General features: G+C 64.8%; 106 protein-coding genes (2 of these 106 cut by a window edge). 52 read left to right on the top strand and 54 right to left on the bottom strand.

What is annotated here, in order from left to right; translation table 11 throughout:
- On the bottom strand, positions 1–778 hold the 5' portion of the coding sequence (locus U5768_RS13950) for a DUF2252 domain-containing protein (protein ID WP_322030988.1). The gene continues 632 nt to the left of window position 1, outside the view; 778 of the gene's 1410 nt are visible here — the first part of the coding sequence; the start codon lies at positions 776–778; its stop codon lies off the left edge, out of view.
- 275 nt (positions 779–1053) lie between these two features.
- Between U5768_RS13950 and gltS the strand changes: the two genes are divergently transcribed.
- The 3 genes from gltS (at position 1054) to U5768_RS13935 (ending at position 4166) form a co-directional block, all read left to right on the top strand.
- A complete protein-coding gene (gene gltS, locus U5768_RS13945; protein WP_322030987.1) occupies positions 1054–2268 on the top strand; it encodes a sodium/glutamate symporter in 1215 nt (404 codons plus the stop codon).
- Positions 2269–2375: 107 nt separating this feature from the next.
- Positions 2376–2996 carry a LysE family translocator gene (locus tag U5768_RS13940; RefSeq protein ID WP_322030986.1) on the top strand — a complete coding sequence of 207 codons (621 nt, stop codon included), beginning with the start codon at positions 2376–2378 and terminating at the stop codon, positions 2994–2996.
- A 192-nt stretch (positions 2997–3188) separates the two neighbouring features.
- Positions 3189–4166, top strand: a complete 978-nt coding sequence (locus U5768_RS13935; RefSeq protein WP_322030985.1) for a 2-dehydropantoate 2-reductase — start codon at positions 3189–3191, stop codon at positions 4164–4166.
- A 124-nt stretch (positions 4167–4290) separates the two neighbouring features.
- Here U5768_RS13935 and U5768_RS13930 read toward each other — a convergent pair whose 3' ends face one another.
- Both U5768_RS13930 and oxlT (U5768_RS13925) read right to left on the bottom strand, forming a co-directional pair.
- Positions 4291–5412, bottom strand: a complete 1122-nt coding sequence (locus tag U5768_RS13930; protein ID WP_322031183.1) for a LysR family transcriptional regulator — start codon at positions 5410–5412, stop codon at positions 4291–4293.
- A 22-nt stretch (positions 5413–5434) separates the two neighbouring features.
- On the bottom strand, positions 5435–6790 hold the full coding sequence (gene oxlT, locus U5768_RS13925; RefSeq protein ID WP_322030984.1) for an oxalate/formate MFS antiporter: 1356 nt from the start codon (positions 6788–6790) through the stop codon (positions 5435–5437).
- Between the two features lie 370 nt (positions 6791–7160).
- On the opposite strand from oxlT (U5768_RS13925), the gene U5768_RS13920 reads away from it, so the two are divergent.
- Complete coding sequence (locus U5768_RS13920) at positions 7161–8105, top strand: LysR family transcriptional regulator (protein WP_322030983.1); 945 nt, start codon at positions 7161–7163, stop codon at positions 8103–8105.
- A gap of 96 nt (positions 8106–8201) precedes the next feature.
- Here the strand turns inward: U5768_RS13920 and U5768_RS13915 are convergent, their stop codons facing one another.
- From U5768_RS13915 to U5768_RS13895, 5 genes are all read right to left on the bottom strand, one after another.
- On the bottom strand, positions 8202–9176 hold the full coding sequence (locus U5768_RS13915; protein ID WP_322030982.1) for a hypothetical protein: 975 nt from the start codon (positions 9174–9176) through the stop codon (positions 8202–8204).
- Between the two features lie 51 nt (positions 9177–9227).
- Positions 9228–10040, bottom strand: coding sequence for a fumarylacetoacetate hydrolase family protein (locus U5768_RS13910; protein ID WP_322030981.1), 813 nt, complete (start codon positions 10038–10040; stop codon positions 9228–9230).
- A gap of 16 nt (positions 10041–10056) precedes the next feature.
- Positions 10057–11304 carry a formyl-CoA transferase gene (frc, locus tag U5768_RS13905; RefSeq protein ID WP_322030980.1) on the bottom strand — a complete coding sequence of 416 codons (1248 nt, stop codon included), beginning with the start codon at positions 11302–11304 and terminating at the stop codon, positions 10057–10059.
- 448 nt (positions 11305–11752) lie between these two features.
- Positions 11753–12481, bottom strand: a complete 729-nt coding sequence (locus U5768_RS13900) for a GntR family transcriptional regulator (protein WP_322030979.1) — start codon at positions 12479–12481, stop codon at positions 11753–11755.
- Entirely contained in the window at positions 12462–12698 is a 237-nt protein-coding gene (locus tag U5768_RS13895; protein WP_322030978.1) for a hypothetical protein, read from the bottom strand. The genes U5768_RS13900 and U5768_RS13895 overlap by 20 nt, the downstream gene beginning before the upstream one ends.
- A 505-nt stretch (positions 12699–13203) precedes the next feature.
- On the opposite strand from U5768_RS13895, the gene U5768_RS13890 reads away from it, so the two are divergent.
- Positions 13204–13608 carry a DUF2917 domain-containing protein gene (locus U5768_RS13890; protein WP_322030977.1) on the top strand — a complete coding sequence of 135 codons (405 nt, stop codon included), beginning with the start codon at positions 13204–13206 and terminating at the stop codon, positions 13606–13608.
- Between the two features lie 87 nt (positions 13609–13695).
- Here U5768_RS13890 and U5768_RS13885 read toward each other — a convergent pair whose 3' ends face one another.
- Positions 13696–14859: a porin gene (locus U5768_RS13885; RefSeq protein ID WP_322030976.1), complete on the bottom strand. Its 1164-nt coding sequence runs from the start codon at positions 14857–14859 to the stop codon at positions 13696–13698.
- Between the two features lie 583 nt (positions 14860–15442).
- Here U5768_RS13885 and mprF point away from each other — a divergent pair.
- From mprF to U5768_RS13865, 4 genes are all read left to right on the top strand, one after another.
- Positions 15443–18052: a bifunctional lysylphosphatidylglycerol flippase/synthetase MprF gene (mprF, locus tag U5768_RS13880; protein ID WP_322030975.1), complete on the top strand. Its 2610-nt coding sequence runs from the start codon at positions 15443–15445 to the stop codon at positions 18050–18052.
- Positions 18049–19422, top strand: coding sequence for a virulence factor family protein (locus tag U5768_RS13875; protein WP_322030974.1), 1374 nt, complete (start codon positions 18049–18051; stop codon positions 19420–19422). Before mprF ends, U5768_RS13875 begins: the two co-directional genes overlap by 4 nt.
- A gap of 94 nt (positions 19423–19516) precedes the next feature.
- Positions 19517–19801 (top strand): type II toxin-antitoxin system RelE/ParE family toxin, encoded by a 285-nt coding sequence (locus tag U5768_RS13870; RefSeq protein ID WP_322030973.1) that lies wholly within the window; start codon positions 19517–19519, stop codon positions 19799–19801.
- A 10-nt stretch (positions 19802–19811) separates the two neighbouring features.
- Positions 19812–20096, top strand: a complete 285-nt coding sequence (locus tag U5768_RS13865) for a HigA family addiction module antitoxin (protein WP_322030972.1) — start codon at positions 19812–19814, stop codon at positions 20094–20096.
- Positions 20097–20103: 7 nt separating this feature from the next.
- Here U5768_RS13865 and U5768_RS13860 read toward each other — a convergent pair whose 3' ends face one another.
- Positions 20104–20367: a cupin domain-containing protein gene (locus U5768_RS13860; protein WP_322030971.1), complete on the bottom strand. Its 264-nt coding sequence runs from the start codon at positions 20365–20367 to the stop codon at positions 20104–20106.
- 478 nt (positions 20368–20845) lie between these two features.
- Between U5768_RS13860 and oxlT (U5768_RS13855) the strand changes: the two genes are divergently transcribed.
- The gene (gene oxlT / locus U5768_RS13855; RefSeq protein WP_322030970.1) at positions 20846–22180 is read left to right on the top strand and encodes an oxalate/formate MFS antiporter; all 1335 of its coding nucleotides are present in this window, start codon (positions 20846–20848) and stop codon (positions 22178–22180) included.
- Between the two features lie 99 nt (positions 22181–22279).
- On the opposite strand, the gene ahpF is transcribed toward oxlT (U5768_RS13855), so the two are convergent.
- The 3 genes from ahpF to U5768_RS13840 form a co-directional block, all read right to left on the bottom strand.
- Positions 22280–23881 (bottom strand): alkyl hydroperoxide reductase subunit F, encoded by a 1602-nt coding sequence (ahpF, locus tag U5768_RS13850; protein WP_322030969.1) that lies wholly within the window; start codon positions 23879–23881, stop codon positions 22280–22282.
- 188 nt (positions 23882–24069) lie between these two features.
- Positions 24070–24633: an alkyl hydroperoxide reductase subunit C gene (gene ahpC, locus U5768_RS13845; RefSeq protein ID WP_322030968.1), complete on the bottom strand. Its 564-nt coding sequence runs from the start codon at positions 24631–24633 to the stop codon at positions 24070–24072.
- A gap of 324 nt (positions 24634–24957) precedes the next feature.
- A complete protein-coding gene (locus tag U5768_RS13840) occupies positions 24958–25866 on the bottom strand; it encodes a LysR family transcriptional regulator (protein WP_322030967.1) in 909 nt (302 codons plus the stop codon).
- A 127-nt stretch (positions 25867–25993) separates the two neighbouring features.
- Here U5768_RS13840 and U5768_RS13835 point away from each other — a divergent pair, with 127 nt between their 5' ends.
- Both U5768_RS13835 and U5768_RS13830 read left to right on the top strand, forming a co-directional pair.
- A complete protein-coding gene (locus U5768_RS13835) occupies positions 25994–26719 on the top strand; it encodes a pirin family protein (protein ID WP_322030966.1) in 726 nt (241 codons plus the stop codon).
- 70 nt (positions 26720–26789) lie between these two features.
- Positions 26790–27203, top strand: a complete 414-nt coding sequence (locus U5768_RS13830; protein WP_322030965.1) for a DoxX family protein — start codon at positions 26790–26792, stop codon at positions 27201–27203.
- Between the two features lie 133 nt (positions 27204–27336).
- Here U5768_RS13830 and U5768_RS13825 read toward each other — a convergent pair whose 3' ends face one another.
- Positions 27337–27549: a hypothetical protein gene (locus tag U5768_RS13825; protein WP_322030964.1), complete on the bottom strand. Its 213-nt coding sequence runs from the start codon at positions 27547–27549 to the stop codon at positions 27337–27339.
- A 248-nt stretch (positions 27550–27797) separates the two neighbouring features.
- Here U5768_RS13825 and U5768_RS13820 point away from each other — a divergent pair, with 248 nt between their 5' ends.
- From U5768_RS13820 to U5768_RS13810, 3 genes are all read left to right on the top strand, one after another.
- A complete protein-coding gene (locus tag U5768_RS13820; RefSeq protein ID WP_322030963.1) occupies positions 27798–28355 on the top strand; it encodes an FUSC family protein in 558 nt (185 codons plus the stop codon).
- A gap of 289 nt (positions 28356–28644) precedes the next feature.
- A complete protein-coding gene (locus U5768_RS13815) occupies positions 28645–28773 on the top strand; it encodes a hypothetical protein (RefSeq protein ID WP_322030962.1) in 129 nt (42 codons plus the stop codon).
- 36 nt (positions 28774–28809) lie between these two features.
- Positions 28810–29226, top strand: coding sequence for a rubredoxin (locus U5768_RS13810; protein WP_322030961.1), 417 nt, complete (start codon positions 28810–28812; stop codon positions 29224–29226).
- Position 29227: 1 nt separating this feature from the next.
- Here the strand turns inward: U5768_RS13810 and U5768_RS13805 are convergent, their stop codons facing one another.
- Positions 29228–30082: a helix-turn-helix transcriptional regulator gene (locus tag U5768_RS13805; protein WP_322030960.1), complete on the bottom strand. Its 855-nt coding sequence runs from the start codon at positions 30080–30082 to the stop codon at positions 29228–29230.
- 116 nt (positions 30083–30198) lie between these two features.
- On the opposite strand from U5768_RS13805, the gene U5768_RS13800 reads away from it, so the two are divergent.
- The 3 genes from U5768_RS13800 to U5768_RS13790 all read left to right on the top strand — a co-directional run bounded on the left by U5768_RS13800 (position 30199) and on the right by U5768_RS13790 (position 33751).
- Positions 30199–31029 (top strand): carbon-nitrogen hydrolase family protein, encoded by an 831-nt coding sequence (locus tag U5768_RS13800; protein ID WP_322030959.1) that lies wholly within the window; start codon positions 30199–30201, stop codon positions 31027–31029.
- 115 nt (positions 31030–31144) lie between these two features.
- On the top strand, positions 31145–32500 hold the full coding sequence (locus U5768_RS13795) for an APC family permease (protein ID WP_322030958.1): 1356 nt from the start codon (positions 31145–31147) through the stop codon (positions 32498–32500).
- Positions 32501–32734: 234 nt separating this feature from the next.
- Positions 32735–33751, top strand: a complete 1017-nt coding sequence (locus U5768_RS13790) for a DUF2242 domain-containing protein (protein WP_322030957.1) — start codon at positions 32735–32737, stop codon at positions 33749–33751.
- A gap of 19 nt (positions 33752–33770) precedes the next feature.
- Here U5768_RS13790 and U5768_RS13785 read toward each other — a convergent pair whose 3' ends face one another.
- A complete protein-coding gene (locus tag U5768_RS13785; protein ID WP_322030956.1) occupies positions 33771–34400 on the bottom strand; it encodes a LysE family translocator in 630 nt (209 codons plus the stop codon).
- A 414-nt stretch (positions 34401–34814) separates the two neighbouring features.
- Between U5768_RS13785 and U5768_RS13780 the strand changes: the two genes are divergently transcribed.
- The gene (locus U5768_RS13780) at positions 34815–35297 is read left to right on the top strand and encodes an Lrp/AsnC family transcriptional regulator (protein WP_322030955.1); all 483 of its coding nucleotides are present in this window, start codon (positions 34815–34817) and stop codon (positions 35295–35297) included.
- Positions 35298–35304: 7 nt separating this feature from the next.
- Here U5768_RS13780 and U5768_RS13775 read toward each other — a convergent pair whose 3' ends face one another.
- From U5768_RS13775 to U5768_RS13765, 3 genes are read right to left on the bottom strand one after another with little or no spacing between them, the layout of a single operon-like run.
- Positions 35305–35535, bottom strand: coding sequence for a DUF2783 domain-containing protein (locus U5768_RS13775; RefSeq protein WP_415913897.1), 231 nt, complete (start codon positions 35533–35535; stop codon positions 35305–35307).
- Positions 35536–35544: 9 nt separating this feature from the next.
- A complete protein-coding gene (locus tag U5768_RS13770; protein ID WP_322030953.1) occupies positions 35545–37257 on the bottom strand; it encodes an FAD-dependent oxidoreductase in 1713 nt (570 codons plus the stop codon).
- Between the two features lie 37 nt (positions 37258–37294).
- On the bottom strand, positions 37295–38254 hold the full coding sequence (locus U5768_RS13765) for an MBL fold metallo-hydrolase (RefSeq protein WP_254320125.1): 960 nt from the start codon (positions 38252–38254) through the stop codon (positions 37295–37297).
- Positions 38255–38538: 284 nt separating this feature from the next.
- Between U5768_RS13765 and U5768_RS13760 the strand changes: the two genes are divergently transcribed.
- The 3 genes from U5768_RS13760 to U5768_RS13750 are packed head-to-tail and all read left to right on the top strand — an operon-like array spanning position 38539 to position 41767.
- On the top strand, positions 38539–39417 hold the full coding sequence (locus U5768_RS13760; RefSeq protein WP_322030952.1) for an IclR family transcriptional regulator: 879 nt from the start codon (positions 38539–38541) through the stop codon (positions 39415–39417).
- A complete protein-coding gene (locus U5768_RS13755) occupies positions 39405–40286 on the top strand; it encodes an IclR family transcriptional regulator (protein WP_322030951.1) in 882 nt (293 codons plus the stop codon). Before U5768_RS13760 ends, U5768_RS13755 begins: the two co-directional genes overlap by 13 nt.
- Positions 40287–40312: 26 nt before the next feature.
- The gene (locus U5768_RS13750; RefSeq protein WP_322030950.1) at positions 40313–41767 is read left to right on the top strand and encodes a cytochrome P450; all 1455 of its coding nucleotides are present in this window, start codon (positions 40313–40315) and stop codon (positions 41765–41767) included.
- Positions 41768–41770: 3 nt separating this feature from the next.
- Here the strand turns inward: U5768_RS13750 and U5768_RS13745 are convergent, their stop codons facing one another.
- The 3 genes from U5768_RS13745 to U5768_RS13735 all read right to left on the bottom strand — a co-directional run bounded on the left by U5768_RS13745 (position 41771) and on the right by U5768_RS13735 (position 44640).
- Positions 41771–42682, bottom strand: a complete 912-nt coding sequence (locus U5768_RS13745; protein WP_322030949.1) for a MurR/RpiR family transcriptional regulator — start codon at positions 42680–42682, stop codon at positions 41771–41773.
- Between the two features lie 61 nt (positions 42683–42743).
- Entirely contained in the window at positions 42744–43805 is a 1062-nt protein-coding gene (locus U5768_RS13740) for a sn-glycerol-3-phosphate ABC transporter ATP-binding protein UgpC (RefSeq protein WP_322030948.1), read from the bottom strand.
- Between the two features lie 52 nt (positions 43806–43857).
- Positions 43858–44640 (bottom strand): SDR family oxidoreductase, encoded by a 783-nt coding sequence (locus U5768_RS13735; protein ID WP_322030947.1) that lies wholly within the window; start codon positions 44638–44640, stop codon positions 43858–43860.
- A 349-nt stretch (positions 44641–44989) separates the two neighbouring features.
- Here U5768_RS13735 and U5768_RS13730 point away from each other — a divergent pair, with 349 nt between their 5' ends.
- The 3 genes from U5768_RS13730 to U5768_RS13720 all read left to right on the top strand — a co-directional run bounded on the left by U5768_RS13730 (position 44990) and on the right by U5768_RS13720 (position 48175).
- Positions 44990–46222 (top strand): sugar ABC transporter substrate-binding protein, encoded by a 1233-nt coding sequence (locus U5768_RS13730; protein ID WP_322030946.1) that lies wholly within the window; start codon positions 44990–44992, stop codon positions 46220–46222.
- 205 nt (positions 46223–46427) lie between these two features.
- On the top strand, positions 46428–47333 hold the full coding sequence (locus tag U5768_RS13725) for a sugar ABC transporter permease (RefSeq protein WP_322030945.1): 906 nt from the start codon (positions 46428–46430) through the stop codon (positions 47331–47333).
- Positions 47330–48175: a carbohydrate ABC transporter permease gene (locus U5768_RS13720; protein WP_322030944.1), complete on the top strand. Its 846-nt coding sequence runs from the start codon at positions 47330–47332 to the stop codon at positions 48173–48175. Before U5768_RS13725 ends, U5768_RS13720 begins: the two co-directional genes overlap by 4 nt.
- Positions 48176–48255: 80 nt before the next feature.
- Here the strand turns inward: U5768_RS13720 and U5768_RS13715 are convergent, their stop codons facing one another.
- From U5768_RS13715 to U5768_RS13705, 3 genes are all read right to left on the bottom strand, one after another.
- On the bottom strand, positions 48256–48459 hold the full coding sequence (locus U5768_RS13715; protein WP_322030943.1) for a glycine zipper 2TM domain-containing protein: 204 nt from the start codon (positions 48457–48459) through the stop codon (positions 48256–48258).
- Positions 48460–48521: 62 nt separating this feature from the next.
- The gene (locus U5768_RS13710) at positions 48522–49463 is read right to left on the bottom strand and encodes an AEC family transporter (protein ID WP_322030942.1); all 942 of its coding nucleotides are present in this window, start codon (positions 49461–49463) and stop codon (positions 48522–48524) included.
- Between the two features lie 69 nt (positions 49464–49532).
- Complete coding sequence (locus U5768_RS13705) at positions 49533–51020, bottom strand: DHA2 family efflux MFS transporter permease subunit (RefSeq protein ID WP_322031182.1); 1488 nt, start codon at positions 51018–51020, stop codon at positions 49533–49535.
- A gap of 256 nt (positions 51021–51276) precedes the next feature.
- Here U5768_RS13705 and U5768_RS13700 point away from each other — a divergent pair, with 256 nt between their 5' ends.
- Positions 51277–51732, top strand: a complete 456-nt coding sequence (locus tag U5768_RS13700; RefSeq protein WP_322030941.1) for a MarR family transcriptional regulator — start codon at positions 51277–51279, stop codon at positions 51730–51732.
- 9 nt (positions 51733–51741) lie between these two features.
- On the opposite strand, the gene U5768_RS13695 is transcribed toward U5768_RS13700, so the two are convergent.
- Together U5768_RS13695 and U5768_RS13690 are read right to left on the bottom strand one after the other, a co-directional pair.
- On the bottom strand, positions 51742–53232 hold the full coding sequence (locus U5768_RS13695) for an aldehyde dehydrogenase (protein ID WP_322030940.1): 1491 nt from the start codon (positions 53230–53232) through the stop codon (positions 51742–51744).
- 79 nt (positions 53233–53311) lie between these two features.
- The gene (locus tag U5768_RS13690; protein WP_322030939.1) at positions 53312–53863 is read right to left on the bottom strand and encodes a cupin domain-containing protein; all 552 of its coding nucleotides are present in this window, start codon (positions 53861–53863) and stop codon (positions 53312–53314) included.
- A gap of 445 nt (positions 53864–54308) precedes the next feature.
- Between U5768_RS13690 and U5768_RS13685 the strand changes: the two genes are divergently transcribed.
- The 11 genes from U5768_RS13685 (at position 54309) to U5768_RS13635 (ending at position 67276) form a co-directional block, all read left to right on the top strand.
- Positions 54309–54533 (top strand): hypothetical protein, encoded by a 225-nt coding sequence (locus tag U5768_RS13685; RefSeq protein ID WP_322030938.1) that lies wholly within the window; start codon positions 54309–54311, stop codon positions 54531–54533.
- Between the two features lie 278 nt (positions 54534–54811).
- Positions 54812–55621: a gamma-glutamyl-gamma-aminobutyrate hydrolase family protein gene (locus tag U5768_RS13680; protein WP_322030937.1), complete on the top strand. Its 810-nt coding sequence runs from the start codon at positions 54812–54814 to the stop codon at positions 55619–55621.
- A 31-nt stretch (positions 55622–55652) separates the two neighbouring features.
- Positions 55653–56987 carry a glutamine synthetase family protein gene (locus U5768_RS13675; RefSeq protein WP_322030936.1) on the top strand — a complete coding sequence of 445 codons (1335 nt, stop codon included), beginning with the start codon at positions 55653–55655 and terminating at the stop codon, positions 56985–56987.
- A 19-nt stretch (positions 56988–57006) separates the two neighbouring features.
- Complete coding sequence (locus tag U5768_RS13670; protein WP_322030935.1) at positions 57007–58449, top strand: aspartate aminotransferase family protein; 1443 nt, start codon at positions 57007–57009, stop codon at positions 58447–58449.
- Positions 58450–58524: 75 nt separating this feature from the next.
- Positions 58525–59646 carry a polyamine ABC transporter substrate-binding protein gene (locus tag U5768_RS13665; protein WP_322030934.1) on the top strand — a complete coding sequence of 374 codons (1122 nt, stop codon included), beginning with the start codon at positions 58525–58527 and terminating at the stop codon, positions 59644–59646.
- 256 nt (positions 59647–59902) lie between these two features.
- Positions 59903–61054, top strand: coding sequence for an ABC transporter ATP-binding protein (locus U5768_RS13660; RefSeq protein ID WP_322030933.1), 1152 nt, complete (start codon positions 59903–59905; stop codon positions 61052–61054).
- A 13-nt stretch (positions 61055–61067) separates the two neighbouring features.
- Entirely contained in the window at positions 61068–62039 is a 972-nt protein-coding gene (locus U5768_RS13655; protein WP_322030932.1) for an ABC transporter permease subunit, read from the top strand.
- A complete protein-coding gene (locus tag U5768_RS13650) occupies positions 62036–62947 on the top strand; it encodes an ABC transporter permease subunit (RefSeq protein WP_322030931.1) in 912 nt (303 codons plus the stop codon). The genes U5768_RS13655 and U5768_RS13650 overlap by 4 nt, the downstream gene beginning before the upstream one ends.
- A gap of 90 nt (positions 62948–63037) precedes the next feature.
- On the top strand, positions 63038–64618 hold the full coding sequence (locus U5768_RS13645; RefSeq protein WP_322030930.1) for a DUF3138 family protein: 1581 nt from the start codon (positions 63038–63040) through the stop codon (positions 64616–64618).
- 61 nt (positions 64619–64679) lie between these two features.
- Positions 64680–65972 (top strand): FAD-binding oxidoreductase, encoded by a 1293-nt coding sequence (locus tag U5768_RS13640; RefSeq protein WP_322030929.1) that lies wholly within the window; start codon positions 64680–64682, stop codon positions 65970–65972.
- Positions 65969–67276: an FAD-binding oxidoreductase gene (locus U5768_RS13635; RefSeq protein WP_322030928.1), complete on the top strand. Its 1308-nt coding sequence runs from the start codon at positions 65969–65971 to the stop codon at positions 67274–67276. The genes U5768_RS13640 and U5768_RS13635 overlap by 4 nt, the downstream gene beginning before the upstream one ends.
- A gap of 10 nt (positions 67277–67286) precedes the next feature.
- Here U5768_RS13635 and U5768_RS13630 read toward each other — a convergent pair whose 3' ends face one another.
- The 8 genes from U5768_RS13630 to U5768_RS13595 all read right to left on the bottom strand — a co-directional run bounded on the left by U5768_RS13630 (position 67287) and on the right by U5768_RS13595 (position 78760).
- Positions 67287–68360 (bottom strand): porin, encoded by a 1074-nt coding sequence (locus tag U5768_RS13630; protein WP_322030927.1) that lies wholly within the window; start codon positions 68358–68360, stop codon positions 67287–67289.
- Between the two features lie 63 nt (positions 68361–68423).
- Entirely contained in the window at positions 68424–69770 is a 1347-nt protein-coding gene (locus U5768_RS13625) for an MFS transporter (protein WP_322030926.1), read from the bottom strand.
- Between the two features lie 43 nt (positions 69771–69813).
- Complete coding sequence (locus U5768_RS13620) at positions 69814–71034, bottom strand: CoA transferase (RefSeq protein ID WP_322030925.1); 1221 nt, start codon at positions 71032–71034, stop codon at positions 69814–69816.
- A gap of 105 nt (positions 71035–71139) precedes the next feature.
- Positions 71140–72951 carry an acyclic terpene utilization AtuA family protein gene (locus U5768_RS13615; protein ID WP_322030924.1) on the bottom strand — a complete coding sequence of 604 codons (1812 nt, stop codon included), beginning with the start codon at positions 72949–72951 and terminating at the stop codon, positions 71140–71142.
- On the bottom strand, positions 72948–75002 hold the full coding sequence (locus U5768_RS13610; RefSeq protein WP_322030923.1) for an acetyl/propionyl/methylcrotonyl-CoA carboxylase subunit alpha: 2055 nt from the start codon (positions 75000–75002) through the stop codon (positions 72948–72950). Before U5768_RS13610 ends, U5768_RS13615 begins: the two co-directional genes overlap by 4 nt.
- The gene (locus U5768_RS13605) at positions 74999–75910 is read right to left on the bottom strand and encodes an enoyl-CoA hydratase/isomerase family protein (RefSeq protein WP_322031181.1); all 912 of its coding nucleotides are present in this window, start codon (positions 75908–75910) and stop codon (positions 74999–75001) included. Before U5768_RS13605 ends, U5768_RS13610 begins: the two co-directional genes overlap by 4 nt.
- A 5-nt stretch (positions 75911–75915) precedes the next feature.
- Positions 75916–77079, bottom strand: coding sequence for an acyl-CoA dehydrogenase family protein (locus U5768_RS13600; protein WP_322030922.1), 1164 nt, complete (start codon positions 77077–77079; stop codon positions 75916–75918).
- A 67-nt stretch (positions 77080–77146) separates the two neighbouring features.
- Positions 77147–78760 (bottom strand): acyl-CoA carboxylase subunit beta, encoded by a 1614-nt coding sequence (locus U5768_RS13595; protein ID WP_322030921.1) that lies wholly within the window; start codon positions 78758–78760, stop codon positions 77147–77149.
- A gap of 186 nt (positions 78761–78946) precedes the next feature.
- On the opposite strand from U5768_RS13595, the gene U5768_RS13590 reads away from it, so the two are divergent.
- Both U5768_RS13590 and U5768_RS13585 read left to right on the top strand, forming a co-directional pair.
- Entirely contained in the window at positions 78947–79717 is a 771-nt protein-coding gene (locus U5768_RS13590; RefSeq protein ID WP_322030920.1) for an IclR family transcriptional regulator, read from the top strand.
- Between the two features lie 144 nt (positions 79718–79861).
- Positions 79862–80836 (top strand): aldo/keto reductase, encoded by a 975-nt coding sequence (locus U5768_RS13585; protein WP_322030919.1) that lies wholly within the window; start codon positions 79862–79864, stop codon positions 80834–80836.
- Here the strand turns inward: U5768_RS13585 and U5768_RS13580 are convergent.
- Positions 80784–82340: a PLP-dependent aminotransferase family protein gene (locus tag U5768_RS13580; RefSeq protein WP_322030918.1), complete on the bottom strand. Its 1557-nt coding sequence runs from the start codon at positions 82338–82340 to the stop codon at positions 80784–80786. The genes U5768_RS13585 and U5768_RS13580 overlap by 53 nt on opposite strands.
- A gap of 102 nt (positions 82341–82442) precedes the next feature.
- On the opposite strand from U5768_RS13580, the gene U5768_RS13575 reads away from it, so the two are divergent.
- Positions 82443–82907 carry a GNAT family N-acetyltransferase gene (locus U5768_RS13575; RefSeq protein ID WP_322030917.1) on the top strand — a complete coding sequence of 155 codons (465 nt, stop codon included), beginning with the start codon at positions 82443–82445 and terminating at the stop codon, positions 82905–82907.
- A 10-nt stretch (positions 82908–82917) separates the two neighbouring features.
- Here U5768_RS13575 and U5768_RS13570 read toward each other — a convergent pair whose 3' ends face one another.
- The 3 genes from U5768_RS13570 to U5768_RS13560 form a co-directional block, all read right to left on the bottom strand.
- Positions 82918–83499: a DUF3501 family protein gene (locus U5768_RS13570; protein ID WP_322030916.1), complete on the bottom strand. Its 582-nt coding sequence runs from the start codon at positions 83497–83499 to the stop codon at positions 82918–82920.
- 39 nt (positions 83500–83538) lie between these two features.
- On the bottom strand, positions 83539–84891 hold the full coding sequence (locus U5768_RS13565) for a heterodisulfide reductase-related iron-sulfur binding cluster (RefSeq protein ID WP_322030915.1): 1353 nt from the start codon (positions 84889–84891) through the stop codon (positions 83539–83541).
- Positions 84892–85052: 161 nt separating this feature from the next.
- Positions 85053–85475, bottom strand: coding sequence for a rubrerythrin family protein (locus tag U5768_RS13560; protein WP_322030914.1), 423 nt, complete (start codon positions 85473–85475; stop codon positions 85053–85055).
- A 312-nt stretch (positions 85476–85787) separates the two neighbouring features.
- On the opposite strand from U5768_RS13560, the gene U5768_RS13555 reads away from it, so the two are divergent.
- Both U5768_RS13555 and U5768_RS13550 read left to right on the top strand, forming a co-directional pair.
- Positions 85788–86147 (top strand): DUF3564 domain-containing protein, encoded by a 360-nt coding sequence (locus tag U5768_RS13555; RefSeq protein WP_322030913.1) that lies wholly within the window; start codon positions 85788–85790, stop codon positions 86145–86147.
- Positions 86148–86353: 206 nt separating this feature from the next.
- Positions 86354–87142: a DNA/RNA non-specific endonuclease gene (locus U5768_RS13550; RefSeq protein WP_322030912.1), complete on the top strand. Its 789-nt coding sequence runs from the start codon at positions 86354–86356 to the stop codon at positions 87140–87142.
- A gap of 37 nt (positions 87143–87179) precedes the next feature.
- On the opposite strand, the gene U5768_RS13545 is transcribed toward U5768_RS13550, so the two are convergent.
- Complete coding sequence (locus tag U5768_RS13545) at positions 87180–87764, bottom strand: YSC84-related protein (RefSeq protein ID WP_322030911.1); 585 nt, start codon at positions 87762–87764, stop codon at positions 87180–87182.
- A 22-nt stretch (positions 87765–87786) separates the two neighbouring features.
- Entirely contained in the window at positions 87787–88734 is a 948-nt protein-coding gene (locus U5768_RS13540; RefSeq protein WP_322030910.1) for a peptidoglycan DD-metalloendopeptidase family protein, read from the bottom strand.
- Positions 88735–89110: 376 nt separating this feature from the next.
- Here U5768_RS13540 and U5768_RS13535 point away from each other — a divergent pair, with 376 nt between their 5' ends.
- Positions 89111–89371 carry a hypothetical protein gene (locus U5768_RS13535; RefSeq protein WP_322030909.1) on the top strand — a complete coding sequence of 87 codons (261 nt, stop codon included), beginning with the start codon at positions 89111–89113 and terminating at the stop codon, positions 89369–89371.
- Positions 89372–89383: 12 nt separating this feature from the next.
- On the opposite strand, the gene U5768_RS13530 is transcribed toward U5768_RS13535, so the two are convergent.
- From U5768_RS13530 to U5768_RS13520, 3 genes are all read right to left on the bottom strand, one after another.
- Complete coding sequence (locus U5768_RS13530; RefSeq protein WP_322030908.1) at positions 89384–90625, bottom strand: dienelactone hydrolase family protein; 1242 nt, start codon at positions 90623–90625, stop codon at positions 89384–89386.
- 111 nt (positions 90626–90736) lie between these two features.
- Positions 90737–91378, bottom strand: coding sequence for an HAD family hydrolase (locus U5768_RS13525; RefSeq protein ID WP_322030907.1), 642 nt, complete (start codon positions 91376–91378; stop codon positions 90737–90739).
- Between the two features lie 181 nt (positions 91379–91559).
- Positions 91560–92291 carry a Crp/Fnr family transcriptional regulator gene (locus U5768_RS13520; protein ID WP_322030906.1) on the bottom strand — a complete coding sequence of 244 codons (732 nt, stop codon included), beginning with the start codon at positions 92289–92291 and terminating at the stop codon, positions 91560–91562.
- Between the two features lie 122 nt (positions 92292–92413).
- On the opposite strand from U5768_RS13520, the gene U5768_RS13515 reads away from it, so the two are divergent.
- Complete coding sequence (locus U5768_RS13515) at positions 92414–92962, top strand: DUF962 domain-containing protein (RefSeq protein WP_322030905.1); 549 nt, start codon at positions 92414–92416, stop codon at positions 92960–92962.
- A gap of 42 nt (positions 92963–93004) precedes the next feature.
- Here the strand turns inward: U5768_RS13515 and rarD are convergent, their stop codons facing one another.
- On the bottom strand, positions 93005–93898 hold the full coding sequence (rarD, locus tag U5768_RS13510; RefSeq protein ID WP_322030904.1) for an EamA family transporter RarD: 894 nt from the start codon (positions 93896–93898) through the stop codon (positions 93005–93007).
- Between the two features lie 399 nt (positions 93899–94297).
- Here rarD and egtD point away from each other — a divergent pair, with 399 nt between their 5' ends.
- On the top strand, positions 94298–95290 hold the full coding sequence (gene egtD / locus U5768_RS13505; protein ID WP_322030903.1) for an L-histidine N(alpha)-methyltransferase: 993 nt from the start codon (positions 94298–94300) through the stop codon (positions 95288–95290).
- 67 nt (positions 95291–95357) lie between these two features.
- On the opposite strand, the gene U5768_RS13500 is transcribed toward egtD, so the two are convergent.
- Positions 95358–95654, bottom strand: a complete 297-nt coding sequence (locus U5768_RS13500) for an acylphosphatase (protein WP_069261571.1) — start codon at positions 95652–95654, stop codon at positions 95358–95360.
- A gap of 147 nt (positions 95655–95801) precedes the next feature.
- On the opposite strand from U5768_RS13500, the gene hpnA reads away from it, so the two are divergent.
- Together hpnA and U5768_RS13490 are read left to right on the top strand one after the other, a co-directional pair.
- Positions 95802–96824 (top strand): hopanoid-associated sugar epimerase, encoded by a 1023-nt coding sequence (hpnA, locus tag U5768_RS13495; RefSeq protein ID WP_322030902.1) that lies wholly within the window; start codon positions 95802–95804, stop codon positions 96822–96824.
- 130 nt (positions 96825–96954) lie between these two features.
- Positions 96955–97494 (top strand): hypothetical protein, encoded by a 540-nt coding sequence (locus U5768_RS13490; RefSeq protein ID WP_322030901.1) that lies wholly within the window; start codon positions 96955–96957, stop codon positions 97492–97494.
- Between the two features lie 97 nt (positions 97495–97591).
- On the opposite strand, the gene U5768_RS13485 is transcribed toward U5768_RS13490, so the two are convergent.
- On the bottom strand, positions 97592–98770 hold the full coding sequence (locus tag U5768_RS13485; protein WP_322030900.1) for a glycosyltransferase: 1179 nt from the start codon (positions 98768–98770) through the stop codon (positions 97592–97594).
- The gene (gene hpnC, locus U5768_RS13480; protein ID WP_322030899.1) at positions 98767–99636 is read right to left on the bottom strand and encodes a squalene synthase HpnC; all 870 of its coding nucleotides are present in this window, start codon (positions 99634–99636) and stop codon (positions 98767–98769) included. Before hpnC ends, U5768_RS13485 begins: the two co-directional genes overlap by 4 nt.
- A gap of 354 nt (positions 99637–99990) precedes the next feature.
- On the opposite strand from hpnC, the gene ispH reads away from it, so the two are divergent.
- Positions 99991–100935: a 4-hydroxy-3-methylbut-2-enyl diphosphate reductase gene (ispH, locus tag U5768_RS13475; protein ID WP_322030898.1), complete on the top strand. Its 945-nt coding sequence runs from the start codon at positions 99991–99993 to the stop codon at positions 100933–100935.
- A 12-nt stretch (positions 100936–100947) separates the two neighbouring features.
- Positions 100948–102099: an adenosyl-hopene transferase HpnH gene (gene hpnH / locus U5768_RS13470; RefSeq protein WP_322030897.1), complete on the top strand. Its 1152-nt coding sequence runs from the start codon at positions 100948–100950 to the stop codon at positions 102097–102099.
- A 115-nt stretch (positions 102100–102214) separates the two neighbouring features.
- Here hpnH and U5768_RS13465 read toward each other — a convergent pair whose 3' ends face one another.
- Both U5768_RS13465 and speB read right to left on the bottom strand, forming a co-directional pair.
- Positions 102215–103726, bottom strand: a complete 1512-nt coding sequence (locus U5768_RS13465) for a purine-cytosine permease family protein (RefSeq protein WP_322030896.1) — start codon at positions 103724–103726, stop codon at positions 102215–102217.
- Positions 103727–103786: 60 nt separating this feature from the next.
- A complete protein-coding gene (gene speB / locus U5768_RS13460; RefSeq protein WP_322030895.1) occupies positions 103787–104740 on the bottom strand; it encodes an agmatinase in 954 nt (317 codons plus the stop codon).
- A gap of 149 nt (positions 104741–104889) precedes the next feature.
- On the opposite strand from speB, the gene U5768_RS13455 reads away from it, so the two are divergent.
- Positions 104890–105810: a LysR family transcriptional regulator gene (locus U5768_RS13455; RefSeq protein WP_322030894.1), complete on the top strand. Its 921-nt coding sequence runs from the start codon at positions 104890–104892 to the stop codon at positions 105808–105810.
- 30 nt (positions 105811–105840) lie between these two features.
- Here U5768_RS13455 and U5768_RS13450 read toward each other — a convergent pair whose 3' ends face one another.
- From U5768_RS13450 to U5768_RS13440, 3 genes are all read right to left on the bottom strand, one after another.
- A complete protein-coding gene (locus U5768_RS13450; protein ID WP_322030893.1) occupies positions 105841–107799 on the bottom strand; it encodes an SMP-30/gluconolactonase/LRE family protein in 1959 nt (652 codons plus the stop codon).
- A gap of 176 nt (positions 107800–107975) precedes the next feature.
- On the bottom strand, positions 107976–108182 hold the full coding sequence (locus U5768_RS13445; RefSeq protein ID WP_322030892.1) for a YbdD/YjiX family protein: 207 nt from the start codon (positions 108180–108182) through the stop codon (positions 107976–107978).
- A gap of 12 nt (positions 108183–108194) precedes the next feature.
- On the bottom strand, positions 108195–110282 hold the full coding sequence (locus U5768_RS13440) for a carbon starvation CstA family protein (RefSeq protein ID WP_322030891.1): 2088 nt from the start codon (positions 110280–110282) through the stop codon (positions 108195–108197).
- Between the two features lie 283 nt (positions 110283–110565).
- Here U5768_RS13440 and U5768_RS13435 point away from each other — a divergent pair, with 283 nt between their 5' ends.
- The gene (locus U5768_RS13435) at positions 110566–112050 is read left to right on the top strand and encodes a cache domain-containing protein (protein WP_322030890.1); all 1485 of its coding nucleotides are present in this window, start codon (positions 110566–110568) and stop codon (positions 112048–112050) included.
- Between the two features lie 26 nt (positions 112051–112076).
- Positions 112077–112718 (top strand): response regulator transcription factor, encoded by a 642-nt coding sequence (locus tag U5768_RS13430; RefSeq protein WP_322031180.1) that lies wholly within the window; start codon positions 112077–112079, stop codon positions 112716–112718.
- A 74-nt stretch (positions 112719–112792) separates the two neighbouring features.
- Here U5768_RS13430 and U5768_RS13425 read toward each other — a convergent pair whose 3' ends face one another.
- Positions 112793–113099 carry the 3' portion of an ABC transporter substrate-binding protein gene (locus U5768_RS13425; RefSeq protein WP_322030889.1) on the bottom strand. 302 nt of this gene lie beyond the right edge of the window, so only the last 307 of its 609 coding nucleotides appear in the window; its start codon lies beyond the right edge, outside the window; its stop codon occupies positions 112793–112795.

Here is a 113099-nt window from a genome sequence, read left to right as displayed (position 1 = left end):
CGATCAGCGTGCGCCAGTCGCCCAGCGTGAACCAGTCGTCTTCGGGTTCGAACAGCGTATTCGCGCCGTGCACGTGAAAGAGCGCGGGCGGGGCGTCGTGAATCGTCCACCGATCGCCATCGCGCTCCGCGAGCTTTTCGAGCAGGTTTTCGTGCGTGCGGTTCGCGGCCTTTTCCATGCCGCGCCGGATCAGGCGGCGGCCTTCGGGCGTGAGCGCCGTTTCGACCATGCGGTCGAAGGTGATTTTGTCGTACCAGAGATCGAGCGCGCCGTACTCCGCGTACTGGCGCAGGCGGTCGCGATAGCTGGTCACGGTCGTCATCACCAGTTCCTCGGCCACGCCGCGCGAATAGCGCATGTGCCGCGCCGCCACGACGAAGCTCGCCACGAGGCGCTTCACATCCCATTCCCACGGGCCGGGCGCGACCTCGTCGAAGTCGTTGAGATCGAATACGAGCTGGCGCTCGGGCGTGGCGAACGCGCCGAAATTCAGCAGATGCGCGTCGCCGCAAATCTCCATCGTCATGCCTGTGTTGGGCACGCCCGCGAGATCGTGCGCCTGGAGAATCGCGCTGCCGCGAAAGAAGGTAAAGGGCGAAACGATCATGCGCCCGTAGCGCAGTTGCACGAGGTTCGGCACGCGGCCTTCGCTGCTCGCGCGCAGCAACGCGAGCGGATCGCGCTTGATGGCGCCGATTTCCTTGTGGCTCGAACGTTTCGAGCGCTCGCGCGCGGCACGCCCGGCCGCCTCGCGTTCAGCAACGGTGCTCCCGTTCATGACCTTCTCCGGTTCTTGTTCGGTCTCGCGCCGTCCCGGCAAACGGGCAAGCGCTGGAAACGAGGGGATATTCGTTCAGCATGCGCCGCGGGCGCGTTGGGGCGCCGCTTGCGTATTTAAGCGTGAGGCCCCGTTTCGTGCAAGCAAGGCGGCCGCAACCGCCGCCGCGTCGCGCGCCGTTGAGCACCATGCGCGCAATCCGCAAGCGGCTGGTGTACCGTCGCGAAAGATGCGCCGCTCGCCTCGCGCGCTCACCGACTTGCCGCACACCCGCCATGAACGTCAAAGTCTACGGAACGCTCGTCGTCGCATCGCTCGTGCTGCTGGCCGGCCAGTGGCTCGTTGCCGCCGTGCCGGTATTACGCAAATGGACGATACCGGAACCCGTGGCAGGCGGTATCGTCGCCGCGCTGATCGTGTTCGGACTGCACAGCGTCGCGCACGTGAACGTGGCCTTCGACACCTCGCTACAAGCGCCGCTCATGCTCGCGTTCTTCGCCACCATCGGCCTCAATGCGAACCTTCGCAACCTGAAAGCCGGCGGCCCGGTGCTCGTGCGTTTTCTCTCGGTGGTAATCGTGCTGCTGGTGCTGCAAAACGTGCTGGGCATCGCGCTCGCCATGGCGTTCGGCGTCGATCCGCTGTTCGGACTGCTGGCCGGCTCCGTGTCGCTCGCGGGCGGGCACGGCACGGGCGCCGCGTGGGGCGCCGTGTTCACCGAACACCACGGATTGCAGTCCGCCACCGAAGCGGCCATTGCGTGCGCCACGTTCGGGCTGATCATGGGCGGCATTCTTGGCGGCCCGGTCGCGCAGCACCTCATGAAACGCATCGGCGCACCGGCTGGCAACGCCGCGCCTGCCAGCGCCAGCAGCACAACGCCCGACCCTTACGCGTTCGAAGAACCGAAGGCCGAGCAGCCCACCACGCCGGGCGCGTTCATCAACACGCTTGCACTCATCGTTATCAGCCTCGCCGTGGGCGATACGATCTCCGGGCTGATCGCGGGCACCGCGTTCGAATTGCCCACCTTCGTGTGCGTGCTGTTCGTGGCCGTGCTGCTCGCCAATGGGCTCGCGCTCGTCAGGCGTCCCGTGGCCGAGCACGCCGTCGCGCTGATCGGCAACGTGAGCCTCGCGCTCTTTCTCGCCATGGCGCTCATGACGCTGCGCCTGTGGGACCTCGCCTCGCTCGCGCTGCCCGTGTTCACGATCCTCGCCGCGCAGACGCTCCTCATGGTGATCTACGCGGTCTTCGTGACGTTCCGCGCAATGGGCGCGGACTACGACGCTGTCGTGCTCTCGGCCGGACACTGCGGCTTTGGCCTCGGCGCCACGCCCACGGCGATTGCGAACATGCAGGCGATCACAGCGCGCTTTGGGCATTCGCACATTGCGTTTCTCGTCGTGCCGATGGTGGCCGCGTTCTTTATCGACATTGCCAACGCCATCGCCATCAAGCTCTTTCTCATGCTGCCGATTTTTCATTGAGCGGCAAGGCGCCGTGCGCGCGGCGCGCTAGAATGGCGCGATTCACAGTGCGATCCATAGTGCGATTCATAGTGCGCCCCTCACGGCGCCAACGTTCGAGCGCCCTCATGTCCCTCACCGCCTGGCTCTTCTTTCTGCCCGCCTGTTTCGCGCTGAACATGGCGCCGGGGCCGAACAATCTTCTCTCCATCAACGTGGCCGCGCGGCACGGCTTCCTGCGCGCCTTCCTTGGCGGCGCGGGCCGGCTCGTTTCGTTCGCCGCGATGATCGCCCTCGCCGCCACGGGTCTTGCCGTGGTGCTGCGCGCGTCCGAAGCGGTGTTCTTCGTCATCAAGCTCGCGGGCGCCGCTTACCTCGTGTGGCTCGCCGCGCAGCTCTGGCGCAGCGAAGCCAACCCCATCGGCGAGAACGTGGACAGCGACGCCTCGCTCGCGCGCCTCGCATGGCGCGAGTGCCTCGTGGCAGCGGGCAACCCCAAGGCGATTCTCGTTTTCACGGCCTTCTTGCCGCAATTCGTCGATGTGGCCAAACCCGTCGCGCCGCAATTCGGCGTACTCGGCGCGAGCTTTCTCGTACTCGAATGCATCGCCATCGCGCTCTATTCGCTCGCGGGAATGTATCTGGGCCGCTGGCTCACGCGCACGGCCGTGCGCCGATGGTTCAATCGCACCTGCGGGGCATTTCTCGGCCTCATTGGCGTGAGTTTCCTGCTAGTGCGGCGCGCCTGACTGACTGGGTTTCATGCACTTTTATCCATAAGCTTCTCTGGATGATTTTCGCGAGAAACTTTAACTGTCGTTAATCGACGGCACCCCCTATGCTCGAATCATCGTCCGGTGTCGCGGCGAGCGGCCAGCTTTTCCCCACGCTCGCAAAACACCCTGCGGACAAGCGGTTTTCAACGTCATTGGGGTTTCAACATGAAGATCTGCATCTTTGGAGCGGGCGCCATTGGAGGCATGATGGGCGTCCAACTCGCGCGCGCCGGCGCCGACGTGAGCTTCGTCGCGCGCGGCCCGCATCTGGCCGCCATGCGCGAAAACGGCGCACGCCTTTTGATGGATGGTGAGGAGTACGTGGCGAAAGTGCGTTGCACTTCCGACCCGCGCGAACTGGGTGTGCAGGACGTCGTCATCATCACGCTCAAGGCGCATTCAGTGGCCGGCGTAATCGACGCGATGCAGCCCCTCCTCGGCAAGCATACGGCCATCGTCACGGGCACCAACGGCATTCCCTACTGGTACTTCTACCAGCATGGCGGCAAGTTCGCGGGCACGCGGCTCGAAAGCATCGACCCGGACGGCGCGCAGTGGAACCGCCTCACGCCCGAGCGCGCGATTGGCTGCGTGCTCTACCCAGCCGCCGAAATCGACGCGCCGGGCGTGATCCGCCATGTGTACGGCAAGAAGTTTCCGATTGGCGAGCCTTCGGGCGAGCGCACGCCGCGCATCGTCCAGCTTCACGAAGCCATGCAGGCCGCCGGGTTCGAGGCGCCGATCCGCGAAAACATCCGCGACGAAATCTGGCTCAAGCTGTGGGGCAATCTCTGCTTCAACCCGATCAGCGCGCTCACGCACGCTACGCTCGACGTCATCACGAGCGACCCGGCCACGCGCGCCGTCGCGCGCACGATGATGCTCGAAGGCAAGCGCATTGCCGAACAGTTCGGCGTGAATTTCCGCGTGGACGTGGAGCGTCGCATCGACGGCGCGGGCGCGGTGGGCGCGCACAAGACCTCGATGCTCGTCGACCTCGAAACCGGGCGGCCGATGGAGATCGATCCGCTGATCACCGTCGTGCAGGAAATGGGCAGGCTGGTCGGCGAGCCGACGCCGGCTATCGACACCGTGCTCGCGTTGGTCAAGCAGCGCGAGCGGATGGCCATGCAGGCGGCGTAAGTCGCGCGGAGAGGGCGGCGAGTGCGCCGCCCTCAAAGCCCACAAAGCCCTTCAAGGCACAACGCAACGCAAAAACGGATCGCATCGAGCGATCCGTTTTTGCTTGATGGACAAAGAAAACCCGCTATTCGATACGGGCGTGGGTGCGCGTCACCTGAAGCGGCGGCGGAGCATCGGCGCCGCGCAACGCGACGCGCATGGGCGCGCCTTTCGAGCCGCGCATGGGCGACCCGTCGATGGACGTTTCCGGCGGCGCGTCGTCGTCCTGCGCCGACGCGCCGGCCTCCGATCCTTCTGGCGCGGATCCATCCGCCATGAACTGCGACCACGCGGCCTGGGCGCAAGGCCGCAGCGAACGATGGCGACGGCGCACGAGCATCGTCGTCACGTTCACGACCGGATGCAGCAAGCGCGTAACGAGCGGCGCCGCGGGCGCGGGCCAATGACACGTTGCGTGCGCAACTTCCCCTGAACGATGCGCATGCGCTCCGCGCGCGCCTTCCACGCATACGGGCAATACGCCAATGCCCATGCCGAGCTGCGCCATGCGCGCCACGCCCGCCACGTGCGCGAATTCCTGTAGCGGCCTCCCCTCGGGCCGCAAACCGTCCAGCGCGCGCATCACCGCGCCGCGGCAACCCGCGTCGCGATTGAGCGTGACGAGCGGCTCGCGCGCGAGATCGTCCCATCGCAGCGCCCCCTGTAGCGCAAGCGGATGGTGCGCGGGCAAAAGCGCGCAAAGCGGCGTGGCGGAAAGCGGCTGCACGTCGAGGTTGCCGCTCGCGAACGGCACGTTTTCGGCGATCACGCCGAAATCGGCCTCGCCTTGCTCGACCGCCTGCAGCACCGCCGCCTGCGGCAAGTCCTGCAACTGCAGCGTGAGCGAAGGAAACGCCGCGGCGCAGCGCGCGAGCGCGGCGGGCACCCACGTAGACGAGAGCACCGGATTGCTCGCCACGAGCACGACGCCGCTATGCGCCTGGTGCGCATCCCGGCCCTCGCTGAGCGCCATCTCGATCTCGTCGAGCAGGCGGCCGATGCGCCGCTCGAAACCGCTGCCCGCGAGCGTGAGTTCGACCTGACGCGTGGTGCGGTCGAACAGCTTGAGTTCGACCGCTTCTTCCAGTTCGCGCACGCAGCGGCTCACCGCCGACTGCGTGAGGCCGAATTCGCGCGCGGCGCGCGTGAAGCTGCGCGCCCGCGCCACCGCGACGAACACCTTGAGCTGCTGGAGCGATACGTTCATCGACATGGCGGCCCCGCGCGCCTTATTCGCCGCTCTGGTTGGACCAGTGCGGCAGCCCCGCGCCCGTATTCGTGGCCAGCGTGACGTTGGGCTCGTTGCTCGCCTCATTGCCCGCTTCGCTGCTCTGCTCGATCAGACGCTTGCGCATCGGCGCGAGGACGAACTTGGCGCTCACGGCCGCCGCGATCGTGATGACGGCAGCGGCAATGAACACGGCGCTCCAGCCGCCCGTTGCGGAGAGTACGGAGGCTACCGGCACGAGCAGCGCGGCCGTGCCCTTGGCGGTGTACAGCGTGCCGGCGTTCGACGCGGCGTACTTGCTGCCGAACGTGTCCGCGCAGATGGCCGGGAAGATCGAGAAGATCTCGCCCCAGAACAGGAAGATGAGCGCCGCAAACACCATGAACGCATACGGGTTCGTGCCGAACTGCATCATGCCGAGCAGCGCGAGCCCTTCGCCGGCGAAGATCAGGAACATGGCGTTCTCGCGGCCGATCTTGTCGGAGATGAAGCCGCACAGCGGACGCGTAAAGCCGTTGCAGATGTTGTCGATCGAGAGCGTGAGCGTGAGGAGCGGCAGCGTCAAACCGAACATCGTCATCGGAATGCGGGCGATGCCCCAGTCCTTGGCGATCGGCCCAATCTGCGCCGTTGCCATCAGGCCGCCTGCGGCCACGGCGACGAAGCACGCGTAGATCACCCAGAATACCGGCTGCTTGACCATCTGGCCCGGCGTGTAGTCGATGCGCGAGACAAGCGTGCGGCCCCTCGCCACCACGGCGCGCGGCACCGGCTTCACGAGCAGGAACGACAGCAGGAGAATCGACACGCCCTGAATGACGCCGAACACGAAGAACGTGTGCTCGTAGCCCGAACGCGTGATCATGTTCGCGATCGGAATGACCGTCACGGCGGCGCCCGCGCCGAAGCCCGCGGCCGTGAGGCCCGCGGCGAGGCCGCGGCGGTCCGGGAACCACTTGAGCGCGTTGCCCACGCAGGTGCCGTACACGCCGCCTGCGCCAATGCCGGCAATCACGGCCGAAACGTAGAGCATCGGCAGCGTCGTGACGTAGGAGTTGATCACCCAGGCAAGGCCCGCGCAAACGGCGCCGCCCGCCACGACCGGGCGCGGACCGAACTTGTCGACGAGCCAGCCTTCCACCGGCACGAGCCACGTCTCGGTCAGAATGAAAATCGAGAACGCCAGTTGAATCTCCGCCTGGCCCCAGTGGTGACGAGAGTTCATCGGGGCGACGAACAGCGTCCATGCGTACTGCAGATTGGCAACGAGCGCCATGCATAGCATGCCCACCACCAGTTGAAACCAGCGGTTCGTCCAGAACGGACCGCTCTCGCTCCTCTGACCGATTGCATTCATATCGCTTGTCTCCGCTATCTATTCATTGCAGCCTGCGTGATTACCGGTCTGCATAAATTACAACTTATGGTTTTAAATTTCACGTCGCCATGCTGTGCCTTTTATTCGCCGGATGAATCAAAAATCCGAATGAAAATTCGTCAATCCTCATTCACCCTGGCTTTACGGCAAACCCCTGAAAACATCGTGAAACAAGGGCTTTTCTACGCGTTGTCCCTTATGAAATCGTACTTCCGAGCGTTAACCCGAACATTGTTTCGGCATGCCGCACGGCATTCGGACTCCTTTCAACTCATGCTAGGGTGATTGCTGAATTACTCACAATTAAAGTTTGTTATTATGTGGATTCAGTATCCTTTATGGTTCCGCCATGACCATGCGAAACGCCACGCTGCGCCAGCTCAAGGTCTTCGAGACCGTGGCGCGCCACCTCAGTTTTTCGCGTGCTGCGGAGGAATTGCATCTCACCCAGCCGGCCGTTTCCACGCAGGTTCGCCAGCTCGAAGATCACGCGGGCCTGCCGCTTTTCGAACAGCTCGGCAAAAAAATCTATCTCACGCCCGCGGGCACGGAGATGCTGCACTACAGCCGCGCGATCATGCAGCAGTTCCACGAAGTGGACGAGGCGATGAGCCAGCTAAAGGGCGTCTCGGGCGGCAAGCTCAACGTGGCCGTCATTAGCGCGGGCGACTACTTCTTTCCGCGCCTGCTGGCCGAATTCACGCGCCGCTACAAGGGCGTCGCGCTCAATCTCTCCGTGCACAACCGCGAGCAGTTGCTGCAGCAACTCGCCACCAACCAGACCGATCTCGCCGTGATGGTGCGGCCGCCCCACGCGACCGACGCCATCAACGAGCCGTTTGCGCCCCACCCTTATGTGATCGTCGCCGCGCCCACGCATCCGCTCGCGAGCAAGCGCGGCATCAAGCTCAGCACGCTCGCCAACGAGGCGTTCATCGTGCGCGAGCGCGGCTCGGACACCTGGAATTCGATGGAAGAAGGCTTCGCCGGGAAGATCACGAATCTCAAGATCGCCATGGAGATTCAAAGCACGGAAACGATCAAACAGGCCGTGATCGCGGGCATGGGCATCGCCTTTCTTTCGGCGCACACCATCAGCCTCGAATTGCAGGTCGGCCATCTCGCCGTGCTCGACGTCGAGGGCTTTCCGGTCATGCTCAACTGGTACGTCGTGCACCGGAAAAACAAGCGTCTGCCTCCCGTTGCGCTAGCGTTCAAACGCTTTCTCATGGAGGAAGGCGCGGCGCTCATCGAGAACATTACAAAAGTGTCAGAAGCGAGTTTGCATAAGTAAGGTCTTATGAATATCTAAAAAATTATCAGGCACTACTAATCGTTCGCGTCGCCATGCGCGTTCCAGCGTTTTTCCCGGTCTCGCAGATGCAGTAGCTCAATGCGGCCCTTGCCGCTGGCGCAGCGCGCCGCCCCGGCTACGCCGCCGCCGGGGCAAGTCCTGCGAGGCGTGATGACCCGCGCGCCCCGCGCCGCCATGCGGTGTTTCGTTCGCGGTCAGCCACGCCGGTTCGAACGCGCCGCCTCCGCAAGCCGCGACCAGCAGTTCGTCCGGAATACCGGCAAAGCTCGCATGGAATGTGGCGCCGAAGGGCTCACGCGCCGATGACGTATCGAGCCCGCCTGTACGGGCGAGCCGCGGTCGTCGCGCGCCGCTCATCAGCCGCACGCCGAGCGCCACGCACAACACGCTCGCCGCGACGAGGATGGAGATTTCGAATTCGGGGCAAGCACGCACGCTCGAAAACCCATAGCCGAGCGCGGTGGCAAGCACCAGCGCCACCACGTGCATGATTCGGTCGCCTCGGCCGAACGGCACGCGCCGGCGCACTGCGGCGCCCGCCTGCGGCCCGCGGCTGAACAGACTCAGCGCACCGCCAACCAGCAATGCGCCGGTCGCCGCCGCGACGAACAGCGCCATACGTTCGTTCGAACTGCGCTCCGGCTGCAACACGTAGCCAACGAACGCAGCGATCAGCAGAATCGACCCCGATACGCTACCGACCAGCGCCGCCGGCCGCGCGCATCGTGCGAGATCGCGCCGGCCTGCGAAGCACAAACCGCACAGCACACCCGCTTCGACGGCAACCGTCGCCCCTGCCCCCTGCATCCAGCCCGCGGCGATCGCACCGGGCGGCAGCGTGAGTAGCAATGCGAACGAAAGGGCGAAGGCAAGCCGATGCTTGAGCGCTGCACCCGCATGCTTCGTGCAGCGTGGCGCGGCGCGGACACATGACGACGACCGCGCACGCAGCGGCCAGAGCGCCGCCAGTTGCGCGAATGCACAGCCGAGCCATGCGAACAGCGCACCGGCGCCCAACCACGCCAGGTCGCCAGCCAGTTGCTCCGGCATCTCTCCTCCTCGCGCGATAGTGTTGCCGCGCGCCTCGTGGGTTTTACGTCGTCACGCTGCGCCCTCTACAGCGGAAAGCGACTCGATTTCCGCGCGCGCGGCGCCGAGCGCATTGCTCAACGTGCCGATTCCTTCGATGGTGACCTCGACGGTTGCGCCCTCAACGATCGAGCCTACGCCGAGCGAAGTGCCGCACGCAATCACGTCGCCGGGTTCGAGCGTCAAGTCCTGCGAAATAAGGCTTACTTGCTGCGCCGGCGAAAACACCATGTCGTCGAGCGGATAATTCTGCCGCTCCACGCCGTCGAGTTTCGTGACGACGCGGGCGCGCTGCCAGTCGAAGCCGGAAACGATCGCCGGTCCCAGACAACAGAACGTATCGAAACCTTTGGCTCGGCACCATTGCGGGAAGTGCGGATTCTCGGTGATGAGACCGGCCGCCGTGACATCGTTGACGATCGTGTAGCCGAAGATCGCCGACTCCGCTTCTTCGACGCTCGCATCGCGGCAACGCTTGCCTATGACGATGCCGAGTTCGCCTTCGAAGACGATTTTTCCCGCATAGTGAGCAGGACGCCGAATCAATTCCGACGAACCGATCACCGACGCCGCCGGCTTGATGAGAAAGAGCGGGTGCGAAGGCACCGGCTTTTCCAGCTTCGCGGCGAGCGCGTGAAAATTGTTCCAGAGCGCGACCACCTTGCCGGGCGCACAGGGCGCGAGCGGCGTGAGCGCACGCAGGGACAACACCGCGCCAGTCGGCACCGGCTGATCGAGTCCTTCGTATTCGTGCAGGTAACCGTTCTCGACGCGGCCGAACACAATGCTCCCGTCGCTCGCCATCAAACGCATCCACGTTTCCATGTTTCGCTCCCTGGTTTCAAATGGCGCCAGAAGCGCGCAACGAATGGATTTCTTCATTCGAGTAGCCGAATTCGGCAAGCACTTCGTCGGTGTGCTCGCCGAGCATCGGCGAACGCGTGACGTCGGTCGGGCTATCCGAGAGCTTGATCGGGTTGCCGACCGTGAGGTACTTGCCGCGCACCGGATGGTCCACCTCGACGATCGTGCCGCTCGCACGCAGCGATTCGTCGCTCGCGATCTCCTTCATCGACAGAATCGGGCCGCACGGAATGTCGTAGCGGTTGAGCACGGCCATCGCGTCGAACTTCGTGCGATGCATGGTCCAGTGCTCGATCTCGTCGAAGATCGCCTTCAGACGCGGCAGGCGCGCGTTCGGCGTCGCGTAGTCCGGATCGTCGATCCACTCTTCGCGCCCGATCAGCTTGCAGATGCGGTCCCACACCGGCGCCTGCGCGATGAAATAGATATAGGCGTTCGGATCGGTCTCCCAGCCCTTGCACTTGAGAATCCAGCCGGGCTGTCCGCCGCCCGACGCATTGCCGGCGCGCGGCACGGCCTCGCCGAAACTGTCGTTGGGATATTGCGGGTACTCCTTCATGACGCCGGTGCGTTCGAGCCGCTGCTGGTCGCGCAGCTTCACGCGGCACAGATTAAGCACGCCGTCCTGCATGGCCGCGAGCACCTTCTGGCCGCGCCCCGTATGCGTACGCTGATAGAGCGCCGTGACGATGCCGAGCGCGAGATGCAGACCGGTGCCGCTGTCGCCGATCTGCGCGCCGGAGACGACCGGCGGGCCGTCGTCGAAGCCTGTCGTCGAAGCCGCGCCGCCCACGCACTGCGCGACGTTCTCGTAGACCTTGCAGTCCTCATAAGGACCCGGGCCGAAGCCCTTCACCGAGGCGACGATCATGCGCGGGTTCAGCGTCTGGATACGCTCCCAGCTAAAGCCCATGCGTTCGAGCGCGCCGGGTGCGAAGTTCTCGACGAGCACGTCGCAGTCGCGAATGAGCCGCTCCAGCACGCGCTTGCCTTGCGGATTCTTCGTGTCGAGAGTGAGCGAGCGCTTGTTGCCGTTGAGCATCGTGAAGTAGAGGCTGTCCGCGTCCGGCAGGTCGCGTAGCTGGTCGCGCGTGACGTCTCCTGCGCCGGTGCGCTCGATCTTGATCACGTCCGCTCCGAACCAGGCGAGCAGTTGCGTGCAGGTGGGTCCCGACTGCACGTGCGTGAAATCGAGGATGCGCACGCCGTTCAATGCCTTGCCCATGTCATGTCTCCTTATCTAATCGTGGCCGGGCGAGTTTTAGAAAATGGTGGGGGTTGCGTGGGCAGAGGCGTTTCGCGCGCTGGCGCGACATCTGCGTCCTTGAGCAATACGGTATGTGATATATCAGATGGAGGCAAGAGGGGAATTGCCCATCGGGAATGCCATTAGAATCGCGTCGAAGCCTTATCCAGTATGGTTTTGACGCAAGTTCGGCCGCGTTGACGCGGCGCACACAAGGGAAAACCCCGAGTGTTTACCGTGTCTGATATGCCAGATTCCGTGTGAAGGATGAGGGGACGGACCGCAATTTAGTCAGGGATGCCAGGAGTTGATGCGCATAAAGTCGGTGGGTGCGGGCAAGCAGCCCGGCAAAACGCGCAGAGACGTAAACGCAAAACGGGAGACCCGGAGGTCTCCCGTTTTGCCTGATCGCTCTTCGCAGCCCGCGTCAGTCAAGGAAATCGCAGTTCTTCTCGACGTACACCGCGAGATCGAGCGAATGCTGGCGCACGAGCTTTTCCGCCAGTTCGGTATCGCGCTTTTCCAGCGCCTCGATAATGCGTAGATGGTCGACGATCGAACGCGAGGCGCGATCGCTCTGCGAAATCGTCATGCGCCGAATAGCGCGCACGTGCACGAAGATGTTCTTGATGGTGTCGAGGATGATCTGCGAGCGGGAGAGTTCGACTATCGCCTGGTGAAACGCGATGTTGGCGTCCGAATACTCGGCGATATGCTCGGCAGGCGTGCTGTCGCGGAAGTCGTCGAACATGTGGCGCAACCGGGCGATTTCCTCGTCGGTCGCGTGGATCGTGGCGAGGCGCGCGGCCATGCTTTCCAGCGCCGCCCACATCTGGATCATTTCCACGATTTCGCGCTTGCTCTTGCGCACGATATAGATGCCGCGGCGCGGCACCATGCGCAGAAAGCCTTCCTGCTCGAGCAGCGTCATGGCCTCGCGCACGGGCGTGCGGCTCACGCCGAGCGATTCGCTCAGCACGCGCTCGTCGAGCCGGATTTCGTCGCGCGACTGGTAAATATCGGCGTCCGCAATGGCCTGGCGCAGCATGGCGTAAGCCTGATCGCGCAGGCTCAGTGTTGCGTTGATGGGTTGCAGCGCCAGCTTGAGCGGCGCCGCTTCCCGGCTTGCTACAACTTCAGTTTGTTCTAACGACATTGATTACCTCTTTTCCGACCTGCGGACGGATTCGCGGACCGAATTGTGCACGACGCAGCGCCTTTGCGCGGGGCGCTTCGCCCAAACCGACGTACCGGCCATGTTGTGCGGCCTGCTCGATAGCAGACTGCGGCAACCATCTGGCGATCAGGACCGTAGCAGCCGCACCCAGACCCACGACCGCTGCACCGAAGAGTGCGAGAGAAACGAAATCCATTTGAAGCTCCGCATGATTGAGTAATCGAATGACTCAATGATATGCTGCGTCGCGACAAAAAGCAATATTCTGTATGTGATATATCAGATGCAGTCGTTTCGGCACAACACTTCTGTCGATACGTCGGGGCTGGAATGGGCTCGCTCCCACATTATGGGTACGACCGCCGCCCTATCGCTATAAACAAGCAATGCTAGTGAGAAACCGGTGCTGCCGGCAAGGGATAAACGGTCCAGGGGCACGATCGCGTGATGTAAAGCATTTCTGATTGACAGCACCGCGAGGCGCCCTGCACACTCGACCCATGCGCACCGCCTCCGCCCTCCTCGTCATCGCAAACACGATGAACCATCCGTGGACAACCCATATGGGTAGCCCACGGGGATGGTGTGCGTACTAGCAGTCTGTCGTAACGCAAATCACAAGCCCCGCCGGCATCGACGGGGCTTTTTGTTTTTCTGGGTGGCAGCGCTCCGTTCGTCGGCTCCAACTACTGGAGAAAACGATGGATGACGCTTTTCAGGCAGCTTCACAGCCCGCACCCCAACCGAGCGTCGCAGACGCAACCGACCGCTTCGACGATCCGTTGCCCGCGCAATCGGTCCACTTCGCCGTGCCGCCCCAGCGCACGCTCACCTGGCGCGTGAATGCCTCATCCACGCTGCGGGTCCACGCGGCCCCGGTGTGGGTCACGCGCGCCCGTTCGCCCTACGACCACTGGCTGAAGCCGGGCGAATCGCTCCGGCTCGAACGCGGCGAGCGCATCTGGCTCAGCACCGAAGCCGACTTCCCGGCGCGGCTGAGCATCACGAGCGCATGGCGGCCGCCATTCGCGGGCGTGCGGCGCTGTATGGAGCGCCTCGCCGCGTGGCTTGCGCTGCTGGCGCTGCGGCGCCCGCGCGAGACGTGACGCGCGAAACGCTGCCCGCCTCACAAGCTAAAACGCCGGATGCGCCATTCAACTGGCGCATCCGGCGTCGCGAAACGAAGCGTCGGATCAGAACTTGTGCCGCAGCCCGAGGTTCACGATCGTCTGGTTCGACGTGCCCGCGTAGCCATACGAACCGATCGAAGCCTCGGCCGGCGTCGAGCCGCCCGCGCCGTCGCCGGTATCGCCGCTCGCGTGCTGCCACGCCGCCGTCATATAGAGATCGGTGCGCTTGGAGAGGCTGTAGTCCGCGCCGAGAGAAACCTGGTGATAACTCGCGGTCGTATCGCCGTTGGCGTGCGTATAGCTGTAGCCGAGGCCGAGTAGCAGCGCCGGGCTCAGTTGATAGTTCATGAAGCCCTGGCCGGTGTTGTACTTCTGGGTGTCGCGGAACACCGAGCTGCCGTCCGGCGAATAGCGCGCATTGCTGTAGCCGAGGCCGAAGGTGAACTGGCCTAGCTGGTACTGCGCCGCCGCGCGCGCGATGGTGAGCGAGTGCGCCGTGGCGTAGCCGCCGTTGATCGGGCCGTCGAAGGTGCCGTCCGAGGTGCTCGTCCAGCCGTCGGTGCGAATGCCGTTTACGGCCTGGCTGTTCGTCGCGTAGAAGTAGCCACCAGCGACCGCGAACGGTCCGTTGGTGTAGTTGAGCGCCGCCGAATACGACTGCTCCGCGCCTGTCGAGCCCGCCACGCCGCCGAACGAGTACATTGCCGCGACCTGCAGGCCGCTCCACACGGGCGTCGTGTACTTGACGGCGTTGTTCACGCGAAAGCTGTTGTCGTAGTTGTCGACGTCGCCCGCCGTGGCGAACACGGAGCCGAAATAGTTGTCCGCCGTGATGCCCTGCACGAGGTCGATGAGCGGGTCATACTGCCGCCCCAATGTGAGCGAGCCGTATTGCTCGGCGGTCAAACCCACGTACGCCTGCCGCCCGAACAGCCTGCCGCCCTGCCCGAGCGAACCCGTCGATGGGTTAAAGCCGTTTTCCAACTGGAAGATCGCCTTGAGGCCGCCGCCTAGATCTTCGGCGCCCTTCAAACCCCATCGCGAACCGGAAAGATTGCCGTAGCTGCTGTTGCCGAGCGTCCAGAGATGGTTGCCGCCATCGGCGTGGTTGACGTAGGTGATCGACGTGTCGATCGTGCCGTACAGCGTCACACTGGTCTGTGCGTCAGCGGTGCCGGCCGCCCCGAGCGCGGCCAGCGAAAGGGAAGTCAAGGCGAGTCTTTTCACTTCATTCTCCCGGCGCGGTAAAACAACTCTTGACCAAGGCAGACTAACTCGCCGTTGAAGCATTGTAAAAGGATTCAGGAAGCTGTCTCGAATTAGTGACAGCTAATTAAGGAAGCGCCTGAATAACTGTCGGAAGATAAAACCCCAACCGCCGTACCGCCCACCACGCAAGGGTTTGGAGGCATGTCGCCAAACCCGCATTCATCGATTACTCATACCCTGACGAATACCCTTCGGATTAATGCTCCCGCTAAACAGGCTTTGCAAACATTGGACCGCTAGAGGTTACTCCCCAATTAAATGCGCGACTTACAACGGGCCATTCAGGCCGTTCGATTGCGACCCAATAGCGGTTTCTTGTCCTGAAGCGTCAACCGGCGGGGAGTGTTATGCGTTTGCTGAAGCTTAACCCGTCCTTTCCGAACGATTACGATTCGGCTCGATTTTCCGGTTCACGGCGCGAATTGCACGCGGGCCGGCATCGAAAGAACGTAGCCGCACAGCACGAATAAACGCGATGTCACCGCCGGGGAAGCTGTAACAGTCGATACGGCGACACCGCAGAGAGCCACCAGACCGATCCATGTCTCAATCGCATTCTTCGCGCGCGGCGCGCGCCCTCGCGGCGCTGCGCCGCCGTGCCGGTGCCCTGCACCTGCAGCGCTTCGCGGCGCCGGTGTTCGCGCTCGGCATCTGCGCGCTGCTGCTGGTGGTGTTCCAGCACCTCTCGCGCACGGTCGACTACCACTCGGTCATCCGCCAGCTCTGGACGCTCACGCCTGCGCAATGGGCCGGCGCGCTCGCCGCTACCGCCGTGAGCTTCGTCGCGCTGGTCGGACGCGACGCCGTGGGCCTGCGCTACCTCGGCGCGCGCGTCTCGCGCGGTGCGCTGTGGGCCGGCGCGATCGCCGGCTCGGCGCTCGGCAACGTCACCGGCTTCGGCGCGCTTACGGGCGGCGCCGTGCGCTGCCGCGTGTACGGCGGCGCGGGCGTCACCGCCGCGCAGATCGGCCGTATGACGGTGTTCACGAGCGTCACGCTCGCCCTCGCGCTCGTGCTCATGACCGCGCTCGGCATGGTGGGCGCCGCGAGCACGCTCTCGGGCCTGCTGCATCTCTCGCCCGACAACCTGCGCCTGATCGGCGGCGTGGTGCTCGGCTGCGGCGCGGCGATGATCGTCGTTTGCCCCGCCCGCGCGCGCGAAATCGAGCCGTTCGGCCGCGCCTGGCTGCGCTTTGCGGTGCCGGCGCGGCGCGACCTCGTCGCGCAGCTACTGCTGGCCGCGCTCGACGTGATCGGCGCCGGACTCGCGCTCTGGTCGGTCATGCCGCACGCGCTGCTCGGCTTCAGCGACTTCCTCACCGTCTACTGCGCCGCCATGCTGCTCGGCCTGATCGGCCACACGCCCGGCGGCATCGGCGTGTTCGAAGCCGCGATGGTCTATGCGCTCGGACCGAGCGTGCCCACGTCCAGGGTGCTGGCCGCGCTGCTCGCTTATCGCGCGATCTACTTCGGCGCGCCGCTCGCGCTCGCGGCCGGCGTGCTCGCGGTATTCGAGGGCCGCGCGCTCAAGACTCCGCTCAGTGCGCGCTTCGCGAAGCGCGGCGCCGACGGCGTCTCGCAACTCGCGCCGCTCTTCCTCGCCATCGTCACGTTCGTGACCGGCAGCATGCTGGTGATCTCGGGCGCCACGCCCGCGTTCTCCAAGCGCATCGCGCTGCTGCAAACCGTCGTGCCGCTGTGGGTGCTCGAAAGCTCGCAATTGATGGGCAGCCTATTCGGCGTGCTGCTCCTTTTCGTCGCGCGCGGTCTGTTGCGGCGACTGGACGCCGCCTGGTGGCTCGCGCTCGTGATCGCCGTGGCCAACCTCGCGCTCTCGCTCGCCAAAGGTCTCGCCTTCGTCGAAGCAGGCGTGCTGTGCGTGCTGATCGTGCTGCTCCTCGCCACACGCAAGCGCTTTAACCGCCACTCGTCGATGTTCGCCGAGCGCTTCACGCCGGCCTGGCTCGCCTCGGTCGGCTGCGTGATCGCGCTCGCCGTGTGGGTGCTGCTGTTCGCGTTCCGCGACGTGCAGTACTCGCAAAGTCTCTGGTGGCAATTCGCCTTCCACAGCCGCGCCCCGCGCGCATTGCGCGCCACGCTCGGCGCCGGCGTGTTCGCCGCCGCGTTCGCGACCTGGCAATTGCTGCGCCCCGCCGCGGGCCGCTTCGTGATGCCCCCGAGCGAAGACCTCGAAGAAGCCGCGCGTATCGTGCGCGCGCAGGAGCGCAGCGACGCGGGCCTCGCGCTGATGGGCGACAAAAGCTTCCTCTTCTCCGCCTCGCGCAAGGCTTTTCTGATGTACGCGAAGCGCGGCCGCACGTGGGCCGCGCTGCACGATCCTGTCGGCCCGCGCGAAGAGTGGCCGGCGCTGATCCGCGAATTCGTCACGCTCGCGCACGCACACAACGGCCGCGCGGCGTTCTACCAGGTGCGCGCCGACGCGTTGCCGCTCTATCTCGACGCCGGCCTCACGCTGATGAAACTCGGCGAGGAAGCGCGCGTCATGCTGCAGGAATTCGACCTGAAGGGTCCGCAGCGCGCGCATTTGCGCTACGCGCTCAAGCGCGGCGAACGCGACGGCTTTTCGATCGAACATATCGAGCCCACGCAAATGGGCGCGAGCCTGCCGGTGCTGCGCGCGATCTCCGACGCGTGGCTGCACGACCGCGAAGCGCGCGAGAAGAGCTTCTCGGTGGCCGCGTTCGACGACGACTATCTCGCCGCGCAATCGGTGCTGCTGATCCGCCAGAACGGCGAGCCGCTCGCCTTCGTCACGTTCATGACGACCGACCTGAACACCGACGCAACGGTGGGCGTCATGCGCCATTTGCCGGGCGCGTCGCCCTACGCGATGGAGTACCTGTTCACGCAACTCGCGCTGCATCTGAAGGCCGCCGGCTACCAGTCGCTCTCGCTCGGCATGGCGCCGCTCTCGGGCATGGGTCCCACGCCGCTCGCCTCGTCGTGGCACCGCCTCGCGGGCTTCATCTGGCGCTTCGGCGGCCGCTTCTATAACTTCCGGGGGCTGCGCGGCTTCAAGAACAAGTTCGCGCCGCGCTGGGAACCGCGTTATCTGGCCGCGTCTGGCTCGATCAGCGTGTTCATCACCCTCGCCGATCTATCGCTGCTGGCAGGAGGCTGGCGCTCATGACATTCCGTATTTCCAGGCTGCCGCGCATTGCAGGCACGGCAGCGGGCGCCGCCGTGCTCGCGTTTTTCACGGCTCACGCCAACGCGGCTTCGGCCGCCGCATCGACGCCGGCTTCCGCCGCGACGATGCACGTCTCCGGCGGCCGCTACGGCCAGGTCGCGGTGACGAAACCGAGCGGCGCAATGCGTGGCTTCACCGTGCTGTTCTCGGCGGACAAGCACTGGAGCGCCGCCGACCAGACACGCGCCGACGCGCTCGCGCAGCACGGCGCGCTCGTCGTGGGCGTGGATACCGAGCGCTATGCGCAGAACCTCGCGGCCGTCAAGAACGAAACCTGCCACAAGCTCTACAGCGACGCCGAAGCGCTGAGCCATCAGCTCGAACGCCAGCAGGGCGCGAGCGAGTATTACGCCCCGATCGCCATCGGCAGCGGCGAAGGCGCGCTTATCGCGCAGCGCATGCTCTCGCAGGCGCCCGCCAACACGATGGCGGGCGCCGTATCGCTCGATCCCGCAGCGAAGCTCGACGCCCGCTTCTCGCCCTGCCCGGCCGACCCGACGCTTTCGCGCGGCAACGGCCTGCCCGGCTTCTTCGAGCAAGGCGTGACGATGAAAGATGCGCGCGCAACGAACTCCGGCGCGCCGCGCGCCTTTGCTCCCAGCGTAGCCGACGCCGACAAGATCGTTGCGCTCACATCGAATCACCTGCGTGTCGCGACGGAAAGCGAAGAAGACGTGTCGGATCTGCCGCTCGTCGAACTGCCGGCGGCGCACCCCACCGACATGCTCGCGGTAGTGATCTCGGGCGACGGCGGCTGGCGCGATCTCGACAAGACGATTGCGGAAGCGCTGCAAAAGCAGGGTATTTCGGTGATCGGCTGGGACGCGCTGCGTTACTTCTGGAGCGAAAAGACGCCGGCGCAAACGAGCCACGATCTCGCACGCGTGCTGAAGACCTATGGCTCGCGCTGGCATGCGCAGCACATTGCGCTCGTGGGCTATTCGTTCGGCGCGGACGTGATGCCGTTCGCGTACAACCGTCTGCCCGATGCGTTGCGCGCTAAGGTGTCGTACATGTCGCTGCTCGGCTTCGCGCCGGACGCCGACTTCCAGATCCGCGTGACGGGCTGGCTCGGCATGCCCGCGAGCGACAAGGCGCTGCAGGTGCGTCCGGAACTCGCGAAGGTGCCGCCTTCGATCGTCCAGTGCGTGTATGGCGCGGGCGAGAAAGACACGCTATGCCCGGCGCTCGTAAATAGCGGCATCGACGTGGTCAAGACGAGCGGCGATCATCACTTCGACGGCGACTACAACGCACTCGCCGCGAAGATCATCGCGGGGTGGAAGAAGGAGATTGCGGCGCGGGGGTGAGAGCGCGACACTTTTCCCCATTCGCTTGACGGCGGACAGACTTTTGTCGACTATAACGCCATGCGTCATATGACGCATGGCGTTATGCTTTGGCATGGCGATCCAGAACTTCTACGACAGGGAAACGGCACTGATCTGGTCCGGCGCGCAGTCGCGTCGGCTGCCCGCAGAAGTCCAACACGTAGCGCGGCGTAAATTGCGCATGCTGCACGCTGCGCAAGATCTCGCCGATCTGCGCATTCCACCGGCCAATCGGCTTGAGGCTCTGAAGGGCGATCGCGCGGACCAGCACAGTATCCGCATCAACGACCAGTGGCGGATATGTTTCAGGTGGCGCGGCGGCCACGCCCATGACGTCGAAATCGTCGACTATCACTGAGGTACGGATTATGAAAAAACTCCGGAACGTCCACCCCGGCGAAGTGCTTCAGGAGGAATTCCTCACGCCCATGGACATGAGCCAGAATGCGCTGGCGCGGGCGATGAAAGTGCCGCCGCGGCGCATCAACGAAATCGTGCATGGCGCGCGCAGTGTGACGGCCGACACCGCGCTGCGCCTGTCGATCGTATTCGGCACGTCGCCGCAGTTCTGGATGCACCTCCAGAGCGACTACGATCTGGAGGAAGCGGCAAGAAACGCCGATCTCTCCGAACTTCGGCGCCTGGCTGCATAGCCCCCTCTCACTTCCTGCCCACGAGATACTGCACGCCCTGCGGACCGTAGCGCTCGGCGTGCGGCAGGTTGGCGGCGAGATGAAACACGTCGCCAGCCTTGTAATGCCGCTCCTCGTCGCCCACGCGAATGTGCAGTTCGCCCTCGATCACCAGCGCCTTCGCTTCGAACGGATGCGAATGGACCTCCATGGCGCCGGCTTCGCGCGTCACGACAACGGGCTCCGGAAAGCCTTCGTCGGCCAGGCTGCGGATGAATGTTTCACGCTGCACGATTCGTCTCCTCGTTCGGCGGCATCGCCCCGCCAGCAGCAGTTTGGCACGCGCGCCCAGCCGCTGCACGATCTTGCCACCCGCTGAATCGCCAACTTCCGTACGCGCACAGCCATCAACCTTTCATCCAACTCCCGATGAAAGGTTTTAGAAAAATTCTCCTTACATTACTAAAAGCTTTCATCTATAACGACAACACATGTCGCGATTTCCGCTATCTCGCGCGTGCCTCAGCCCGCCTGGCGTTGCCAGCGGGCTTTTTTTCGGCATAAGGAGCATGGGTCAAAACCTTTCAAAAACCATACTCATCAATGCCCAGAGCTAGTGGAAGCCCTGAGATGTCTTCCGCTTGACTTCGTTGATATATTACATATTGTGTAAACGACTGTCAGCTAAACGACAGGATTTGCTGACCGCGATCCAGGCACATACCGCCCCTCGCGCAAGGCCGTTCATTCGAAAAAAACCGGAGACACACATGGAGCATCGGCAAGGAGGGGCGTCGCGATTCGCGTCGCCGTGGACTCAACTCGTGTTCGGCGTCATCTGCATGGCGATGATCGCCAACATGCAGTACGGCTGGACGCTGTTCGTCAATCCGATCAACGAGAAGTACCACTGGGGGCGGCCCGCGATTCAGGTCGCGTTCACGATCTTCGTCGTTACCGAAACCTGGCTCGTGCCTGTGGAGGGCTGGCTCGTCGACAAGTATGGGCCGCGCCCCGTGGTCGTGGCCGGCGGCCTGTTGTGCGCCGTTGCCTGGGTGCTCAACTCCGTGGCCGCGTCGCTGCCCGTGCTCTATATCGCCGCCGCGATCGGCGGGCTCGGTGCGGGCGCCGTTTATGGCACTTGCGTCGGCAACGCGCTCAAGTGGTTTCCGACCCGGCGCGGGCTCGCGGCCGGCATTACCGCGGCGGGCTTCGGGGCGGGGTCCGCGGCAACCGTGGTGCCCATCGCCAACATGATCAAGAGCAGCGGCTACGAGTCCACGTTCCTCTGGTTCGGGCTGGGGCAAGGGATCGTCGTGCTCGTGCTTGGTTTCGCGCTCAGCGCGCCCGCCTCGCACGGCGTTGCCGCAGCGAAACGCGCCATCGGGCAAGCGGCGAAGCAGGTCGCGCAGAGTGCGAGCGCCGTCTACAACGCAGGGCCGCGTGAGGTGATTGCATCGCCCGTCTTCTGGGTGATGTATGCCATGTTCGTGATGATGGCCGCCGGCGGTCTGATGGCGACCGCGCAACTCGGCCCGATCGCAAAGGATTTTGGCCTGCACGACTCGCCCGTTTCGCTGCTCGGCCTCACGCTGCCCGCGCTCACGTTCGCGCTCACCATCGACCGCGTGCTCAACGGCCTCACGCGACCCTTCTTCGGCTGGGTATCGGACCGCATTGGCCGCGAAAACACGATGTTCGTCGCGTTCGGCATCGAGGCGGTCGGCATCGTGCTGCTCTCTCGATACGGTCACACGCCGGCGGCGTTCGTCGTGCTCACCGGCATCGTGTTCTTCGCGTGGGGCGAAATCTACAGCCTCTTTCCCGCCACCTGCGGCGATACCTTCGGACCGAAGTTCGCTGCGACCAACGCGGGCCTGCTTTACACCGCGAAGGGCACCGCCGCACTGCTGGTGCCGTTCACGAGTGTGATTACCGCGGCAACCGGTAGCTGGCACGCGGTGTTCATGCTCGCCTCGGGCATGGCCGCGGTCTCCGCGCTGCTCGCGGTATTCGTGCTCAAGCCGTTGCGCAATGCGCACCGTCAAAAGCATGCCGAACCGGCGTCCAGCTTCGCGTACGGCAGCCCGCTCGTGCAGGACTGAGCCAACGCCCTATCTTGCGAAAGCATGAAAAACGCCGGCGTGAGCCGGCGTAAAGAGAGACTGCGGAAAAACTGCAGAGAAACCGCTTTAAATCGTTGCTCAGGCGACCACGGGCGCCGCCTTCGCGTCCTCTTCCTGCTCGACCGACGAGCGGATCAAGTAATCGAACGCGCCGAGCGATGCCTTCGCGCCCTCACCCACGGCGATCACGATCTGCTTGAACGGCACCGTCGTCACATCGCCTGCGGCGAACACGCCCGGCACCGACGTCTGGCCCTTCGCGTCCACTTCGATCTCGCCGTGCTTCGAAAGCGCCACCGTGCCCTTCAGGAATTCGGTGTTCGGCACGAGACCGATCTGCACGAACACGCCTTCGAGTTCGAGATGACGCTTCTCGCCGGACGTGCGTTCGAGATACGCGAGACCCGTAACTTTCTGGCCATCGCCGGAAATTTCCGTGGTTTGCGCGTTCACGTGCACCGCGACGTTCGGCAGGCTGCGCAGCTTGCGTTGCAGCACTTCGTCCGCACGCAGTTGCGCGCCGAATTCGAGCAGCGTGACATGGCTCACGATACCGGCCAGGTCGATGGCCGCTTCCACGCCCGAGTTGCCGCCGCCGATCACCGCTACGCGCTTGCCCTTGAAGAGCGGGCCGTCGCAGTGCGGGCAATAGGCAACGCCCTTGTTCTTGTATTCCTGCTCGCCCGGCACGTCGACGTTGCGCCAGCGCGCGCCCGTTGCGAGCACCACGCTCTTCGCGCGCAGCGTCGCGCCGCTTTGCGTGCGCACCTCGAAGCCGTTACCCGAGGGCACGAGCGCTTCGGCGCGCTGCAAGTTCATGATGTCGACATCATAGGCACGCACGTGCTGTTCGAGCGCCGTGGCGAACTTTGGCCCTTCCGTTTCCGTGACCGAGACGAAGTTTTCGATCGACATGGTGTCGAGCACCTGGCCGCCGAAGCGCTCGGCTAGCACGCCGGTCTTGATGCCCTTGCGCGCCGCGTAGATCGCAGCCGCCGCGCCTGCGGGGCCGCCGCCGACGATCAGCATGTCGAACACGTCTTTCTGGTTCAGCTTTTCAGCCGCACGCGCCGATGCGCCGGTGTCGAGCTTCGCGAGAATTTCTTCCACGCCCATACGGCCCTGGCCGAACACTTCGCCGTTCAGGTAGATAGTCGGCACGGCCATGATCTGGCGTTTCTCGACTTCGCCCTGATACAGCGCGCCGTCGATCGTGACGATCTGCACGTTCGGGTTGAGCGAAGCCATCGCGTTGATCGACTGCACGACTTCCGGGCAGTTCTGGCACGACAGCGACATATAGACTTCGAACGCGAACACGCCGTCGAGCGCCTTCACCTGTTCGATCGTGTCGTTCTCGAGCTTGACCGGGTGGCCGCCCACCTGAAGCAGCGCCAGCACGAGCGACGTGAATTCGTGGCCCATCGGAATGCCCGCGAACGTGACCTTCACGTCGGAGTTCGCGCGCCTGATATCGAACGAAGGAGTACGCGCGTCGCCGACTGCGGCGCCACGGCGTTCTTCGTAGGCAATGCGGTTCGAGAGCGATGCGATGTCCTGCAGCAGTTGCTGCAGTTCCTGCGACTTCTCGCCGTCGTCCAGGTACGCAACGATCTCGATCGACTGCGTGACTTTTTCGAGGTAGCTTTTGAGTTGATCTTTGATGTTGGCGTCGAGCATGGCGTTTTTTTCCGGCTGGAGAAGAAGCGGGGGAATTCTAAGTATTGCCTGGCAATTTCGCCGTTCCGCTTATGGCGTTACGAGGCGAACAGAGACCCGGGCCGCAGCCGCGTGGGCGCGGCCCGGGGATACAGCTAGTGAGACTTCAGCGTCATGCGATCAGGGCGATCGCATGGTTGATGTAACGCTTAGATCTTGCCGACGAGGTCGAGCGACGGCTTGAGCGTTTCAGCGCCCGGCGTCCACTTGGCGGGGCACACTTCACCCGGGTGCGATGCCACGTACTGAGCCGCCTGCACCTTGCGCAGCAGTTCCTTGGCGTCACGGCCGATGCCGTTGTCGTGGATTTCGCACAGCTTGATCTCGCCTTCCGGGTTGATCACGAACGTGCCGCGAAGGGCCAGACCTTCTTCTTCGATCATGACGTCGAAGTTGCGCGTGATTGCGCCCGTCGGGTCGCCGACCAGCGGGTACTTGATCTTGGCGATCGTGTCCGACGTGTCGTGCCATGCCTTGTGCGTGAAGTGCGTGTCGGTCGACACACCGTAGATTTCAACGCCCAGCTTCTGGAATTCTGCGTACTGGTCAGCCAGGTCGCCGAGTTCCGTGGGGCACACGAAAGTGAAGTCGGCCGGGTAGAACACGACAACCGACCACTTGCCCTTGAAGTTTTCTTCAGAGACCGGAACGAACTTACCGTTGTGGTATGCGGTTGCCTTGAACGGCTTGACTTGCGTGTTGATGAGAGACATGCGTTGTTTCCTCGCTCTGGGTTGGGAAAAGGTATGGACACAGGTTACGGGAACCGCGTCCGTTTGAAAAATTGGTTGCTTTGATCGCTGGTATTAACCCTGCCTATCGGGCCCCATAGCGTCCGTCAAAAGCCCGCCAGCATGGGGTTTGCGCGCCCGCATCGAACACAACGGGCGGCCCGAGCAACCCTCGGGGCGGTGAGCATACAACGAAACTGCGACAATGCGCCTCACACGCCCACGCTTTCATGTTACGCCCCACACGGCTTTGCACCTTAGATGCAGGCGCAACGGCTTTTCTGCAAGGGCCGCAGGCTTGCTGCGTCAAAGCGCCCCGCCGCGCGCGGTTGCCGCACGCGCCGCCAGCCGCTCGCGCAGGTATTGCGTGAACGCGCGGATCGTCACAGAAGCTTCACGATGCTGCGGATACAGCGCGTGCAGCGCGTTGGGCGGCGGCACGAACGGCTCGAGCACCTCCACGAGCACGCCCGCGTCAACCGATCCCGCCACGATGAAGTCCGGTAAATAGCAGATGCCGAGCCCTGCAATGGCCGCATCGCGGATCACTTCGCCATTATTTGCACGCAGCGGTCCGTGCACGTCGAACGACGTGCGTACGCCATCGACGATGAACTCCCACGGCGCGCGGCCCTGCTGTCCGTATGGCAGGCAGGCGTGCTGCGCGAGATCGGCGGGCGTTTGCGGCGCGCGGCGGCGGCGGCGGTAGCCGGGGCTGCAGCACGCGATCATGCGCACGTCCGCGAGCTTTTGCGCAACCAGCGTGGAATCCGCCAGCCTGCCGATGCGCAGCGCCATGTCGAAGCCCTCGCCGATCACGTCGACGGTGCGATCGCTCAGGTCCATGTCGAAGCGCACATCCGGATGCTCGCGCAGAAATTCGGCGACCAGCGGCGAAAGGTGCGCCATGCCGAACGACATCGGCGCGCTGATTTTGAGGAGGCCGCGCGGCTCGCTGCGCCTGTCCGACATGGCTTGCTCGGCCTCGGACACATCCGAAAGGATGCGTTTGGCGCGCTCGTAGAAGTCCTGGCCCAGATCCGTGACCGCCAGCTTGCGCGTGTTGCGCACGAGCAGCCGCGCGCCCAGATCGGCCTCCAGCGCCGCCACGCGCCGGCTCGCGAACTGTTTGGAAAGCCGCAGCCGGTGGGCGGCCGCCGTGAAATTTCCCGCATCCACGGTGTTCACGAAGATCCGCATGTCGTCGAGTTGCATTTCAATTGTCCACTTATTTGTGACAGTGAGTCGTATTTTACGGCGATTCGAGTCGATTTGATTGACCTAAAATTCTTCCATCGCAACCAGTCAACTGAATCGGAACGATTCGCACGGAGAGACGAAAATGATCGAACTTCGCAAGGCAGACCAACGCGGCCGCGGCGAACACGGCTGGCTCAGCTCGCGCCACACGTTTTCGTTTGCCAACTACTACGATCCGACGCAAGTGGGCTTCTCGGACCTGCTCGTGATCAACGACGACCGCGTGGCCCCGGCGCGCGGTTTCGGCAAGCATCCGCACCGCGACATGGAAATCTTCTCGTACGTGCTGGAAGGCGCGCTCGAGCACAAGGACTCGATGGGCACGGGCTCGGTGATCGTTCCCGGCGACGTGCAGTTGATGAGCGCCGGCACCGGCGTCGCGCACAGCGAGTTCAACCACTCGGCGAACGAAGGCGTGCACTTCCTGCAAATCTGGATTGCGCCGAACGTGAAGGGCGCGCAGCCGCGCTACCAGCAAAAGAACATCGCCGATGAGGAGAAGCGCGGCAAGTTTCGCCTGATTCTCTCGCCGGACGGCGCGGAAGACTCGCTGCTGCTGCGTCAGGACGCTCGCGTGTATGCGGGCCGGCTCGACGGCGCGCAAACCGCGAAGGTCGAAGTGGGCGCCGACCGCTACGCCTACGTTCACGTGGCGCGGGGCAGCGTGACGCTAAACGGCGTGGAACTCGGCGAAGGCGACGGCGCGCGCATCCGCTCGGAACGAGAGTTGAGCTTCAGCGACGGACACGATGCAGAGGTTCTGGTGTTCGATCTGCGTAATATCGAAGTGTCGGAGCTGTGGTCCTGACTTCGGCGCGGTGCCTGGGTTGTGCCGGACTGATACGTTGTGAACCGATAAAACTTCTTCGGAGAAAACCATGCGATACAACCTGTTCGGGCCGGGCAGCGACGTCGTGCTGCTCGTCTCGCGCGTCCTGCTGACTTCGCTGTTCATCCTGTTCGGCTGGTCGAAGATCACCGGCTTTGCGGGCACCGTCGATTACATGGCGCACGTGGGCGCGCCCGTGCCGATGCTTTCGGCCGCTATCGCCGTGATCATGGAGTTCGCGGTCGGCATTCTGCTGCTCGTGGGGTTCTATACGCGGCCGCTCGCCGTGCTGCTCGCCGTCTATACCGTTGCGACGGCATTCATCGGCCATCACTTCTGGACCATGACGGGCGCCGATCAAATGGCGAACATGATCAACTTCTACAAGAACATCAGCATCGCCGGCGGCTTGCTCGCACTCGCGGTGACGGGTCCCGGACGGATCTCGATCGACAGGAGGTAATGCAACGGCCGCTTGCGGGAAGCGGACCCGGCGCGTTCGAATGCCCCTTCAAATGAAGCGCGATCGCCAAACGGCGTCGCGCTTTTTTTCGCCGCGGCGCGAAACGGCGCCGTGCGCCTCGACCGGTCACGCCTCAGGGCGTCACCGGCAGCGTCGCGCCGCCGCCTTCCGCGCACGGGCAGTGGGAAATCGAGACGCAGATCGATTTGCCCCGCACTTCGTCGCAGGTGCGCGCGACAAGGCCGTTTGCCACTCTCAGATAAAGCGATTCGATCTCCCGGCGAGTTTCGCCGCTCAAGGTAAGGAATGCGTTTCGACCGCTGCCCGCCACCAATGCACTCAGCACGCTGAACTGCTCGCGAAGAAGATGCTGGCATCCGTGAGGCGCAGTCGCACCGGAATTATCAGAACTGTGTTGCATACACTTAAAAGCATTAAAAAAGAGTTTTACGAAAGGGCGAGGAATCTAGCACCATCGCAAATATGCGCGGCAACCTTTCGCGCGGCAGACGCCATGCATAATCGAATGCTCGCTTGCCTGGCTTGCGGTGCGCCTGCCAGGCATTACGCCATCCCTACGATTTATTGCGCGCGATGCACGATCCTCAAGACAACCTGTACGCCTACCTCACTTCGCTCCAGCAATCGGCGCTGAGCGCGCTCAAGCGCTTGCCGCTCAAAAGCCGCGCGGCGCAGGGCACGCTCATGGCGCTGCGCGCCGTTTGCGCGGCAGGTCTTGCCTACAGCATCGGCCGCGCGCTCCACACCGAACAGGCGTTCTGGGCCGCGATCACGGCGATTGCCGTCACCCAGCACGATTACGCCGATACGCTCGCGCAGTCGCGCGACCAGTTCATCGGCGCGATTGCGGGCGGCGCGGTGGGCCTCGCTACGGCGACGTTCGGTCCGGAAAATCTCGCGGCCTATCTCGTCGCCGTGAGCGTGGTGATCATCGGCTGCTGGTGCCTGAGCGTGAGCACCGCCGCGCGGCTCGGCGCGATCACCACCACCATCGTGCTCCTCGTGCCCATGAACGGGCCGGTATGGGACGTCGCGCTCTTTCGCGTGGCGCAGGTCGCCATCGGCATGGCCTGCGCGGTGCCGGTGAGCTGGCTGTTCTCGTATATCGAGCGACGCTGGTTGCATGCGTGAGCGCCGTCTCTCAACGCACGCGAAATAATCCATCTCCGGGCGCTCAGGAATCTGGCGTGCATTAGCGGCGATAATCCATACCGCTGTCCGGCGCAAGTTGCCGGGGCAACCGATGCGGCGGCTGCGCGCAGTGGCCGCGCAAATGCCCCCCTCGATGCGAAATCGTGCGAAACTCCCCCGCCGCGCTCCGCCTACGCCGTGCAAAACATGGCGACACTATGGTCACATTTAGGGGCGCAATCGAGCATGCAACCCGAGAACGCAACCCACGCCGCCGCAATTTCACCTTATGAACACCACCACCCGCTCCACCGCTTCGAACGCCAGGTCCGGCAAGTCCATCACGCTTTTGCAAATGCTCGCGCTGATCGCGGCTGGCGGCATCGCGGCATCGCTGCTGTTCCGCTACTTCCTGTAAGCGCGGCGCGGCCGGAGCATCAAGCTCACCTCGTTTATGTACAAGAAAGGCGTCGCCCTCGAAATCCAGTTCGCTCCCGAACGCCTCAATGACGGCGCAGGCGACCCGTACTGGATCGACCTCACCGCCGACGAAGCCGCCGCGCTGCTCGCCACCCTGCAAGCGAAACTCGCTGCCCGCGAGAGCACCGCCGCCCCGCTCGTCGTCGCGCTCGACACGCCGCGCGAAAGCGCCGCGCCCGAAGCATCCGCGAACGCGTCGACGATTGCGGCCAGCGCCGGCGACGGCCTCAAGCAATGGGTCTGCGTGATCTGCGGCTGGGTGTACGACGAAGCGGCAGGTGCGCCCGACGACGGCCTCGCGCCCGGCACGCGCTGGGCCGACGTGCCCGACGACTGGCGCTGCCCGCTTTGCGACGTGGGCAAGGAAGACTTCGCGCTCGTCGAGTTTTAACTCACACGCCTGCGCGTCCGAACGGCTCGTAGAACAGCGCAAACAACTCCGACTGCGAACTCACGCCGAGCTTCGCGTAAATATGCTTCTTGTGCGCGCGCACCGTCTCGAACGAGATTTCGAGCCGCTCCGCAATGGCGCGCGTGGAAAAGCCGCTCAGGCTCAAACGCACCACTTCGATCTCGCGCGCGGTGAGCGGCACGCGTCCGCTTTGCTGCGTGACTGCCTCGATGCGGCTCGCGAAGCCCGCTTCGCTCAACTGCGTCTGCTGCTGCGCGCTTTCGGCTTCGAGCGAGTCCGACGCGACCGCCTCGGCGGCGCCCTCGGCAAACGTCTCATACGCCAGCCGCTGCTTCATGAGCGCGACCACCCACGGCGCGAACATCGCGAACATCGCAATATCGCGCTCCGTGTAATGGTGCCTTGCGCCCAGCGAGAAAATCAGCGTGCGTTCGCTGTCCACCGGCAAGTTGAACTGCACTTCGTCGCCGATGATGTTGCTCTTGAAGTAGCGCTGGTAATAGTCCGTCATGCGGAAATTATCGGGCGCGACTTCGGCAAGCGTGACGAGCCCCGCGCGCGGCTTTTCGCTGGCGTTGAGATAGAACGGATCGAGCAGGTACATGCCCTCCAGATACGCGCGGAACAAGCGATCCACGGTGCCGTCGGGCATGGGCGACTCGGCGCACACGAGCGGCGCGCGATCGCGCCGGAAGACGAGCGCAACCCAGTTGTCGAACGCGACGAAGCGCTCGATCACGCGCGTCACGCGGGTCCAGAAGTCGGGACCGTCGAGGGCGTCGATCAGCGTCGCGATATGGTGATGGAACGCGCGGTCCTGCCAGTCCAGTTCCATGGCATCTCCGGTGAGGGGTACCCCTGCAGGGTAATTCCTCGACAAAAATAACGTGGAGATAATAGCCGCTCATGACGCCCACGCGGTGCTTCACGTAATACATAAGGAGACAAGGCATGCAACTCGAACTCGCGCAGATCCCGGTCGTGGACGGCGCCGTCGCGCCCAACCTGGCCCGCGTGCTCGACGCGATCGGAAAACGCCGCGAAGGCAGCGATCTCATCGTCTTTCCCGAAGCCACGCTCACGGGCTTTCCCACGCGCGAAAACGTGCGCGACATCGCCGAAACGCTCGCGGGTCCCTCGCTCTCCAAAGTGCGCGACGCCGCGCGCGCGGCCAGTATCGGCGTGGCCGTGGGCCTCTCCGAGCGCGAAGGCGAACGCTTCTACAACACCACCGTGCTGATCGACGAGCACGGCGACATCGCGCTGCGTTACCGCAAGACGCACCTGTGGGCCTCCGACGTCGGCGTGTTCACGCCCGGCGAGCGCTACGAGGTGTGCGAATTCAAGGGCACGACCGTCGGCCTCCTGATCTGCTACGACATCGAGTTTCCCGAAACGGCGCGCGCCGTGGCCTCGCTCGGCGCGGAAATGCTCGTCGTCACGAACGGCAACATGGACCCGTTCGGCCCCGTGCATCGCCGTGCGATCGTCGCGCGCGCCATGGAGAACCAGATGTTCGCGGCGCTCGTGAACCGCACCGGCGAAGGCGACGACAACCTCACGTTCCCCGGCGAAACGGCGCTCGTGAGCCCGTTCGGCGACGTGCTCTGCGAATTGAACAACGAAGACGCGGTGCTGCACGCGACGATGGATCGCGCGCTGCTTGCACAAAGCCGCGAGCATTACAGCTATCTGCACGACGCACGCGTTGCGCTCGATCTCGCCGACGAAAACGACGCGCAAGGCCGCCGCTCGCTCAATATCCGCCCGCGCACGCGTTAAGCGCTGCCAGGCAACCAGCCGACCCGCGTAACAAACGATCCGGCAAGCCGCTTTTCGCGGCTCGCCAGGCTCTTCCACGCCTGCCAGAACCACAGCATCAGGAGACACCTGCATCATGAAGCCCGCCTCGCCGTCGCATGAACGCGGCACCCACGAACTTCAACTGAAACGCACGCTCGGCCTGCCGTCCGTGCTCCTATTCGGCCTCGCCTACATGGCGCCGCTGATCGTCTACGGCACCTATGGCGTGCTGGCCGGCGCGAGCCAGGACACCGCCGCCCTCGCGTATCTCATCGCGCTCATCGCGATCGTGTTCACGGCGCTCAGCTACGGCAAGCTCGCGCGCCTTTTCCCGGTGGCAGGTTCGGCCTACACGTACACGCGCAAGAGCTTCAGTTCGCACCTGGGCTTCATGATCGGCTGGGCCACGCTGCTCGATTATTTCTTCCTGCCGATGGTGATCTGGTTGATCGGCGCGGCGTATCTCGGCGCTGCATTCCCGAGCGTGCCCACATGGATCTGGATCGTCGCGTTCATCGTGTTCACGAGCGCGCTGAACATCGTCGGCATCGAACTCGCGGCGCGCTTTAACATCGTGCTGATGATGGTGCAGCTTGGCATCACGGCAATGTTCGTAGTCCTGTGTTTGCACTACGCCGCCGCGGCCGCGGGCCCGGGCGGACTCCTCGCCGCGCAGCCGTTCTTCCAGCCGCACGTGCCGCTCTCGGCCACGATGGCGGGCGCCGCGATTGCCGCGTATTCGTACCTCGGCTTCGACGCCGTTTCCACGCTCACCGAAGAAACCATCGAGCCCGAAAAGACCATTCCGCGCGCCATCGTGCTGATCGCGCTGGTGGGCGGCGCGATCTTCGTGATCGCCGCGTACACGCTGCAGCTCGCGCATCCGGGCGCCGTGTTCAAGGACCCCGATTCGGCCGCGTTCGAAATCGCCCGCAAGGTGGGCGGCGATATCTTCGTGACGATCTTCCTCGGGGGCCTGATTCTCGCGCAGTTCGCCTCGGGCATCTCGGCACAGGCCAGCGTGGGACGTCTGCTCTATGCAATGGGCCGCGACGACGTGCTGCCGAAGTCGATTTTCGGCTACATCCACCCGCGTTTCCGCACGCCTGCGATCAACATCGCGATTGCCGGCGTCGTCGGTTTGATCGCGCTGAAGCTCGACGTGGCCACGTCCACCTCGTTCATCAATTTCGGCGCGTTCCTCGCGTTCACTTCGGTGAACCTGTGCGTGATCCGCCAGTATTTCAGCGGCGCGGCGGGTTCGCGCGGCTTTGGGGTCATCGGCGGTCTGGTGTTCCCGCTGATCGGCGCCGTGACCGACATCTGGCTGCTGTGCAGCCTCGAAAAGACCGCGATCATGCTCGGCGTGATCTGGTTCGTGCTCGGCCTCGTGTACCTCGGCTGGATCACGCGGTGCTTCCGCCAGGCGCCCCCGGAAATGGCGGTATAAGCGAAAGCGGCTCGCATTGCCTGTTTCAAGCGAGCCGGCGAGCGCCTTGGGGTCGGGACGGGCGCTCGCTTTTTTTGCGATCCACCCTTCGGCCGGCTTTCGAAAGACTTCGATAAAACGAGCGTTCGGTCATGTTCGGCGGAACCGAACTACAATGCATGCCGTCCCATGCAATGCCGCATTGCTGCCCTGTTTGCCCCGAACATGTCCCGTTTTTTGAAAGTAGTCCCTCGTTTGCCCGTCCCGGTTCGTCATGGCGCCCTCACCGTTGCCGCGGTGACGCTGGCGGCCGCGCTCGGCGCGTGCTCCTCGCCCAAGCCCAAGTTCCAGGAAGATCAGTTGCTGAGCACCGCGCCCAGCCAATTCTCGCGCAGCTTCAACTACGCGAGCGCCGACGCCTGCGAGTCGTCGCGCCGCGCGCTGCTGAGCCAGGGCTACATGACGACGATGACGCGCAACGACACCGTCGACGCCACGAAGAACTTCCAGCCGACGATGGATCAGCACATCGTCGTGGAGGTGCACGTGGTCTGCACGCCGGGCGACGCCAGCAATTCGAGCATGGTGTACGTGAACGCCGTGCAGAACGGCTATGCGCTCAAGAAAAGCGATACCTCGGCGAGCGTGGGGCTCTCGATTCTGGGGTCGGTCTCCTTGCCTATCCGCTCGAACAGCGACGAAATGGTGAAGATTTCGAGCGAGACGATCCAGTCGGGGCCGTTTTACTCGCGCTTTTTCGATCTGGTGGGCAAGTATTTGAATGCATCGGCGCGTAGCGAGCCCGTGCCGGGCGCAGGCGCGATCAAGATTGCGCCGTTGCCGCTGCCGGTCGAGCCGGTCACCGCCAGCGCGGCACCCGCCGCCACCACGGTGGGGTCGGCGGCGCCGGCTGCCGCCGCGGCGGCCGCGGCGACGGGGGCAGCAGTGCTGCATGGCACAGCGGCGCCGGCCGCGCCGGTAGTGACGGCGCCTCCTCCAGCCGCACCCGCGCCTGCTACGGCCGCGCCGGCGCCAGCCGCTTCGGCTCCGGGCGCGTCCGCGCCGGTCGATCACGCCACGGCGGCAGCGGCTGCCATGATGGGCGTACCGGCTAGCCCGAACGCAACATCTGCCGGCGCAGCGGCGCCGCAAACGCTCGCCGCAGCCTCGGCAAGCTCCGGCGCTCAAAGTACGGGCGCGGCCAATCCGTCAGCCACGCCGCCTGCCGCATCCAGCACGAGCAGCCCAACCGCGAGCGCAACCGCGCCTTAAGCGCCAGCGGCCTGCGCGCTCAGCGCAAGCCGGCCATCATCGCGCCCATTCCCACGAGCAGGCTGCCCATCAGGCGATTCACGGCGCGCATGCGCCTGGGCCGCTGCAGCACGTGGCGCAGCCGGTGCGAAAACAGCGCCATCGAAGCCACGCCTCCCGCAAACAGCAACGCGAACGTCGCCGCCAGCAGCAGATACTGGCGGTTCGCGCTCCAGGGCGCATCGGCGCTCATGAACTGCGGAAAAAACGAGGGGAAAAACAGCAGCGTCTTCGGATTGAGCCCGGAGGTTGCGAAACCACGCCAGAACAAGTCGCGACGGCTAGCGCTATCGGCTGCGGCCGCAGGCGTATCCGTGCCCGCCAGCGCGCGGCTGCGCCATTGCTTGCAGCCGAGCCAGACGAGATAGGCCGCGCCCAGCCACCGCAGCAACGTAAGTGAATGCTCACTGATGAGCAGCAGCGAGTTGAGACACAGCGCCGTCAACGCAAGCTGGAGCAGCACCGCGAGCGTGCCGCCCCAGACGCACGGCAGCGCGCGGCGCCAGCCCGCGTGGAGGGCCTGGCTCATGGTGAGCACGTTGACGGGACCGGGGGTGTAGACGAGTACGAGCGCGGCGGCGAGAAAAGAGAGATACAACTGGATCGACATTGCTGGGCGTGCTGGCGAAGACGTTGTGGCGGACGGCGCTCGGGGCGCTCGGGGTTGCGAAAAGTATCGAGACAGCGAAAACGAAAACGGGCAACAAAAAACCGCGCGAAAGCGCGGTTTGCAAATGCCATCTGCCTGACCGGACATGGCGGGGCATGGTAATCGCCCGCCATGCCCGGTAGCCGCCGCAGGGTGCAACGGAAACCGGCCCTGACGGACCACCGCGGCTTGTGACTGCGGCGGCGCTCCCCAGCGCGGGGAGGTGGCCGCGTGGGTCGTGCCAGGCAAGAAGGCATGTGGAAAATATACCGGTTAAAAGCCGGATCAGGCTTCCGGTTTTCAGGCGAAAACGGTCGATCTTCGGAATCTTCTTCCGCTAGAATCATGTACACCTGTACAAAATTCTTTTCCGCCATGAGCCCTCGTGAACGCCAGCCCAAAGCGCTCGACAATCAGGACCGCAAGATCCTCGGCGCCCTGCAAAAAAACGCCCGGCTCTCGAACGCCGAACTGGCCGAGCTGGTGGGCATGTCCACCACGGCGTGCTGGAACCGCACACGCCAGCTCGAAGCCGATGGCTATATCGACGGCTATGTCGCGCTCGTGAACCAGCAGAAGCTCGGCTACGCCGACATCGTGATTCTGGAAGTGACGCTCGACCGCCACGAAGACGACGCGCTCGCGCGCTTCGGCGCCGAACTCGCGGCGCTGCCCGAAGTGCTGGAGGCCTATCTGGTCTCCGGCGAATACGACTACTGGATCAAGGTGGCCGTGGACGGCACCGCCGGCTACGAACGCTTCCTGCGCGAGAAGCTCTATCGCATTTCGAGCATTCGCCACAGCCGGTCGATGTTCGCCTTGCGCTGCATGAAGGACGTGCCGTCCATGCAGGTGTGACGCGCTTTTATGCCGCGAGCTTTCCCGCCGCGCCGTTGCTTGCCGCCGCGCATACGCCTGCGCGCGCGAATCGAAGCGCTTGCAGCAGCGTTTCGTGTTCGCCGATGTGATTCGCGAGCAGCAGGATCAGTTGCGCGTTGGCCGATTGACTCTGCGCCTCGTCGAGGTCGCGATGCATGTCGATCAGCGCTTCGTAGAAGTCGTCCGGTCTGGCCAGATTGGGTTGGGTATTGAGCATCGTCATCTCCTATGCCATGCCTTCGGCGCACAGCGCCCGCCCGAGCGCGCTTTCCACGCGCGCCGCGTCGGCGCGCCGCCAGCGCGCGCTCACGTGCTGGTCCGGACGAATCAGATAGAACGCCCCTTCCTGCGCGCCGTAGCGCTGCGCAGCCAGCCCTTGCACGTCGCGCAACACCACTGTCGACGCAGGCAAACCCGCGGGCACGGCCGCATCGCCTTCGAGCATCACCACGAACTTGAGCGGCACCGGCGAACGCGCAAGCGCCTCCAGGGTGTCGAGCGTCGCGGTGTCGAATGCCGAGCCCGCGCGGCTGAACACGAGGCCCGCGAACCGGTCGCCCAGATGCGCCAGCAGCCAGCTTTCGTCGCCCGCTGCGTTCAGCACCGGGGCATCCGCGCACGAAGCGCCCGGTTCCATCTGGCCGTGGAATATGTCGTCGTCGGGCGTGTTCAAGACCGATTCGCGCAGCACCGCCGGCACGGAAAGCCGCCCGCTATTCACCAGTTGCCGCGCGAATGCATGTTCGCGGGCAAGCGTGAGCACGGCGTCGCGGAACACGCGGCTCACCGCGCTCTTGGGCGTGATGAAATCGGTCGAGCGCGTGGAGTTGCGGATGTTTTCGTCGGCGGCGTATTCGCGCTCGCTCGCGTAGGTGTCGAGCAGCGCGTCGGGCGCGTGGTTCGCCAGCACCATCGCGAGCTTCCATGCGAGGTTCTCGCCGTCCTGGAAGCCGCTGTTCGCGCCGCGCGCGCCGAACGGCGAAACCAGATGCGCCGAGTCGCCCGCGAACAGCACGTTGCCCTGGCGAAAGCTGTCCATGCGCAGGCACGAAAACGTGTAGATGCTCACCCACTCGAGTTCGAACTTCACATCGGGGCCGAGCAATGCGCGCACACGCGGAATCACGCGCTCGGGCGTTTTTTCGAGCACCGGGTCGGCGTCCCAGCCAAGCTGGAAGTCGATGCGCCACACGTTGTCGGGCTGGCGATGCAGCAGCACCGACTGGTTCGGATGGAATGGCGGATCGAACCAGAACCAGCGTTCGGTCGGGAAGTCGGCCTCCATCTTCACGTCGGCGATCAGGAAGCGGTCCTTGAACGTGCGGCCGTGACTGTCGAGGCCGAGCAGCTTGCGCAGCGGGCTGCGCGAACCGTCGGCGGCCACCACGTAGCGCGCGCGCAGCGTGTACGGACCGTCGGGCGTGTCGATTTCGAGCACGACGTGCGCATCGCTTTCGCCGGGCGCGCCGTGCTGCGCCACACCCGTCACCTTGTTCTTCCAGCGGATTTCGAGGTTGGCAAACGCCTGCGCGCGTTCGAGCAGATAGCCTTCAACGTAGTACTGCTGAAGATTGACGAAGGCCGGCCGATGATGACCGCTCTCGGGCAGCAGATTAAACGTGTAGACGAGTTCGTCCTTGCGGAACACCTTGCCCACGTTCCAGCTCACGCCCTTTTCGACCATGCGCTCGCCGCAGCCGAGGCGGTCGAAGATATCGAGCGAACGCTTGGAAAAGCAGATGGCGCGCGAGCCCGTGGAAAGCGTGCAGTCGTCGTCCACGAGCACCACCTGCACGCCTTGCTGCGCGAGGTCGATGGCCGTCGCGAGACCCACCGGCCCCGCGCCGACCACCACGACCGGACGCACGCACGCGGCGGCGTCCGGAGTTTGTTCGCTGCATCGCGCGTAGTCGAAGGTCAGCGTTTGATAGTCGATCATCGTTTTGTCTCCTGCATGTCGTCGCGCGCTGCCTCTCTCAATCCTGCAGCGCGTCCCACATCTCCTTGTCGCGCTGCGCCGTCCAGATGCGCGGATGCGTAATGCCGCTCGCCTCGTCATACGCGCGCGTCACGTCGAACGGCAGGCAGTGCTCGTAGATGAACACGTGGCCGAACTTCGGGTCCATCGCCTCGCGCGTGAGCGACATCGCGCCCTTCAGGTCGAGCTTCTGCGCCACGGCGGCGCGGCCTTGCGCGAGCAGCGTGGTCACGAAGTCCTTCGTGTAGTCGAGACCCTTGTTCACTTCGGCGGGATTGAGCAGCGCGGGGCCGCGGCCCGGCACGAGCTTTTCGGCGCCAAGCGAGCGCAGCGCTTCGAGCGTGGCGGGCCAGTCGGCAAGCTGGGCGTCGCCGCAATAGCACGCGGCGTCGTATTCGACGAGATCGCCCGAGAACAGTACCTTCTGCTGCGGCAGCCACACGACGGTGTCGCCCTTCGTGTGCCCCGAGCCGAGATGCGCGATCTTCACTTCGAGCTTGCCGAGAAAGAGCGTGATTTCCTTCTCGAACACGAGCGTGGGCCAGGTGAGGCCAGGCACCGTTTCGACGCCCGCGAACAGGCGCGGGAAGCGCTCGATTTCCGACTTCATGTCGGCTTCGCCGCGCTCGACGATCATTTCGTACGTGCCGCGGCTCGCGATGATCTGCTGCGCGCCTTCCTTGAAATACGCCGAAGCGCCCAGCACACGCACCGCGTGATAGTGCGAGAGCACGACGTACTTGATGGGCTTGTCCGTCACCGTGCGGATCTTCGCGATTAGGTCCTGCGCCATGGCGGGCGTGGCCGTGGTGTCGACGATCAGCACGCCGTCGTCGCCGATGATGACGCCCGAGTTCGGGTCGCCTTCCGTGGTGTACGCGTATGCGTTTTCCGAAAGCTGCGTGAACGTGACCTTCTTCTCTTCGAGGTCGGCCTGGGATGCGAACGCCTTTGCCATGTTGAGTCTCCGTATTGAGGGGCTCTGATCTAAAAGCCTGGACGGAGCGAAGCGCGCAGGGGCCCGGCGCGCATGGCGCCAGCCCTGGGTGTCTCGCCCCGTTTGAATCTGGACCGCTGTTATGCCGGGGTGGAGTCATCTTGGGCTTCCGGTTTTTATTTGTCAATAGCGAATTACATCGTCATACGCTAATTTCTATACCGTGCGCGCCGCGCCCGTGAGGATGCCTGCAGCCGCCGCCCTTCAGTTAACATGGACCCTTTTTCACCCAGAGAAAAGCGCCAATGAGACGTCGCAACGACAGCGCCGCGTCCGCGCCGGAAAGCAGCGCGACGGCGGCCCGCACGCAACGCGGCATTCAGAGCGTGGAAGTAGGCGGACGGCTGCTGCGCGCCCTCGCCGACGCGCGCGCGCCGCTTGGCGCCACCGATCTCGCGGCGAGCGGCGACATTCCGTCGAGCCAGGCGCATGCCTATCTCGTGAGTCTCACGCGCCTCGGGCTCATCAAGCGCGATGCGCTTTCGGGGCGCTATGAGCCCGGCCCGCTCGCGCTGCGCCTCGGCCTCTTGCATCTCGCGCAGCAGCCCGCGCTGCGCGAAGCCGTGCCGCGCGCGGCCGCGCTCGCGCAGGCGCTTAACTGCAGCGTCGCGCTCTGCATTGCAGGGCCGCAGGGCCCAACCATCGTGCGCTATGAACACGCGAGCCTGCTGCTGCATGTGAACCTGCACGTGGGCACCGTGATGTCGCTGCGGGCCACGGCCACAGGCCGCGCGTTCTGCGCATTTCTCGGGCGTGAAGCGCTCGAAACCGCATGGGCCGCGCAAAGCGCGGAGCCGGTGTGGCGCGGCACCAGCCACACCGCGAACGCCGCCGGCGCGACGCAGGAAAGCGCGCCCGACGCCGCCTTCCTCGCCTCGCTCGACGTCATTCGCGCGCGCGGCTACGAACTCGCCATCGACGCCCCCAGCCCAGGCGTAAGCAGCGTATGCGTGCCCGTGCTCGGGCCGCAGCGCGAACCGAGCCTCATGCTCACCGCCATCGGCGCGAGCGGCGTGATCGACGTGCGTGCGAACGGCGCGGTCGTGCGCGCGCTGCGCGACGCCGCCGCCGAAATCGCCGAGGCCGCTTTTCCTTCGACACCGACACCGACATGCCCCGAGTAAGCTCCAGGCCCCCGCGCGACGACAGCGGCGAAACGGCCGGCGCCGCGCCCGATACCGCGCCCGAAGCCGCACCGGAAGCCGGCAAACCGCAGCGCGGCATCCAGTCGCTCGACGTCACGGGCGAACTGCTCGCCGCGCTCGTCGCGGCCGGCACGCCCTTGCCGCTGCGCGACCTCGCCGCCGCCGCGAACATGCCGCCCGCGAAGGCGTTTCCGCACCTCGTGAGCCTCCAGAAAATCGGCCTGCTCGCCCGCGACGCGGCGGGCCGCTACGAAGCGGGACCGCTGAGCCTCGAACTCGGCCTGATCGGCCTGGCGCGCCTTTCACCCGTGCGCGAAGCCGACGCCGAACTGGTCGGCCTCGCCGCCGCCACCGCCATGAGCGTCGCGCTCGCGGTGCCGGGGCCGCTCGGCCCGACCGTCGTGCGTCTCGAAGAATCGGCGCTGCCGCTGCACGTGAGCCTGCGCCCCGGCACGGTCATGTCGCTCGTGAACACGTCGATCGGACGCGTGTTCGCCGCATGGGTCGACGACGATGTGCGCGCCGCGCTCCTCGCCCAGGACGAACTGCGGCTGGCTGGCGCGAAACCGCGCGAAGGCGCGACGCCCGCGTACCTCGCGCGGCTCGCCGCGATTCGCGCCGAGGGCGTGGACACCGCGCTCGACAAACCCATTCCCGGCATCAGCACCGTGACCGCGCCCGTGTTCGACCACACGGGCAGCGTGTGCCTCGTGCTCGCGGTGATGGGGCCTTCGGGCAGCCTCGACATCGCGCGCGAAGGCGCCCCAGCGCAGCTTCTGATCGCGGCGGCGGAGCGCCTCTCGCGGCGCTTCGGCTACATGGAAGGCGCGGCGACCGCGCCGCTATGAGCCGACAACAACATGAGAACGATTACATGAGCACGGCCTCGACCGGACAAAAGCTGCGCCAGATCGCCGACCTGCCCTGCCCGCGCGGCCTGCCGCTGCTCGGCAATCTCCTGCAGCTTTCGCCGCCGCGTCTGCATCTGATCCTCGAGCAATGGGCCGCCGAACTCGGCGCGCCTTATCGCTTCCAGGTGGGCGGCATCCCCATCACGATCTGGACCGACACCGAGCTGATCCAGCAGATCATGCGCGAGCGCCCGCATCGCTTTCGCCGCTATCAGCCGATCGAAGCGGTATTCGAAGAGATGGGCTTCAACGGGCTTTTCTCCGCGGAAGGCGTGGCGTGGGAGCCGCAGCGCAAGCTCGTGATGCAGGCGCTATCGATACCCAACATCAAGGCGTTCTACCCCACGCTGGCCGACATCACGCAGCGGCTTCACACGCGCTGGCAACGCGCCGCCGAGCGCGGCGACGTGGTTGAAATGACCGACGACCTCAAGCGCTACACGGTGGACGTGACGAGCGCGCTCGCGTTCGGCGAGGATCCGCGTACGCTCGAACGCGATCACGGCGTGATTCAGGAGCACCTGGAGCGCATCCTGCCGGGCGTGATGAGGCGCACCAACGCGCTTTTTCCATACTGGCGATATGTGAAGCTGCCAGCGGACCGCAAGCTCGAGCATTCGGTGAAGGAGGTGCACAGCTATATCGACGCGATGATGGCGCGCGCCCGCGAGCGCATGCGCGACGAACCTTCGGAAACGCCGCGCAATCTGCTCGAAGCGATGCTCGCGCAGCAGCAGGCGCAAGACGGCGCCGCGTCCGTGAGCGACGCGCAGATCCGCGCGAACGTGTTCACGCTGCTGATCGCGGGCGAAGACACGACCGCCGATTCCATTGCCTGGACGCTGCCCTACCTCGCCGCGGATACGGCCTTGCAGCAGCATCTCGGCGACGAGGCCTCGCGCGCGCTCGGCGATTCGACGGTATGTCCCGACTACGCCACGCTGAAAGACCTCGATATTTTCGAGGCGATCTGCATCGAGGCGACGCGCCTGCGGCCGGTGGCGTCCGTGCATTCGTTCGAGCCGCTGGAAGACGTGGTGGTGGACAACGTGGCGTTGCCCAAAGGCACGCGCATGTTCTTCGTCGCGCGTCCCGCCATGCTCGACGCCAGGCATTTTGCCGATCCGCAGCGCTACGATCCATGGCGCTGGATGAAGCGCACCGAACGCGAGGGCGATGAGGAAAAAGCGCACGACGTCCGCGCTTATCTGCAATTCGGCGCGGGGCCGCGCGTGTGCCCGGGCCGCCATCTCGCGACCGTGGAAATGCGCCTCGCGCTCTCGATGCTGATGAAGTCGTTCACGATCGAACTGGCGATCGATCCCGTGAAGATTCAGGAAGTGCAGGCGTTTACGATGGTGCCGGACACGATGCCGGTGCGGATCAGGCGGCGCGAAGGCGCGAGCACGCCGGGCTAGCCGTCAACGCCCGTCTTCCGGCGTGCCAACCGTCGAAGTATCGTCGGGCGCGCCATCGCTGCGCGCCTGCGCGTCGCGCACCTTTTCGAGCGCCTTGGGCCCGAGCCCGAGCGACACGCCCAGCGCGAGCGCATCGAGCACCGCGAGATGCGCGATGCGCACCACGGCGGGCGCGTGTGCATCGCTCGCGGCGGGCACGCGCAGCAGCAGCGGAATATCCACCACCCACGCGAGACGCGAACCCGCACTCGTGAGCGCGATGGTCGTCGCGCCGCGCTCCTTCGCGATCTGAATGCTCTCGTTCACCTCGACGCTGCGCCCCGACTGCGAGATCGCGAACGCCACGTCGCCCGGTTCGAGCAGCGCCGCGTAAAGGCGCTGCAAATGCGCATCCGTGAATGCGCTCGCGGCAATGTCGAGCCGCAGGAGACGCAGCGCCGCATCTTGCGCCACGAGCCCCGAGCCCGCACCCACGCCGAAAAAGTACACGCGCCGCGCGCTGGAAAGCGCCGCCACGGCGGCTTCGAACACGGCCGTGTCGAGCGACGCGCGCGCATGCGTCACGCCCTGCACGACCGACTCCGTCACCTTGTCGAGCAGCGTGCCGACCTCGCCCGCCCACTGCGCGCCGCTTGCCTCGTCGCCGGTCATCTCGGTGGCGAGCGCGAAGGGCACGTTGCCCGCCGCGCTCTGCGCGAGCCGCATCTTGAAGTCGCGCAGGCCGTGCGCGCCCACCGCGCGGCAAAAGCGCGTGACGGAGGGCTCGGACACGTCCGCGCGCAACGCAAGCTCGGTGATGCTCGCGCGCATGGCGAAGTCGATGTCGGCAAGCACCATCTCCGCGACCTTGCGCTCAGCGGGACGCAGCGACTCCGCGACGTTGCGGATGTGATGGATCAGGTTGGAGACCGGCAAGCTGTTTTTCCCGTGAATGATACGAGGCGCCCGCTATCCAGTTTCGATGCGTGCTTCCGCTTCAATCGAGCCGCTTGCCGCTTTCAGTATCGAACAGATGCAGGTGCGCCAAAGGCAAACCCAGCGTCATGCGCTGGCCCGGCGCGATGTCCGGACGCGCGCGCGTGGTGACGCACCATGTCGTACCGCCTATTTTCCCGTACAAGTGGGTTTCCGCGCCAGTCGGCTCGATCACGTCCACGTTGAACGGCACGTCGCCGCCGGCCTCGACATGCTCCGGCCGCACGCCGAGCGTCACGCGCGCACCGGCTTGCGCCTTGCCTTCCGGCAACGGGATGCGCACGCCGTCTTCGAGCACGAGCGCCGTGCCGCGCGCGTCGCTCATCACCGTGCCCTCGGCGAAGTTCATCGACGGCGAGCCGAGGAAGCTCGCCACGAACAGGTTGCCCGGCCTGTCGTAAAGGTCGAGCGGGCGGCCGATCTGTTCGATGCGCCCCGCGTTCATCACGACGATGCGGTCGGCCATCGTCATCGCCTCGATCTGGTCGTGCGTGACGTACACCACCGTGTTGCGCAAACGCTGATGCAGCGCCTTGATCTCGGTGCGCATCTGCACGCGCAGCTTGGCGTCGAGGTTCGAAAGCGGTTCGTCGAAGAGGAAGAGCGAGGGCTCGCGCACCACGGCGCGACCCATGGCGACGCGCTGACGCTGGCCGCCCGACAGCGCGCGCGGCAGGCGCTCCAGGTAGCTCGACAGGTTGAGCATTTTCGCGGCCGCCTCGATGCGCGGCTTGAACCCGTCCTCGCGCTCCTTGCGAATGCGCGGACCGAACGCGATGTTGTCGTACACCGAGAGATGCGGATAGAGCGCGTAGCTCTGGAACACCATCGAGATGTTGCGCTGCTGCGGCGGCAGCGCGTTCGCGCGCGTGCCGCCGATCGTGAGGTCGCCGCCGGAGATGTCTTCGAGACCGGCGATCATGCGCATCACCGTGGTCTTGCCGCAACCCGAAGGGCCGACGAGCACGACGAACTCGCCGTCTTCGATATCGAGATCGACGCCGTGCACGACCTGGGTGTCGCCATAGCGCTTGTAGATGCCGTTCAGTTGTACCGCTGCCATGCTGTCCTCGTTTGCGTGAAGTCTTTTCAGGTCGATGCGATGCGCGCGCGCCTCAGAACGGATCGAGCGTCAGCTCGTTCGCCATCAGCCGGTTGCCCGCCATGAGGCCCGCATCCACGGGCAGCGCCACACCCGTGATCACGCGCGCTTGCGGCGAGGCGAGAAATTGCACGGCGTCGGCAATGTCCTCCGGCGTCGCCACGTCGCCAAGCGGATACCATTTGCTTAGTTCTTCGAATATTTTCGGATGCTGCTCGACGCGCGCGCGCCACGCGGGCGTCTTCACCGTGCCCGGGCACACGATGTTCGCGCGTATGCCGTGCGGCCCCAGCTCCATCGCAAGCGCCTTCGTGTAGCTCACGAGACCCGCCTTCGCGGCGCTGTACGCCGGGTGGCCGAGCGCGGAAAGACCGTTCACCGAGCCGATCAGCACGAGCGCCCCGCGCCCGCGCTCGATCATCGAGGCGCGCACGGCTTCGACCGTGTAGTACGTTCCGTTCAGGTTCAGGTCGACGTCGCGCCGCCAGCTCGCGGCGTCCGTATGCGCGAGCGTCGTGCCGAGCGCGCCGCCCGCGTTGGCCACCGCTACGTCCACCGGGCCGCGCGCCGCCACGCCGCGCGCCACGGCGTCGGTCACGGCGGCCTCGTCGCTCACGTCGGCGGCGAGCGCCTCGAGGCGCGCCGCGAGCGCTTCGCCCAGCTCGTGCGCGAACTGTTGCACAAGCGCCGCGTCGCGGTCGAGCGCGAGCACCGTGTCTCCCGCTTCCAGAAACCGTTTGCACAGCGCGCGGCCTATGCCGCCGCCCGCACCCGTCACCAGCACCACCCGGCTCATAACGACTCTCCGCGCGGCCCGCCGGTCATGCCCGCGGGCCTGAAAATTTCCTACATACGAATGGTGCGCAGTGGCTCTAATGCGGGTTTATACCGAGTTTGCCCGCGCTGCTGCAGCGCATGAATTTCCCCTGTTTTACAGCATGTTATGCAAATTTCGGTGCTCGAAACAATATCGAGATTACCAGGTGACAACATTTTTTTCATCCTGTAGGATTTTTTCAAACAACGCAACCCAGCAGCCGGGTCAAGGCGGCGGCATAAGCAGGAAAAACCACCAGCAGCAACAACCCCGCAGGGGATGGGACAAGGCGCTAACGCGCCAACGCCCATCGACAAGGAGAGAGAGAATGTCGTTTCAGGCACGTGCAACCACCATGCTCGGCAAGCTCGCCGTCGCGCTGACGTTCGCCGGCATCACCGCCGCGGCGCATGCCGATACGGTCCGCGTGACCGTCGCCCACTACAGCGACGCCACCGCCCCGTACTTCGAAAAAATGGCCAAGCAGTTCGAGGCCGCCAACCCCGGCATCACGGTCAAGATCGAAGACGTGAACTGGGACTCGCTGCAACAGAAGCTGCAAACGGACATTTCCGGCGGCGCCAACGCCGACCTCGCCATCATCGGCACGCGCTGGCTGCTCGACTTCGTGAAGGACGACATCGCCGAACCGCTCGACCCGTACATGGACGCCAACTTCAAGGCCCGCTTCATCGGCCCGTTCCTGGCTCCGGGGCAGATCAACGGCAAGACCTACGGCCTGCCGATCGCCGCATCGGCGCGCGCGCTGTACTACAACAAGGACATGCTCGCTTCGGTTGGCTATCCGAACGGTCCGAAGACCTGGAACGACGTGATCGACGCCTCGAAGAAGCTGAAGGCGAAGGGCATTGCGGGCTTCGGTCTGCAAGGCAAGGAAATCGAAACCGACGTGTATTTCTACTACGCGCTGTGGACCCATGGCGGCGACGTGGTGGGCAAGGACGGCAAGGCGGCGTTCAACTCGCCGGCCGGCGTAAAGGCCGCGACGCTCTACAAGACGATGATCGACGAAGGTCTCACGCAACCCGGCGTGACGGGCTACAGCCGTGAAGACGTGCAGAACCTCTTCAAGCAGGGCCGCGTGGCGATGATGATCTCGGCGCCGTTCCTCGCCAAGCAGTTGCAGAAGGAAGCACCGAACATCAAGTACGGCATCGACCCGATCCCGGTCGCGACGACGCCTGCAACGTATGCGGTGACCGACTCGATCATGATGTTCAAGAACTCCAAGGTGAAGAAGAGCGCCTGGAAGTTCCTGGACTACCTGTTCACGAAGGAACCGCGCGTGCAGTTCACGAGCACGGAAGGCTTCCTGCCGACCACGAAGGCCGAAGCGAGCGACCCGGCGTTCCAGAATCCGGACACGCAAGCCTTCATCGCGCTGCTGCCGCATGCGAAGTTCGCGCCGACCGTGACGGGCTGGGAAGACACCGCGAAGGCCGTGACCAACGCGATGCAGTCGATCTACCTCGGCAAGGCCAAGCCCGCCGACGCGCTGAACCAGGCGGCCACCGAAGCGAACAAGTCGCTCGGCAAGTAAGTTTGACAAACACGCTGCAAGCCAGCCTTTAAGGCAAAACCAGGCAAAACCGGCGCGCGCCCGAAGTTCCGGGCGCGCGCCGGAGCGCCTGAAAACCGATGTTTCGAAGCACTGACGATTCGACATGACTACGGGTCCCCTGAAGCCATCGCCCGCCACAGCAGCGGCCGGCGACGCCCCCGACCGATCACGCGCGAGAACCCGCATGAGCCGAGAATCCCGCGCCGTTTCCGCGCCCCGCGCGCCCTGGCTCCTGATCGTGCCGAGCCTCGTGCTCGCGCTCTTCATCATCAGCTATCCGATCTTCAACATCGTGTTTCAGTCGCTGCATGATGTGTCGCGCTTCGGGCAGATCCGCGGCTTCAGCGGGCTGCAGAACTTCTATAACGTGTTCGACGATCCGGTGTTCATGAGCGCCCTGAAGAACACGCTGATCTGGACGTTCTTCGTCGTGGTAGGCACGGTGGGGATTTCCGTGCCGGTCGCGCTCGTGCTCAACCAGGACTTTTACGGCCGCGGCATCGCACGCACGATCATCATGCTGCCGTGGTCCGTCTCGCTCACGATGACGGCCGTGGTCTGGCGCTGGGCGTTCAACGACGACTACGGCATGGTCAACGTCACGCTGCAGCGCCTCGGCCTCGTTTCCGGGCCGATCCACTGGCTCGCGACGCCCGAGTATGCGTTCCCTGTCGAGATCTGCGTGGGCATACTCGTGTCGATTCCGTTCACGACGACGATCCTGCTGGGCGGCCTTTCATCGGTGCCGGGCGATATCTACGAGGCCGCGCGCATCGACGGCGCGAGCGCCTGGCAGCAGTTTCGCCAGCTCACGCTGCCGCTGCTCAAGCCGTTCATCAATATGGCGATCCTGCTGAACGTGATCTACGTGTTCAACTCGTTCCCGATCATCTGGGTGATGACGCAAGGCGGCCCCGACGACAGCACGCATATTCTCGTCACGTACCTTTACGAACTCGGCTTCAGGTTGGGACGACCAGGCGAAGCGGCTGCGGTCTCGCTCGTCATGCTCGTCATTCTGTTCGCGTTCTCGGTGGTTTATCTGCGCTTGCAGGCAAAACGCGGCAGCGCCGAAGGAGACCTCGCATGAACCGCAAACTCAAACGCTCGATCTGGTGCTGGCTCGCGCTCTCGCCGCTCGTCCTGGCCGTGCTGTTCCCGTTCGCGGTGATGTTCTTCACCTCCTTCAAGCCGGCTTCCGAAGTGTTCGTGTATCCGGCGCGCTGGCTGCCGATGCAGTGGCGCTGGCAGAACTACGTCGACATGTGGCAGGCCGCGAACTTTGGCGTCGCGCTGCGCAACAGCATTATCGTGAGCTGTCTTTCCACGGCGCTCGCGCTTGCCGTGAGCCTGCCGGCCGCCTATGCGCTCGCGCGCTTCCCGTTCCGCGGACGCGGCGTCTACCGCCAGTTCCTGCTCGTCACGCAGATGCTCTCGCCGATTTTGCTCGTGGTCGGCCTGTTCCGGCTCGCCGCGATGATTCCGTACGGCGACGGCAATCTCGTCGACTCGAAGATCGGCGTGATCGTTTCATACGCGGCGTTCAACATTGCGTTTGCCGTGTGGATGCTCTCGTCGTATTTCCAGACCGTGCCGCGCGACCTGGAAGAATCGGCGTGGCTCGAAGGCTGCAGCCGCACGGGCGCCGTGTTCCGCGTATTCCTGCCGCTCGCGGTGCCCGCCGTGGTGGTCACGGCGATCTTCACGTTCATCAGCGCGTGGAATGAATTCGCCGTGGTCTATACGCTGATCCGCTCGCCCGAAAACAAAACGCTCACCGTGCAGGTCACCGACATGGTGGCAGGCAAGTACACCGTGGAATGGCAACTCGTCATGGCGGCGACGCTGGCGGCCACGCTGCCCGTTTCCGTGGTGTTCGCGTGGTTGCAGCGCTACATGGTGAAGGGGCTCGCGCTTGGCGCGGTGAAGTAACGACGCCTGATTTCGAGGCGAAACAGAAGCGACGGGCACATGCCCGTCGTTTTTGTTTCGCGCCCCGCGCTATCTCGACTCTACTTGCCCAGCTCGTGTCCGATCACGCCGCCGGCCACCGCGCCGCCCACGGTGCCGACCGTGCTGCCATCGGTGGCCCGGTTGCCGACATAGCCGCCCGCGGCCGCGCCGCCCAGCGTGCATGCCCCCGTCCCTGCCGCAGTGACGACGATGGTGAGGACGAGTGCAGCGCGCGCCGCGCCAGTGCGTCGAAGCCAGTTCATCGCCGATTCTCCTGATCCATGGTAGTGGCGCTCATGTCAGCAAGCTTCGTGCCGCGACGGCTTTAGCCGTGGTGCAGATGCAGGAGGATCAGCGTGAGGGTAACGAGCGAGCCGAGCGTCGAATGCAGAATCGTGCGCGACGTCACGTGCGCCTCGCGCCGGTAGTACTCGGCCAGCATGAACGGGCCGGTGCCCGTGGGCAGCGCCGCAAGCAGCACCGCGATTTCCACGAGCTGGCCGGAGAGCCCGAATACGCGGTCGGCCAGCCACCATGTGACGAGCGGCTGCGCGACGAGCTTCGAGAGCGTGAGCCACCACGACGACTCGCGCGGCGCGTCGCCCCTCGTCCGGCGCTCGGCGAGAAAGAGCCCGAGGCTCACGAGCGCGCACGGGCTCGCCGCGCTGCCCAGCAGCTTGAGGAAGGTCTCCGCGCTTGCGGGCAGCGTGACATGCGCGGCAGAGACTAGCGCGCCCAGCGCCGGCGCAACCAGCAGCGGATTGCGCACGAGCGAGCGCACGACCTTGATGGCGAGCCGGTGCGGACGCCGCTCGCTTTGCAGCCCGGTTTCGATCAGCACGATGGCGACGGCGAACAGCACGCAGACCACGAGAATCGTCGCAATGGTCGTGGGCGTGAGGCTCGCCGGCCCGAACGCGATCATGCATAGCGGAAAGCCTACGTAGCCGGTATTCGGATACGCGGCGGCCAGACCGTCGATGCTCGCATCCGCAAGCGGGCGGCCGAGAAACACGCGCGCGCCCACCACGGCGGCGAACACCACGAGCGCCGCAAGACCGAACGCCGCGACGAACGCGGGCTGATACAACTCGCGCCACGTTGCGTGCGCAAGGATATCGAAGAGCAGCGCGGGCAGCGCGAGCCAGACGACGAAACGGTTCAACTCGGAAGCCGCGGCGGGGCCGAGGACATTCGTGCGGCGGCAGGCGAAGCCCGCAAAAATGAGGCCGAAAACCGGCAGGAGAATGGAAACGGCAGAAAGCATCGGGATTCGTGAATGCAAAGCGCGCGGACGTGCCGCGCGCCAGGGTGAAACGGAAGGCGAAACGTTTCTCTAGTCCATCGCCGCGTGACTCGTATCGACGGTAGCGGCGCTGGAGCCGGTGCGGATCAGGAAGAGCAGCGGAATCACGAGCAGCGTCGCCACGAACATCATCTTGAAGTCGTTCAGATACGCGATCATTTGCGCCTGCTGCGTGATCGACTGGTTGAGCACGGCAAGATCGTACCGCGAACCGTTTTCGAGCATCTGCTGAACCGCCGGGTTGAACGGCGTGATGTTCGCGGCGAGGTCCGAATGCGCGATCTGCGTGCCGCGCGTAACGAAGGTCTGCACGATCGAAATGCCGATACTGCTGCCGATATTGCGCATGAGGCTGTACGTGGCCGTACCATCCGCGCGCAGTTGCGGCGTCAGCGTCGAGAAAGTCAGCGCGGAAAGCGGAACGAACACGAAGCCGAGACCAAAGCCCTGCACCACGCCCGGCCACACGATGTCCGAAGGCGAAAGCACGAGCGTGTACTGCATCATCTGCCACAACGCGTACGCCGACACCACGAAGCCGAACAGCAGCATGATGCGCGCGTCCACGCGTTTCAGTATGCGCCCCGCTATCAGCATGGCGACCATGGTGCCCGCCCCGCTTGGCGCGGTCACGAGACCCGTGGTCGCGACCGGATAGCCCATGAGGTTCTGCAGCATGGGCGGCAGCAGCGCGCGCGTGGCGTAGAGCACCGCGCCGATCACGAAGATAAAGAGCGTACCCGTGGCGAAGTTGCGGTCCTTGAGCAACTGATAGCGAAAGAACGTGCCGGGACCCGAAGTGGCCGTATGCACGATGAAAAACGCGAAGGCGATGACTGCAACCACCGCTTCGACGCGGATCTCCAGCGAACCGAACCAGTCGAGTTGCTCGCCGCGATCGAGCAAGGCCTGCAGCGCGCCGATGGCGAGCGCGAGCGTGGCGAAACCGAACACGTCGAAGCGCTGTGTGCGGCCAGGCTCACGCGCGGGCATGAAAGTCGAGACGCCGAAGAACGCGAACAGGCCCACCGGCACGTTGATGAAGAACACCCAGCGCCAGTTGTAGCTATCGGTGAGCCAGCCGCCGAGCGTGGGGCCCAGCACGGGCCCGACCATCACGCCCATGCCCCAGACGGCCATGGCCTGGCCCTGCCGCTCGCGCGGATTGATGTCGAGAAGAATGGACTGCGAGAGCGGCACGAGCGACGCGCCGAACACGCCCTGCAACAGCCGCGAGGCGACGATTTCGCCGAGCGTTTCCGAAAGCCCGCACAGCGCCGAGGCCACGGTGAAGCCGGCGATCGCCACGCCGAGCAGCCGCTTCACGCCAAAGCGGTCCGCGAGCCAGCCCGTGAGCGGTGTGGCAATGGCAGCAGCGACGATGTACGAGGTGAGCACCCAGGTAATCTCGTCCTGGGAGGCGGAGAGTGTGCCCTGCATGTGCGGCAGCGCGACGTTGGCGATCGTGCTGTCCAGCGTCTGCATCAGCGTGGCGAGCATGATCGAAAGCGTGATCATGCCGCGATTGAGCGGGGCTTCCTTGCCCGGCTCCTCCCGACGCTGCGCGGCGGAGCCGTCCTGCATGACTGCGGTCATCGTGCGGTTTGCATGCGGTTCGAGTGCGTTTCGAGTGCGTTTCTCGTGATTGGGGGCGGAGCGCGTCGGAATTAATAAGCCTGCTTATTATACGACTCGCGCCTGTGGGCGCAATCGGTATCGAGGGAGAGCGGACACGCATGTGAAGCCCCGCGGCGCGCGCCCGTATAATCGCGCGATGACTACCGACCTCGAAACCGACCTCGAAAAACGCTTTGGCTTCCTGGTTGTCGACGTGGGCCGACTCTATGGCCAACGTTACGACGAGCTGGCGAAGTCGTCGCTCGAACTCACGCGCGCGCAGTGCCGCATGATCGCGTACCTCGCGCACTATGGCGACATGAACCAGGCGCGCCTCGCCGAACTGCTGGAAGTGGCGCCCATTTCCGCGGGGCGGCTGCTGGAACGCATGGAAGAGGGCGGCTGGGTCGAGCGAGCGCCCAACCCGGAGGACCGCCGCGAATGGCTGGTGAGCCTCACGCCCAAGGCGGAAGGCGTGCTCACGGGCGCACGCCGGGTGGGCGACGAAGTGCAGGCGGAAGCCCTGGCGGGCTTCACGCCTGAAGAAGCCGCGCAGTTCAGTGCGATGCTTCAGCGGGTGCGCGCCAATCTCGGCGCGCTGGTGGAACGCTAAACGGTCTGATCAGCGCAGCCGTACCAGCGTGGACTTGAGTTCCGTGTACTTTTCGAGCGCGTGCAACGACTTGTCGCGACCGTTGCCGGATTCCTTGAAGCCGCCGAACGGGAAGTTCATGTCGCCGCCTTCGTCGTAGCAGTTCACCCACACCGTGCCCGCACGCAGCCTGCGCGAAATTTCATGCGCATGCGTGAGGTTCGCGGTCCACACCGCTGCCGCGAGCCCGTAGTCGCTGTCGTTCGCAATGCGCACCGCTTCGTCGATCGTGCTGAACGTGATGACGGAAAGCACCGGCCCGAAAATTTCCTCGCGCGCGATTTTCGTGTCGTGATGCGTGTCGAACACCGTGGGCTCCACGTAGAAGCCGCCGCCCTGCGCATTCACGCGCTCGCCGCCCGTCAGCAGCTTCGAATCCTTGCGGCCGGCTTCGATATAGCCCAGCACCCGTTCCAGTTGGACCTTGTCGATGATCGCGCCCATCGACACATCGGGATCGAGAGGATTCCCAGGCTTATAGGCCTTCGCGGCCTCGACGAGCTTCGCGAGGAACACGTCCTTGATCTCGTGATGCACAAGCAGGCGCGAGCCCGCGGTGCACATCTCCCCCATGTTGTAGAAAATCGCGCCCGCCGCCGCGCTGGCCGCGCGGTCGAGATCGGGGCAATCGCGCAGCACGATATTGGGCGATTTGCCGCCGAGTTCGAGCCATACGCGCTTAAGATTCGACTGACCCGCGTACTGCATGATCTGCTTGCCCACGTTCGTCGATCCCGTGAACGCAATGCAGTCCACGTCGCGATGCAGGCCGAGCAGCTTGCCCGGCTCGCCGCCGCCCGGCAGCACGTTGAACACGCCCGCCGGAATGCCGGCCTCGTGCGCCAGTTGCGCCACGCGAATTGCCGTGAGCGGCGATTTCTCCGAAGGCTTGAGCACGACGCTGTTGCCCGCCGCGAGCGCGGGGCCGAACTTCCACGAGGCCATCAGGATCGGGAAATTCCACGGTACGATCGCTGCCACCACGCCGATCGGTTCGCGCGTGACGAGGCCCACGAGATGATGATCGGCGGGCACGACTTCGCCGCCCACCTTGTCGATGGCTTCAGCGAACCATTCCACGCAGTAGGCCGCGCCCGGCACGTCCACCGTTGTCGTGTCGCCAATGGGCTTGCCGGCATCGAGCGTTTCGAGCAGCGCGAGTTCGTCGAGATGCTCGCGCATGAGCGCGGCCCAGCGCAACAGAACGGCCTTGCGCGCACGCGGATTCAGGCCTGCCCATACGCCTTCGTCGAACGCGCGGCGCGCGGCGCCCACCGCGGCGTCGACATCGGCGGCGCCGCAATCGGCCACGCTAACGAGCACGCGGCCGTCGATCGGGCTCACGCAGTCGAAGGTGCGGCCCGAATACGCGTCGCGATACGCGCCGTCGATGTATGCGCGGCCTTCGATCGAAAGCGTCGCGGCCTTGTCCTGCCAGTAAGCGAGAGTTTTCTTTTCCATGAGGATGCCTCAATGATTTGCCATCCACCTTGCACGTCGCAATGCGGTGCGAGGCGAACGGATTCGCGCGACGAGGGAGTCAGAAAGTGGGCGGCGAATTGGCCGACACCACCTCGCAGACTTCGTTCGCGCTGGGATTGCGAAACCGGTGCGGGAAGCGGCTTTCGAAGTAGTAGCTGTCCCCGGGGTCGAGCAGCCAGGTCGTGCCGTCCACGGTCAGCTCAAGTTGCCCGGCGACCACCACGCCGCCTTCGTGCCCCGCATGCACGAGCATTTCGGGGCCGGTGTCGGCAAGCGGCTGATAGACCTCGCGCATGATGCCCATATTGCGGTCCTTCATGTTCGCGCCGGCCAGATAGAACTCGATCGACTCGTTGCCGAGGTTCGGCATTTCGCCCCGCCGCGACACGATTTCGGTGCCTTCGGTCAGATCGAACGTGAAGAATTCGGCGAGGCTCATGGGAATGCATTCGAGCAGCTTCTTGAGCGAGCCCACCGAGGGACTGACGCGACTTTGCTCGATCAGCGAGATCGCGCCATTGGTCACGCCCGCGCGCTTGGCGAGTTCACGCTGCGACAGGCCATAGCGCTTGCGAACGTAGCGCAGGCGGGTGGCGACTTCGGATGACACAGAGGCAGACTCGGGCACGATGAGGAACCGTTGACAGAATGACCGCGTGTAGAGGGTAGGACGAATGTGTTGAATATTCTAATCAGTTTGCTTTATTTTGCGTCAGTGGAAACCCGTGTAAGTTATTCGAAATATAAGTGCAGGAGCCGATATTTCGCACAGCGTGCTATTTCACAGGGCACTCGGGGAAAGTGCTGACATCAAAAACTTGAAAAAATAATTGACGCCCTTTTTGGCTCGTATATGCTGGACTACAGGTCGAACACAGCATTGTTTCTGTCGCGTTGCGTCGCAAAAACCGCGTTTTATGCGAGAAACATAGCAAGTCGGCTGAGTTTGGAAAGCAATACATCGATGTCGCTCAATGTTTAATACGTTACTCAAATTGACGACCTCGAATGCTTTAATCAGACGTCTTTTTTAACGCAACCAGTCGAGTGTTATTGTGAGAGTCCGTGGCCCTCTGGTGAGGTGGGATCGTAGTCATGCGAGGTGTCTTCGCAGTGACTGCGCCGCCATCGCCGACGGCAGTAGCGGCAGGCTTGCCTCTCGCCTGTTCCTGTCCGTCTTCACGATCCTTTCCCGCCGCTCTGTCCGGCGTCATAACGCCGTCTCCGCACGCGCCTTCATTGCCGTCCACACGGACGAAGTCGCGTCGCTCCTGCCCTAGCGCCTCCCCTTCTCGCGCCGTTCGTTTTCTTCGCCGTGGTTTGTTCGCGAGGTGTCTCGTCGCGCCATCACGATGTGGCCGCGCACGCCTGAACACCATCGCGCCTCACACCGGCAGAAAACGCACCGCCTACATGATCTCCACGCGCAGCGCCATTCGTTAGCGTCGCTGCCGCGGAGCACACAAGGTTTGTAGTTTTGCGTCCGCAAGGCTGCAAGGTCATGTCACGCCCGTCGCATCGGGATGTCCTGCACGGGCAATCAGGCAAATCATTAGTCATGCGAAACAGACCATTAGTTGGCCTCACCGCCGACCGCACGATGATGGGACCGCACGCGTCGCACGTCGCGGGCGAGAAGTACCTCACGGCAGCGGTAGACGGCGCAGGCGCGCTGGCATTCGTCGTGCCCGCGCTCGGCGAGCGGCAGGCCGCGTCCGACATTCTCGAAGCCGTGGATGGACTGCTTTTCACGGGCAGCTATTCGAACGTCGAGCCGCATCGCTACGGCGGCCCGGCAAGCGAGAGCAGCACACTGCACGACCCCGCTCGCGACGCCACGACGCTGCCGCTCATGCGCGCCGCGATCGAAGCCGGCGTGCCGGTGCTCGCCATCTGCCGCGGCTTCCAGGAAATGAACGTGGTGTTCGGCGGCACGTTGCATCAGCAGGTGCACAACGTCGCGCGCTACGACGACCATCGCGAGAACAAGAACGATCCGCTCGACACGCAATACGGCCCGGTGCACGCGTTGAAGCTCGTGGAAGGCGCTTTGCTGCAACGGCTCGCGGGTGGCGTACGCGAAGCACGCGTGAATTCACTGCACGGTCAGGGCATCGAACGGCTGGGAGCGGGCCTCGTGCCCGAAGCATTCGCACCCGACGGCCTCATCGAAGCCGTGAGCGTGGCGAACTCACCCAGTTTCGCGCTCGGCGTGCAATGGCACCCCGAGTGGAAACACGCGAGCGACGCGCTGTCCACCGCCATCTTCCAGGCGTTCGGCGATGCCTGCCGCAACCGCATGCTGGCCCGAATACCGGGCGGGGCCGGACACGACGCGGCGCATGCGCCGCTCGCCGCCCACGCCTGACGCCGGCCCATACAGAACAGAGAGAACGATCATGCATGAAATCGACGAATTTCTGAAAAAGCATCGCATCACCGAAATCGAAGCAATCATCCCCGACATGGCGGGCATTGCGCGCGGCAAGATCATTCCGCGCAGCAAGTTCGAATCGGGCGAGGCGATGCGTCTGCCGCAAGCCGTGATGATCCAGACCGTGACGGGCGATTACCCCGAAGACGGCAGCCTCACCGGCGTCACCGATCCCGACATGGTGTGCGTGCCCGACCCGTCCACCATCCGCATCATTCCGTGGGCTGTCGATCCCACCGCACAGGTGATTCACGACTGCGTGCATTTCGACGGCACGCCCGTGGAAATCTCCCCGCGCCGCGTGCTGCGCCGCGTGCTCGATCTGTATGCCGCGAAAGGCTGGAAGCCGGTCATCGCGCCGGAACTCGAGTTCTATCTCGTCGATATGAACAAGGACCCCGATATCCCGCTCGCGCCGCCTATCGGCCGTACGGGCCGCCCGGAAACGGGGCGCCAGGCCTATTCGATCGAAGCGGTGAACGAATTCGACCCGCTCTTCGAGGACATCTACGAGTACTGCGAAATTCAGGACCTCGAAGTGGATACGCTCATTCACGAAGTGGGCGCGGCGCAGATGGAAATCAACTTCCTGCACGGCGATCCGCTCAATCTCGCCGACCGCGTGTTTCTCTTCAAGCGCACGGTGCGCGAAGCGGCGCTGCGCCACCACATGTACGCCACGTTCATGGCGAAGCCCATGGAGAACGAGCCGGGTTCAGCCATGCACATCCATCAGAGCCTCGTCTCGGAGGAAAGCGGCCAGAACCTCTTCACAGGTACGGACGGCAAGCCGACGGACATGTTCTACGCGTATATAGCCGGACAGCAGAAGTACACGCCCGCGCTCATGCCGATCTTCGCGCCGTACATCAATTCGTATCGCCGCCTTTCGCGCTTCATGGCCGCGCCGATCAACGTGGCATGGGGCTACGACAACCGAACTGTGGGCTTTCGCGTGCCGTATTCGTCACCGGCCGCGCGACGCGTGGAGAACCGCATTCCGGGCGTGGACACCAACCCGTACCTCGCGATCGCCGCGACGCTGGCCGCCGGTTATCTCGGCATGACGCAGCATCTCAAGCCCACCGAGCCGCTCGTGAGCGACGGCTATTCGCTGCCGTACCAGTTGCCGCGCAACCTGGAAGAAGGCCTCACGCTGATGAGCGCGAGCGAACCGCTCATGGGCATCCTCGGCGAAAAGTTCGTGCGGGCGTACCTCGCGCTCAAGGAAACCGAATACGAAGCGTATTTCCGCGTGATCAGTTCGTGGGAACGCAAGCACCTGCTGCTGCACGTGTAAAACGAAAGGAGACACAGCAATGAGCTATCGAATCGACGCCCCCGCCAGCGCGCTTCAGGAAGTGCCGACGACGCTGCGCGCCCAATCCACCCGCGCGACGCGCTCGACGAGCGAATACCGCGCGCTCGACGCCGCGCATCATATTCACCCGTTTTCGGACATGGGCTCGCTCAACCAGACGGGCAGCCGCGTGATCGTGAAGGCGAAGGGCGTGTATCTGTGGGACTCCGAAGGAAACCTGATTATCGACGGCATGGCCGGACTCTGGTGCGTGAACGTGGGCTATGGCCGCAAGGAACTGGCCGACGCCGCCTATGAGCAAATGCAGGAACTGCCCTTCTACAACACGTTCTTCAAGACCACGCACCCCCCGATCATCGAATTGTCGGCGCTGCTCGCGCAGCTTTCGCCCGAGCCGTTCAATCACTTCTTCTATTGCAACAGCGGCTCCGAAGGCAACGACACGGTGCTGCGCATCGTGCATCAGTACTGGCTCACGCAAGGCAAGCCCTCGAAGAAGGTCGTCATCTCGCGCAGGAATGCCTATCACGGTTCGACCATCGCGGGCGGCTCGCTTGGCGGCATGGGCTACATGCACGAGCAAATGCCTTCGAAAGTCGGGAACATCGTGCACATCGACCAGCCATACTTTTACGGCGAAGCGCAAGGCAACATCACGCCGGAGGAGTTCGGCCTCGCGCGCGCACAGCAACTCGAAGCGAAAATTCTCGAAGTGGGTGCGGAGAACGTGGCCGCCTTCATCGGCGAGCCGTTCCAGGGCGCGGGCGGCGTGATTTTTCCGCCCTCGACCTACTGGCCGGAAATTCAGCGCATTTGCCGCAAGTACGACATCCTGCTTTGCGCCGACGAAGTGATCGGCGGCTTTGGGCGCACCGGCGAATGGTTCGCGCATCAGCACTTCGGCTTCGAGCCCGATCTCATCACCATGGCCAAGGGCCTCACGAGCGGCTATGTGCCGATGGGAGCGGTGGGCATTCACGAGCGCGTGGCGAAGGCGCTGATCGAGAACGGCGAGTTCAATCACGGCCTCACGTATTCGGGGCATCCCGTCGCGGCCGCCGTGGCCGTAGCGAACCTCAGGCTGCTGCGCGACGAGGGCATTGTCGCGCGCGTGAAGAACGACACCGGTCCGTACTTCCAGCAACGCCTGCGCGAGACCTTCGCCAATCATCCGATTGTCGGCGACATTTCGGGCGCCGGTCTCGTGGCCGGCCTGCAGCTCGCCGAAGATCCGAAGGCGCGCAAGCGCTTCGCAAATGGCGGCGACGTGGGCACGCTCTGCCGCGACTTCTGCTTCAACGGCAACCTCATCATGCGCGCCACGGGCGACCGCATGCTGCTCTCGCCGCCGCTCGTGATCACGCGCGGCGAGATCGATGAAATCGTGTCGAAGGCGAAAAATGCCATCGACGCAACCGCGCAACAACTGGGTCTTTCTTAACGCGACTTGTCCACGGCGGGCGGCACAACGGGGTGCTGCGCCTCCCGCCGGTCTTCATCTTCAGGGGAAAGCAACATGAGTGTTAGTCATCTTCGTCATGCGGTCGCGCTCGCGGCCCTCGCAGCGTGTGCGGGACTCACGGCCGTTTCGAGCGAGCCTGCGCACGCGGCCGATGGCGATCTGAACGTCTACAACTGGTCCGACTACATTGCGAAGGACACGATTCCGAACTTCGAAAAGGAAGCGGGAATCAAGGTCAAGTACGACAACTACGACAGCGACGACACGCTGCAGGCCAAACTGCTCGCGGGCAGCTCCGGCTACGACGTCGTTGTGCCCACATCGAATTACATGGCCAAGCAGATTCAGGCCGGCGTGTACCAGAAGCTCGACAAGTCGAAGATCCCCAACCTCTCGAACCTCGACCCCGTGCTCATGCACATGATCGCCGACGCCGATCCGGGCAATCAGTACGGCGTGCCCTGGGCGTTCGGCACCGACGGCATCGGCTACAACAAGCAGGCCGTGGAAAAGGCGCTCGGCGCGAATGCGCCGGTGGATAGCTGGTCGCTCGTGTTCGACCCGCAATATCTCTCGAAGCTCAAGGGCTGCGGCGTGTCGTTCCTCGACCAGGCGGTGGACGTGTTCGCCGCCACGCTTCAGTACATGCACAAGGACCCCAACAGCACAAACCCCGCCGACTACCAGGCCGCGTTTGAAGTGCTGAAGAAAGTCCGCCCGTATATCACCCAGTTCAATTCGTCGGGCTATATCAACGACCTCGTGAACAACGACGTCTGCGTGGCCGTGGCATGGTCGGGAGACGTGGGCATTGCGCACCGCCGCGCGGAAGAAGCCAAACGCTCCTATGAAGTGAAGTTCTCGAACGTGAAGGAAGGCGGCCTGCTGTGGTTCGACGTGATGGTCGTGCCGAAGGACGCGCCGCACCCCGAAAACGCGATGAAGTGGATCAACTACATCTCGGACCCGAAGGTCAACGCGCAAATCACCAACGAAGTGTTTTATCCCACCGCGAACAAGGCCGCCCGCCAGTTCGTCACGCCGGCCGTTGCGCAAGATACGACGGTGTACCCGCCCGAAGACGTGCTCAAGAAAATGACGCTGATGAAGCCAATGCCCGCTGAAATCCTGCGCCTCGAAAACCGTCTGTGGGCCCAGTTGAAGACAGGCCACTGACACCCCGATGTTGTTCACCCCCTGAAGGAACAAGAAGGAGACGACGCGGAAGAGGAATCGCTAGACCCCTCTCCGCCAGAAGTACGCAATTTCGAAGTCCGGCCGCGCTGCGCCGCCCCCCCTTTTTTGACGACGCGCGCGAGCCTTTCCCGATCTCCGTTCGCAGTACTAATCGCGGGTCGCGCCAGCGCCCCGTGCGGGCCGGCTCGTGCCTGAAAAACGTGTACCGCGATCAGAAAGGAACCAAGGTCAGAACATGAATTCGACGTCTAAAGTCAACGCCCCCGAAACTCAGCGCGCCAATGCAACCCCGGCAAGGAACGAAGCGTTCGTGCGCATCGAAAACGTCGTCAAGAAGTTCGGCGACAGCACCGCCGTGGACAACGTAAGCCTGAACATCGCCAAGAACGAGCTGTTCGCGCTGCTCGGCAGTTCGGGCTGCGGCAAGTCCACCTTGCTGCGCATGCTCGCAGGGCTCGAAACGGCCACGTCGGGCCGCATTTATGTCGACGGAGAAGACCTCGCCTCACTGCCGCCGTACCGCCGCCCCGTCAACATGATGTTCCAGTCGTACGCGCTCTTCCCGCACATGAGCGTGGAGGCGAACGTCGCGTTCGGCCTCAAGCAGGAAGGCGTGCCGAAGAACGAGATTCGCGAGCGCGTGGCCGATGCGCTGAACCTCGTGCAGATGGGCCGCTACGCGAAGCGCAAACCGCATCAGCTCTCAGGCGGCCAGCAGCAGCGCGTGGCGCTTGCACGTTCGCTCGTGAAGCGTCCCAAGCTCCTGCTGCTCGACGAGCCGATGTCGGCGCTCGACAAGAAAATCCGCCAGAAAACCCAGCTCGAACTCGTGAACATCATCGAGAAAGTCGATGTCACCTGTGTGATGGTCACGCACGATCAGGAAGAGGCGATGACGATGGCCAATCGCCTCGCCGTGATGAGCGAAGGCCGCATCGTGCAGATCGGCTCGCCCGGCGAAGTCTACGAATTTCCCAACAGCCGCTTTTCGGCCGAGTTCATCGGCTCGACCAACCTGTTCGAAGGCAAGGTCGTCGAGGACGAACCCGACCACATCTTCGTGGAAAGCGAGGACCTCGAAACGCGCATGTACGTGAGCCACGGCGTGACCGGGCCGCTCGGCATGCCCGTGGGCATTTCGGTGCGCCCCGAGCGCGTGCGCGTGACGCGCGAGAAGCCGGGCACGCCGCACAACTGGGCGCGTGGCGTGGTCACGGATGTGGCCTACATGGGCAGCTATTCGCTCTATCACGTGCGTCTGCCAGGCGGCAAGGTGGTCGTCTCGAACCTCTCCAGTTCGCACCTCATGAACGAGGGCGCGCCCGCATGGAACGACGACGTATACGTGTCGTGGTCGCCCGCCAGCGGCGTTGTGCTTACACAGTAAGGAGGCGTGAATCATGAGTACCATCGTTCCCACCACGGCCGCTTCGGGCCGCGCAGCCGCAGACGCTCGCCGAGGCGCGCTCGTGCGCTTCCTCTCGCGCTTCGTGCCCTCGGGCCGCACTGCCGTTATTGGCGTGCCGTTCGTCTGGCTCACGCTGTTCTTCGCACTGCCTTTCGTGCTCGTGCTGAAGATCAGCTTCGCCGACCAGGTCATGGGCATTCCGCCCTACTCGAACCTGGTCGAGATGAAGGACGGCGTGGTGCATTTCGCGCTGCAACTCGGGCACTACGCGTTCCTGCTGCAGGACAGCCTCTACATCGCCACCTATATCAGCTCACTGAAAATGGCGGCGGTTTCCACGATCTTTTGCCTGCTGATCGGTTACCCCATCGCGTATTACATCGCGCGCTCGAATCCGGCCACGCGCAACCTGCTCATGATGGGCGTGATGCTGCCGTTCTGGACGTCGTTCCTGATTCGCGTGTACGCGTGGATCGGCATTCTCAAGGACGACGGCCTGCTCAATCACGTGCTCATGGCCACAGGCCTGCTTCATTCACCGCTGCGGCTCTATCACAGCGACGCGGGCGTTTATATCGGCATGGTCTATTCGTACCTGCCCTTCATGGTGATGCCGCTTTACGCGCACCTCGTGAAGATGGACCTCACGCTGCTCGAAGCCGCCTACGACCTCGGTGCGAGGCCCTGGGTGGCGTTCACGCAGATCACTCTCCCGCTTTCGAAGAACGGAATCATCGCGGGCAGCCTGCTCGTGTTCATTCCGGCGGTGGGCGAGTACGTGATTCCCGAACTGCTCGGCGGCGCCGACACGCTCATGATCGGGCGCGTCATGTGGGACGAGTTCTTCAACAACATGGACTGGCCGATGGCCTCCGCCGTCACCGTGGCGATGGTGCTGCTGCTGCTCGTGCCGATGGCTATCTTTCAGTACTACCAGGTCAAGGAACTGGAGGAAGGCAAATGATCAAGCCCAATCGCACGCTTTCCACCGGCGTTCTCACGCTCGGGTTTCTGTTCCTCTATATCCCGATCATCAGCCTCGTCGTCTACTCGTTCAACGAGTCGAAGCTCGTCACGGTGTGGTCCGGCTTCTCGCTGAAGTGGTATTCGGCGCTGCTGCGGGACGAAGAACTGCTGGGCGCCGCGTGGCTCTCGCTCAAGATCGGTCTCATGACGGCATTTGCCTCGGTCGCGATCGGCACGTGGGCGGGCTTCGTGCTCGCACGCATGGGGCGCTTTCGCGGCTTCACGCTATACACCGGCATGATCAACGCGCCGCTCGTGATTCCCGAGGTCATCCAGGGCATTTCGCTGCTGCTGCTCTTCGTCGCGCTGGAGCAAATGCTCGGCTGGCCGAAGGGGCGCGGCATCGTGACGATCTGGATCGGCCACGTGATGCTGTGCGTCTCGTACGTCGCCATCATCGTGCAGTCGCGCGTGAAAGAGATGAACAAGTCGCTCGAAGAGGCCGCGCTCGATCTGGGCGCCACGCCGCTCAAGGTGTTCTTCGTCATTACGCTGCCGCTCATCTCGCAAGCGCTCCTTTCCGGCTGGCTTCTTTCGTTCACGCTCTCCATCGACGACCTCGTGCTCTCCGCGTTCCTTTCGGGACCGGGCTCGACCACGCTGCCGCTCGTGGTGTTCTCGCGCGTGCGCCTCGGTCTGAACCCGGAGATGAACGCGCTCGCCACGCTCTTCATCAGCGCGGTGACGGTCGGCGTGATCGCCGTGAACCAGTTGATGAGCGCACGCGAAAAGAAGCGTACGCGGGACATGCAGCTCGCCTTCGTCCAGCCCGATGCATCCGAAGCCATCAAGCCTGCCGCGCCCGCCGGCGCGGTAGGCGCGCCGATCGGTCGCCGCGCGGCCTGATCAGGATTGCCAGGTAAAGAGGGGCGGCACTGGGGCCGCTCCTCGTAAAACTCGAACTGATTGCAATAACGACCAACAAGGAGAATTTCGATGAGGAAGAAGTTAATCTGTCTGCTGGTGGCCGGGGCGCTGCCAGGGCTCGCGTTAGCGGACTCGACCAGCGAACAGATCAAGGCCCTGCAGGCGCAACTGAACGCCCTGCAAAAAGAGGTGAAATCGCTCAAGACGGAACTGGCGCAGTCGAAAACAGCCACCGCGAAGGCCGCAACGCCGACCGTACCCGCCACTGCGGCCGCCCCCATCGTGGACATCGGCTCGCCCGACTACGGCAAGGCGAGCGCGAACCTGACTAACGACCAGGTCGATGCGATGAAGCAACAGATCGCGAGCCAGCAGCTCAAGGTCGATTCGCTCACCGACGCCGCCACGACCGGGCCGCTCGCGGGTCTGTCGATCACGGGGTATATCGACCCGACGTATATCTACAACCGCGCGCCGGGCACGTCGTCGTTCCTTTTCGCGAACCACACTGGTTCGTACAACTACTTCAACAGCACGTTCGGCGACGTCTACCTCGACATCAAAAAGACCTTCGGCGTGGGCCCGATGGCGCCTTCGGCCGAAATCACGCTCATGCCCAACCGCGGCAACGGGATCACGCTGCTGCAAAACGAGCATGGCGAGATCGGCAACAACATCCTGAACACCGCGGTCGTTACCGTGCCGGTGACGTCCACGGGCACGTTCGTCGCCGGTCTCATGCCGAGCTTTGGCGGGTACGAGGTGCAGCAGTCCAACCAGATGCTCACGCTCACGCACAACCTGCTCTACGACTTCTCCGATCCGGGCAGCTACGTGGGCGTCGGCTGGAACTACACGCCAGACGGCAGCCAGTGGGCGTTCAAGTTCATGGTCGGCAACGAGCAGTACCGCACCAACGGCGCGATCGTGCAGACTGGCCAGAACGCACTGGGCGACCCGATCACCACGAGCAACAAGATCCCGACGTTCACGGCGCGCGCCGACTATACGTGGTCGAGCGCACTCGACATTGGCGGCTCGTTCAACATCGGCCGCCAGACGCTGCCGAGCGCTTTCGATCCGACGACGGGTCAAGCCGTGTACGGCGTGGGCGGCCAGGCGTCGAGTTCGGGCGGCTACTTCTTCTTCGGCGAGATGGACGCGACCTATACGCTCGCGGACGTCCAGTACAACGCCGAAGTCGATTACGGCCAGCAGCAGCGCGCCGCATTCAACGGCGGCAACGCGCAGTGGTACGGCTTCTCGCTGCTCGCGCACCGCAAGTTCAGCGCGCCGGTGGTGGGCCGCATGGGTGTGACGGCGCGCTACGACCTGCTTGCGAACGGCAAGAACGGCGGCGGTGGCGGCGGCATTGCGCTCAATTCGAATGGGATGGACCCGTACAATGGCTTCGGCATTGGTGCGGACTGCCTGGCAAATTCGCAGGCCGGTGGCGGCTTCGGCTTCGAGTGCAAGGGCGCGACGCGCCAGGACGTCGCGCTCGATCTGCTGTTCTACCCGACGCAGCAAATCCAGGTGAAGGTGGAATATCGCCACGACTGGGCCACGCAGCGCGTGTTCCTGAACAGCGATGGCTCGTACAGCAAGAGCAACGACTTGCTGGGCGCGCAATTCATCTACTCGTTCTGATGAAGTCGCGGCGGGCGGCGGCCACGCGCTGTCGCCCGCTGCTTCCCGGTACGCTTTCCCTATGCTCAAATTCGCCAGTCAGCCTCATGCCCCGTCCTGGTACGCGGCCACCGCCAACGACACGACCGCGCACCCCACGCTGGAAGGCGCGATCGATGCCGATGTCTGCGTGGTCGGCGCGGGCCTCACGGGCGTTTGCACCGCGCTCAATCTCGCGGAGCGCGGCTATCGCGTCGCGCTCGTGGAAGCCTCGCGAGTGGCGTGGGCCGCAAGCGGGCGCAACGGCGGTCAGTTGATCGGCGGCTTTGCCTGCGACATCGACACGTTCGCGCAGTTCATGCCCGAAGCCGATGTTCGGCGGATCTGGGACATGGGCCTCGAAACACTCGACATCGTGAAGCGGCGCGTCAGGCAGCACAACATCGATTGCGCGCTCACCGCGGGCTATTTCACCGCCGCGAACAAGGGGCGCGACGCGGATGCGCTCAAGCGCTGGCGCGACGAGGCGGCGCAGCGCTTCGGCTACGACCGCTTCCAGTACGTAGCCTCGGGCGGCGTGGGTCGCTACGTGCAGTCGTCGCGCTACGTGGGCGGCCTCTACGATCCTGATAGCGGCCATCTGCATCCGCTCAACTACACGCTCGGACTGGCGCGCGCGGCCGTCGAAGCCGGCGTGCGCGTGTATGAAAACAGCCCCGTCACGCGGCTGCGCGAGGAAAACGGCACCCATGTAGTCGAAACGGCGCGAGGCAACGTGCGCTCGAAATTCGTTGTGCTCGCATGCAATACGTATCTCGGCGATCTTGCGCCCGCCCTCTCGCGCAAGATCATGCCCGTGGGCACCTATGTCATCGCCACCGGGAAATTGGGCGCCGAGCGCATGAACGCGCTGATGCCCGCTCAGGCCGCCGTATGCGACAGCCGCTTCGTGCTCGACTACTTCCGTCCCGCATCGGACACGCGCCTGCTTTGGGGCGGCAAGGTGAGTTACTCGACGTTCGCCCCGCGCAATCTCGGCGAAGCGATGCGCCGCGACATGCTGAAAACGTTTCCCCAACTCGCCGACGTGAAGGTGGATTACGCGTGGGGCGGCTACGTGGACATCACCATGAATCGCGCGCCGCACTTCGGCCGCCTCTCGCCCACGGTGTATTTTGCGCAGGGTTTCTCGGGCCACGGCGTGAACACTACGGGACTGGCGGGCACGCTGATCGCCGAAGCCATTCACGGCCAGGCCGCGCGCTTCGATCTGTTCGGCAAGATCCGCCACCGCGATTTCCCTGGCGGCGCTACACTGCGAACCCCTGCCCTCGTGCTCGCGATGGCGTGGTATCGAATGAAGGACCTGCTTTGACGACACTCGACCTCGACGCCCAGGCGGACGCCCTCGCCCGCCACTCGTACTACGAAGCCAGCGCCACGCGCCCCGCCGACGACGACCCCGTGCTCGAAGGCGTGCTCGACGCCGACGTCTGCGTGATCGGCGCCGGCTTCGCCGGGCTCTCGGTCGCGCTGGAATGCCGCGCACGCGGTCTTTCGGTCGTGGTGCTCGACGCGCACCGTCCCGGCTGGGGCGCCTCGGGCCGCAACGGCGGCCAGACGCTCGTGGGTTTCGCGAAAGACGAAGTGCTCGAAAAGCAGCTTGGCGCACAGGGCGTACGCGCGGCGTGGGCGCTTTCCATCGAGGGCGTGGAACTCGTGCGCGAGCGCATTGCGCGCTACGGCATCGATTGCGACTTCACACCGGGCTATCTCACGGTCGCGACGAAGAGCAAACGCGTGCCCGATCTGCGTGCATGGATGGACGCGGCGCGCACGCGCTGGGGCCACGACCGCCTCGAATGGCTCGACACCGACGCCACGCGCGCACGTGTGGCGTCGCAGCGCTATATCGCGGGCGTCTACGATCCGGTGTCGGGGCATCTTCATCCGCTCAAGTACTGTCTCGGCCTTGCTGCTGCCGCGCGCCGCGAAGGTGCGCAACTGTTCTCCCATACGCGCGCGCTCGAAGTCGTGCGCGGCGAGCGGCCCGTGGTGAAAACCGCGCGCGGCGAAGTGCGATGCCGCTTCGTGGTGTCCTGCTGCAACGCCGCGCCGGGCGGCGTTTTACCCGGCGCCGTGGCCGCGCGCATCGCGCCCATCGCGTCGTACATCATCGCAACCGAACCGCTCGGGCGTGGACTGGCCGATTCGTTGATCGCGCAACGTTCTGCCGTGTGCGACAACAACTTCTTTCTCGACTATTTCCGCGTTTCGGCAGACGACCGCATGCTGTTCGGCGGGCGCGCCGATTCGACTGGCGCCGCTCCCGAGCGCCTGACGGCAGCCATGCAAGCGCGCATGATCGACACGTTCCCGCAACTCGCGGGCGCGCGCGTGGAATACGCATGGGGCGGCTTTGTCGATGTCACGCGCAACCGCGCGCCCGACTTCGGCGCGATCGACCCGAATTACTACTACGTGCAAGGCTTTTCGGGCCACGGTGTCGCGCTCACGGGCATCGCGGGGCGTGTCGTTGCGCAGGCCATCGTGGGCGAGCGCACCTCGTTCGATCTGTTCGCGCAGGTCAGGCATGCGCGCTTTCCGTTCGGGCCCGCGTGGAGGCGGCCCGCACTGGAAATCGGCATGCTTTATCACCGCGTGATGGAGATGTTCTGAAGCGAAGCGGTTAGAAGAAGTGCCGCACGCCCACATTGGCGCCGACCGTCGTACCGTCTGCGCCGAACAACGCGCCGTTGATGGCGAGGCCCGTATCCATCTTGCCGTTGTTGTGCACCACGGCGGCTTGCGCATACACGACCGTCGCTTTCGAGAGGAAGTATTGCGCGCCGATCGCGCCCAGGATCGAGTTATTGCTGGTCTGGCTGCGATCGCTTGTCCACCACACGCCGCCGTCCAGCGTCACCGAGGGCGTGACCGAGTAATTCAGGCCGCCGGCGATAACGTTGTTGTTGAAGCTTCCGGCGACCTTGTAGTTGGTGAACGAAGCCTTCGCGGTGACAGGCCCGAAGTGATACGAAACGCCGAGCGTGCGGCCGAGGAATTCGATATCCGAAGGCACGGGCGTAGGCTGCGCGGCGCCGCTGTTTCCGTCGTACATCGCGGCGTTGATCGCAAACTCCGCGTGCTCGTACTTCAAGCTGAACGAGTATTGGCGGCCCGCCTGAAAGTCGCCCGCCACGCCGCCGAGGGCGAGCATGGCGCGCGCGGTGAACCCCGCGATATCCGGACTCGCATACGATATAGCGTTCGAATTGAAGAGGCCGGTCGCGTAGACGTTGTCGACGTACGTGATTGCACCGCTGCCGAAATCGGAAAATCCGCGCGGGTCCGTTTCGTCGACCGCGTAGAGAAACGGCGAATACTGCACGCCTGCCTTGACCTCGCCGAAGCGCCCGGCGAGCGAAATCCAGGCTTGGCGCCCAAAGAAGTTGCCGTTCGAATCGTTCAGGCCGCCGTTGGCCACGTTGATGCCGCTTTCGAGGTCGAAGTTCGCATGCAGGCCGCCACCGAGGTCTTCGGTGCCGCGCAGGCCGAACCGCGACGAATTCAAACCGCTGTCGACGAGCGAAAACTGACTGCCGCCGTTGCCCCCGTTCTCGCCCAAAGTCTTGTTGGTATACAGCAGCGCGGCATCCACCGCGCCGTAAAGCGTCACGCTGCTCTGTGCGTGTGCCGTCGCGCCGGCGCACAGACAAGCCAGAATCGCAACCCGTCCTGCAATTTCGCATCCCTTCTTCATGATCTCAACCTTCCATTCGTCTATATTTAGCATTGCAAAATGAAAAGCCCGAAAGGCGGCGCTTCACGCGCTCAACGTCCCGCGCCGGGCGCCGTCACGCTCGCCTTTCGTCACCACCAGCAGCAATATCGCGCCAAGCGCGAAGAGCGCCGCGAACACATACAGGCCAGCGGCCATGCTGCCCGTGTTGGTCTTGAGCCAGCCGATTACGGTAGGACTCACGAAGCCGCCGAGCAAACCGATGCTGCTGATGAGCGCAATTCCGCTCGCCGCGCCCGCGCTGCCGGCAAGCCATGCGGAGGGAATTGCCCAGAAGAGCGGCACGGTCGAGAAAATGCCCGCGGCCGCAAGGCACAGCAGCACGAACGACAGCGCCACCTGCGACGAAGCCATCGGCAACATCATCAATGCGGCGGCGCCGACTAGCGCGGCGATCGAGGTATGCCAGCGGCGCTCGCCGATGCGGTCGGAACTCGCGGCGCACGCGAACATCGCCACGGCGGCCACGATGTTCGGAATCGCCGCGTACAGGCCGATGCGAGCGAGGTCGGTCACGCCCAGCCCCTTGATGATGGTCGGCAGCCAGAACGGGATCACGGCAATCGCGCAGATGAAGGAGAAGTACACCGCGGCGAACGCGTAGACGCGGCGGTCTTTCAGGACGTCGCGCACGGACCCGGCAACGTGCGTCTGCGTTTGCGCCTCCACCTCCCGGGCGATCAGCCATTTCTGCCTGGGCGTGAGCCAACGGGCGGTTTGCGGGCCTTCGGGCAGCACGACGAGAATGACGAGGCCCAACGCGACGCTGGGCACCCCCTCAAGCAGGAACATCCATTGCCAGCCCGCGAGGCCGGCTACGGCGTCCATATTCTTGAGGATCCACCCTGAAAGCGGATTGCCGATCACACCGGCGAGCACGAGCGCGGACGAGATCGCGGCGAGCGCCCTGGCGCGCCGCGCGGGCGCATACCATAGCGTCAGGTAGTACACCACGCCGGGAAAAAAGCCGGCTTCGAACACGCCCAGCAGAAAGCGCAGCGCGTAAAAGGCCGGCACCGAATTCACCATCATGGTCGCCGCCGAGACGACGCCCCAGCCGATCGTGATACGCGCCAACGTACGGCGCACGCCGATTCTGTTCATGAGGAGGCTGCTGGGCACTTCGAACATGAAGTAGGCGATGAAGAAGATGCCCGCGCCCGCGCCATAAACGGCGTCGCTGAAACCAAGCGCCGTTTTCATCTGAAGCTGGGCAATGCCGATGTTGATGCGGTCGATATTCGCCAGGATGTACGCCGCGAACAGCAACGGCATCAAGCGCCATTTGATCTTCGAATAGGCCGCGTCCACCTCGCTGTCGCCGGGGGCGGACAGGTCCTGCGCCGCCGCCGTTTTAATCGGTGCGTTCACGTTTTCGTCTCCTCATTTTATGTTTGACGGTGCTACCGGAACCTCAAACCACGCCGCGCTCCCTCAACTCCGCGAGCCGCTGCGCATCGATGCCGAACGCCTCGCCGAGCACGCGCGCCGTATGTTCGCCGAGCATGGGCGGCGCGCGGTGCGTAACAGGCGTACGCGAAAAGCGCAGAGGACTGCGCAACGAAGGAACCTCGACTCCGCGGCTGTGGGCAAGCGTGAGCGCAAGTTCGCGATGGCGCGCCTGCGGGTCGTCGAAGACTTCCGCGAGGGTATTGATCGGACCGCCCGGCACGCCGCACTCGTTAAGCTCGGCGAGCAATGCTTCGCGGGAGCGCCCGGCGATGAGCGGCGCAAGCGCGGCCCGCAATGCGCCGCGGTTCGCGACGCGCTGGGCATTGGTGCGAAAGCGGTCGTCCTCCAGCAGCGTCTCGCAGTGCAGAACCCGGCACAGCGCCTCGAACTGCCCGTTGTTGCCCGCCGCGACGATCAGCCGTCCGTCGACGCAATCGAATACTTCGGATGGCGAAGCAATCGGGTTGGTGTTTCCCGCGCGCGCGGCTACCTTGCCACTCATGAGATAGCCGAGCGCGAGATGACCGGTCAGCGCGCACGACGCGTCGAGCATGGCCGCGTCCAGGTACTGCCCCTCGCCCGTGCGCATTCGGTGGAACAGCGCGCCGAGAATGCCGATTGCCGCATAGAGTCCCGTCACGACGTCGGTGATCGGTATCGCGGTGCGCATCGGGCCGCCGCCAGGCTCGCCGTCGGGGTGGCCGCAAGTGCTCATCACGCCGGCCATGCCCTGCAAAATGAAGTCGTAGGCGGGACGGTTCGCGTAAGGGCCGTCCTGCCCGAAACCCGTGACCGAGCAATAGACGATGTCGGGCCGCAATTCGCGAATCGACTCGTAGTCGAGCTGATAACGCGCAAGCGAACCGACCTTGTAGTTTTCGACGACCACGTCGCATTGCGCGGCAAGTTCGCGGGCGAGTTGCGCGCCTTCGGGCGTCGAGATGTCGAGCGTGATCGACTGCTTGTTGCGGTTGTAGGCGAGGTACAGCGCGGAGTCGTTGCTGTCCGCGCCATCTACAGGATCACGAAGGAACGGCCCCATGCGCCGTGTGTCGTCGCCCTCGCCCGGCCGCTCGATCTTGTAGACGGTCGCGCCCATGTCGGCGAGTGCTTGCGTGCACAACGGCCCCGCGATGACCCGCGTCAGATCCAGAACCTTGATGCCATTCAATATGCCACTCATCCTCACCTCATTCGATAGTCTGCCCGCAGCGTGCGCGCGGGCGGGCGTGGTTTCAGGGTAAGTCGGCGCAATATCGCTGCGTGTCGCGCGCCGGGCGTGATCCCGTCAAGTCATGTGCGGCACGAGGCCCGAGTCGAGCCACTCGCGCGGAATGCGCACCGGAAAATCCAGCAGCATTTGCGCGTAGGACTTGCCTAGCGGGTCCGAACGCAGGCTGCACACACCGCCGCCGCCCAGCGCTTCGTGCAGCACGAAGTTGAGCGCGCCGAGGCCCGGCACCTCGAAACGATCGATCGTTCCGCTAACCAGATGCGCGAAGTACGCCTGCACGCTTGCGACCGTGAGTTGGCCGCGCAGAACCGGCAGGAATTCCGCGCGTCTCGCGATCACCGCGATGTTTTCGTCGTCGCCTTTGTCGCCGCTGCGCGCCCACGCCAGCGCTACGAGCGGTGCTTCGACCGTATCCACGCCGGGCGCGCTGGTTTCCTCGCGGGATTGCCGCAGCGGCGCCGCCGGCACAGGCGCATATTCGGGCGCGGCAGGCACGGCCTCGCTGTGTGCATCCATCGACACGTGCAAAGGCACGGCGTGCTTCGGCACAAGGAACGAGAACACCTCGATGACGGGCTGAATCTCCGCGCGCCCGGAGAAGGACGAACGCGTTCCGGGACCCATCGACGTGCCGGCCGACGCGCATTCGCGTTGCAGAAAACCGAGCGCCCTCGCGTTCTCGTGCCTCACGGCAATGCGCAGCACGATCTCGCGCGCTCCGGCGCTCGCACGTGCGCGTTGTTGCGGCGGGTATAGCGAATCGCAGCCCAGCAACTCCACGCAGGTCTGCGAGTAATCGCCCAAACCGCGCTGCGCCATGAGCGAGCGCGCGCGTTGCAGCAACGCGTCGGCGGTGCGCGTTGCCTTGGCTTCGGCGTCGATGCCGCGAATCGCCATCATGACCTGCATCTGGTAGCCGTCGCGGTGCGTCCCGTTGGCCTTGTACGTTGCCGTGGGCGGCCGCCCGCGCGCGCCGCTCACCCGCACCGTTTCCGCTGTGGCGCGAGCTACCTGCACCTCGCGGAAATCGCAGGTGACGTCGGGCATCAGATAGTTCGCCGGGTCGCCGACTTCATAGAGAATCTGTTCCGCCACCGCGCCCGGGTGGATCAGGCCGCCCGTGCCCGCCGGTTTCGACAACGTCAGGCTGCCGTCCCGCGAAACGTCGATCACGGGGTAGCCGATGTTCGCCCAGTCGGGCACCTGCTGCCAGTCGGTAAAGAGACCGCCCGTTGCCTGCGCGCCGCATTCGATCAGGTGCCCCGCGAGCGTGCCCGCCGCCAGCCGGTCCCAGTCGTCCCACTGCCAGCCGAACTCGTGCGCGAGCGCGCCGACGACCACGGCGCTATCGACGCAGCGCCCCGTAATCACGATGTCCGCACCGAGCGCGAGCGCCTGGGCGATGCCGCGCGCACCGACATACGCGTTCACCGAGAGCGGATCGCCCGGTAAATCCGCGCCGGTCTGCCACTCGCGTATTCTGCCCGCGCGCAGCGAGTCGAAGCTGGACAGGATGTCGTCGCCGGTCACCACGGCAATTCGCGGGCTGAGCCCCTGCTCGCGCGCCACCGCGAGCAACGCGGCGCGGCAGGCGTGCGGATTGAGACCGCCTGCGTTCGCGATCACGCGCACGCCTTGCCGGCTGATCTGCGCGAGGTGCGGCGCCATCGCGGCGTGCACGAAGTCGGTCGCGTAGCCAAGCGAGGCGTCCTTGGCGCGGGCGCGCGCGAGGATCGCCATCGTCGTTTCGGCGAGATAGTCGTAGACCAGATACTGCAGGCCCGGCACGCTCAGCAACTGAGGCGTGGCGATGGCGGAATCGCCCCAGAAGCCGCTGGCGCCGCCTATGCGGACTGTCTTGCTCATACGTTCGCCTCGATGCGCACGAGCAGCGCTCCCTTGTCGGCCTGGCCGCCGGCCTGCGCGCGAATTTCGGCCACGATGCCGCTCATCGGCGCGACCAACGTGTGCTCCATCTTCATGGCCTCCAGCGCAAGCAGGCGTTGACCCGCCTCCACGCGTTCGCCTTCGCGAACGGCGAGTTCGAGCACCCGTCCGGTCATGGGCGCCACCACGGCGCCCGTGCCCTCGTCGTCGAGCCGATTCTTGCGCGCACTGATCTGCTCGAAGGTCCAGGCCTCGCCCGCATGGAACACGTGCAAGGTGTCGGCCTGCGCCGCGACGGTAATCGTTTCGCGCATGCCGTCGCATTCGGCCGTGAGACGCGCGCGGTCTGCGTCGGACCACTGGGCCGCGTGGATCACGAACGACTGCGAATGCTCGGTCGATGCGTCTGCTGCGTCTGCTGGTCCGTTTGCATCCGTGCACTCGCGTGTTACGGTCAGGCGCCACGCGCTTCCCGCCGCGTGCAGCGTCGCGAGCCAGCGAGCGTCGCCGCTGCGAAGCCGGACGATGCTGACCGTTTGGCCAGGCGACGCCGGTGCGATCGCTTGGGTATCGGGCCGCTGCGGCATGCGCAGCGCCAACGCCGCGAAGGCCGCATAGGCGAGCGTGCGCCCGGCAGGCAGGCCGCGCGCGGCGGGCACCGCGCCGAAGCGCTCTTCGACGAAGCCGGTGTGAACCTCGCTTGCGCCCGCGAAAACCGGATCGACGAGACAGTCGGCCAGAAAGCCCTGATTGGTCGGCAAGCCGAGCAGCACGCATTGGCGCACCGCGTGCCACAGCTTGCGCCGCGCCTCGTCGCGCGTCGCGCCGTGTGCGATCAGCTTGGCGACCATCGAATCGTAGTGCGGCGACACCGCGCCGCCTTCGGCAAGCCCGTGATCGACGCGCACGCCGCACTCCGGCGCCGGCGGCCGCCAGCGCAGCACCGGCCCGGTCTGGGGCAGGAAGCCCGCCGCGACGTCCTCGGCGGTCAGACGCACTTCCATTGCGTGCCCGTTCAACTGGACGTCCTGCTGCGCCAGGGTCAAACGCTCGCCCGCGGCCACCCGCAGTTGCCATTCGACGAGATCGATGCCCGCCACGGCCTCGGTCACCGCGTGCTCCACCTGCAAACGGGTGTTCATCTCCATGAAGTAGAAGCGCCCTTCGCGATCGAGCAGGAATTCGAGCGTGCCCGCGCCCACATAGCCGATCGCACGCGCGCTGCGCACCGCCGCTTCTCCCATGCGCGCGCGCAGCGCGGCGTCAACGGCTGGCGAGGGCGCCTCTTCGATCACCTTCTGATGGCGTCGCTGCACGGAACAGTCGCGCTCGCCGAGATGGATCGCGTTGCCGTGGCTGTCGGCCAGGATCTGGATTTCGACGTGCCTCGGCGCGATAACGGCGCGCTCCAGAATCAGCTCGTCGTTGCCGAACGCGCCCGCGGCCTCGGCGCGGGCCGAATTCAACGCCTGCTCGAGCGCGCCTTCGTCGCTCACGAGGCGCATGCCGCGCCCGCCGCCGCCGGCGGCCGCCTTCACCATCACGGGGTAGCCGATCCCGGCTGCCGCGCGCGCGAATGCGGCAACGCTCTGGTCGCGGCCCTGATAGCCGGGAATGCAGGGCGTATCCGCCGCGTGCATCAGGTCCTTTGCGCGCGCCTTGTTGCCCATTTCGCGAATCGCCGTGCCGGAAGGGCCGACGAAGACGAGGCCGGCTGCGTCGACGGCATCGGCGAAATCTTCGTTCTCGGCAAGGAAACCGTAACCGGGGTGAATCGCGTCCGCGCCGCTGCGGCGCGCGGCTTCGATAATCGCATCGATGTTCAGATACGATTCGCGCGGCGCGCCTGCGCCGACGTGAACCGCGCAGTCGGCGAAACTCACGTGCGGGCTGTCGCGATCCGCGTCCGAAAACACCGCTACGGTGCGATAGCCCATGCGACGCGCGGTCCGCATGACGCGAATCGCAATTTCTCCCCGGTTCGCCACGAGCAGCGTGTGAAACGGTCGAATCTGCTTCGTGGTGCTCATGATTCGTTATCCTCCTGATTCTCCTGCGGCGTACGCGCCTGCCGGACATCGTCCCTCGTGAAGCGGCGGCTCCATGCCGATGGCCGCTTTTCCCGAAACGCGGCAATGCCCTCCGCGCCCTCGTGGCGCATGCAGCCGGCAAAGAGCGCCGCCGCGTCGTCGAGCACCGCGTCGCGCACCGTATCGCGCGCATCGTCGTCGCAGCGCCGCAGCAGCGGCTTGAGCGTGCGATTAGCGGCCGGCGCGCACGAGCAGATGCGCGTGAGCCACTGCGCCACCAGTTGGTCGAGCGCGTCGCTGTCGGGCGCAAGCTCGTCGACCATGCGCAGCCGCACTGCCGTCTCGCCGCTGATGCGCTCGCCGCTCAAGCCGAGGCGGCATGCCACCTGCACGCCAAGCCGCGCCACCACCCACGGCGCGATCTGGGCGGGAATGATGCCGAGCGAAGTTTCGCTGAGCGCGAAGCGGGCGTCGATGGTTGCGAGCACAACGTCAGCCGCGCAGGCGAGGCCCATGCCGCCGCCCATCGCGGCCCCTTCCACGGCGACGATCACCGGCACGGGCAATGCGCTCACGCGTTGCATGAAACGGCCGAATTCGCGATTGCGCGCAGCGACGGGATCGTCGCCCGTTGTGTTGGCGTCGAGCCGCGCCTGGAAGCTGCCGACGCTGCCGCCCGCGCAAAAAATACCGCCGTTGCCGCGCAGCACGATCGCGCGCACGCTCTCGTCGAGCGCCGCCTGCGCCACGGCCTGATCGAGCTGAGCGACCACTTCGGGCGCAAGCGCGTTGCGCGTATCGGGCCGGTTCAGCGTGACGAACAGTACGTCCTGATGCCGCCGCACGAGCACGGCAGGCGCGCAGGATGCTGCCTGAAGCTGGGTATCGGGATTCATGGGCTGCCTCATGTGCTTCATGCGTCCATATCCATGAGACCCATTTGCCGCGCGATGACCATCAGCATCACCTCGTCGGCCCCGCCTCCGATAGAGCCCAGGCGGTAATCGCGATAGGCGCGCGAAACGGGGTTGTCCCACGTGTAGCCCATGCCGCCCTGAAACTGCATGCACCAGTCGGCGATCTCGCGCGACAGGCGCCCGGCCTTGAGCTTCGCCATCGACGCCAGTTCCACGACGTCGCCGCCCGCGACATAGGTCTGCGTCGCCATGTACACGAGCGCGCGCAGCGCTTCGAGTTCGGTCTTGAGTTCGGCGAGCTTGTACTGAATGAACTGGTTGTCGAGCAGCGGCTTGCCGAACGCCTGGCGCTGGCGCAAATAGTTCGCGGTGTCCTCGATCAGCGAGAAAGCGGCCAGGCGTCGCGCGGCGCCATCGAGTCTCTCCTCCTGAAACTGCTTCATCTGATAGATGAAGCCCATGCCCTCTTCGCCGATCCGGTTGCGCACGGGCACGCGCACGTCGTCGAAAAAGATCTGCGCGGTGTCGGACGACCACATGCCGAACTTGCGGATCTTCTGCACTTCCACGCCGCGAGCACGCTTGCCGCCCTCTTTCAACGGCACGACGATGAGCGACTTGTTGCGATGAACCGGGCCGTCCGAGGTGTTGCACAACAGACAGATCCAGTCCGCCTGCGTACCGTTCGTGATCCACATTTTCGAGCCGCTGATCACGTAGTCGTCGCCATCGCGGCGCGCGCGCGTTTTGAGCGAGGCGACGTCGGAACCCGCTCCCTGCTCCGACACGCCAATCGAAGCCACCATCTCGCCTGCAATCGCCGGCGCGAGAAATTCGCGGCGCAGTTCGTCGGATCCGAATGCGGCCAGCGCGGGCGTCGCCATATTGCTCTGCACGCCCACGCCCATCGCCACGCCCTGGGCGCGGCAATAACCCATGCTTTCGGCAGCCGCGAGCGCAAACGAAAAGTCGAGACCGAGCCCGCCATAGGCCTGCGGCTTGGTGATGCCGAGATAGCCCAGCGAACCCATCTTGCGAAACAACTCGTGCGCGGGGAAGATTTCCGCGGCTTCCCATTCGTCCACGAAAGGATCGATCTCGGTCGCGATGAAGCGCCGGATGCTGTTCATCATCTCGCGATGTTCGCCCGTGTACAGCATGTCTGTCTCCTGATTAATGATGTATGCCGCCGATGTAACCCGCCGATGCGGGCAAGCGCGGCGAAGGCTAGAACCGCGCGACGCCGAACTGCACGCGCCTCGGCGTGCGGCGGCGGGCTTCGCATGTCGTGGCCAGCACGAACGCGAGTACGGCGCGCGTGTCGCGGGGGTCGATCACCCCGTCGTCGAGCAGATGGCCGCTGGTGTAGAACGCGCTTGCCTGGCGTTCGAAGTTCGAGACTATTTCTTCTTTCTGCTGCGCGAGCCCTGCCTCGTCGACAGGCTTGCCCTTGCGTTCGGCCTGCTGGCGCGCGACGATCTCCAGCGTCATCGCCGCCTGCTCGCCGCCCATCACCGCCGTGCGCGCGTTCGGCCAGGAAAAGCAGAAGCGCGGTTTGAACGCGCGGCCGCACATCCCGTAGTTCCCCGCGCCGAACGATGCGCCGCAGTAGATCGTGAAGAGCGGAACGTCGGCATTCGAGAGCGCCTGGATCAGCTTCGAACCATGCTTGATCATGCCGGCCTCCTCGGAGGCGCGGCCCACGATGAAACCGGTGGTGTTCTGCAGGAACACGATGGGCGTGCCGGACTGGTTGCACAACTGGATGAACTGAGCGGCCTTGGTCGCGCCCGCCGGATCGATTGGCCCGTTGTTGCTGATGAAGCCCACCGGATGGCCGTCTATCCGGCCGTGACCGCACACGGTCGCCGCGCCGTAATCGGCTTTGAAGTCCATCCACGCCGAGGCGTCCACGAGACGCGCGATGATTTCGCGCATGTCCACCGGTTTGCGATGTTCAAGCACCATGGCGCCCGCCAGTTCGTCGGGATCGCACAACGGCGCTTGCGCCCCGGCAGGCGGCGGCTCGCGATCCCATGGCAGCGTCGCGACGATATCGCGGGCAATCCCGATCGCGTGCGCGTCGTCTTCGGCCACGTACTCGGCAAGGCCGCTCGTGGTGGCGTGCATGTCGGTGCCGCCGAGGGCTTCGTCGGTCGCGACTTCGCCCGTCGCCGCCTTCAGCAAGGGCGGGCCTGCAAGAAATGCCTTCGCGCGTCCACGCACCATCACGACATAGTCCGACAAGCCAGGCATGTAAGCGCCGCCCGCCGTCGACGAGCCATGCACCACGGTGATGACGGGCAGCCCGGCGGCGGACAGGCGCGCGAGGTTGTAGAACATGCCGCCGCCGCGGATGAACTTTTCCACCCGATATTTGCGCAGGTTCGACCCGGCCGATTCGACCAGGTGAACGAACGGCAAGTTGTTTTCCAGCGCCACTTCCTGGCAACGCATGAGCTTCTGGTTTCCCGCTTCGGTAAGCGCGCCTGCGTCGATTCCCGAATCGGTCGCGACGACCATGCAGCGCACGCCGCTGACAAAGCCAATGCCCGCGATCTGCGAGCCACCCGGCGCACATGCTTCGATGTCCGTATCATCCATGCCGTATCCGGCCAGGTTGCACAGCGGCAGGAACGGCCGGCCCGGATCGAGCAGGCGGCTCACGCGCTCGCGCGGCAGCAACGCACCGCGCCGCGCGAACGCGGGCGCGGCCCGCGAGGAAAGGTCCGCCGCGCGCTGTTCGAGCGCGCGCAACTGGTCGACGAGCGCCAGCATGCCGGCGCGCTGCGAGCGATATGCCTCTGAAAGGACGTTGATACGCGATTTGAAAGGGGCCATGTTGCTGTCGGTGCCTCGCACCGTGAGTCCGTTTGGTTGGTGCTATTGCAAATGACAGTGCTTGCGCGCACAACGATTAACACGACGAATGTGCACAATGTGCACATAGTGTTTTCACCCCCTGCTATACTCGGACGCGCTGGAATCGAGCTTGAAACGACCCGCCGCGCAGCACGCCAACCCGCCATGCCCCCATCACGCCGCCCCCACACCGAGCCCGCCGTGCGCGGCGCGCAAAGCATCGATCGCGCCGCGCAGGTACTGCGAGTCCTCGCGCAGCATCACGCAAGCGGCATGTCGCTGCAGAACTTGAGCGACGTAACGGGGCTCGATCGAACCACCACCTACCGCATCGCCACCGCGCTTGTCGAGACCGGCCTCGCGATGCGCGACCCGCAAACGAAGCTCTATCGCCTCGGCGTGGAAAGCATGGCGCTGGGTGCGGTGTCGATGCAGGCGCCGCCGCTCGTGGCGCAATGCCACCCCATGATGAAGCAGCTCGCGCGTCGAACCGGCGAGCACGTGTTTCTGGTGGTTCGCTCCGGCGATTACAGCCATTGCCTGCACATCGAAGACGGCGAAACGCCGTCGCTGGAATTCGGCAGAAACCGCAATCGCATGCGGCTGCTCGGCATGGGCATACCCAGCATCGCGTTGCTGGCCGAACTGCCCGACGAGGAAATCAGCGCGCACTATGCACGCCACGCGACGGAATACGGTCATCGCAATCTCGACGAGGCCCGCTTGCGCCGCTGGGTCCGGCAAACACGCGAACTGGGTTACGCCCAGGTGGCCGCGCAGGGGCTGAGCGGCGTGGGCGTCAGCTTTCCGATGGGGTCGTGCGCCACGGCTGCGATCGGCATTGTCACGGTGGCCGCAAAAATGCCGCGCGGGCGCGGGGCCGCCCTCGCCGCGCTCTCGCGCGAACATCTCGCGAGCGTCGTGCCGCCCACGTAATCCGCAACGCCATGGGGGCGCCTCGCATCGCCGCCGCGTCCTGCACGTTCTTCCCGGCTGTTATACCCTTGCGAAAGTCCGCCGCCCTCGCGCGGCGCGCGCTTTTCCTCCGCTTGAATCGCTTTTTCGCCAGGAGCAACAGCAATGGATTACGTCAGGTTCGGCTCGACAGGGCTGCAGGTTTCGCGTCTTTGCCTCGGCTGCATGACCTACGGCGTGCCCGAGCGCGGCACGCACCCGTGGACGCTCGGCGAGGACGCCAGCCGCCCGCTCGTCCGCCAGGCGCTCGACGCCGGCATCAACTTCTTCGACACTGCGAACACCTATTCGGACGGCACCTCGGAGGAGATCGTCGGGCGCGCGCTGCTCGAGTTCGTCAAGCGCGACGACATCGTGCTCGCCACGAAGGTGTACAACCGCATGCGGCCCGGTCCGAACGGCCAGGGCCTGTCGCGCAAGGCCATCCTCACGGAAATCGACCATAGCCTCAAGCGTCTGGGCACCGATTACGTCGATCTCTATCAGATTCATCGCTGGGACTACAACACGCCCATCGAAGAAACGCTCGAAGCGCTGCACGATGTCGTGAAGGCGGGCAAGGCGCGTTATATCGGCGCTTCGTCCATGTACGCGTGGCAGTTCAGCAAGGCGCTCTACACGTCGCGCCTGAACGGCTGGACCGAATTCGTGAGCATGCAGGATCATGTGAACCTGCTCTATCGCGAGGAAGAACGCGAAATGCTGCCGCTATGCGCCGATCAGGGCATTGCCGTGATGCCATGGAGCCCGCTCGCGCGCGGCCGCCTCACACGCGACTGGAACGAAACAAGCGAGCGCGAGGCAAGCGACAAGTTCGGCAAGACGCTCTACGGCGCCGACGCGGACAAAGCCATTATCGATGCGGTCGCAACCATCGCGAATGCGCACAGCGTCCCGCGCGCGCAAGTCGCGCTCGCGTGGCTGCTGCACAAGCCCGGCATCACGTCGCCGATCATCGGCGCTTCGAAGCCGAAGCATCTCGAAGACGCCGTCGCGGCGCTCTCACTGAAGCTTTCCGACGAAGAGATCAAGACGCTTGAAGCGCCATATCTGCCGCATGTGATCGCGGGCCATCAGTAGGATCAGTCAGCGACGAAGCCACGGGCAGACGCTCTCGCACGATGCGCGCGAGCGTCTGCATGAGCGTGTCGGCAAGGTGCGGCGGCGTTTCCGCGTAGCCGAGTAAAAAGCCGTTGTAGCGCGTGGCATGCGCCGCGTCCGCGCCGCCTGCGTCGAGGCAATACGCGCTCAGCGGCGAAAGGTGCAAGCCGTGCGCACGCGCGGCTTCGCTCACGTCGGCGTCGGCGAGCGGCGCGTCGAGGCGCACGCTCAGGTGCATGCCGCCCGCGTCCGCCGACACGGTCATCATGCCGGCCAGATGTTTGTCGATGGCCGCGACAAGGCCGTCGCGGCGCTCTTCGTAGAGCTTGCGCATGCGCCGCAAGTGGCGCGCGTAGCGGCCGCTTTCGATGAATTCCGCCAGCGCCAGTTGTTCCGCCACGCGCCCCTGGCGCACGAGCGTGTGATGCGCCTGCGCGAACTGCGCCGCCACACGCTGCGGCACGATCATGAAGCCGATGCGCAGCGCCGGAAACAACGTCTTGCTGAAGGTGCCGAGATAGATCACGGGTGCGTCGTCCGCGAGGCCCTGGATGGACGGCAGCGGCGGCCCGTCGTGGCGTAGCTCGCTGTCGTAGTCGTCTTCGACGATCCACGCGCCGCACGCACGCGCCTGCTCGATCAGCGCGAGCCGCCGCTCCAGGCTCAGCACGCAGCCGAGCGGATACTGGTGCGACGGCGTGAGATAGACCAGGCGCGGCGGCCGCTCGCGCCAGTCCTCGGGGCGCGCCGCCATGCCCGCCGCATCCACGCTCATCGGCACGAGTTGCAGCCCTGCCGCCGTAAAGGCCACGCGCGCGCCGGGATAGCCGGGATTTTCGATCCACACGCGTTCGCCCTCGTCCGCGAAAAGACGCGCGCACAAGTCGAGACTCGACTGCGTGCCGTCCGTGACGAACACCTGGCCGGGCTGGCAGCGCACGCCGCGCGAAACCCGCACGTATTGCGCAATGGCCTGGCGCAGCGCGGGCATGCCCGCACTGTCGCCGTAGCCGAGATCGTGCGCGCGCAGTTCGCGCAATGCGCGCTCGACTGCCGTGCGCCATTGCGCGTAGGGAAACGCGTCGAGCGCGGGCACGCCCGGCCGGAGCGCCTTGGGAGCGTCGCGGGCCGAGCGGCGTGGCGGCAGTTCGCGCACGCGGCGCGCGAGTTCAGGCGTGGGTTCTTCGCGCAGCGCGATCCGGGCCGGCGTGGCCGCCGCGCCGGCGCTGACCGCATTGACGACCGACCCGTGGCGCGTAGCGCTGACAAACCCCTCCTCCACGAGCCGCTCGTACGCATAGAGCACCGAATTGCGCGCGATGCCGAGTTGCTCCGCGAGCGCGCGACTCGACGCGAGGCGCGTGCCGCAGCCAATGTCGCCATCGAGAATCGCGCGGCGCAGGCTCTCGTAAAGCAGGTCCTGCTGCGTGAGCTTGCGCACGGCGCGCTTCGCGTAGGCCGTCATCATCAGCGCGTAGTCCAAACTCGTGGCTCCATGGTTTTGGTTTTCGGTGGGACTAACAATGGTGCCACAAGTCGCTTACGCTTGGGGGTTTGTGCAAGCCTGCAAACGAGGAGACACCCTATGACCGATACGACGCTTCAAGTCCGCGCCGTCACGCCCGACGATTTCGATGCATGGCTGCCGCTGTGGGACGGCTACAACCGCTTCTACGGCCGCTTCGACGCCACCGCGCTGCCTGAACACATCACGCGCACGACCTGGTCGCGCTTCTTCGACGGCTACGAGCCCATGCACGCGTTCATCGCCGAGCACGGCGGCCGCGTGCTCGGCCTCGTGCATTTCATCTATCACCGCAACACGATTCTGGAAGGGCCGATCTGCTACCTGCAGGATCTCTTCACCGTGGAAGACTCGCGCGGCCAGGGCGTGGGCCGCGCGCTGATCGAGGCGGTGTACGCGCACGCGAAGGCTTCGAATTCGTCGCGCGTGTACTGGCACACGCACGAGACGAATCACACGGCCATGCGGCTTTACGACGACGTGGCCGTGAAGCCCGGCTTCGTCATGTACCGCAAGGACGTTTGAAGCGGCTGGATCAGGAAAGGTCCTTGAGCAGCGAGGCGCGCACCTCGCCTTCGATGGTCTGCGTCGGCACGCGGTAATTCGGATGATCGCAGCCTATTGTGAGCGCGGCGCCCTCGCGCAGCCGCGCTTTCATCTGCGGCGTGAGTTCGAAGCGCACGAAGTGCACCGCCGAGGTCTTTTCGGCGTTTTCGCGTTCGAGGTCTTCGTCGGCGATTGCATAGACGGGCGGCTCGCCCTGTACCTGAACGTACACCTTGTCCTCGATGCCGATGAGCCGCGCGAGCGCCGCGCGGCGCTCGACCTCGTTCTCGTATTCGAGCTGCATGGTCGCCTTCAGGTTGCCGCCGTCGGGCAGGAGCGGCAGATAGGCCGCGAGTTCGCCCTCAATGCCGTCTTCGTCGAAGATCTTTTCGATGTGCAGCATCTCCTGGATCTGGTAACGGATGGTGGTCTCGTCCTCGAACAGGAACGTGAGGTGATTGCCGAGCGGCACCACGCGCTGCTTCTTGTGCTCGATGATGCGTTTGCGCATGTCGCCGCGCACCTTGGCGTAGGCTTCCAGCGTCAGCAGCGAATTTCTCGCGATCGTCATGAGTTGTGCCTCGTGCAGGTTGCGGGTTGGCGCTGAGCCCTAAATGCCGTAGGCGCGGCGCAGCAGGGTGATGGGATGAGCGAGCGGCGGCTCGCCAAGCTGGTTTTCCTCGATGCCCTGCGCAATGTGGTGCCCCGCAAGCTGGCAGTCGGAAGAAATGAAGTTCGGTTCGGCCTGACCTGGCTCGGCCTGAGCCATCTGCCTGAATACGGGCGTGCCGATCTTCATCGCCATGGCGTGGAATTCCTTCTTCACGCCGAACGTGCCTGCGTGGCCCGAACAGCGCTCGACGATGGTCACTTTCGTGTCGGGCACGAGCGAAAGCAGATCGAACGTCTTGCGGCCGATGTTCTGCACGCGCGCATGGCATGGCACGTGATACGACACGTTGCCGAGCGGCGCGCGGAAATCGGTCTTGAGCAGGCCGTCGCGGTTGCGCGCCACGAGATATTCGAACGGGTCCCAGAATGCGTCGCTCACGGCTTTCGTGTTGGCGTCGTCGGGAAACATCAGCGGCAGTTCGTGCTTGTACATGAGCACGCAGCTCGGCACCGCGCCAATCAACGCATAACCTTCGCGCGCGTAACGCGCGAGCATGGGCATGTTCTGCGACTGCTTGTGCGCCACGCCCTCCAGATTGCCCTGTTCTAGCAGCGGCATGCCGCAGCACCATTCGCTCTTCACGAGTTCGTAGGGAATCTCGTTGTGGTCGAGCACCGCGAGCAGATCGTGGCCAATGCCGGGCTCGTTGAAATTCACGTAGCAGGTCGCGTAAATGGCGACTTTTCCGGGCGTGCGTTCGCCGTCGCGCACCTCGCGCGACGCCGCGCGTTTTGCAACGTTACGAAACTTGTGCGTGGCGAAGTCGGGCAGCCACGCCTTGCGATCGACGCCCAGCATGTCTTCCATCGCGGCGCGCATCGCCTTCGTGTGATTGATGGCGTTGACCATTTGCGTGACGACGGGAATGCCGGCGATCTGGCCGAGCGCATCGGTGTTCGAAAGCACGCGGTCGCGCAGTTTCACTTCGCCCTTGCGGTAGTGAGCGGCTTTCGCGCGCAGCATGAGATGCGGAAAGTCCACGTTCCACGGATGCGGCGGCACGTAGGGGCACTTCGTCATGTAGCAGAGATCGCACAGATAGCACTGATCGACGACCTTGCCGAACGAGGCCTTGTCGACGTCGTGCGCTTCGCCGGTATCGGTTTCGTCGACGAGATCGAAGAGCGTCGGAAACGCGCCGCACAGCGAGACGCAGCGCCGGCAGCCCGCGCAAATGTCGAACACGCGCGCGAGTTCCGTGTCGAGCTGGGCCTGATCGTAAAAAGCGTCGGAGCGCCAGTCGAGCGGGTGGCGCGTGGGCGCTTCGAGACTGCCTTCCTTGTGGGGCATGACGTCTCCTTCTTTTATTTTTCGGCTCAATACGCGGATTGAGCCAGCGCGCGCGCTGTTTTGCTGCGTGCGTGCGGGTACTCTCCCCCGGCACGCGAATCAAAAATGCGCGCGCGTCGTCCGTCGCGTGCGGAAAAGCACGCGTCGATACCCGGTCCGCCTCAATCCGCCAGCACTTCCAGCGCCTTCGAATAGCGATTGGCGTGGCTGCGCTCCGCCTTGGCGAGCGTTTCGAACCAGTTGGCGATTTCGTCGAATCCTTCCTCGCGCGCCGCCTTGGCCATGCCCGGGTACATATCGGTGTATTCGTGCGTTTCGCCCGCGATAGCCGCCTGCAGATTCAGACGCGAGGTGCCGAAAGGCAGCCCGGTTGCGGGGTCGCCTACCGGTTCCAGATATTCGAGGTGGCCGTGCGCGTGGCCGGTTTCGCCTTCTGCGGTCGAGCGAAACAGCGCCGCGACATCGTTTTGTCCTTCAACGTCGGCCTTGGCTGCGAAATACAGATAACGGCGGTTGGCCTGGGATTCGCCCGCAAATGCGGCCTTGAGGTTTTCTTCCGTCTTCGAGCCCTTTAGCTGTGTCATCTGTGCCTCCATCGTTCTGATATGTGGGGACGCGACGCAGTTCGCCTTCGTGCAATGCAGCATGGCCGGGAGACTTCGCCGCACTATCAATCTAGACTCTGGCGTTTGCGTTCCCAATTGTGAATTTCAATCTGCGCGATAGCGTAGGCGGGCGGGGGTGGGTTTACGTGGGCACTACCGCGCATAAACGGGGCGCGGGCTGGCACGCGCAATGCGCGCGACGATCTGTCATGCACTCTTCCCTTGCACGTGCGCGGAGTCGTCCTAGACTTTTAAATTGCCGACGCGTCCGATCAATCTTGCGGAGATGCCATGCGACTTACGATCCTGATCAACGGTTCCGATCCTACCGTCAATCACGACTATGCGGTGCTCTGGCTCGACACCGACCAGCAACGCTGGTCACGCGAGTCTCACGAAGGGATCGACTTGCCAGAATGGGGTGAATTACGCGACGTGAATGGGGTCACGTCGCTGTGCGCGCCGCTCGAAAGCGAGCCGCTTTGCACGCTACGCGGTTTGCATGTCAATCGCCGTCAGGAAATCAGTTCCGCACACGGCGACGCAACATGGTCGTGCGAAACCTCGCATTCGCCGATGGAGGGCCAATGGCGCCTCCAGGCCGTGGACCGCCAGATGGTCCACGCCGAGCACGCGCTTTTTGCAGGCTGAGTCGTCGTTGACAATTCGATGCGCCTTTACTGATTGAATGCAGGCGGCATTGTTTGCCGCCGAGTTATCCAAGCGACGACGCGCGCCCGCCATCCAACGGGCGCGCGTTTTTTTGCGCCCCGCTTTCCTCCCGCCTCCACGCGCCTGCGTGCGCCCGCTATACTCTCAGCCCGCTTGATCCCACCCCAGTCCTGCCCGTCCTCTCGATGAAGAAGCTGTTCGCCTCACTGATTTCCTCCGTGCTGCTCGCCGCTGCGAGCCATGCGTTTGCCGCTCCGGCCTGTTCGCAATTCGTGCCCGACGGTCAGTTCCCGGCGCTCACGAATCAACGCATGGCGCCTAAAACGCGCGTGCTCTGCTACTCGGATTTCGTCGTGCTGCATTCCGGCGTCACGCATGGTCCGCTGTGGTCCGCCGAACATCTCACGCGCGATCACCTCGACGCCGCGAAGGACATGACGCGCACGAACCGCTTTTTCGAAGACGACCGCCTGCCCGAGGGCGAAGGCGCGACGCTCGCCGACTACAAGCGCAGCGGCTTCGACCGCGGCCACATGAGCCCCGCGGGCAACCGCTGGAATGCGCAGGCCATGGCGGAATCGTTTTCGCTCGCGAATATCGTGCCGCAGAATCGCGAGAACAACCAGCGCCTTTGGGCGCATATCGAAGCCGCCGTGCGCAAGCTCGCGTCGAAATACGGCGAAGCGTATGTCGTGACCGGCCCGCTCTTCACGGGCGCACAACTTCAAACGATCGGCGCGACGCGCGTGCTCGTGCCGACGCAGATCTTCAAGGTCGTGTACGTGCCTTCGCAGCAACTCGCGTTCGCCATCGTCGCCGACAACACGGCGGTCGATCGCTATGACGTGCGCCCCGTGCGCGATCTCGAAGCGCAGAGCGGCATTGCGTTTCCGGGCATTCCGGCCGATGTCGCGGCGAAAGAGAAGGTCACGTTCAATGGCCGCGGCTTTGCCGTGAGCAAATGGGGCTGGTAAGCGGGCGGATTGACGTGGTCAGGAGGCGAACGACGCGCTAGATGTCGAGCCGCGAGACCTTGGAGCCTTCCAGCGACACGCCCGCCATGAGCCCGGCGTTCGTCAGCACGAACGCCTCGATGGGATTCACCGCCGTCGAAGAATCGATCTTGCCGTTGGCGCCCATTTTCACGACCGCGACGGTCGCGTCCGCGCCCACGCTCCAGCCGCTGCTGCGCTTGAAGCGGTCGAGCGAGGAACGCGTCATGAACGCATAAACGATGGCGCGCGACTGCGCGCCGATCTGGGCGCCGAACGAGCCGCCCATCGTCGAGAAGTAGCCGAGCGTGCGCCCTTCCACGCGCAGCGCGCCGCGCCCGTATTCGGCGCCGATCACGAAGCCCGCGCCCACGACTTCCGGAAACACGAGCACGCCGCGCGCCTTGGCAATGAGTTCGCGCGCGCCCGGCACGGTGCGATAGAGGCGCGCGAGCGTTTCGTCGACGCGGGTTTCGATCTCGCGGCGCGCAACGGCGTTTTCCGTGGCGGGATCGGCATCGCCGGAGGTCGTCGTGCAACCCGCGCTCGCCGCGAGCCAACCGGCGATGGCAAGCGAGCCAGCGACGAATTCCCTTCTCTTCATTTTGTTTCGATGTCCATAGTAATTACTGCGCTGCCTTCGGCAGCCACGCGAGCGGATCGACGGGCTTGCCGTTATCGCGCACCTCGAACATGAGCGCGGAAATGCCTGCGCCATCGGTGCCGCTTACGGCGATCGGCTGGCCCTGTTTCACCGCTTCGCCCTCTTTCACGAGCAGCTTTGCGTTGCGGCCGTAGGCCGTAAGCAGATGCGCGTCGTGTTTCACGATGACGAGCTTGCCGTACGCCTTCATGCCGCTCCCGGCATACACCACGCGGCCCGACGCCGCCGCTTTCACCTGTTGCCCCGGCGGCCCGGCGATCACGAGGCCCTTCGATTTCCCCTTGAAGGGCTGCGCAACGCTGCCCTCGATCGGCCAGACGAAACGGACGTTGCTGCGCGCGGCGGCAGGTTTCGGCGCGGCCGCCGGCGGGGTGGCGGCTGCGTTCGCCTGTGCGTTTGCCGGTGCGTCTGCGGGCCCGGTTGCCGCAGCGGCCGCTGGCGCGGGAGCGGGCTTCGCGGGCGTAGCTTTGGGCGCGGCAGCGGCAGCCACAGCGGCGGGGGGAGCGGCGGGCGCCGCAGGCGGCGCCACACGCAGAAGCTGGCCCACCTGGACCTTGCCATCGGCGGGCAGCTTGTTCCAGCTTGCGACGTCGGCGGGGCGCTGGCCCGAGGCTTTCGCTATGTGATAGAGCGTGTCGCCGGGCTTCACGCGATAAAAGCCAGGCGCGGCCTCGGCGGCAACGGACTTCGCGGGCAACGCGGAAGCGGCAACGGCCGGCGGCGGCACGGCGGTCGTCGTGACGCTGGTTTCGCCGGACGTTTCGGCATCGTCGTTTTGCGCGGTACGCCACGGCGTGACCGTGCAGCCGCTCAATGTGAATTCAAGCGCGATGGCTAACGCGAGCGTCGCGCCCGCCACGCTGCGCCAGGCCGTGGCGCCCCGCGCGGCGCCTTGATGCTGGCCGCGCATCGTCAGGCGCGCGGATCGGCGTTGTCCGCCGTGTCCGCTCCCGCGTTTTCAGATACCTTATCCAGAATTCCCATCGATGACTCCTTGCTCGCACTGGCACAGATACGTCCGCGCGCGTGGGCGCGGGTGCGTCATCATCGTTGGTTTGCTTGCGGATGCCGTGGTTTAGCGCGAGCGAGTTGACCTGCATCAGCGCGAGTGGCTTGCCGACGTGCAGTTTTGACATTGACGTGACAATTCAGCCTTAAATCCAGGCAAAAAAGTCGAAGCGGGAAGAAGCGGCTGGCAGGAATCGATGAAGAGGATTGAAGGTGGGAGGCCTGGCTTCCTATAATGCGGGCCGCACCATCGATGCACACAAAAGGAGGATCAAACGGTGTTCGACGCATACGCAAACGACGACGACGTGCTCAACGTACAAGGCGACGCGCTCACGCTCACGAACGGCACGACGCGCGTCACGCTCGCCGGCACGCTCGAAATCACGCGCGACAAGCGCGGCCTGGCCGCCGCGCTGGCGCTGAAGGCGGCGCTCGACGACGTCGTCAAGAAACTGCAGGCCGACGCGCATCTGCCCGCGAAGGTCGCCGACGAGCCGGACCAGAAGCCCGGCGTCGTCGACAATCCGTTCAACTGATCGCGGCGCGCTTTAGAACGGCTTGCCTTCGCTCTCGCTCCAGGCGCGCGCCATGAGCGTGTTCGAAGGCAGCGTTTCGTCGAGCAGCTTCTTTGCGCTTTGCGCGCCCGCGATCGGCAGGCCGGTGGGATCGATCGCGCCGATCTGCGCGAGCACCGACGCCTGGTCCCAGTAGATGTGCTCGTTATAGAGCTTGTTGCCGCGAAAGCAGATCACGGCAAGCATCGGCACTTCGAAGTATTTGCCCGTGGGCGCGAGGCCCGGCAGCAGCCAGTCGATTTCGCGGTCGTGCGTGCAGCAGAAGATGAACTCGTCCACCACGCGGTCCGAGCCGATGGTGCGCGAGATCGGGATCAGGCGCGTGTCCTCCGGGTTCGAGTGCACGAAGTGGTGCGTGTAGAAGCGCTTGAGTTCGTCGTGACCCACGCCGCCCGTCATTGTGGGAATGTGGTTGACGTAGGGCTGCGCGACCATCGTCGGCATGACGTAGCTCGGGTTGCGCGCCACGAACTCCTGATAGCAGTGCTCTTCCCACAGCGCGTTGAAGTCGTAGATCGGGCCGAGCACGCGGCGCAGCATGGCGAGCGTGCGCGAGTACGCCATCATCGTGGCGGGCTTGTCGTACGTCGAGCGCGAAGACGATGCGAACGCGTGATCGCAGCCCGCGTACGTGTATAGCTCGACGCCAAGCTTGCCCGCCAGCGCCTGCGCGATGCGCTCGCGCGTGGCGGCGTCGCAGTGGGCGTCGTCGGCGCCGAAGTGCAGCATCAGCGGACACGCGATTCGCGCGGCTTCGTCCAGATCGTTTTCGAGGCCCACGGCGTAATAGCCGATGGCGCAATCGACGTCGGTGCGCGCCGCGCTCAGGTACGCGAGCTTGCCGCCCAGGCAGAAACCCACCACGCCGACCTTGCCGCGATGCTGCGGATGCGCGCGCAAGGCGGCGAGCGTTTGCGCCACGTCCTGCATCGCGAGATCGACGTCGAAGCGCTCATAGAGCGAGAACGCCTTCTGCGCGTCGGCGCCTTCGTAGCCGAGATCGACGTTCGGCTCCAGACGCCAGAACAGGTCCGGCACCATCACGACGTAGCCTTCCTCGGCGTAACGGTCGGCGAGCGCGCGCATGTAGCCGTTCACGCCGAAAATCTCCTGTAGCAGCACGAGACCAGGGCCGCTGCCCTCGGGCGGCAGCGCGGTATAGGCGCGGAATTCGCCGCCGTCGTGCGACTTCACCTGGGTCCATTGTCCGTTCATTCGCGTGTCTCCTCTCTCCGGTTCCGTGAGTTGGCGTAGATTAGCGTCGATCTCGCGCCGCTGCAGCGTGGCGAACGCGCTTCGGGCCCGCGCTGGACCCGCGTTGGACCTTCATGCCGCACCGAAGCCGCCCGTCGCCATGAGCGGCGGCAGCGCCGACTCGCCGCGTATCCAGGCATATTGCGCAAGCTCGGCCATTTCCTTGTCGCCGCGGCTGTCGCCGTAAGCGTAGAGCGTGGCGGGCGCGTGTTCGCCCCACCATGCGCGCAGGCGCGCGACTTTCTCCGGGCCCCAGCAGTTGTTGCCCGCCAGGCGGCCCGTGTACACGCCATCGCGCCATTCGAGTTCGCTCGACAGCACGGTGCCGATGCCGACCGTCCTCGCCCACATGCGCAGATAGATCGACGGCGATGCGCTCACGAGCACCACCTCGTGCCCGAGCGCCTGGTGTTCGGCCACGCGCGCGAGCATCTCGGGGCGCAGCAGCGCGGGCAAACGACGCTCGACGAAGCGCTGCGCGGCGGCTTCGAGCGCGTGGCGCCGCACGGGTCCCATCGCGGCGAACAGGAAGCGCGCCTTGGTCGGCCCGCGCGGCGCCCAGCCGAGCGGCACGCCGATAAGCGAGGGCAGGCAGCGCAGCGCGGCGGCGGCGAAGCGGGCGGGGCCGGCGGCATCGAGCATGAAGGCGCGAAAGCTGTCGGTCGTGGAAATGGTCCCATCAAAATCGAATGCGGCGACGACGCGGTCGTTCATGAAGCGATATGAGCCTGGCGGTGAAAGGGAAAGCGACGCCCGTAAGCGCGCCGAACGGCCGTCATTGTCGGGGTAAATGCAATGCGGCTGCAAACGGTCTGCACGCGGCTTTTCTTATGTTGATGCAATCGATCAATGTATATCGATATGGACGCGCATTGATGCTCAGACGTTGTTGCGCTTACGCCTGCGCGTGGGTGGCCAGGCCCGCGGCATCGACGATCTCGATTTCGCCGTAGCGCAACGCGAGCAGCCCCTCGCGTTCGAACTGGCGCAGGATCTGGTTCACCGTCTGCCGCGAGAGGGCGAGCATCAGCGCGAGATCCTCCTGCGGCACGTTGATCACGCGCCGGGCGCGCGGGCCGCCTTGCGCGGCGGCCGCCTCGCCATACTCGTTCGAAAGCAGCAACAACCGGCGCGCCACCCGCGCGCAAGCGCCCAGCAGCGCGGTTTCCTCGATGAAGTCGAACGCGAGACGCAGCTTCTGCGCGAGCAGCAGGCCAAACGCGTGCCAGTATGCAGGCGTGGCGTCGAGCAGCGCCGCGAGCGCGGCGCGCGGCACGTGAAATAGCGTGGAATCGCGCTCGGCGTAGGCGTCGTGCGTGCGCGCGCCGCCGTCGAAGAGCGCGATCTCGCCGAACCAATGCGCGGGCCCGACCACGGCGAGCAGCGCCTCGCGGCCGGTTACGCTCGCCGTCCCCACGCGCACCGCGCCTTCCAGCACGCAGTAGAGGCCGTCGTCGGAGTCGCCGCGCATGAAGAGGCGCTCGCCCGCCTGCAACGTGCGCACGCGCCCCGCCGCCCGCAGCGCGTCGCGCAACGCTTCGGGCGCGCCGCGAAACCACGTGCTGCGATCGAGCGCGGCGGCGGACGACGAACCGGCGGTGAGGGGCGGAACGGAGCGCGAAGTCATCGGGGCTGGGCAAGCGGGCCAGGATATCGACATGAGGCGAAAGCGGCGCAAATGTCGGCTAGCCGAATGTTTGCGTTCACGAGCCCGACGATCATAATGATTTTGGAGACAGAGAGACACCTATGAGTAACCTGACCGAGCAACTCACCCAGTACGCGGCCTATCATCGCGACGCGCGCAACATCGGCACGCATTTCGTCGGCATTCCGCTTATCGTGCTTGCGCTTGCGGTGCTGCTTTCGCGTCCCGCGATCGCGCTCAACGCGCTCGGCTTCGCGGTTCCACTCTCGCCCGCATGGCTCCTGTTCGGCGCGGCAACGATCTATTACCTCGTGCTCGACGTGCCGCTCGGCCTCATGATGGCCGTCGTCTCGGTTGCGTGCGTGGCGTTCGGCGCCTGGCTCGCGCAGCAAGGCACCGCCGCGTGGCTGGTCAGCGGCGTGGCGCTGTTCGTGATCGGCTGGATCTTTCAGTTCGTCGGGCATGTCGCGTGGGAGCATCGCAAGCCGGCCTTCGTCGACGATCTGATCGGTCTCGTGATCGGCCCGCTTTTCGTGCTCGCCGAAGCGCTGTTCAGCATCGGCTGGCGCCCGGCGCTGCGCGCGGATATCGAGGCAAAGGTGGGACCCACGCGCATCAACCCGCCGCGCGCTCAGGAGGCGCGGCAGTAGAAGCCGCCGCGCGCTGGCGCGCCCTCAGCGCCCTCACCGCCCTCAGCGTTCGAACCGTACCAGCCGCGCCGCATGAACCGCCGTGAGCGCGACGGCAAGCCAGATCGGCACGTAAGTCCCGAGCTGGCGCATGCCGAGATGTTCGCCCAGCAGCGTCACCGAAACGAGCACGAGCAGCACCGGCTCGACATAGCCGAGGATGCCGAAGAGCGCCATCGGCAGCAGCCGGCTCGCCTTCAGGTACGACGCGAGTGCGACGGTGCTGAGGACGCCGAGTCCGGGCAGCAGCGCGAAGGCGAGAAACCTGTGCGCGTCGAGCAGCGCGAGCGAGCCGCCCGCGCGCACTTCGATCACTGCTACGGGCACGAGCAGCAGCATCTCCACCGCGAACGTGACGAGTGAATCCGCGTGAATCCTGCGGCGCAGCACGAAATACGGCGGATAGCCGAACGCGACGAGCAGCGTGGGCCACGAGAACGCGTGCGTGGCCCACAGTTCGTGCGCCACGCCCACAGCGGCGCACGCGACGGCGAGCCATTGCAGCGGTTCGAGGCGCTCGCGATAGTAAAAGCGCCCCACCAGCACCATGATGAGCGGCAGCAGGAAGTAGCCGAGCGACACCTCCAGCAAACGGCCGTGCAGGGGTGCCCACAAAAACACCCACAGTTGCGAGCCCAGCAGCGCGGCACTCGCCACCAGCGCGAGCGCGGTGCGCGGCTCACGCGCCATGCGCGCGAGGAGCGCGCGCAATTGCGGCGCGCGCTTGCGCAGCACCAGCAGGGCCAGCGCGCCGGGCGCGGTCCAGATCACGCGCCACGCGAAAATATCGAGGCCGCCGAGCGGCGCGAGCAAAAGCGTATAGGCCGACATCAGCGCAAACAGCGCCGAAGCGCCCACGGAAAGCGCAATGCCGCGCCCGGGTTCGTACTGGTTCATCGGCACGCGCGGGGACGGAAAGCGAAAGCGCGGAGATCGCGAGCGAAGCGGCGCGCGGATTTCGCGCTCGCGAGTAAAAACGTTGTCATTTGAATTGGCTATTGAATAAGGCGTTGCCGTCGGCGAGACCGCATTCTAGTCGCGTTTAAGCGGCGGCAGGCGCCCGCGGGCGGCGCAAACCCATGCGGGGCAAGGCGGGAACATGCCGTGCGCGACTTCCGGCGGAGCGCAGGCCGAGCAATTTAGTCCGGCAGATCGTGCAACGATGGACTAGAACGTAAGTCTCGCCACGCCGGCCAAAGCCGCGTCTGGCTCGCCCCGGGCACCGTGCCTTTGCCGGTCGCCGCGAATCGCAACGCCGTCCCTGACGTCCCATGTCCAACGCCCCCTGGAGCCCGCATGTCACGTTCTGCGCCCCGCCCCGCCGTCGCCGACTCCGCTCTTTCCCCCGCCGCCAGCGCCTTTGCCGCCGATGTGCGCGCGGGTTTGATGCGCTCGCCGCAAAAAGAACTGCCGTCGAAGTATCTGTATGACGAAGTCGGCTCGGCCCTCTTCGAGGTCATTACCGTGCTGCCCGAGTATGGCGTCACACGCAGCGAGGAACGCTTGCTCACGCGCTACGCGGCCGAAATCGTCGAAGCGCTGCCCTCCGACGTGAAAGTCGCCGAACTCGGCAGCGGCAGCGGGCGCAAGACGCGCCGCATTCTCGAAGCGCTGTGCCGCAAGCGTCCCACGTCGTACTGTCCGATCGAAATTTCGCGCACCGCGCTGCAATTGTGCCGCCGCGAACTCGCCGACATCGAGCGCATTTCGATCGTGGGGTACGAGCGCGACTATCTCGCGGGCCTTTCCGAAGTCAGCCGCCAGCGCAAGGAAGGCGAACAACTGCTCGTGCTCTTTCTCGGCAGCACCATCGGCAACTTCGCGCGCCTCGCCGCCACGCGTTTCCTGCGCGATATCCGCGCGATGCTGCGCCCCGGCGACACGCTGCTGCTCGGCACCGACCTCGTCAAGCCCGTCGATACGCTGATCGCCGCGTACGACGACGCCATCGGCGCCACGGCCGCGTTCAACCTGAACCTGCTTTCGCGCATCAACCGCGAGCTTGACGCCGACTTCGACCTGCGCGCGTTCGAGCACATCGCGCGCTTCAATCCCGATGTGCGCAGCATCGAAATGCATCTGCGGGCGAAGCGCGACGTGCGCGCCGCGGTGCGTTCGGCGAATCTCACGGTGGAGATCGGCGCGGGCGAAACGATCTGGACCGAGAGCAGCCACAAGTACCACGCCGACGAAATCCCGGCCATTGCCGCCGACGCTGGCTTCGAATGCACGCGCCAGTGGGTCGAAAAAGAATGGGGATTCGCGGAGAGCCTGCTGGCCGTGAAGTAAGCGGCGCCGGAAACGAAAAAAGCGGTGCGCCTGGCCATTGGCGCACCGCTTTTTTATCGGGCGGATTTCAGTGCTGCTCGAAGCGTTCGTAACGTTTTTCGGTCAGGCGCTCCTCGCTTTCCACCGAACTCACGCGCGCGGCGGGCGGCCCGTGGCGCAGCCACGAAAGCATGCGGTCCACCTGATTGGCCGTACCCTGAATGACGGCTTCGACCGAGCCGTCCTCCATATTGGCGACGTAGCCGCGAATGCGCAGGGCGTGCGCCTGGCGCACCGTCGCGTGACGAAAACCCACGCCCTGCACCGTCCCGTGCACGCGCACGTAGTACGTTTCGAGGCGCGTATCCAGATCCGGTTCGCTCATTGATCCTTTCTCCATGCATGCTTTACGGTCGGCATTGTAGACGCCAACGCGCACGCGCGCCGGGCCCGCGCCACGTACAATCCGTGCCACGCTGCGCACGCGGCGCCATCACCGATGCTGTTACCCGAACATGAAAGCGACCACGCAATGACCGACACCTCCCGCGCCAACCGCGATCTCGTCCTGATCACCGGAGCGTCCGGCTTCGTCGGCTCGGCCGTCGCCCGCATCGCGCAGGAAAAGGGCTATGCCGTGCGCCTGCTGGTGCGCGCGACGAGCCCGCGCAAGAACCTCGAAGCGCTCGACGCCGAGATCGTCACCGGCGACATGCGCGACGCCGCGTCCATGCGCCGGGCGCTCGACGGCGTGCGCTATCTCTTTCACGTGGCCGCCGACTATCGCCTCTGGGCGCCCGATCCGCACGAAATCGAGCGCGCCAACCTTGAAGGCGCGCAAGCCACCATGCGCGCGGCGCTCGACGCGGGCGTGGAGCGCATCGTCTACACGAGCAGCGTGGCCACGCTCAAGGTCACGAGTTCGGGCCACTCCGCCGACGAAACCTCGCCGCTCACGCCCGAGCAGGCCATTGGCGTGTACAAGCGCAGCAAGGTGCTTTCCGAGCGCGCCGTGGAACGCATGATCGAGCGCGACGGCCTGCCCGCCGTGATCGTCAATCCGTCGACGCCGATCGGTCCGCGCGACGTGAAGCCCACGCCCACGGGCCGCATCATCGTCGAAGCGGCGACGGGCAAGATTCCCGCCTTCGTCGACACCGGCCTGAACCTCGCGCACGTGGACGACGTGGCGGCGGGCCACTTCCTTGCGCTGGAGCGCGGGCGCATTGGCGAGCGCTACATCCTCGGCGGCGAGAATCTGCCGCTGCAGCAAATGCTCGCCGATATCGCCGGCATGGTGGGCCGCAAGCCGCCCACGATCGCGCTGCCGCGCTGGCCGCTCTATCCGCTCGCGATGGGCGCGGAAGCCGTGGCGCGCTTCACGAAGCGCGAGCCGTTCGTGACCGTCGACGCGCTCAGGATGTCGAAAAACAAGATGTATTTCACGTCGGCGAAGGCGGAGCGCGAGCTAGGTTATCGGGCGCGGCCGTATCGCGAGGGCCTGAAGGACGCGCTCGCGTGGTTCCGCGAAGCGGGCTATCTCGGTGCCAAATGAACGCGAAACGAGCGCGAAATAAGCAACGCCGGGAAACTGTTACAACTTTTCTTGCGACATGCGTACAACGCCTGAAGGGCAATGCGCGCAAGCTGCGGTTAAAATCGCGGGTCTTACCTGAGAAGCCCGCATGAATCTTCAAGACCAGATTGGCGTGCTCGAAGCGGGCGTCGATCAGCTCCTTCAGGCCGCCGCCGAGCGCACCCCGTGCGCCGATGAACGCGCCGCCGCAGTTCCCCAGCAGGAAGCTCCCGTTGCAGGCAGCGAGGCGGAGCATGCCGTCGCTGAACAGCCGCAAACCGTTGCAGCCGATACGGCCGCGCATCCTGCCGATGCCGCGCAGGCGCAGCCCGAGTTGCACGTGGCGCGCCCGTCGCAGAACGAAATCACGCTGACGATCGGCAGCCAGACGGTGACGCTCAACGCGCTGCAAGTCGGCCAGATGATCGAGGAGCTGTCGAACGCGCGCGCCTCGATGCAGCCCGAACCGCCGCCGGGCATTCCGCAAGGCTGGCGTTTCGCATCGACGAAGAATCCGATGATGGCCGTGCAGAAACAATCCAATGGCGACCGCCTGCTGGTGCTGCGCCACACGGGTCACGGCTGGGTGCCGTTCACGTTCTCGCCCGACATTGTCGTGCAGATGTACATGATGCTCACGCAGCGATAGCGCGCGCGGCGCGTAAAAAGAGGAAAGGGCGCCGAGGCGCGCTTTCTTGTGATTACGACGAGACTTCGACAGTCTCGCTGGGACTAAATGACGTAGATCAACGCCCCTGCACCGGCGCCTGCACGCGCGCCTTCCACTGCCCGCCTTTGCCGCGCCAGAAGCGCCAGGCCGAAGCGAACGTCGCGCCCACGTAAAAGAGCGCGACGAGGGGCAAGAACGGCGCCCACAGCGGCGAGCGCCGGTAATAGGCCAGCATGGGCGCGTAGGCACAACACATCAACGCCCAGGCGAACCACGCGGGCCAGCCCTTCGGGCCGAGCACGAGCGCGACCACGGGCGGCGCGAGATAGATGACCGTCATGCCGAGCAGCGTGCCCGCGAGTTGCCACGCCGAGTAGTGCAACTGCGTGAACGCCGTGCGCGCGATCATGTTCCAGATGTCCTTCCACGAATCGTACGGGCGCAGCGACACGCTCCTGGCGGCAACGTCGAGCCGGATCGGATGACGCCCCTCGCCGCGATGCTTGATCCGCGCGGCCAGGCTGCAGTCGTCGATCAGCTCCGCGCGGATCGACTCGATGCCGCCCGCCTCTTCGAGCGCCTGGCGGCGCACCAGCATGCAGCCGCCGGCCGCCGCCGCCGTGCGGTTCTTCGGATTGTTGACCCACGAGAACGGATAGAGCTTCGCGAAGAAGAAGACGAACGCGGGGATCAGCGCCTTTTCCCAGAACGAATCGCAGCGCAGCCGCACCATCAGCGAGACGAGGTCGCGGCCTTCGGCCTGCGCGCGCACCACGAGTTGCGCGAGCGCGTCCGGCGGATGGCCGATGTCGGCGTCGGTTAGGAGCAGGTAGTCGGCGGGCAGCTTGAGCGTGCGCACGGCCTCGATGCCCTGCGACTGCGCCCACACCTTGCCCGACCAGCCCGCCGGCAGCGGCCTCGCCGTGATCACGCTGAGCTTTTCGGGGCACTGCAGCGCGAGCGCGGCGGCGCGGGCGGCTTCGGCGGTGCCGTCGGTGCTATGGTCGTCGATCACGATCACGTGGAACTCGCCGCCGTAGTCCTGTTGCAGCAGCGAACTCACGGCCTCACCGATCGCGTCGGCTTCGTTGCGGGCGGGCACGACGGCGCACGCGGCAGGCCAGCCGGCCGCGGGCTCGACGATCGGCAGCGCCGGTGCCGGGCGCGCGCGCCAGAAACCGCCGCGCCCGAACAGCAGCACGAGCCAGATCAGCAGCGAGAGGCAGGAGACGGCAAACAGGATAGTCGTAATCATGCGTTGTTACTCTCGATGGAAGGTGCGCGCACGCCCACGCGGCGCGACAGCCACATGGCCGCGGTGCGCAGGAGCACCACGGTCCAGTCGGGCGCGCGTAGCGCGGGCCGCGCGTGGAACACATCGTAGCCGCCCCGCTCGATGACTTCGAGCATGCGCAGCGCGCCATGCACGACGCTGCACAGCTCGAGGCCGAAGCGCCCCGGCACGCGCAGCGCGAGCGGCGCGCCGCTGACCATCAGCGCGCGTGCACGCGTGACCTCGTGCGCCATCAGCGCGCGCCAGGCGTCGTCCACGCGGCCGGCGGCGATCTGCGCTTCGGTCACGCCAAAGCGCTCGCGGTCGGCGAGCGGCAGGTAAATGCGGCCGCGCGCCCAGTCGGCGCGCACGTCCTGCAAGAAGGTGACGAGCTGCAAGGCCGTGCAGATCGCGTCGGAGTCGGCCAGATTCTCGGGCGTCGCCTGGTCGATCAGGTGCAGCATCAGGTGACCGACCGGGTTCGCCGAGCGCCGGCAATAGTCCAGCAACTCGAAGCGGTCGGCGTAGCGCGTCGTGTCGATATCCTGATCGAACGCCGCGACGAGATCGTAAAACGGCGCGAGCGGCAGACGGCACTCGCGCGCGACGTCCGCGAGCTTCGCGAACAGCATGGGATGCACGCGCGCGGGGCGGCCTTCGGCCACCGCGTTCAGGCCCTCGCGAAAATCGGCGAGACGCAGATGGCGCTCCGCGGGGCTCCAGTGGCCTTCGTCCGCGATGTCGTCGAGCGTACGCGCGACATGGTAGATCACGCCGACAGGCGCGCGCAGCGCCTTCGGCAGCAATACGCGCGCTACCGGAAAATCGTCGTAGTGGTCGGGTTCCATCAAGGCGTCCAGAATGGGGTCGTATCCGCGGCGGCCATCCGGGCGACGCGCGGGACGCGATATTTTAAGGGTTCACGGAGGATGTTGCACCGCGCAACGCCTTGGCCGCCGAACGCACGCAATCGCCTTTTCGCGGAAAAAAGGCCTGGCCCGAAGCGCCGCCGTCGCGCGCAAGCCTCACCGGCGCGCGCGCCGCGCAGCAAACGAAAGGCGAAGGGGTTAAAATGCGCCTCTAGTTTTTACTCCGTCACCCTTTGGCGGATTTTTGCATCCTAATAATTGGACAGCCGCCGGCGATCAGGTCATTTTTACCGACTCGTTCGCCTTTTGCGGCAGTCGGAGTTCGCCACCCATATGCGAGTGATCCTTGCCCAACCCCGCGGCTTTTGCGCGGGGGTTGTCCGCGCTATCGAAATCGTCGATCGCGCCTTGCAGAAACACGGCGCGCCCGTCTACGTGCGCCATGAAATCGTCCACAACCGTCACGTGGTCGAAAACCTCCGCAACAAGGGCGCGCGTTTCGTGGAAGAACTCGACGAAGTGCCGGAAGGCGCCGTGGCGATTTTCAGCGCGCACGGCGTGGCAAAGACCGTCGAACGCGCCGCCGAGGAACGCGACCTCGACGTGCTCGACGCCACCTGCCCCCTCGTCACGAAGGTTCATGTGCAGGGGCGCCAGTACGTCGCCGCGGGCCGCACGCTGATCCTGATCGGCCATGCCGGTCATCCCGAAGTGGAAGGCACGATCGGCCAGATTCCCGGCACCGTGCTGCTCGTGCAGAGCGAAGCCGATGTTTCGAAGCTCGATCTGCCGCTCGATGCGCCGCTCGCGTACGTGACGCAAACCACGCTTTCGGTGGACGACACGCGCGGCATCATCGACGCGCTGCTCGCGCGGTTCTCCGACATCGTCGGCCCGGACACGCGCGACATCTGCTACGCAACGCAGAACCGCCAGGCCGCGGTGCGCGAATTGTCGGAACTGGTGGACGTTCTGCTCGTCGTGGGCGCAACGAACAGCTCGAACTCCAACCGTCTGCGCGAAATCGGCAGCGAAACGGGCGTGCCGAGCTATCTCGTGGCCGACGGCTCGGAAGTGAAGGCCGAGTGGTTCGCCAATGTGCAAACGGTCGGCATCACGGCCGGCGCATCGGCGCCTGAAGAAATGGTTGAGAACGTCATTGACGCGCTGCGCGCGTTGGGGCCTGTCGAGGTGTCGACGATGGCGGGCCGTGAAGAAAAAGTCGAATTCAAGCTGCCGTCGAAGCTCTTGCAACCGCTCGTCGCGCGCGAAGTTTAAGGAGGACACGCTTTGTCTATTCCGCTGCTACAAAAAGTCCGCGTTGGCTCGTACATCTTTCGCCAGCATTTCAGCGGCAATAAGCGCTATCCGCTCGCGCTCATGCTCGAGCCGCTGTTCCGCTGCAATCTCGCCTGCAATGGCTGCGGCAAGATCGACTATCCGGACCCCATCCTGAACCAGCGCCTGTCGCTGCAGGAATGCCTCGAAGCCGTCGACGAGTGCGGCGCGCCGGTCGTTTCCATCGCAGGCGGCGAGCCGCTTTTGCACAAGGAAATGCCGCAGATCGTGAAGGGCATCATGGCGCGCAAGAAGTTCGTGTATCTCTGCACGAACGCGCTGCTCATGGAAAAGAAGATGGACGACTACGAGCCGAATCCGTACTTCGTCTGGTCGGTTCACCTCGACGGCGACCGCGAAGCGCACGACCACTCGGTCTCGCAGGAAGGCGTGTACGACAAGGCCGTCGCGGCCATCAAGGAAGCCAAGCGCCGCGGCTTCCGCGTGAACATCAACTGCACGCTGTTCAACGACGCCGTGCCCGAGCGCGTGGCGAAGTTCTTCGACACGGTCGGCGAGATCGGCGTGGACGGCATCACGGTTTCGCCGGGCTACGCCTATGAGCGCGCGCCGGACCAGCAGCACTTCCTGAACCGCGACAAGACGAAGAACCTGTTCCGCGAAATCTTCAAGCGCGGCAACAACGGCAAGAAGTGGTCGTTCAGCCAGTCGAGCCTGTTCCTCGACTTCCTCGCGGGCAACCAGACCTACCAGTGCACGCCCTGGGGCAACCCGGCGCGCACCGTGTTCGGCTGGCAAAAGCCGTGCTATCTGGTCGGCGAAGGTTACGTGAAGACCTTCAAGGAACTGATGGAAACGACCGACTGGGACAAGTACGGCACGGGCAAGTACGAGAAGTGCGCGGACTGCATGGTCCACTGCGGCTTTGAAGCGACGGCCGTGATGGACACGGTCGCGCATCCGCTGAAGGCCGCGCGCGTTGCTCTCACGGGCGCGCGCACCACGGGTGCATTCGCGAAGGACCTCCCGCTCGAAGGCGCGCGTCCGGCCGAATACGTGTTCTCGCGTCACGTCGAGATCAAGCTCGAAGAGATCAAGAGCGCGGCCAAGACGAAGAAGCCGGTGACGGTCGCAGCGAGCTAATCGGCTTCAAGACGCTTCGATACGCAGCACGCGTTCGGTCAAGCGAAAAGGGCGCAACGGTTCATGCCGTTGCGCCCTTCGTCTTTTTGCGGCGCATCAGCACGCGCCGCATGCCTCAATGCCCCGCCGACTGCCGCGCCATTGCGACGATGTCGCTTTCCTTGATGGTGCGAATCACCTTTTCCTCCGCGCGCAGATCGAGCGAGCGGCTCAGCGCGTAATAGCTCGCGCCCGCCACGATCAGCCCGACGAGCCATGCGAGGTCGATGCCATCCATCAGGTGTGCGAAGTACCCCACGAAAATCTCCTTACCCGATTCGTTGTCGACGATGGCAAAGAACGGAATCATCGCCGCGAAGCCGATCAGATACGCCGCGATCCCGCGCGCCTGCCACGCGCCGTAAATGCCCTCCGGCGTGAAGAAGTGCGAGATCGCGTAACGGCCCTTGCGCACGAAGAAGTAATCCACGAGATTCACGGCGGTCCACGGCACGAGGAAGTACAGCATCAGCACGAGGAACGTATTGAGCAGCGCCACGCCGTTACCCTTGATCGACAGCGTGCACGCCAGCAGGATCGCGCTGATCGTCATCACCGCGCCAATGCGGGCGCGCCGCGTGGGCTTGATCTTGCGGAACGAGTCGACGCCCGTGAGCAGCGTGAGCATCGCGCTGTACGTATTGAGCGCGATGATCGGCAAAAAGCCCGCCACCGATACGACGACGAGCAGGCTGCCGCAGCCCGGAAACAGCGACGAGCCAACCTGATTGAGCGCGACGAGCGCGTCGCTGGCTTTCAGTTGCTGCGCGAGCCACGCGCCGAGACCGATCATCCACGCGCCCGAAAGCGAGGCGCCGAGGAAAATCGCGGAGATCAGCTTCGCGCGGCTCGTGTGCTTCGGCAAATAGCGCGAGTAGTCCGAAACATAAGGCGCATACGAGATGTTGTAGCTCGCGCCGATGGCGAACTGCGTGAGGAACGCGACCCAGTTGAACCCGGGATGCGCGCCCGCGGCGGAAGCGACGGCGGGCACCGCAATGGCGCCTTTGCCCGCGCCGAACGCAAGCCCGATCGTCACTAACGCATAGAGCGGCAGCGTCGCGATCAGCGCCCACTTGAACGCCTTGTGCATGAGGTCGTGGCCGTAGATCGCGAGCACGCCGCCCGCGAGCGACGCAACGATCGCCACCATCGAAGGATTCACGCCAAACACGTTCTTCAAGCCGTCCATGATCAGCGAGATGTTCACGACGTTGAAGCCCACGAACACGAAAAGCGTCGCGAGCAGCGCAAGCGCGACGCCGCGATAACCGAACTGCGCGCGCGACTGGATCATCTGCGGCAGGCCCATCTCCGGGCCCTGCGAGCCATGAAACGCCATGAAGATCGTGCCGAACATGATGCCGAGCGCGCCGCCCAGCGTGGTCCAGCCGGCGGAAAGGCCCATGCTCGGGCCGACGAAGCCGATGGAGATGGTGAAAAAGTGAAAGTTGCCGAGGAACCAGAACGGGCCCTGGCTGCTGAGCTTCGCGTGACGCTCGCGTTCGGGAATGTAGTCGATCGAGCGGCTCTCGATTTCGAGGCCGGCCGTCCCGGCCGCGAGGCCGGCGTTTTCGTGGGCATTCATGCTGCTTGTCTCCAGATTTTCGTAATGTGTGTTCGGGCGGCGGCGCGCGTGCGCGGCCGCTCAGTCGCGGCGCTTCACGCCCGGCAGCACGCAGAGCATTTCGAACGCGAGGTTGGCCCCGAGCAGCGCCGTGGTGCCGAACGGATCGTACGGCGGCGCCACTTCCACGAGGTCCGCGCCGACGATATCGAGCCCCCACGAACCGCGAATGATTTCGAGCGCCTGCGGCACGGTCAGCCCGGCGATCTCCGGCGTGCCGGTGCCCGGCGCATAGGCGGGATCGATGCCGTCGATATCGAAGCTCAGGTACACAGGGCCGCCCTGCACGCGCTCGCGCACTTCCTCCATCAGCGGCGCAAGCGTCCGGTTCCAGCATTCTTCGGCCTGCACGACCTTGAAGCCTTGCTGACGGCACCAGTCGAAGTCCTCCGCCTCGTAGCCGGTGCCGCGCAAGCCGATCTGCACGACGCGATCGCAATCGAGCAACCCTTCCTCCACGGCGCGGCGAAACGGCGTGCCGTGCGCGATCTTTTCGCCGAACATCGTGTCGTTGACGTCGGCATGCGCGTCCACGTGGATGAGACCAACGCGGCCATGCTTGCGATGGATCGCGCGCAGGATCGGCAGCGTGATCGTGTGATCGCCGCCCAGCGAGATCGGGCGGCAGTCGTGTTCGAGGATCGCGTCGTAGGCGGCTTCGATGCGGACGATCGAATCGGCGAGATTGTAGGGGTTGGTCGCAACGTCGCCGATATCGGCCACGCGCAACGAATCGAACGGCGCTGCGCGAGTCGCCATGTTGTACGGGCGCAGCAACACGGATTCCGCGCGGACCTGGCGCGGACCGAAGCGCGCGCCGGTGCGGTTCGAGGTGCCGAGGTCGAACGGCACGCCCACGAAGCAGGCATCGAGGCGCGACGCATTTTCGACGTGCGGCAGCCGCATCATCGTCGCGATCCCGCCGCAGCGGGGCATGGCATTGCCGCTGAGCGGCTGGAAGTATTGATCAGACATGATGGCGCTCCACTTTCATTTACCGTGCCGTATCATTCAAAACGGCCATAGCCGCAGTTGTAAGCGCGGATAGGCGAAAGATGAATAACGATCCTGTCGTTGTTCACATAGATCCTGATCTATGTTTCGATGTTTTCCCCGGAGAATCCATGCTCGGCAGCCTGACCGATCTCGACCTGCGCCTGCTGCGCGTTTTCGTTGCCGTGGCGGACGCCGGCGGCGTGAGCATCGCGCAGACCACGCTGAACGTGAGCCAGCCCACCATCAGCGCGCAACTGTCGACGCTCGAAACGCGGCTCGGCTACCGGCTGTGCGAGCGCGGGCGCAGCGGTTTCCGGCTGACGGAAAAAGGGGAGCGGCTTTACGAACTGGCGACCGCGCTGCTCGCCGCCGCCGAAGATTTCACGCTGAAAGCGCGCCATCTCGACCGCAAGCTGGTGGGCACATTGAGCATCGGCTTGATCGGCCATACGCCGACCAGCCAGAACGCGCGCATCAGCGAGGCGATCGCTTCGTTCCGGCAGCGCGACGAAGCGGTGCGTTTCTCGATTTCGGTGAAGTCGCCGGGCGAACTGGAGGAACAGTTGCTCAACGGCGAGACGCAGATTGCGGTGGGCTATTTCTGGCACCGCGTGCCGACGCTCGAATACACACCGCTTTTCATCGAGCGGCAGATCGCGTATTGCGGACGAGGGCATCCGCTGTTCGAACGCGCGGGGCAGCTCGATCCGCTAGAGGCGGCGCAATTCGAATGGGTGTGGCGCACGTATCCCACGCCCGAGGCCCAGCACTCGACGACGCAAAGCAAGGTCACGGCGCAGGCCGACAACATGGAGGCCGTTTCGCTGCTGATTCTCTCGGGGCACCATCTCGGCTATCTGCCGCAGCAGTTCGCGGCGCCGCATGTCCGGCGCGGCTTGCTCACCGCGCTTAATCCGAAGCAGCTCTGCTATGAGGTCACGTTTCACGTGGTCACGCAGAAACGCAATCGGCATAGCCCGATCGTGCGCGCGTTTCTGGAGGACTTGAAGAACGCGCATTTGCGCGAGGGCGAAGACGAGGCGCAATGACACGGGGCGCGACAGACTCGATACCTCGCGCTAAAAAGGCGACACCGTTGCAGCAGCCGCTGTCCCGCCCGCCGGTGTCCATCGATACACCACGGCGCTCGCGGCGTTGTAGTTATCCTTCGTCACGACATATTCGCCAGTCGAGCGCAGATACGCGCGCAGGCCATACATCGAATCCACATCGTTGCCCACATACACCGGATTCGGATTGCTGTTGATGAGCGTCGTGTCGAGCGCTCCCGTAGTGAGATTGAAGGCGTCGACGTTGGGCACGGTGTGCACGTAGCCCACGAACAGATAGTTTCCGGCGGCCGCGATCGATTTGGGATTCGCGCTCGTGAGCGTGATCACCGGATTCGGCGCGCCCGTATTGCCGGCGAGCCAGCCGTGATACACCTCCACGCGCGTGCCGACCGCGGTCCAGTCGGTGATGCTGGCGTCTTCGCCCGTGAGTATCATCGTGTCGCTTTCGGGCAGATAGACGATGCGCGTGAGCCGCGCGATCGTGGGCGGAACCGGCGCGGTAATCGCCGCGCCCCAGAGAGGTTTGCCCGTCGAGTCAAAGCCGGTTAGTGGGTAGTGCGAAATAACGTTGGTCTTGTCGAGGCCCGCCCACACGTCGCCTTTGCTGTCGAGGCAAAAGCCGTTGCGCACCGGGGCTGTCGTATTGAAAGCCGCCCCCGGGAGCGTGTAATCCGGAATGGCGATATAGCCGCTCGCCGCGTTGAAATGGAGGAAGTAAAACGTATCGGGGCTCTGGCCCGCGGCCACGAGAATGCGCTGGCCACCCACGCTCGCCACCTGCGCGAAATGCTCGCCGCGCGCCGCGTCCGCGAGATTGATGCGGGGATCGCCCGGATACGTAAATGGGTCAATGGTGTTGGCAACGAAGGTGCCGCCCGCCGTGCCCGAATAGACGTTCATGCCGCCGTAGAAAAGCGCGCCATCGGTGCCCGGGTCCGGCGCCGCGTTGCCTTCGAAGTTGAGCGACTGAAGCTTCCAGCGCAGCGTGCCGGTGCCATCGTAAGCCTGAAGGTCGGTGCCGCCGTTGCGCCCGAGGTCCCACGAACCGCCCCACGGATTGTTCAGCACGTACAGCATGCCCGCCGAATCCTTGCCGATACCCACGACGCGCGTGAAACGCTTGTCGCCCATCTGCCCCTTGGTGCCCGTGGTCGTGTCGAGGTAGCCGCCCGTCACGCCGAACGTGCCAATGAAAGAAGGCGCGCCCGCCACGCTGTATTTCTTGATGTTCATGTCGGGACCCGAGTCGCCGATCATCAATTGTGAGGTCTGCGAATCGAAATACAGCGACGACGGCCGCGCCGTGGATGCAAGCTGGATGGTGTTCAAAAGCTGGCCGCCGGCACTGAACTCCAGCACGGCGCCCGCGCTTTTCTGCGCGACCCAGAGGTTGCCGCCAGCGTCGAGCGCCAGCGCGCCTGGGCCCGCCACGCCGATATCGCGTTGCCAGACACCGTCCGTGCTGTACACGCGCACGCGGTTGCCCGGGAAATCGCTTGCGTAGAGCAGCGAGCCGGAGGTCGCGAGTCCGGTGATGACATCGGCGAGCTTTTCGGTCGTATCGGCGCTTACGGCGACTAGCAGGTCGCGCGCGCCGCTCGTGCGGTCATACCGCCCGACGTTGCCGCTGCCATAGGCGGCGTTGTACTGCATCGCGACGAACAGCGAAGCCGCGTTGCCCGTGATCGCGCCGCCCTGGAAATCGCCGTGGCCGCCGATCGAGCCGAGGCTCTGGCCATTCTGATAGATCGCCACGCCGCCTTCGTTTTCATCCCACATCGACGACGTATAGATCACGCCTTCGGGCGCCACCCACATCGAGCGGGCCACGTTGCCCACGTGCGTCGCGTTGGCGCCGTATGTGTTTGCAATCCAGTCGGTGGAGTATTGCGCTTCGCAAACGGGCGCAACCGTCGCGGTGAGGACGGTCGCAAGCCATATCGCGCCGATTCGATGCAAGATCATGAGCATTCTTTGATTCGTACACCTGAGCGTACAGGTTTTGAAGGGGAGCTGTGTGGAACCTCATAAAAGTTAACGGCAGCCGCGCCGCAAGAATTAAGCGCTTTTTGATCGCGCCCCGAACCGCGCAGCTTCAAGACGTAAAAAAGGCGCGACGGCTTTCGCCATCGCGCCTGGTGTCAGCAGCACTTCCCCGCGCCGGCGCCATACCGGGCGTTTTGCCGCTCGCGGAAAAATTCCTCGTACGTCATCGCCACGCGGTCGGGGTGCGTCGCGCGCATATGCGCGACGTAGCCCTCGTAGTCGGGCAAACCGACCATCAAACGCATGGCCTGGCCGAGATAGCGTCCGGCCGTTTGCACGTTGTCGCGAAGTTCAGAGAACATGGTGCGCTCCGTTCAATGCACGCGATTCGCCATCGCGGCCGCGCCGCCAGCCGGCATCGCCTGATACGGCGTTTCCTGCACGGTCGGGCGGTCGATGCGGCGAGCGCGCGCAATTGCGATCAGGCCATACACGACGATGCTCACCACCACGAAAATGAACAGGCCCGAGAGCGCGGCATCGACATAGTCGTTGAAAATCATGCGCTGCATCTGCTCGATCGACTTGGCAGGCGCGACGACCTTGCCTTCCGCGATGGCCGCCGAAAGCTTCTGCGCGTGCGCGACGAAACTTACCTTCGGATTGCTGTCGAAAATCTTCTGCCAGCCCGCGGTAAGCGTGCAGATGAGCAGCCACAGCGTCGGCACGGCGGTCACCCATGCGAACTTCTCGCGCTTCATCTTGAAGAGCACGACGGTGGCGAGCATCAGCGCGATACCGGCGAGCATCTGGTTCGAGATGCCGAAAAGCGGCCACAGCGTGTTGATGCCGCCGAGCGGATCGACCACCCCTTGATAGAGGAAGTAACCCCACGCGGCCACGCACAGCGCGGTGGCGATCAGGTTGGCCGGCAGCGACTCCGTGCGCTTGAGCGACGGATGGAACGTGCCGAGCAGGTCTTGCAGCATGAAGCGGCCCGCGCGCGTGCCCGCGTCTACGGCGGTCAGGATGAAGAGCGCTTCGAAGAGGATGGCGAAGTGATACCAGAACGCCATCATCGCCTCGCCGCCCACCACCTGGTGCAGGATCTGCGCCATGCCCACGGCCAGCGTGGGCGCGCCGCCCGCGCGCGCGACGATGGTCCTTTCGCCCACGGCCTGCGCCGTGTGCGTGAGCATGTCAGGCGTGAGCACGAAGCCCCAGTGGCCCACGGTTTGCGCGACGGCGTCCGGCGTCGTGCCGAGCACGGCGAGCGGCGCGTTCATCGCGAAGTACACGCCCGGCTCGATCACCGATGCGGCCACGAGCGCCATGATCGCGACGAACGATTCCATCAGCATCGCGCCGTAACCGATGAAGCGCGCGTTGGTTTCGTTGTCGAGCAGCTTGGGCGTCGTGCCCGAGGAGATCAGCGCATGGAAGCCCGACACCGAACCACACGCAATCGTGATGAAAAGGAACGGGAACAGGTTGCCCGACCACACGGGACCGCTGCCGTCGATGAACTTCGTGAACGCGGGCATCTTCAGTTCCGGCGCGACGATCAGAATGCCGATCGCGAGCGCGAGGATCGTGCCGATCTTCAGGAACGTCGAAAGATAGTCGCGCGGCGCGAGCAGCAGCCACACCGGCAGCACCGAAGCGACAAAGCCGTAGCCGATCAGGATCCACGTGAGCTGCGTGCCCGTGAACGTGAACCAGGCGGCGAGCGTGGGCGAATCGTGCACATGCTGGCCGAACGCGATGGACGCCATCAGCAGTACGAAGCCGATGATCGAAATCTCGCCGATCTTGCCGGGGCGAATGTAGCGCACATACAGGCCCATGAAGATGGCGATGGGAATCGTCGCGGCCACCGTGAACGTGCCCCACGGCGAGTTCGTGAGCGCCTTCACGACGATCAGCGCGAGCACCGCGAGAATGATGATCATGATGAGGAACGTGCCGAAGAGCGCGATCACGCCGGGCACGGGTCCGAGTTCCATCTTCACGAGGTCGCCGAGCGAGCGGCCGTCGCGGCGCGTGGAGAGGAACAGCACCACGAAGTCCTGCACCGCGCCCGCGAACACCACGCCCGCGAGAATCCACAGCATGCCGGGCATGTAGCCCATCTGCGCGGCCAGCACGGGGCCCACGAGCGGGCCCGCGCCCGCGATCGCCGCGAAGTGATGGCCGAACAGCACGTACTTGTTGGTGGGCACGAAGTCGAGCCCGTCGTTGTGGCGCACGGCCGGCGTCATGCGCAGGCCGTCCAGTTGCAGGACAGTGCTCGCGATGAAGCGGCTATAGAAACGATACGCGATCAGATAGACGCACACGGCGCAGATCACGATCCACAGCGCGCTGATTCGCTCGCCATGCGCGAGCGCGATGGTGCCGAACGCGAACGCGCCAAGCAGCGCGACCAGCGTCCAGACGACGAAACTGGATGTCCGACTCATACGGTGTCTCCTTTATTAGCTTTGTGCCCGGAATCTCGTCCGGCGCTTTTGCGCGCCGGTCGGCGCCGGCGCATGCACGACGCATTGCGCCATGTCGTGGGCGGTAGTATTCGCTTTCGGGCCATCAGCCACAACCGGACAACTACGTAAGCACACTACGTAAAACTACGTAGGCAACGCCGACCATTCGTTGCGCGCTCAACGAAGCCGGCCTGCCGCGTAAATTGCGGGCTCTGCCGCGCGCGCCCGGTTATGCTTGCAGACTCCGCTTCCGAACACCGTCATGCCCGCCCCATTTTTCCTCGCCGACCGCCGCCTGAAGACGAAAATCTTCCTGCTCGCGGTCGTGCCGTTCCTCGCGGCCATTGCCGGCATCGGGATCGGCGTGCGCGAGCAGGCCACGCAGCTCGCGCAAACGCAGCACGCGACCATGCAGAGCGCCTATCTGTCGAGCAAGGAGATCGAGCTGCGTCACTACGTGGAGCTGGCCACGAGCGCCATCGCGCCGCTCTACGCGCCCGAGGGGGAAAGCGCGAGCGCCGCTCTGCCCGTGCCCGCAAGCGAAGCCGAGCGCCAGCGAGCCGCGCTGGCTGTGTTGCAAAAGATGGACTTCGGCCCCGACGGCTATTTCTTCGTCTACGACATGCACGGCCGCTCGCTCATGCATCCGCGCGAGCCCGCGCTCGTCGGCCAGGACCTGTGGAACCTGCGCGATCCGCAAGGCGCGCTCACGATCCAGCAACTGATTGCCGCTGCCCAGCGCGGCGGCGGCTATGTGCGCTACATGTGGCACCGTCCGTCCACGGGCAAGCTCGCGCCCAAGCTCGGCTATGTCGTGCCGCTGCCGCGCTGGGGCTGGATGATCGGCACCGGCATTTATCTCGATGACGTCGACTCGACGCTCGCCCACATCGACGAACGCGCTTCCGCGAATATCCGGCACACCATCCAGTGGCTCGGCGTGATCGCGCTCGCGGGCGTGCTCGTGATCGCGGCCGGCGCGCTCGTGCTCAACGTGAGCGAGCACCGCAGCACCGACGCCAAGCTCAAGCGCCTCGCGCAGCAGGTGGTCGAGTCGCAGGAGCAGGAGCGCGCGCGACTCTCGCGCGAATTGCACGACGGCATCAGCCAGATGCTCGTTTCGGTGAAGCTGCTGCTGGAGTCGGCGCTCGCTCGCTTCGAGCGCGGCGAAACGCGCGTGCCCGCCGCCGAGGCGTCGCTCGCCACCGGCCTCTCGCGGCTTTCCGACACGCTGCGCGAAGTGCGCCGCATCTCGCACGCGCTGCGCCCCTCGATGCTCGACGATCTGGGCCTTGCCGCCGCGCTCGAACAACTCACGCGCGAACTGGCCGAGCAAACGGGCATCGAGATCGCCTTCACGCAAAGCACGCCGAAACCCGCAAGCAGGAAGGCGCAACCGCCCGCGCTGCCCGACGCCGTGAACACCGTGCTCTTTCGCATTGCACAGGAAGCGCTCACCAACATCGTGCGGCACGCGCAGGCGGCGCGCGCCGCGCTCACGCTGGAAGTCGACGCGAACGGCGTGACGCTCGGCATCGCCGACAACGGCCGCGGCTTCGACGTCGCGCACGTGCTGGCCGACCCGCGCGCGGGCCTGGGCTTGCGCAACATGCGCGAGAGGCTGGAGTCGCTGGGCGGGCGCCTCGGCATCGCCTCGCAGCCCGGGCACACGCTCGTCACCGCGTGGGTGCCGGTTGCGTCGAACGCCGCGCGCAAAGCCGCCGCCGTATCGGGAACGCCCATCTAACGATGACGAAAACAAACGTGAACGAATTGACCAGCCCCGGCGCCGCCCCCGCGCGCCTCGTCCTCGTGGACGACCATCCGCTCGTGCGCGACGGCCTGCGCGCCCGGCTCGAAGCCGTGGCGGGTTTCGAGGTCGCGGGCGAAGCCGGCAACGCCGACGAGGCCATCGCGCTCGCGGTGTCGCTCGAACCCGATCTCGTGCTGATGGACGTGGGCATGGCGGGCGTGAACGGCATCGCGCTCGCGGGCATTTTCCATGAGCGCTTTCCGGGCATCCGCGTGTTGATGCTGTCGATGCACGACAACGTCGAATACGTGACCGAGGCCGTGCGCGCGGGCGCGAGCGGCTACGTGCTCAAGGATTCGCCGGCCACCGAGATCATCCGCGCGATCGAGGCGGTGCTGGCCGGACGCACGTATTTCAGCGCGGGTTTGAGCGCGCGCATGATCCAGGCGTCGGCGCGCAGCACGCCTGTGGAACGCCTCACGCCGCGCGAACGGGATATTCTCGACGCGCTCGCGCAAGGGCTGTCGAGCAAGCAGATTGCGCAGCGCGAGGGGCTTTCGGTGCGCACGGTGGAAACGCACCGGCTCAATCTCAAGCGCAAGCTGGAGATCGAAGGCCAGGCGGAGTTGATCAAGTTCGCGGTGGAGCACCGCCGGAAGTGAAGCGGGCGCTCCGGATTACCCGAAGCGCCCGCAACGGCACAATGCGTGTGCAACCACCGGTCAGCGATTGACGATCAGCTACGCGCGTTGTGGTCGACGAGGAACTTGATGAGCCCATCGATGCCGCCCTTCGCGATCTGGTCGGCGAACTGCGTCTGGTAGACCTGGATCAGCCACGCACCCATCATGTTGATGTCGTAAATCTTCCAGCCGTTGGGCGTTTGCGCGAGACGGTAGTCGATGGCGTCGTCGCCGCCGTTGCTGATCACATGCGACTGCACCACGGTGTCCTTCGCGCCCGCAGCCGTGTTCGAGGGCGCGAACTTGAAGGTCACCTGCGTATCGCGAAGCTGCGAGAGCGACGATGCATACGTCTTCACG

This window comes from Paraburkholderia sp. J76 (genome assembly GCF_905220295.1).
Taxonomy (GTDB): domain Bacteria; phylum Pseudomonadota; class Gammaproteobacteria; order Burkholderiales; family Burkholderiaceae; genus Paraburkholderia.
This window is presented reverse-complemented; position numbering and strand designations above follow the sequence as displayed.

What these genes read in the sequence shown, in the direction of transcription:
- U5768_RS13805 (WP_322030960.1), bottom strand. Translation starts at nt 30,082, where the DNA reads ATGGAACTGGACTGGCAGGACCGCGCGTTCCATCACCATATCGCGACG.
- ispH (WP_322030898.1), top strand. Translation starts at nt 99,991, where the DNA reads ATGCGAGTGATCCTTGCCCAACCCCGCGGCTTTTGCGCGGGGGTTGTC.
- U5768_RS13455 (WP_322030894.1), top strand. Translation starts at nt 104,890, where the DNA reads ATGCTCGGCAGCCTGACCGATCTCGACCTGCGCCTGCTGCGCGTTTTC.
- U5768_RS13715 (WP_322030943.1), bottom strand. Translation starts at nt 48,459, where the DNA reads ATGAACTGGCTTCGACGCACTGGCGCGGCGCGCGCTGCACTCGTCCTC.
- U5768_RS13585 (WP_322030919.1), top strand. Translation starts at nt 79,862, where the DNA reads ATGGATTACGTCAGGTTCGGCTCGACAGGGCTGCAGGTTTCGCGTCTT.
- U5768_RS13450 (WP_322030893.1), bottom strand. Translation starts at nt 107,799, where the DNA reads ATGATCTTGCATCGAATCGGCGCGATATGGCTTGCGACCGTCCTCACC.
- U5768_RS13760 (WP_322030952.1), top strand. Translation starts at nt 38,539, where the DNA reads ATGAGACGTCGCAACGACAGCGCCGCGTCCGCGCCGGAAAGCAGCGCG.
- U5768_RS13670 (WP_322030935.1), top strand. Translation starts at nt 57,007, where the DNA reads ATGAGCTATCGAATCGACGCCCCCGCCAGCGCGCTTCAGGAAGTGCCG.
- U5768_RS13870 (WP_322030973.1), top strand. Translation starts at nt 19,517, where the DNA reads ATGGCGATCCAGAACTTCTACGACAGGGAAACGGCACTGATCTGGTCC.
- U5768_RS13485 (WP_322030900.1), bottom strand. Translation starts at nt 98,770, where the DNA reads ATGATTACGACTATCCTGTTTGCCGTCTCCTGCCTCTCGCTGCTGATC.
- U5768_RS13840 (WP_322030967.1), bottom strand. Translation starts at nt 25,866, where the DNA reads ATGCAACTCGACGACATGCGGATCTTCGTGAACACCGTGGATGCGGGA.
- U5768_RS13545 (WP_322030911.1), bottom strand. Translation starts at nt 87,764, where the DNA reads ATGAAGAGAAGGGAATTCGTCGCTGGCTCGCTTGCCATCGCCGGTTGG.
- U5768_RS13615 (WP_322030924.1), bottom strand. Translation starts at nt 72,951, where the DNA reads ATGAGCAAGACAGTCCGCATAGGCGGCGCCAGCGGCTTCTGGGGCGAT.
- U5768_RS13875 (WP_322030974.1), top strand. Translation starts at nt 18,049, where the DNA reads ATGACATTCCGTATTTCCAGGCTGCCGCGCATTGCAGGCACGGCAGCG.
- U5768_RS13435 (WP_322030890.1), top strand. Translation starts at nt 110,566, where the DNA reads ATGCCCGCCCCATTTTTCCTCGCCGACCGCCGCCTGAAGACGAAAATC.
- U5768_RS13740 (WP_322030948.1), bottom strand. Translation starts at nt 43,805, where the DNA reads ATGGCAGCGGTACAACTGAACGGCATCTACAAGCGCTATGGCGACACC.
- U5768_RS13440 (WP_322030891.1), bottom strand. Translation starts at nt 110,282, where the DNA reads ATGAGTCGGACATCCAGTTTCGTCGTCTGGACGCTGGTCGCGCTGCTT.
- U5768_RS13750 (WP_322030950.1), top strand. Translation starts at nt 40,313, where the DNA reads ATGAGCACGGCCTCGACCGGACAAAAGCTGCGCCAGATCGCCGACCTG.
- ahpF (WP_322030969.1), bottom strand. Translation starts at nt 23,881, where the DNA reads ATGCTCGACGCCAACATCAAAGATCAACTCAAAAGCTACCTCGAAAAA.
- U5768_RS13555 (WP_322030913.1), top strand. Translation starts at nt 85,788, where the DNA reads ATGCGACTTACGATCCTGATCAACGGTTCCGATCCTACCGTCAATCAC.
- U5768_RS13565 (WP_322030915.1), bottom strand. Translation starts at nt 84,891, where the DNA reads ATGCCCCACAAGGAAGGCAGTCTCGAAGCGCCCACGCGCCACCCGCTC.
- U5768_RS13675 (WP_322030936.1), top strand. Translation starts at nt 55,653, where the DNA reads ATGCATGAAATCGACGAATTTCTGAAAAAGCATCGCATCACCGAAATC.
- U5768_RS13795 (WP_322030958.1), top strand. Translation starts at nt 31,145, where the DNA reads ATGAAGCCCGCCTCGCCGTCGCATGAACGCGGCACCCACGAACTTCAA.
- U5768_RS13710 (WP_322030942.1), bottom strand. Translation starts at nt 49,463, where the DNA reads ATGCTTTCTGCCGTTTCCATTCTCCTGCCGGTTTTCGGCCTCATTTTT.
- U5768_RS13800 (WP_322030959.1), top strand. Translation starts at nt 30,199, where the DNA reads ATGCAACTCGAACTCGCGCAGATCCCGGTCGTGGACGGCGCCGTCGCG.
- U5768_RS13540 (WP_322030910.1), bottom strand. Translation starts at nt 88,734, where the DNA reads ATGCGCGGCCAGCATCAAGGCGCCGCGCGGGGCGCCACGGCCTGGCGC.
- oxlT (WP_322030970.1), top strand. Translation starts at nt 20,846, where the DNA reads ATGGAGCATCGGCAAGGAGGGGCGTCGCGATTCGCGTCGCCGTGGACT.
- U5768_RS13630 (WP_322030927.1), bottom strand. Translation starts at nt 68,360, where the DNA reads ATGAAGAAGGGATGCGAAATTGCAGGACGGGTTGCGATTCTGGCTTGT.
- U5768_RS13640 (WP_322030929.1), top strand. Translation starts at nt 64,680, where the DNA reads ATGCTCAAATTCGCCAGTCAGCCTCATGCCCCGTCCTGGTACGCGGCC.
- U5768_RS13920 (WP_322030983.1), top strand. Translation starts at nt 7,161, where the DNA reads ATGACCATGCGAAACGCCACGCTGCGCCAGCTCAAGGTCTTCGAGACC.
- U5768_RS13765 (WP_254320125.1), bottom strand. Translation starts at nt 38,254, where the DNA reads ATGGCAAAGGCGTTCGCATCCCAGGCCGACCTCGAAGAGAAGAAGGTC.
- U5768_RS13865 (WP_322030972.1), top strand. Translation starts at nt 19,812, where the DNA reads ATGAAAAAACTCCGGAACGTCCACCCCGGCGAAGTGCTTCAGGAGGAA.
- U5768_RS13575 (WP_322030917.1), top strand. Translation starts at nt 82,443, where the DNA reads ATGACCGATACGACGCTTCAAGTCCGCGCCGTCACGCCCGACGATTTC.
- U5768_RS13465 (WP_322030896.1), bottom strand. Translation starts at nt 103,726, where the DNA reads ATGAATGCCCACGAAAACGCCGGCCTCGCGGCCGGGACGGCCGGCCTC.
- U5768_RS13735 (WP_322030947.1), bottom strand. Translation starts at nt 44,640, where the DNA reads ATGAGCCGGGTGGTGCTGGTGACGGGTGCGGGCGGCGGCATAGGCCGC.
- U5768_RS13705 (WP_322031182.1), bottom strand. Translation starts at nt 51,020, where the DNA reads ATGATCACGCTTTCGATCATGCTCGCCACGCTGATGCAGACGCTGGAC.
- U5768_RS13515 (WP_322030905.1), top strand. Translation starts at nt 92,414, where the DNA reads ATGAGTAACCTGACCGAGCAACTCACCCAGTACGCGGCCTATCATCGC.
- frc (WP_322030980.1), bottom strand. Translation starts at nt 11,304, where the DNA reads ATGGGCAAGGCATTGAACGGCGTGCGCATCCTCGATTTCACGCACGTG.
- gltS (WP_322030987.1), top strand. Translation starts at nt 1,054, where the DNA reads ATGAACGTCAAAGTCTACGGAACGCTCGTCGTCGCATCGCTCGTGCTG.
- oxlT (WP_322030984.1), bottom strand. Translation starts at nt 6,790, where the DNA reads ATGAATGCAATCGGTCAGAGGAGCGAGAGCGGTCCGTTCTGGACGAAC.
- U5768_RS13935 (WP_322030985.1), top strand. Translation starts at nt 3,189, where the DNA reads ATGAAGATCTGCATCTTTGGAGCGGGCGCCATTGGAGGCATGATGGGC.
- U5768_RS13665 (WP_322030934.1), top strand. Translation starts at nt 58,525, where the DNA reads ATGAGTGTTAGTCATCTTCGTCATGCGGTCGCGCTCGCGGCCCTCGCA.
- U5768_RS13770 (WP_322030953.1), bottom strand. Translation starts at nt 37,257, where the DNA reads ATGATCGACTATCAAACGCTGACCTTCGACTACGCGCGATGCAGCGAA.
- hpnC (WP_322030899.1), bottom strand. Translation starts at nt 99,636, where the DNA reads ATGGAACCCGACCACTACGACGATTTTCCGGTAGCGCGCGTATTGCTG.
- U5768_RS13915 (WP_322030982.1), bottom strand. Translation starts at nt 9,176, where the DNA reads ATGCCGGAGCAACTGGCTGGCGACCTGGCGTGGTTGGGCGCCGGTGCG.
- U5768_RS13775 (WP_415913897.1), bottom strand. Translation starts at nt 35,535, where the DNA reads ATGCTCAATACCCAACCCAATCTGGCCAGACCGGACGACTTCTACGAA.
- egtD (WP_322030903.1), top strand. Translation starts at nt 94,298, where the DNA reads ATGTCACGTTCTGCGCCCCGCCCCGCCGTCGCCGACTCCGCTCTTTCC.
- U5768_RS13595 (WP_322030921.1), bottom strand. Translation starts at nt 78,760, where the DNA reads ATGGCCCCTTTCAAATCGCGTATCAACGTCCTTTCAGAGGCATATCGC.
- U5768_RS13550 (WP_322030912.1), top strand. Translation starts at nt 86,354, where the DNA reads ATGAAGAAGCTGTTCGCCTCACTGATTTCCTCCGTGCTGCTCGCCGCT.
- U5768_RS13815 (WP_322030962.1), top strand. Translation starts at nt 28,645, where the DNA reads ATGAACACCACCACCCGCTCCACCGCTTCGAACGCCAGGTCCGGCAAG.
- U5768_RS13650 (WP_322030931.1), top strand. Translation starts at nt 62,036, where the DNA reads ATGATCAAGCCCAATCGCACGCTTTCCACCGGCGTTCTCACGCTCGGG.
- U5768_RS13830 (WP_322030965.1), top strand. Translation starts at nt 26,790, where the DNA reads ATGCGATACAACCTGTTCGGGCCGGGCAGCGACGTCGTGCTGCTCGTC.
- U5768_RS13930 (WP_322031183.1), bottom strand. Translation starts at nt 5,412, where the DNA reads ATGAACGTATCGCTCCAGCAGCTCAAGGTGTTCGTCGCGGTGGCGCGG.
- U5768_RS13605 (WP_322031181.1), bottom strand. Translation starts at nt 75,910, where the DNA reads ATGAGGCAGCCCATGAATCCCGATACCCAGCTTCAGGCAGCATCCTGC.
- U5768_RS13645 (WP_322030930.1), top strand. Translation starts at nt 63,038, where the DNA reads ATGAGGAAGAAGTTAATCTGTCTGCTGGTGGCCGGGGCGCTGCCAGGG.
- U5768_RS13910 (WP_322030981.1), bottom strand. Translation starts at nt 10,040, where the DNA reads ATGGAAACGTGGATGCGTTTGATGGCGAGCGACGGGAGCATTGTGTTC.
- U5768_RS13490 (WP_322030901.1), top strand. Translation starts at nt 96,955, where the DNA reads ATGAATCTTCAAGACCAGATTGGCGTGCTCGAAGCGGGCGTCGATCAG.
- U5768_RS13755 (WP_322030951.1), top strand. Translation starts at nt 39,405, where the DNA reads ATGCCCCGAGTAAGCTCCAGGCCCCCGCGCGACGACAGCGGCGAAACG.
- hpnA (WP_322030902.1), top strand. Translation starts at nt 95,802, where the DNA reads ATGACCGACACCTCCCGCGCCAACCGCGATCTCGTCCTGATCACCGGA.
- U5768_RS13655 (WP_322030932.1), top strand. Translation starts at nt 61,068, where the DNA reads ATGAGTACCATCGTTCCCACCACGGCCGCTTCGGGCCGCGCAGCCGCA.
- U5768_RS13590 (WP_322030920.1), top strand. Translation starts at nt 78,947, where the DNA reads ATGCCCCCATCACGCCGCCCCCACACCGAGCCCGCCGTGCGCGGCGCG.
- U5768_RS13900 (WP_322030979.1), bottom strand. Translation starts at nt 12,481, where the DNA reads ATGTCGTTAGAACAAACTGAAGTTGTAGCAAGCCGGGAAGCGGCGCCG.
- U5768_RS13500 (WP_069261571.1), bottom strand. Translation starts at nt 95,654, where the DNA reads ATGAGCGAACCGGATCTGGATACGCGCCTCGAAACGTACTACGTGCGC.
- U5768_RS13660 (WP_322030933.1), top strand. Translation starts at nt 59,903, where the DNA reads ATGAATTCGACGTCTAAAGTCAACGCCCCCGAAACTCAGCGCGCCAAT.
- U5768_RS13525 (WP_322030907.1), bottom strand. Translation starts at nt 91,378, where the DNA reads ATGAACGACCGCGTCGTCGCCGCATTCGATTTTGATGGGACCATTTCC.
- speB (WP_322030895.1), bottom strand. Translation starts at nt 104,740, where the DNA reads ATGTCTGATCAATACTTCCAGCCGCTCAGCGGCAATGCCATGCCCCGC.
- U5768_RS13940 (WP_322030986.1), top strand. Translation starts at nt 2,376, where the DNA reads ATGTCCCTCACCGCCTGGCTCTTCTTTCTGCCCGCCTGTTTCGCGCTG.
- mprF (WP_322030975.1), top strand. Translation starts at nt 15,443, where the DNA reads ATGTCTCAATCGCATTCTTCGCGCGCGGCGCGCGCCCTCGCGGCGCTG.
- U5768_RS13610 (WP_322030923.1), bottom strand. Translation starts at nt 75,002, where the DNA reads ATGAGCACCACGAAGCAGATTCGACCGTTTCACACGCTGCTCGTGGCG.
- U5768_RS13890 (WP_322030977.1), top strand. Translation starts at nt 13,204, where the DNA reads ATGGATGACGCTTTTCAGGCAGCTTCACAGCCCGCACCCCAACCGAGC.
- U5768_RS13730 (WP_322030946.1), top strand. Translation starts at nt 44,990, where the DNA reads ATGTCGTTTCAGGCACGTGCAACCACCATGCTCGGCAAGCTCGCCGTC.
- ahpC (WP_322030968.1), bottom strand. Translation starts at nt 24,633, where the DNA reads ATGTCTCTCATCAACACGCAAGTCAAGCCGTTCAAGGCAACCGCATAC.
- U5768_RS13600 (WP_322030922.1), bottom strand. Translation starts at nt 77,079, where the DNA reads ATGCTGTACACGGGCGAACATCGCGAGATGATGAACAGCATCCGGCGC.
- U5768_RS13445 (WP_322030892.1), bottom strand. Translation starts at nt 108,182, where the DNA reads ATGTTCTCTGAACTTCGCGACAACGTGCAAACGGCCGGACGCTATCTC.
- U5768_RS13530 (WP_322030908.1), bottom strand. Translation starts at nt 90,625, where the DNA reads ATGAACGGACAATGGACCCAGGTGAAGTCGCACGACGGCGGCGAATTC.
- U5768_RS13520 (WP_322030906.1), bottom strand. Translation starts at nt 92,291, where the DNA reads ATGACTTCGCGCTCCGTTCCGCCCCTCACCGCCGGTTCGTCGTCCGCC.
- U5768_RS13720 (WP_322030944.1), top strand. Translation starts at nt 47,330, where the DNA reads ATGAACCGCAAACTCAAACGCTCGATCTGGTGCTGGCTCGCGCTCTCG.
- U5768_RS13780 (WP_322030955.1), top strand. Translation starts at nt 34,815, where the DNA reads ATGAGCCCTCGTGAACGCCAGCCCAAAGCGCTCGACAATCAGGACCGC.
- U5768_RS13680 (WP_322030937.1), top strand. Translation starts at nt 54,812, where the DNA reads ATGCGAAACAGACCATTAGTTGGCCTCACCGCCGACCGCACGATGATG.
- U5768_RS13620 (WP_322030925.1), bottom strand. Translation starts at nt 71,034, where the DNA reads ATGAGTGGCATATTGAATGGCATCAAGGTTCTGGATCTGACGCGGGTC.
- U5768_RS13785 (WP_322030956.1), bottom strand. Translation starts at nt 34,400, where the DNA reads ATGTCGATCCAGTTGTATCTCTCTTTTCTCGCCGCCGCGCTCGTACTC.
- U5768_RS13570 (WP_322030916.1), bottom strand. Translation starts at nt 83,499, where the DNA reads ATGACGATCGCGAGAAATTCGCTGCTGACGCTGGAAGCCTACGCCAAG.
- U5768_RS13700 (WP_322030941.1), top strand. Translation starts at nt 51,277, where the DNA reads ATGACTACCGACCTCGAAACCGACCTCGAAAAACGCTTTGGCTTCCTG.
- U5768_RS13820 (WP_322030963.1), top strand. Translation starts at nt 27,798, where the DNA reads ATGCACGATCCTCAAGACAACCTGTACGCCTACCTCACTTCGCTCCAG.
- U5768_RS13560 (WP_322030914.1), bottom strand. Translation starts at nt 85,475, where the DNA reads ATGACACAGCTAAAGGGCTCGAAGACGGAAGAAAACCTCAAGGCCGCA.
- rarD (WP_322030904.1), bottom strand. Translation starts at nt 93,898, where the DNA reads ATGAACCAGTACGAACCCGGGCGCGGCATTGCGCTTTCCGTGGGCGCT.
- U5768_RS13725 (WP_322030945.1), top strand. Translation starts at nt 46,428, where the DNA reads ATGAGCCGAGAATCCCGCGCCGTTTCCGCGCCCCGCGCGCCCTGGCTC.
- U5768_RS13895 (WP_322030978.1), bottom strand. Translation starts at nt 12,698, where the DNA reads ATGGATTTCGTTTCTCTCGCACTCTTCGGTGCAGCGGTCGTGGGTCTG.
- U5768_RS13835 (WP_322030966.1), top strand. Translation starts at nt 25,994, where the DNA reads ATGATCGAACTTCGCAAGGCAGACCAACGCGGCCGCGGCGAACACGGC.
- U5768_RS13810 (WP_322030961.1), top strand. Translation starts at nt 28,810, where the DNA reads ATGTACAAGAAAGGCGTCGCCCTCGAAATCCAGTTCGCTCCCGAACGC.
- U5768_RS13695 (WP_322030940.1), bottom strand. Translation starts at nt 53,232, where the DNA reads ATGGAAAAGAAAACTCTCGCTTACTGGCAGGACAAGGCCGCGACGCTT.